This is a genomic window from Litorilinea aerophila (assembly GCF_006569185.2).
In the GTDB taxonomy this organism is placed as follows: Bacteria; Chloroflexota; Anaerolineae; order Caldilineales; family Caldilineaceae; genus Litorilinea; species Litorilinea aerophila.
Window position 1 is genome coordinate 1 of the sequence record NZ_VIGC02000002.1, and the last position, 115,343, is coordinate 115,343.

The 115,343-nt window shown below is 65.1% G+C and carries 83 protein-coding genes and 1 riboswitch (1 of these 84 running past the window's edge); of the genes, 51 read left to right on the plus strand and 32 right to left on the minus strand.

What is annotated here, in order from left to right; genetic code table 11:
* Positions 1-199 precede the first annotated feature (199 nt).
* From FKZ61_RS01320 to FKZ61_RS01350, 7 genes are all read left to right on the plus strand, one after another.
* Positions 200-1,312, plus strand: a complete 1,113-nt coding sequence (locus FKZ61_RS01320; protein WP_141608269.1) for a LacI family DNA-binding transcriptional regulator — start codon at positions 200-202, stop codon at positions 1,310-1,312.
* Between the two features lie 109 nt (positions 1,313-1,421).
* The gene (locus tag FKZ61_RS01325; RefSeq protein WP_141608490.1) at positions 1,422-2,801 is read left to right on the plus strand and encodes an extracellular solute-binding protein; all 1,380 of its coding nucleotides are present in this window, start codon (positions 1,422-1,424) and stop codon (positions 2,799-2,801) included.
* Positions 2,802-2,882: 81 nt separating this feature from the next.
* A complete protein-coding gene (locus FKZ61_RS01330) occupies positions 2,883-3,797 on the plus strand; it encodes a carbohydrate ABC transporter permease (protein WP_141608270.1) in 915 nt (304 codons plus the stop codon).
* On the plus strand, positions 3,794-4,711 hold the full coding sequence (locus FKZ61_RS01335; protein WP_141608271.1) for a carbohydrate ABC transporter permease: 918 nt from the start codon (positions 3,794-3,796) through the stop codon (positions 4,709-4,711). Before FKZ61_RS01330 ends, FKZ61_RS01335 begins: the two co-directional genes overlap by 4 nt.
* A gap of 52 nt (positions 4,712-4,763) precedes the next feature.
* Positions 4,764-6,470: a CRTAC1 family protein gene (locus FKZ61_RS01340; protein ID WP_141608272.1), complete on the plus strand. Its 1,707-nt coding sequence runs from the start codon at positions 4,764-4,766 to the stop codon at positions 6,468-6,470.
* Positions 6,467-7,315 (plus strand): hypothetical protein, encoded by an 849-nt coding sequence (locus FKZ61_RS01345; RefSeq protein WP_211358355.1) that lies wholly within the window; start codon positions 6,467-6,469, stop codon positions 7,313-7,315. The genes FKZ61_RS01340 and FKZ61_RS01345 overlap by 4 nt, the downstream gene beginning before the upstream one ends.
* Positions 7,312-7,527 carry an acetyltransferase gene (locus FKZ61_RS01350; RefSeq protein ID WP_141608273.1) on the plus strand — a complete coding sequence of 72 codons (216 nt, stop codon included), beginning with the start codon at positions 7,312-7,314 and terminating at the stop codon, positions 7,525-7,527. Before FKZ61_RS01345 ends, FKZ61_RS01350 begins: the two co-directional genes overlap by 4 nt.
* Here the strand turns inward: FKZ61_RS01350 and FKZ61_RS01355 are convergent.
* Entirely contained in the window at positions 7,491-7,844 is a 354-nt protein-coding gene (locus tag FKZ61_RS01355) for a VOC family protein (RefSeq protein WP_229964090.1), read from the minus strand. The two genes, FKZ61_RS01350 and FKZ61_RS01355, sit on opposite strands and share 37 nt — an antisense overlap.
* A 141-nt stretch (positions 7,845-7,985) precedes the next feature.
* On the opposite strand from FKZ61_RS01355, the gene FKZ61_RS01360 reads away from it, so the two are divergent.
* From FKZ61_RS01360 to FKZ61_RS01385, 6 genes are all read left to right on the plus strand, one after another.
* A complete protein-coding gene (locus FKZ61_RS01360; protein ID WP_170199054.1) occupies positions 7,986-9,587 on the plus strand; it encodes an amidohydrolase in 1,602 nt (533 codons plus the stop codon).
* Between the two features lie 63 nt (positions 9,588-9,650).
* Positions 9,651-10,532 (plus strand): Hsp33 family molecular chaperone HslO, encoded by an 882-nt coding sequence (hslO, locus tag FKZ61_RS01365; protein WP_141608276.1) that lies wholly within the window; start codon positions 9,651-9,653, stop codon positions 10,530-10,532.
* 47 nt (positions 10,533-10,579) lie between these two features.
* Entirely contained in the window at positions 10,580-11,089 is a 510-nt protein-coding gene (locus FKZ61_RS01370) for a DinB family protein (protein WP_141608277.1), read from the plus strand.
* Entirely contained in the window at positions 11,086-11,544 is a 459-nt protein-coding gene (locus FKZ61_RS01375; protein ID WP_141608278.1) for a hypothetical protein, read from the plus strand. Before FKZ61_RS01370 ends, FKZ61_RS01375 begins: the two co-directional genes overlap by 4 nt.
* The gene (locus FKZ61_RS01380; protein WP_141608279.1) at positions 11,534-13,408 is read left to right on the plus strand and encodes a hypothetical protein; all 1,875 of its coding nucleotides are present in this window, start codon (positions 11,534-11,536) and stop codon (positions 13,406-13,408) included. The genes FKZ61_RS01375 and FKZ61_RS01380 overlap by 11 nt, the downstream gene beginning before the upstream one ends.
* Before the next feature lie 146 nt (positions 13,409-13,554).
* Positions 13,555-14,553 carry a zinc-dependent alcohol dehydrogenase family protein gene (locus FKZ61_RS01385; RefSeq protein WP_141608280.1) on the plus strand — a complete coding sequence of 333 codons (999 nt, stop codon included), beginning with the start codon at positions 13,555-13,557 and terminating at the stop codon, positions 14,551-14,553.
* Between the two features lie 227 nt (positions 14,554-14,780).
* Here the strand turns inward: FKZ61_RS01385 and argJ are convergent, their stop codons facing one another.
* From argJ to recN, 6 genes are all read right to left on the minus strand, one after another.
* A complete protein-coding gene (gene argJ / locus FKZ61_RS01390; protein WP_141608281.1) occupies positions 14,781-16,013 on the minus strand; it encodes a bifunctional glutamate N-acetyltransferase/amino-acid acetyltransferase ArgJ in 1,233 nt (410 codons plus the stop codon).
* Between the two features lie 25 nt (positions 16,014-16,038).
* Positions 16,039-16,695 carry a class I SAM-dependent methyltransferase gene (locus FKZ61_RS01395; protein ID WP_141608282.1) on the minus strand — a complete coding sequence of 219 codons (657 nt, stop codon included), beginning with the start codon at positions 16,693-16,695 and terminating at the stop codon, positions 16,039-16,041.
* 44 nt (positions 16,696-16,739) lie between these two features.
* Positions 16,740-17,252, minus strand: coding sequence for a DinB family protein (locus FKZ61_RS01400; protein WP_141608283.1), 513 nt, complete (start codon positions 17,250-17,252; stop codon positions 16,740-16,742).
* Positions 17,253-17,338: 86 nt separating this feature from the next.
* Positions 17,339-18,187 (minus strand): class I SAM-dependent methyltransferase, encoded by an 849-nt coding sequence (locus tag FKZ61_RS01405; protein ID WP_170199056.1) that lies wholly within the window; start codon positions 18,185-18,187, stop codon positions 17,339-17,341.
* 159 nt (positions 18,188-18,346) lie between these two features.
* Positions 18,347-19,870: an NfeD family protein gene (locus tag FKZ61_RS01410; protein ID WP_141608285.1), complete on the minus strand. Its 1,524-nt coding sequence runs from the start codon at positions 19,868-19,870 to the stop codon at positions 18,347-18,349.
* Complete coding sequence (gene recN / locus FKZ61_RS01415; protein WP_141608286.1) at positions 19,871-21,733, minus strand: DNA repair protein RecN; 1,863 nt, start codon at positions 21,731-21,733, stop codon at positions 19,871-19,873.
* Between the two features lie 147 nt (positions 21,734-21,880).
* On the opposite strand from recN, the gene tatA reads away from it, so the two are divergent.
* From tatA to FKZ61_RS01435, 4 genes are all read left to right on the plus strand, one after another.
* On the plus strand, positions 21,881-22,078 hold the full coding sequence (tatA, locus tag FKZ61_RS01420; protein ID WP_141608287.1) for a twin-arginine translocase TatA/TatE family subunit: 198 nt from the start codon (positions 21,881-21,883) through the stop codon (positions 22,076-22,078).
* A gap of 286 nt (positions 22,079-22,364) precedes the next feature.
* Positions 22,365-24,488, plus strand: a complete 2,124-nt coding sequence (locus tag FKZ61_RS01425) for a hypothetical protein (protein WP_141608288.1) — start codon at positions 22,365-22,367, stop codon at positions 24,486-24,488.
* A 225-nt stretch (positions 24,489-24,713) separates the two neighbouring features.
* On the plus strand, positions 24,714-24,938 hold the full coding sequence (gene secG, locus FKZ61_RS01430; RefSeq protein ID WP_141608289.1) for a preprotein translocase subunit SecG: 225 nt from the start codon (positions 24,714-24,716) through the stop codon (positions 24,936-24,938).
* A 93-nt stretch (positions 24,939-25,031) separates the two neighbouring features.
* On the plus strand, positions 25,032-26,783 hold the full coding sequence (locus FKZ61_RS01435) for an ABC transporter substrate-binding protein (RefSeq protein WP_141608290.1): 1,752 nt from the start codon (positions 25,032-25,034) through the stop codon (positions 26,781-26,783).
* Between the two features lie 27 nt (positions 26,784-26,810).
* On the opposite strand, the gene FKZ61_RS01440 is transcribed toward FKZ61_RS01435, so the two are convergent.
* On the minus strand, positions 26,811-28,583 hold the full coding sequence (locus FKZ61_RS01440; RefSeq protein ID WP_141608291.1) for an SLC13 family permease: 1,773 nt from the start codon (positions 28,581-28,583) through the stop codon (positions 26,811-26,813).
* Positions 28,584-28,914: 331 nt separating this feature from the next.
* On the opposite strand from FKZ61_RS01440, the gene FKZ61_RS01445 reads away from it, so the two are divergent.
* The 5 genes from FKZ61_RS01445 (at position 28,915) to FKZ61_RS01465 (ending at position 40,592) form a co-directional block, all read left to right on the plus strand.
* A complete protein-coding gene (locus tag FKZ61_RS01445) occupies positions 28,915-30,930 on the plus strand; it encodes a YjhG/YagF family D-xylonate dehydratase (protein ID WP_141608491.1) in 2,016 nt (671 codons plus the stop codon).
* Between the two features lie 4 nt (positions 30,931-30,934).
* Positions 30,935-31,981 (plus strand): Ldh family oxidoreductase, encoded by a 1,047-nt coding sequence (locus FKZ61_RS01450; RefSeq protein ID WP_141608292.1) that lies wholly within the window; start codon positions 30,935-30,937, stop codon positions 31,979-31,981.
* A 77-nt stretch (positions 31,982-32,058) separates the two neighbouring features.
* Positions 32,059-35,715 (plus strand): SH3 domain-containing protein, encoded by a 3,657-nt coding sequence (locus FKZ61_RS01455; RefSeq protein WP_141608293.1) that lies wholly within the window; start codon positions 32,059-32,061, stop codon positions 35,713-35,715.
* A gap of 294 nt (positions 35,716-36,009) precedes the next feature.
* Positions 36,010-37,767 (plus strand): Rieske (2Fe-2S) protein, encoded by a 1,758-nt coding sequence (locus FKZ61_RS01460; protein WP_141608294.1) that lies wholly within the window; start codon positions 36,010-36,012, stop codon positions 37,765-37,767.
* A gap of 572 nt (positions 37,768-38,339) precedes the next feature.
* Entirely contained in the window at positions 38,340-40,592 is a 2,253-nt protein-coding gene (locus FKZ61_RS01465) for a S8 family serine peptidase (RefSeq protein WP_170199058.1), read from the plus strand.
* Between the two features lie 138 nt (positions 40,593-40,730).
* Here the strand turns inward: FKZ61_RS01465 and metW are convergent, their stop codons facing one another.
* The 6 genes from metW to groEL all read right to left on the minus strand — a co-directional run bounded on the left by metW (position 40,731) and on the right by groEL (position 49,312).
* The gene (gene metW, locus FKZ61_RS01470; protein ID WP_141608296.1) at positions 40,731-41,369 is read right to left on the minus strand and encodes a methionine biosynthesis protein MetW; all 639 of its coding nucleotides are present in this window, start codon (positions 41,367-41,369) and stop codon (positions 40,731-40,733) included.
* Positions 41,366-42,601: a homoserine O-acetyltransferase MetX gene (gene metX, locus FKZ61_RS01475; RefSeq protein WP_141608297.1), complete on the minus strand. Its 1,236-nt coding sequence runs from the start codon at positions 42,599-42,601 to the stop codon at positions 41,366-41,368. Before metX ends, metW begins: the two co-directional genes overlap by 4 nt.
* Positions 42,602-42,728: 127 nt before the next feature.
* Positions 42,729-44,024 carry an O-acetylhomoserine aminocarboxypropyltransferase/cysteine synthase family protein gene (locus FKZ61_RS01480; protein WP_141608298.1) on the minus strand — a complete coding sequence of 432 codons (1,296 nt, stop codon included), beginning with the start codon at positions 44,022-44,024 and terminating at the stop codon, positions 42,729-42,731.
* 193 nt (positions 44,025-44,217) lie between these two features.
* Positions 44,218-44,342, minus strand: a riboswitch (SAM riboswitch).
* 105 nt (positions 44,343-44,447) lie between these two features.
* The gene (locus FKZ61_RS01485; protein ID WP_141608299.1) at positions 44,448-45,662 is read right to left on the minus strand and encodes a LysM peptidoglycan-binding domain-containing protein; all 1,215 of its coding nucleotides are present in this window, start codon (positions 45,660-45,662) and stop codon (positions 44,448-44,450) included.
* A gap of 90 nt (positions 45,663-45,752) precedes the next feature.
* Complete coding sequence (locus tag FKZ61_RS01490; protein WP_229964091.1) at positions 45,753-47,693, minus strand: beta propeller repeat protein; 1,941 nt, start codon at positions 47,691-47,693, stop codon at positions 45,753-45,755.
* 17 nt (positions 47,694-47,710) lie between these two features.
* Positions 47,711-49,312, minus strand: coding sequence for a chaperonin GroEL (gene groEL / locus FKZ61_RS01495; protein ID WP_141608301.1), 1,602 nt, complete (start codon positions 49,310-49,312; stop codon positions 47,711-47,713).
* A gap of 631 nt (positions 49,313-49,943) precedes the next feature.
* Between groEL and FKZ61_RS01500 the strand changes: the two genes are divergently transcribed.
* The 6 genes from FKZ61_RS01500 to FKZ61_RS01525 all read left to right on the plus strand — a co-directional run bounded on the left by FKZ61_RS01500 (position 49,944) and on the right by FKZ61_RS01525 (position 55,825).
* The gene (locus tag FKZ61_RS01500) at positions 49,944-50,396 is read left to right on the plus strand and encodes a RidA family protein (protein ID WP_141608302.1); all 453 of its coding nucleotides are present in this window, start codon (positions 49,944-49,946) and stop codon (positions 50,394-50,396) included.
* Between the two features lie 130 nt (positions 50,397-50,526).
* The gene (locus tag FKZ61_RS01505) at positions 50,527-51,384 is read left to right on the plus strand and encodes an SMP-30/gluconolactonase/LRE family protein (protein ID WP_141608492.1); all 858 of its coding nucleotides are present in this window, start codon (positions 50,527-50,529) and stop codon (positions 51,382-51,384) included.
* A gap of 142 nt (positions 51,385-51,526) precedes the next feature.
* Complete coding sequence (locus tag FKZ61_RS01510) at positions 51,527-52,306, plus strand: SDR family NAD(P)-dependent oxidoreductase (RefSeq protein WP_141608303.1); 780 nt, start codon at positions 51,527-51,529, stop codon at positions 52,304-52,306.
* Between the two features lie 132 nt (positions 52,307-52,438).
* The gene (gene ngcE, locus FKZ61_RS01515; RefSeq protein WP_170199061.1) at positions 52,439-53,902 is read left to right on the plus strand and encodes an N-acetylglucosamine/diacetylchitobiose ABC transporter substrate-binding protein; all 1,464 of its coding nucleotides are present in this window, start codon (positions 52,439-52,441) and stop codon (positions 53,900-53,902) included.
* Between the two features lie 149 nt (positions 53,903-54,051).
* A complete protein-coding gene (locus tag FKZ61_RS01520; protein ID WP_141608305.1) occupies positions 54,052-54,927 on the plus strand; it encodes a carbohydrate ABC transporter permease in 876 nt (291 codons plus the stop codon).
* Position 54,928: 1 nt separating this feature from the next.
* The gene (locus FKZ61_RS01525; RefSeq protein ID WP_141608306.1) at positions 54,929-55,825 is read left to right on the plus strand and encodes a carbohydrate ABC transporter permease; all 897 of its coding nucleotides are present in this window, start codon (positions 54,929-54,931) and stop codon (positions 55,823-55,825) included.
* Between the two features lie 178 nt (positions 55,826-56,003).
* Here FKZ61_RS01525 and FKZ61_RS01530 read toward each other — a convergent pair whose 3' ends face one another.
* From FKZ61_RS01530 to FKZ61_RS01570, 9 genes are all read right to left on the minus strand, one after another.
* Positions 56,004-57,857 (minus strand): ABC transporter substrate-binding protein, encoded by a 1,854-nt coding sequence (locus FKZ61_RS01530; RefSeq protein WP_141608307.1) that lies wholly within the window; start codon positions 57,855-57,857, stop codon positions 56,004-56,006.
* Positions 57,858-58,058: 201 nt separating this feature from the next.
* Positions 58,059-59,078, minus strand: a complete 1,020-nt coding sequence (locus FKZ61_RS01535) for an ABC transporter ATP-binding protein (protein WP_141608308.1) — start codon at positions 59,076-59,078, stop codon at positions 58,059-58,061.
* Positions 59,075-60,082: an ABC transporter ATP-binding protein gene (locus tag FKZ61_RS01540; protein WP_170199063.1), complete on the minus strand. Its 1,008-nt coding sequence runs from the start codon at positions 60,080-60,082 to the stop codon at positions 59,075-59,077. Before FKZ61_RS01540 ends, FKZ61_RS01535 begins: the two co-directional genes overlap by 4 nt.
* Positions 60,079-60,945 (minus strand): ABC transporter permease, encoded by an 867-nt coding sequence (locus FKZ61_RS01545; protein WP_211358357.1) that lies wholly within the window; start codon positions 60,943-60,945, stop codon positions 60,079-60,081. Before FKZ61_RS01545 ends, FKZ61_RS01540 begins: the two co-directional genes overlap by 4 nt.
* A gap of 6 nt (positions 60,946-60,951) precedes the next feature.
* Complete coding sequence (locus FKZ61_RS01550) at positions 60,952-61,956, minus strand: ABC transporter permease (protein WP_141608309.1); 1,005 nt, start codon at positions 61,954-61,956, stop codon at positions 60,952-60,954.
* A 470-nt stretch (positions 61,957-62,426) separates the two neighbouring features.
* Positions 62,427-63,197, minus strand: coding sequence for a creatininase family protein (locus FKZ61_RS01555; RefSeq protein ID WP_141608310.1), 771 nt, complete (start codon positions 63,195-63,197; stop codon positions 62,427-62,429).
* A gap of 100 nt (positions 63,198-63,297) precedes the next feature.
* A complete protein-coding gene (locus tag FKZ61_RS01560) occupies positions 63,298-64,356 on the minus strand; it encodes a zinc-binding dehydrogenase (RefSeq protein ID WP_141608311.1) in 1,059 nt (352 codons plus the stop codon).
* 109 nt (positions 64,357-64,465) lie between these two features.
* Positions 64,466-64,975, minus strand: coding sequence for a nitroreductase family protein (locus FKZ61_RS01565; RefSeq protein WP_141608312.1), 510 nt, complete (start codon positions 64,973-64,975; stop codon positions 64,466-64,468).
* 90 nt (positions 64,976-65,065) lie between these two features.
* Entirely contained in the window at positions 65,066-65,335 is a 270-nt protein-coding gene (locus tag FKZ61_RS01570; protein ID WP_141608313.1) for a BON domain-containing protein, read from the minus strand.
* Positions 65,336-65,988: 653 nt separating this feature from the next.
* Here FKZ61_RS01570 and FKZ61_RS01575 point away from each other — a divergent pair.
* Both FKZ61_RS01575 and FKZ61_RS01580 read left to right on the plus strand, forming a co-directional pair.
* The gene (locus FKZ61_RS01575) at positions 65,989-67,062 is read left to right on the plus strand and encodes a hypothetical protein (protein ID WP_141608315.1); all 1,074 of its coding nucleotides are present in this window, start codon (positions 65,989-65,991) and stop codon (positions 67,060-67,062) included.
* 142 nt (positions 67,063-67,204) lie between these two features.
* On the plus strand, positions 67,205-68,755 hold the full coding sequence (locus FKZ61_RS01580) for a carboxypeptidase M32 (protein WP_141608316.1): 1,551 nt from the start codon (positions 67,205-67,207) through the stop codon (positions 68,753-68,755).
* Positions 68,756-68,840: 85 nt separating this feature from the next.
* On the opposite strand, the gene ychF is transcribed toward FKZ61_RS01580, so the two are convergent.
* Both ychF and FKZ61_RS01590 read right to left on the minus strand, forming a co-directional pair.
* Positions 68,841-69,911, minus strand: a complete 1,071-nt coding sequence (gene ychF / locus FKZ61_RS01585; RefSeq protein WP_141608317.1) for a redox-regulated ATPase YchF — start codon at positions 69,909-69,911, stop codon at positions 68,841-68,843.
* 17 nt (positions 69,912-69,928) lie between these two features.
* On the minus strand, positions 69,929-70,900 hold the full coding sequence (locus tag FKZ61_RS01590) for an ROK family protein (RefSeq protein WP_141608318.1): 972 nt from the start codon (positions 70,898-70,900) through the stop codon (positions 69,929-69,931).
* A gap of 897 nt (positions 70,901-71,797) precedes the next feature.
* On the opposite strand from FKZ61_RS01590, the gene FKZ61_RS01595 reads away from it, so the two are divergent.
* The 5 genes from FKZ61_RS01595 to FKZ61_RS01615 all read left to right on the plus strand — a co-directional run bounded on the left by FKZ61_RS01595 (position 71,798) and on the right by FKZ61_RS01615 (position 81,417).
* Complete coding sequence (locus FKZ61_RS01595; protein ID WP_211358358.1) at positions 71,798-73,720, plus strand: ABC transporter ATP-binding protein; 1,923 nt, start codon at positions 71,798-71,800, stop codon at positions 73,718-73,720.
* Positions 73,704-75,563 (plus strand): ABC transporter ATP-binding protein, encoded by a 1,860-nt coding sequence (locus tag FKZ61_RS01600; RefSeq protein ID WP_141608319.1) that lies wholly within the window; start codon positions 73,704-73,706, stop codon positions 75,561-75,563. Before FKZ61_RS01595 ends, FKZ61_RS01600 begins: the two co-directional genes overlap by 17 nt.
* Positions 75,564-76,296: 733 nt before the next feature.
* Entirely contained in the window at positions 76,297-76,482 is a 186-nt protein-coding gene (locus FKZ61_RS01605) for a hypothetical protein (RefSeq protein ID WP_141608320.1), read from the plus strand.
* A gap of 29 nt (positions 76,483-76,511) precedes the next feature.
* On the plus strand, positions 76,512-78,047 hold the full coding sequence (locus FKZ61_RS01610) for a PKD domain-containing protein (RefSeq protein ID WP_229964092.1): 1,536 nt from the start codon (positions 76,512-76,514) through the stop codon (positions 78,045-78,047).
* Positions 78,048-78,264: 217 nt separating this feature from the next.
* Positions 78,265-81,417: a M23 family metallopeptidase gene (locus FKZ61_RS01615; protein ID WP_141608322.1), complete on the plus strand. Its 3,153-nt coding sequence runs from the start codon at positions 78,265-78,267 to the stop codon at positions 81,415-81,417.
* Between the two features lie 25 nt (positions 81,418-81,442).
* Here FKZ61_RS01615 and FKZ61_RS01620 read toward each other — a convergent pair whose 3' ends face one another.
* The 3 genes from FKZ61_RS01620 to FKZ61_RS01630 form a co-directional block, all read right to left on the minus strand.
* Entirely contained in the window at positions 81,443-82,429 is a 987-nt protein-coding gene (locus FKZ61_RS01620; RefSeq protein WP_170199067.1) for an alpha/beta hydrolase, read from the minus strand.
* Between the two features lie 139 nt (positions 82,430-82,568).
* Entirely contained in the window at positions 82,569-83,909 is a 1,341-nt protein-coding gene (locus FKZ61_RS01625) for an LCP family protein (protein ID WP_229964093.1), read from the minus strand.
* Positions 83,910-84,204: 295 nt separating this feature from the next.
* Entirely contained in the window at positions 84,205-86,784 is a 2,580-nt protein-coding gene (locus tag FKZ61_RS01630) for an NHL repeat-containing protein (RefSeq protein ID WP_141608325.1), read from the minus strand.
* Between the two features lie 287 nt (positions 86,785-87,071).
* Between FKZ61_RS01630 and FKZ61_RS01635 the strand changes: the two genes are divergently transcribed.
* Together FKZ61_RS01635 and FKZ61_RS01640 are read left to right on the plus strand one after the other, a co-directional pair.
* Complete coding sequence (locus tag FKZ61_RS01635) at positions 87,072-87,362, plus strand: hypothetical protein (RefSeq protein ID WP_211358359.1); 291 nt, start codon at positions 87,072-87,074, stop codon at positions 87,360-87,362.
* 178 nt (positions 87,363-87,540) lie between these two features.
* The gene (locus FKZ61_RS01640) at positions 87,541-88,161 is read left to right on the plus strand and encodes a YigZ family protein (protein ID WP_141608326.1); all 621 of its coding nucleotides are present in this window, start codon (positions 87,541-87,543) and stop codon (positions 88,159-88,161) included.
* A gap of 30 nt (positions 88,162-88,191) precedes the next feature.
* Here the strand turns inward: FKZ61_RS01640 and FKZ61_RS01645 are convergent, their stop codons facing one another.
* Positions 88,192-90,150, minus strand: coding sequence for an ATP-binding protein (locus FKZ61_RS01645; RefSeq protein ID WP_141608327.1), 1,959 nt, complete (start codon positions 90,148-90,150; stop codon positions 88,192-88,194).
* Between the two features lie 273 nt (positions 90,151-90,423).
* Here FKZ61_RS01645 and FKZ61_RS01650 point away from each other — a divergent pair, with 273 nt between their 5' ends.
* The 10 genes from FKZ61_RS01650 to FKZ61_RS01695 all read left to right on the plus strand — a co-directional run bounded on the left by FKZ61_RS01650 (position 90,424) and on the right by FKZ61_RS01695 (position 103,738).
* Positions 90,424-91,338 carry a dolichyl-phosphate beta-glucosyltransferase gene (locus tag FKZ61_RS01650; RefSeq protein ID WP_229964094.1) on the plus strand — a complete coding sequence of 305 codons (915 nt, stop codon included), beginning with the start codon at positions 90,424-90,426 and terminating at the stop codon, positions 91,336-91,338.
* Positions 91,339-91,409: 71 nt separating this feature from the next.
* Positions 91,410-92,678: a glycosyltransferase gene (locus tag FKZ61_RS01655; protein WP_141608328.1), complete on the plus strand. Its 1,269-nt coding sequence runs from the start codon at positions 91,410-91,412 to the stop codon at positions 92,676-92,678.
* Between the two features lie 85 nt (positions 92,679-92,763).
* Complete coding sequence (locus tag FKZ61_RS01660; protein WP_211358360.1) at positions 92,764-93,111, plus strand: STAS domain-containing protein; 348 nt, start codon at positions 92,764-92,766, stop codon at positions 93,109-93,111.
* Between the two features lie 70 nt (positions 93,112-93,181).
* Positions 93,182-94,450 carry a PP2C family protein-serine/threonine phosphatase gene (locus FKZ61_RS01665; protein WP_141608329.1) on the plus strand — a complete coding sequence of 423 codons (1,269 nt, stop codon included), beginning with the start codon at positions 93,182-93,184 and terminating at the stop codon, positions 94,448-94,450.
* 3 nt (positions 94,451-94,453) lie between these two features.
* The gene (locus FKZ61_RS01670; protein ID WP_141608330.1) at positions 94,454-94,969 is read left to right on the plus strand and encodes an ATP-binding protein; all 516 of its coding nucleotides are present in this window, start codon (positions 94,454-94,456) and stop codon (positions 94,967-94,969) included.
* 73 nt (positions 94,970-95,042) lie between these two features.
* Entirely contained in the window at positions 95,043-95,369 is a 327-nt protein-coding gene (locus FKZ61_RS01675) for an STAS domain-containing protein (RefSeq protein WP_170199071.1), read from the plus strand.
* Positions 95,370-95,531: 162 nt separating this feature from the next.
* Positions 95,532-96,800, plus strand: coding sequence for an oligosaccharide flippase family protein (locus FKZ61_RS01680; RefSeq protein WP_170199073.1), 1,269 nt, complete (start codon positions 95,532-95,534; stop codon positions 96,798-96,800).
* A 25-nt stretch (positions 96,801-96,825) separates the two neighbouring features.
* Positions 96,826-98,001: a polysaccharide pyruvyl transferase family protein gene (locus tag FKZ61_RS01685; RefSeq protein WP_170199075.1), complete on the plus strand. Its 1,176-nt coding sequence runs from the start codon at positions 96,826-96,828 to the stop codon at positions 97,999-98,001.
* 10 nt (positions 98,002-98,011) lie between these two features.
* Positions 98,012-100,927 carry a hypothetical protein gene (locus tag FKZ61_RS01690; RefSeq protein ID WP_141608334.1) on the plus strand — a complete coding sequence of 972 codons (2,916 nt, stop codon included), beginning with the start codon at positions 98,012-98,014 and terminating at the stop codon, positions 100,925-100,927.
* A 33-nt stretch (positions 100,928-100,960) separates the two neighbouring features.
* Entirely contained in the window at positions 100,961-103,738 is a 2,778-nt protein-coding gene (locus FKZ61_RS01695; protein WP_141608335.1) for a hypothetical protein, read from the plus strand.
* A 106-nt stretch (positions 103,739-103,844) separates the two neighbouring features.
* On the opposite strand, the gene FKZ61_RS01700 is transcribed toward FKZ61_RS01695, so the two are convergent.
* The 3 genes from FKZ61_RS01700 to FKZ61_RS01710 all read right to left on the minus strand — a co-directional run bounded on the left by FKZ61_RS01700 (position 103,845) and on the right by FKZ61_RS01710 (position 105,918).
* Positions 103,845-104,543, minus strand: coding sequence for a response regulator transcription factor (locus FKZ61_RS01700; RefSeq protein WP_141608336.1), 699 nt, complete (start codon positions 104,541-104,543; stop codon positions 103,845-103,847).
* 68 nt (positions 104,544-104,611) lie between these two features.
* Entirely contained in the window at positions 104,612-105,244 is a 633-nt protein-coding gene (locus tag FKZ61_RS01705) for a RecX family transcriptional regulator (protein WP_141608337.1), read from the minus strand.
* Positions 105,245-105,255: 11 nt separating this feature from the next.
* Entirely contained in the window at positions 105,256-105,918 is a 663-nt protein-coding gene (locus tag FKZ61_RS01710) for a response regulator (RefSeq protein ID WP_211358361.1), read from the minus strand.
* 283 nt (positions 105,919-106,201) lie between these two features.
* Here FKZ61_RS01710 and FKZ61_RS01715 point away from each other — a divergent pair, with 283 nt between their 5' ends.
* The 4 genes from FKZ61_RS01715 to FKZ61_RS01730 all read left to right on the plus strand — a co-directional run.
* A complete protein-coding gene (locus FKZ61_RS01715) occupies positions 106,202-111,016 on the plus strand; it encodes a PAS domain S-box protein (protein ID WP_141608339.1) in 4,815 nt (1,604 codons plus the stop codon).
* Between the two features lie 542 nt (positions 111,017-111,558).
* Entirely contained in the window at positions 111,559-113,490 is a 1,932-nt protein-coding gene (locus FKZ61_RS01720) for a GumC domain-containing protein (RefSeq protein ID WP_141608340.1), read from the plus strand.
* A 98-nt stretch (positions 113,491-113,588) separates the two neighbouring features.
* Positions 113,589-114,308, plus strand: coding sequence for a YIP1 family protein (locus FKZ61_RS01725; protein WP_141608341.1), 720 nt, complete (start codon positions 113,589-113,591; stop codon positions 114,306-114,308).
* On the plus strand, positions 114,301-115,343 hold the 5' portion of the coding sequence (locus FKZ61_RS01730; RefSeq protein WP_141608342.1) for a hypothetical protein. Its footprint extends 1 nt past the window's final position; 1,043 of the gene's 1,044 nt are visible here — the first part of the coding sequence; its start codon is at positions 114,301-114,303; only part of the stop codon is in view: it crosses the right edge, with 2 bases visible at positions 115,342-115,343. Before FKZ61_RS01725 ends, FKZ61_RS01730 begins: the two co-directional genes overlap by 8 nt.

Below are 115,343 nucleotides of genomic sequence, written 5' to 3' on the forward strand. Positions count from 1 at the left end.
CCATCACCGCCGCCCCAGGCACGAGTACAGTTACAGTCTGGCGTAAATACCACGGCCGAAATTCCGGGTGCCCTCTGGGCGCGCTCCCCCTGGTGGAAACCATCGGCGAATTTCTGCCGGGATTTACCAGCTGAATCCATCGCGTTTCGTTCAACAAGAGACAACGACAAGGGGCCTCAAAGGACCGGAAGCGAATCCCATGTCTCTATCTGGCAACCGCCGCGTGACCCAGCGGGACGTCGCCAGGCGTGCCGGCGTCTCCACTTCCATCGTCTCCTACGTGATCAACCGGGGGCCTCGTTCCGTCTCCCCGGAGACCCGGGCGCGGGTCCTGAAGGCCATCGAAGAGCTGGGCTACCGCCCCAACCGGCACGCCCAGTTCCTGACCCGGGCCAAGGAACAATCGGACGCCCCAGTCCAGGACTTTGGCCTTGTCCTGGGGCGCTCCTCGGCCATGTTGGCCCGCCCCTACTACGGCGAGGTCCTGGCCGGGCTCTACGACGAAGCGGACGCGCAGCACATGCGGGTGCGCTTCATCCAGTCCCTGGAACAGCTGGCCGACCCCCTCCTCTTCAACGAGCTGATCCACCCGGACGAGATCGCCGGCGTCATCCTCTTCGTGGAGCCGGGGCGGGTGTCGCCGGCCGCGACCCGGCTCATCGACAAGATGCAGAAACGCATCGGCAACCTCATCTGCCTGGAGCAGCGCTGGGGAGAACTGCCGGCCGTCACCTTTGATCGCATGGGCGCCGCCCGCACCGCCGTCTCCCACCTGCTGGACCTGGGCCATCGCCGGGTCGGCTTTCTGGGCTACCCCGACGACCGGCTGGACGGCTACCGCTTTGCCCTGCTGGACCATGATGTGCCCATGGACGAGGAGCTGGTTTGCCCCACCCGGGAAGGCAACACCCCCGCCGCGGGACACCGTCACGTGCAGACGTTGATGGCGCTGGCGGATCCCCCCACGGCCCTCTTCGCCTGCAGCGACGAGGTGGCCGTGGGCGTCATGAGCGGTCTGCACGAGCTGGGGCTCTCCGTGCCCGAGGACGTGGCCCTGGTCAGCATCGACGACATCCCCCTGGCCCGCTACCTGACCCCCAGCCTGACCACCGTCCACGTGCCCAAGGCGGATCTGGGAGCCCACGCGGTGCGCATGCTGCGAGCCCGGGCCCTGAACCCCGACCAGACGCCCGTGTCGGTGGTCTTACCCACCTCCCTGATCGTGCGTGCCTCCTGCGGCGCCCGGCCTGCCCGGGAGGTCGCCGCCGAGGATGGGGTGCCTCCCCAGCCGGAGGTGGAGAACATCGCCTGAACCTGAACCCCCTGGTGCATCACCGCACTTTTCAAACACGGTGAACCTGCAGTTCGTTCCGGAAACCGTTATCCCGATCCCAGAGTGTAGCCAAGAAAAGGAGTGAACAATGAACCGCGAAGCCAAGAACGGGTTGTCACGACGCCAGTTCCTGCAGGCCAGTTCCGCCCTGGCCCTGGGCGGCCTGCTGGCGGCCTGCCAGCCCTCGGGGGCACCCGCCGGCGGCCAGCAGACAGGGGAAGGGGAAGCCGCCGCACCCCAGTCCGAAACCAACGTCATCACCTACTGGTACGCCTGGGGCAACCTGCCGCCGGCCCTGGACGCCATCGTGGCCACCGAGGAATGGCAGGAGCACGTGGGCGGCGCCGTGCTGGATCACAAGGGCTCCACCAGCCAGGACGCGCTGCTGACTGCCATCGCAGGTGGCACGCCGCCGGATGCCGGCTCCAACTACGGCTATGTGAACCTCTTCACCCGGGGTGCCACCATCGACGTCAAGGACATGGTGGAGAACAGCACCCTGATCAACAGCGAAGACATGCTGGAGGCCGTCTGGAACAGCGCCTTCTGGCAGGGCAGCATGATCGGCATCCCCGGCATCGAGTGCTTCCTCTGGTGGGGGCTGAACGTCAACACCCACGCAGCCGAGGAGGCCGGCCTGGACACCACCACCCTGCCCAAGACCTGGGATGAGGTCTACGCCTGGCACCAGGCCATGACCAAGAAGGACAGCGCCGGCAACCTCCTTCAGTTTGGGCTGGACCCGTACGACGCCATGGCCAACGAGCCGGACTTCGTGGCGGCGTCCTACGGCTTTACCTGGTGGAACGAAGAGACTGGCGAGTTCAACCTGGACAACGAGCGCATGGCCGAGGCCCTGAACACCCTGGGCGAGTTCATCCGCTATGTGGGGCCCGACCAGTTCGCCGGCATGCGCCAGGTGGAAGGCCAGGGCACCTGGGGCGCGGCCTACAACGCCGGCGTCCAGACCATGATCATCGAGGGCTACTGGCACCCGGGCGAGACCCAGATCCAGAAGCCAGAGATCGCCCAGTACAACCGGGCCACCTGGGCGCCCGTCCCCGCCGACCGCAAGGATGCCAACATCATGGCCACCGGCCTCCACGCGGTCGTAATCTTCAAAGACGCCAAGAACCCCGAGGGCGCGTTCAAACTGGGCGAGTTCTTCCAGACGCCCACCGCCCTGGACATCATCTTCGAGCAGGTGGGCTGGATCCACGCCATCAAGTCCTGGATAGCCACCATCGACAAGAACACCTACCCCGGCCTGGACTTCTACATGGATGCCCAGAACCAGGTCACCGAGTGGACCATCGGCCGCCGCTGCCCCATCTACCAGTTTGTGACAACCCAGTACACCGAACTGCGGGAGCAGGTCTACCGGGACCTGATGACCCCCAGCGAGGCCGCGGCTGAGCTCCAGAAGCGCGCCCTGGCCGAGTGGGAAGCCCAGGGGTTCAGCAGCTAACCCTGGCATGGGATAAACTCGGGTGCAGGGGGGCTCGCCCCTTCCCTGCACCCGGACGACATGTGTCATCTGGAGGGTACCATGGCAGTCCTCGGCCGCCCACGCGGCATGACCAAAAACGAGTGGCGGAACCAGGTCCTCGGCATGCTCTTTGTGTCGCCGTGGCTGATCGGGTTCCTGTTGTTTTCCTTCTTCCCCCTGATCGCGTCGGTCTACTACAGCCTGACCAACTACGACTTCATCCGGGAGCCCCAGTTCATCGGCCTGAAGAACTATGTGCGGCTCTTCACGGTGGACCCGGATTTCTGGACGGTGATGTACAACACCGTCTACTACGTGGGCATCGGCGTGCCCCTGGGCGTGGCCACCGCCTTCATCATCGCCAACCTGCTCAACAGCGATGTCTGGGGGCGAACGGTCTTTCGCTCCATCATCTACGTGCCGTCCATTGTGCCGGCCGTCTGCACCGCGGTGGTCTGGCTCTTCATCTTCAACGTCCAGTACGGGGTGATCAACGGCGTGCTCAAGTACTTTGAGCTGCCCACCATCCCCTTCCTCTCCAACCCATCCCTGGCCAAACCGTCCCTGATCCTGATCTACATCTGGGCCCAGGGGGCGGCGGTGGTAATCTTCCTGGCCGCGCTGCAGGACGTACCCAAGACCCTGTACGAGGCGGCCACGGTGGACGGCGCTTCCACGTGGGACAAGTTCTGGCACGTGACCGTCCCCCTGTGCACGCCGGTGATCCTCTTCAACTTCATCATGGGGATCATCAGCGCCTTCCAGGACTTCACCCTGCCCTTTGTGTTGACCGGCGGCGGCCCCATGAAGTCCACCGAGTTCTACGTGGTGAACCTGTACCGCAACGCGTTCGTCCAGTTTAGCCTGGGCAAGGCGTCGGCCATGGCCTGGATCCTGTTCCTGATCATCCTCGTCTTCTCGCTGCTGTTGTTCCGCTCTTCGGCACGCTGGGTCTACTACGGGGGCGAAAAATGACCACTGTCAGCCAACCTGTCCAAAGGCCACGCCAGGGTCAACTGGCGCAGCGGGCACGCTCTACCTCCACCATGGCCCTGGTGGGCAAGATCAGCCTGTTCGTGGTCCTGCTGATCCTGAGCATCACCTGGATCTTCCCCCTCTTCTGGATGGTGAGCTCGGCCCTGAAGGACGATCCCCAGGTCTACACCGTACCGCCGGTGCTGATTCCCAACCCGGCCTACTGGCGCAACTTTATCGACGCCTGGTACCGGCTGGACTTCAACACCGCGGCCATCAACTCAGTCTTCCGTTATGCCCTGCCAGTTACTCTGCTCACCGTGGTCTCCTCGGTGATCGTGGCCTACGGCTTTGCCAAGATCCGCTGGCGGGGGCGGGAGGCCCTCTTCTGGGTGTGCATCGCCACCATGATGCTGCCCTGGCAGGTCACCATGGTGCCTCTGTTTATCATCTTTAAGCACCTGGGGTGGATCAACACCTACCTGCCCTTCGTGGTGCCGGCCTTCTTCGGCCACCCGTACTTCATCTTCCTCCTGCGCCAGTTCTTCCGCACCGTTCCGGAAGAGCTCTCGGAGGCGGCCCGCATCGAGGGGGCCAGCGAGCTGGGCATCCTCTTCCGCATCCTGGTGCCCCTCTCCAAGCCGGCCCTGGCCGTGGTGCTCCTCTTCCGCTTCCTGTGGGCGTGGAATGACTACCTGGGCCCGCTGATCTACATCAACCAGGAGAACATGCAGCCCCTGGCGCTGATGATCTACCGGCTGCGCACCATCGCCTTGAGCATGGGCAATACCGCCATGGCCTACCCCCACCTGATGGCCGTCAGCACCATCGTAGCCCTGCCCGTCATCCTGGCCTTTGTCTTTGCCCAGCGCACCTTCATCGAGGGCATCTCCACCACCGGGCTCAAGGGGTAAGCATCTGCCGGGCCGTGTCGTCGCCAGGGAACCCAGAAGGGGGTGTGCGACCATGGGCCTTCGCCCATTCAACCAAATTCGACGCCTGGCTTTCCTGGGCGTGCTGCTGCTGTTCGCCCTTCTCTGGCTCCAGCCGGGGGACGGGGGACGCCCCGTCGCCGCGCAGGTGAACGGCCCCAGCGTCCCGGCCGCCGTGGCCCTGCGCCCCTTGTCCCCTGCCGGCGGCTGCACCGGAACCTTTGTGGCCCATTCCCTGGACTTCACCACGGGCACCCGCCTGCGGGAGATCACCACCTACATCAGCAACGGCGCCGGCGTCGCCGTCAATGACCTGGACAACGACGGCGACCTGGACCTGGTCTTTGCCAGCGTGGACGGACCCGGCGCCATCCTCTGGAACCAGGGCGACCTGCGCTTTGAAGCCGCCCCCCTGGACGACCGCTACAGCCGGGGCGTGGCCGTGGTGGATGTGGACGGCGACGGCTGGCGGGACCTGGTCTTCACCCACCGGGGCCTGGCCGGGATCTCCTTCTGGCGCAACCTGGGTCCCCGGAACGGCCGCCCCCACTTCGTGGCCGGCACCCTGCCCGGCGTGGACGTCTACGCCTACGCCATGGCCTGGGGGGACCTGGACCGGGACGGCGACCTGGACCTGGTCACCGGCTCCTATGGCGTGGAGCTCATCCAGCACGGCATCCCAGAGCCGGCCGCGGATCCCCGGGCCGGCGTTTTCGTCCATCTCCAGGAGAACGGCGCCTTCAACTCCCGGCGGCTGTCGGCCCAGGCCGAGGCCCTTGCCATCGGCATCCTGGACCTGGAACAGGACGGCTGGCCAGAGATCTGGGTGGCCAACGACTTCGCCGTGCGGGACGTGATCTGGCGGCTGGCCGACGGCAACTGGATTCCCACCGAGCCGCTGAACCAGACTTCCCACAGCACCATGAGCCTGGACTGGGGCGTGCTGGTGCCGGATGGAGAGCTGGCCCTCTTCAGCACCGACATGAACCCCTACGACATCTCACCGGAAACCCTGGCCCGCTGGCTGCCGGTCTTCCAGGAGATGGACGAGCACCGGGAGCGGGGCGACCCCCAGATCATGGCCAATGTGCTGGCCGTGCCCGGCTGGCGGGGCTGGCACAACCAGGCCACCCGCCGGGGCGTGGATGCCTCCGGCTGGAGCTGGGCGGGCCGCCTGGGCGACCTGGACAGCGACGGCGACCTGGACATCTACGTGGTCAACGGCATGATCGCGGCGGACATGTTCCCCTTCCTGCCCAACGGCGAGCTGGTGGAGGAGAATCAGGCCTACCGAAACCGGGGCAACGGCATCTTCGACCCCATGCCGTCCTGGGGCCTGGGGTCCACCGCCAGCGGCCGGGGCATGGTCATGGCCGACCTGGACGGCGACGGCGACCTGGACATCGTGGTGAACAACCTGCGCAGCCGGGCCCAACTCTTTGAAAACCGCCTGTGCGGCGGCCAACACCTGCAGGTGACCCTGGGCTGGCCCCAGAGCCGGAACCCCGATGCCATCGGTGCCCAGCTCTGGCTCCAGACCGACCACGGCGTCCAATGGCGGGACGTGCGGGCTTCGGGCGGCTACCTGTCCGGCGATCCCCCGGTGGTCCACTTCGGCTTCCCGCCGGGCACCCGCCTGGAGAGCCTGAAAATCCGCTGGCCCGACGGCGCCTGGTCCCAGGTGGAATCGCCGCCGACACAGACGCGGATGCTGATCACTCGCGAGGAGGCAGTCCCATGAACCAAGGCGTACCCCTGCAGCGTCCCGGGGCCTGGTTGATGACCAGGCCAGCGGGCTGGCCCCTCTGGCGACTGCTCCATCCCCGGGAGCTGACTTCGGCCGTCCTCCTCTCCCTGGCTGTGGGGCTGGGCCTGAGCCTGCTGGTCACCTGGCTCTGGGCGGCGCCCCTGTGGACGGCCACCCTGGTGGTGCTCCTGGCCCTGCTGCCCGTAGGCATTCGCAAGTGGCGGCAGGACCTGCGCGCCCACGGCGAAACGGTCATGTGGCTCAGCGTGCTGCTGACCGTGCAGGGGGTGCACACCGTGGAGCACCTGGCCCAGTGGGTCCAGTATCACGTGCTGTTGTGGCCCAGCCGGGAGGCCAACGGCCTCCTCTCGCCGGCCAACGCCGAGTGGGTCCACTTCACCTGGAACTGGTTGGTGCTGTTGGTGGTGGTGACCCTGCTGGTGGGGGGGATGCGCAATCCGTGGGTGTGGCTGTTGCTGGCCGTGGCCTTTGCCCATGCGGTGGAGCACTCCTACACCTTCATCCGCTACCAGCTCATTTTGGGAGAGCTGCGGGGCCTGGGCGTGGTGGACGTCTCGGCCCAGGGGCTCCCCGGAATCCTGGGCCGGGATGGGCTGCTGGCCCGGAGTGAATGGGCCCGGGGGACGTTCCTCTGTTCCCTGCCCGGCCTGACCACCGCCACCCGCCTGGATCTCCACTTTTGGTGGAATGCCCTGGAGATCGGGTTGCTGGCCGTGGGTGGCCACGTCTTCCTGCGGCGCCTGCCCACCTTTTCCGCGCCGGCAGAAGCGCCCGCCGCTCCATCGAAGCCCCGTGCAGAGGAGAGGAGACCGTCATGAACGATACCGTCTTGCACGAGCAGGAACAGCTTCGCCTGGCTGAACAGGTACGCCAGGCCTGCATCCAGGCTGCGCTGGAGGGCTACGAAATGGCCACCCTGAGTGGCCTCTGCCACGAGGGCGCATGGGAAATGGCCGTGGATGCCATGCGCAGCCTGAACCTCCAACGCCTCCTTCAGTCCGGCAGGGCCGACCAAAACTCCAGCCGGTGACCCTCTGGATCCCACAAGTAGAAGACCCGCGCGCCCCAGGCATGCTCCCGGACCGGCTCGGGGGCCAATCCGGCTGCCGTCAGCCGATGCCAGGCTTCGTCGGCATCGGCCACCTGCATGGCCAACGTAATCCCCTGGCCAGACGCGCTCTGAATGGTGGCCCGCCGCTCATCGGCCACGCTGAGGCGCGCGCCCTCGTTGATCTGAAATTCCACAAACCAGTCCGTCTCGAAGGTCACCGGCAGAGCCAGGCGCTGCCGGTAGAAATTGACAGTTTCCCGCCAATTTCGACAATAGAGGATGGTATTGGCAGTCATCACATGCATAGTCGGTCCTGTCACTATCTTTGCACTCACGACGCGGAGTCGGCATCCTCAGATGCCGACCCAGACGGAACGACGCCGCATCGGAGGAGCTGTGCAAGCTGTGGCTCCTGCAATGGAATCAAGGAAGGCATCATGGAAGCCGATCTCGTCCTGCTCAACGGCCGCATCTACACCCTGGACCCGCAGCAACCCACGGCCCAGGCCCTGGCCATCGCCGGCAACCGCATCGTCGCGCTGGGCGACAATCGCCAGATGCAACAGCTCCTGGCTGCCGGCGGCCAACAGGTGGACCTGGCCGGTCATACGGTGGTGCCGGGCTTCATCGACGCCCACATCCATTTTCTCGCCTACGGCCTCAGCCTGCAAGAAATCGACCTGGCCGGGGTCGACAGCCTGGCAGAAGCCCTGGAGCGGGTGGCCGCCCGGGCCCGGACGACGCCCCCCGGCCAGTGGCTGACCGGCCGGGGCTGGGACCAGTCCCTCTGGGGCGATGGGGCCTTTCCCACCCGCCAGGAGCTGGATAGGGTGGCGCCGGATCATCCCGTCTACCTGCGTCGCAAATGCGGCCACGCCGCCTGGGCCAACAGCCGGGCCCTGGCCCTGGCCGGCATCACAGAGGCCACGCCGGATCCACCCGGCGGCACCATCCAGCGGGATGCGACCGGAGCGCCCACCGGCATCCTGAAGGAGCGGGCCATGGACCTGGTGGAGCGGCTGCAGCAGCGGCCGACGCCCGACCAGGCCCGTGAGGCGGTGCGCCTGGCCATGGCCGCGGTCCACCGGCTGGGCATCGTGGGCATCCACAACATGGAAGGGGCGGACGCGCTGCGGGCCTTCCAGACCCTGCGGGCAGCGGGCGAGCTGAAGCTCCGGGTGCTGCAACAGATCCCAGAAGCGGACCTGGACGCCGCCATCCAGTTGGGCATCCAGAGCGGCTTCGGCGACGACTTTCTCCGCTTCGGCGGCGTGAAAATTTTCGCCGACGGCGCCCTGGGCGCGCGCACGGCCCTGATGATGGCGCCCTACGAGGGCGAGCCGGACAACTACGGCATCGCCCTGGCCGAACCAGAGCACCTGAAGCGGCAGGTGGAGAAGGCCGCCCGGGCCGGCCTGGCCGTCTTCATCCACGCCATCGGCGACCAGGCCAACCGCAACGTCCTGGATGCCATCGAGGCGGTGCGGAGACATCCCGCAAACGGCAGCATCGGCCCCCACCTGCGCCACCGCATCGAACACGCCCAGGTGCTCCACCCGGACGATGTCTCCCGCTTTGCCGCCCTGGGCGTCATCGCCTCCATGCAGCCCATCCACTGCACCCAGGACATGGTGTTGGCCGACCGCCACTGGGGCGCCCGGGCCCGGCTGTCCTATGCCTGGAGCAGCCTGCTGAGCAGCGGCGCGGTCCTGGCCTTCGGCTCGGACGCGCCCGTGGAGACGCCCGATGTGCTCCAGGGGCTCTACGCCGCGGTCACCCGGCGCCGGCCGGATGGCTACCCCGGGCCTGCAGGCTGGTACCCCGAGGAGTGCCTGAGCATCCAGGAAGCCGTCCACGCCTACACGGCCGGCGCGGCCTATGCAGGCGGCGACGAAAACCGGCGGGGCACCCTGAGCCCCGGCAAGCTGGCCGACCTGGCCGTGCTCTCCCAGGATATTTTCACGGTGGAGCCGGAGGCCCTGCTGGAGACCCGGGTGGTGGCCACCCTGGTGGACGGCGAGTGGGTGTACAGTTCGTGAGCAGGCGTTCAAAGGGATCTGCCCGGAGAATCCAATCCCATTGAAGTAAGCAAAGGAGCAACCATGAAGAAGAGCTATCTGGTACGGGCCCTCTCCAAAGAGCCGGCGCTGCGGGGGCTGGCCTGCGTCACCACGGGTCTGGTGGACGAGGCTCGACACCTCCACGAGACGAGCCCGGTGGCCACGGCAGCCCTGGGCCATGGACTCACCGCCGCAGCCCTGTTGGGCGCGCTGCTCAAGGTCCAGCAACGGGTGGCCCTGAAGGTGGAAGGGGATGGCCCACTGCAAAAAATGGTGGTGGAATCGGACAGCTACGGCCACATCCGAGGCTACGTAGCCGTGCCGGATGTGGCCCTGCCTCCGCCCTTCGACGGCGCTGCCGTGGTCCAGGCCTTGGGCCGGCAGGGCGTCCTGACTGTGGTCAAGGATCTCCAGCTCAAACACCTCTACGAAGGTGTGGTACCCCTGCAGGGCGGCGAGCTGGACCAGGAGTTGGCCCACTACTTCGCCCAGTCGGAGCAGATCCCTTCGCTGGTGGAAATCGGCGTGCGGGTGGACGAGGCCGGCGAGGTGGTCGCCGCGGGTGGGCTCCTCATCCAGCCCATGCCCGAGCAGGATCCTGGCGTCCTGGAGGCAGTGGCCAACCGGCTGGACGATCTGCCCCCGGTGGAAGATTGCCTGGCCGCAGGCGACACGCCGGAATCCCTGCTGGCCACCCTCTTCGGCCCCATCGAGTATGAGATCCTGGAGACCCGGGACCTGGAGTACCGGTGCACCTGCAGTTGGGAACGGTCCCGGAAGGCGCTGCTGGCCCTGGGGCGGGACGAACTCAAGAGCCTGATGCAGGAGGGGCAGGCGGTCATCGACTGTCATTTTTGCCATCAGCAGTACGTCTTCGGGCCGGAAGAGCTGGAGACCATCCTGGAAGAACTGGAAGCGCAGTAAGTCCCGGCAGACAACAGAAGCCAGACGGCTCCCACGGAGGTAGCCCCATGCTGACATCAGAAGAGCGCCGCGAGCTCATGGACCAGATCCGCCGGCTGCCTGAGCAACTGGAAGCCCTCCTTGCGGAGGCGCCCGCCGAAGCCCTGTACGCCCATCCCCTGCCCGGCGAGTGGAGCGTGGCCCAGAACATCCATCACCTGGCCGATGCCCACATGAACAGCTTCATCCGGCTCAAACTCATTCTGACGGAAGATGAGCCCACCCTGAAACCCTTCGACCAGGAACGCTGGGCCCAGACGGCCGACGCCCAGGCCGCGCCGGTGGCCGATTCCCTGCGCCTCCTCCAGGGCCTCCATGCCCGCTGGGTCGCCCTGCTGGAGCGCCTGGACGAGACCCAGTGGCAGCGCCGGGGGCTGCACCCCGAGGTGGGCTACCTCACGCCGGAGGACCTGCTGCGCAGCTACGCGGCCCACGGCCAGGCCCACCTGGACCAGATCGCCCGACTCCTGGCCGCCAGTGGTCAGGCCGGACAGGATGGAGGTGCTCTAGAAGAATGAGGGACAATCCACCGGAGGCCGCCGGACAGCCCGGTCGCCGTCTGGCCATCCGGGTCATCAGCGTGCTGTTGATGCTCCAGGCCCTGGGCCTGCTGGGACTCGGACTCTACCAGGGCGCGCAGATCGAAGTTCCCCAGACAGGGGCAGGCTCTTTGTTCTCCTTCCCCCTGCTGGAGCTCTTCCTGCTGAGCGGGCTGTTCGTGGCCGTGGGCATCTTCGCGGCCCTCAACGCAGTGAGCTTCTATCGGCTGCAACGGGGCGCCTGGCTGCGGGCCATGACCGTGCAAGGATTGTTGCTCCTGGTCTGCCTGGGCCTCTACGCCGGCGGCCGTCGGGCCTCGGACATCTACGCCATCATGCTCTACTGCATCATCATGGTGCTCTACATGAACAGCGAGGAGATCCGCCTGGCCTTCTACCGACGGGATCCCATGGGGGACTACCGTGAACCGTGAGCTAGCCCTGGCGCTCCTGCGCCGCTACGAGCCCATCCTCCGATTCACCCGGGGGGAACGCTTCTTCCCCATGGACGTGGAGCCGTACGTCCGGGCATGCAGTCTGTGGGTGCAGCGGCCCGGCGAGGATCCCTTCTGCCTGGTGGAGCGGGGCCGGCTGGACCTGGAGCGCCTGAGCCAGCCCCATCCGGCCGAGTTTGGCACGGTCCACTACCTGAAGTTCACCGATCCCCTGTCGGTGACCCAACTGGCCGCCTACACCTGGCAGCAGAGCATCCACGGGCGGGACGAGGAAGAGTTTCGACCAGGGCCGGGCCGCCTGGCCCGGGTAGGTTACTTCCCACGGCTCATCGATGCCTTCTTCACCCTGGGGCTGCTGGCCCGGGGCCGGGTGCCGGGGGATGCGGCCGCCGCAGCCGCCCAGGCCTACCGTCAACTCCTGGCCCAGGGTGAGGGGTATCGCTACCATGGCCGGGTCATCGAACAGAATGGCTGGGTGGTCCTCCAGTACTGGTTCTTTTACGCCTTCAACAACTGGCGGTCCGCCTTCTTTGGGGCCAACGACCACGAAGGCGACTGGGAGATGCTCAACATCTACCTCTATCAGGCCCGCCCCCCAGAGGCAGGGGAGACCCTGGCCCAGGCCGCCGAGCGCTACCGCCCCGAGTGGGTGGCCTATGCCTCCCACGATTACCAGGGAGATGATCTGCGCCGCCGGTGGGACGACCCAGAGTTGGAGAAGGTGGGCGGACATCCCGTGGTCTACGTCAGTGCCGGCTCCCATGCCAGCTACTACAGCCGGGGGGAATATCTGACGGAAATCGAGCTGCCCTTCCTGGCGCCCCTGGCCCGGGTCAGCAACCAACTACGCCATGTGTGGCATGAATGGCTGCGCCAGTACCGCCCAGAGGAAGAGGCCGAAACGCCGCCTCCCGACGGCAACATCTTCCGCATCCCCTTTGTGGACTATGCCCGGGGGGATGGCATCTCCATCGGCCCCGGAGAAAGCCGGGAGTGGGATCCGCCCCACCTGTTGACGCCGCCGCCCGCCTGGGTGACCAATTACCGGGGGCTGTGGGGCCTCTACACCCGGGACCCCTTCGCCGGCGAGGATGCACCGGCCGGCCCCATGTACAACCGGGATGGGAGCGTCCGCCGGGCCTGGTACGATCCGGTGGGGTGGGCCGGCCTGGACAAGGTGGCGCCTCCCCGGCAGCAGATTGAGCTGGCCGTCCAGCGCCAGGATACCCTGCGCATCCACCAGGTGGTCCTCCAGGAGGAGATCGAGCACCGGAGCCGGGAGCTCCACCAGTTGGGCATGGAGGCGGCCGCCATGCGGACCCAGCCCCACCTGCACCGACTCTACCAGGAACACCAGCGCCGGATCGCCGAGCTCTCTGCAGAGCTGGATCAGCTGCGGGCCCAGGCGGCCCAGGAACGGGCATTGCTGGCCGCGCTGGAACAGCACGAAGCCCGGCTGCGGGCAGGAGATCGGGGGCCGGCCCGGGAGCATATCCGCCGGGCCCACCGGCCGGCCAGCGAACAGCGCCTGCGCCTGAGCCGGCTGGCCGAAATTTGGGCGGCCGTCAGCATCAGCGTCACCATGGTGGGATTCGTGGCCCTGGTCTACCTGGCCCGACACTACCTGGTCTTCGGCCTGACCACCATCATCGCCCTCTTCACCTTTATCGAGGCTGGCTTCCGAGGCCAACTGTTGCGCCTGGTAGTCAGCCTGACCATCGGGCTGGCCGTGGTCGCCTCTTTGGTCCTGCTCTACGAATTCTTCTGGCAGGTCATTACCCTGACGGTTCTGGTGGTCGGCCTGTACATCATGTGGGAAAACCTGCGGGAATTGCGTCAGTAGGGCGGGCCTCCGTATCCGCCCGATGGTGCCACGCCCCAGGCGGGTGAAGGGACGCCGGCAGCCCGGTGGATTCGGCCCCGTCCGGTGGGCCGGAGGCCCGCCCTACACGTCGAAGGAGAGTCAAAATCAAAAAGGAGAGGATGCCCATGCAAGCGATGGTCCTCCACCAAACGCGCCCCGTCGAGGAAAACCCCCTGCAGGCGGAAGAGGTCCCCACGCCGGAGCCGGGGCCCGGCCAGATCCGCCTCCGCCTCCGGGTGTGTGGCGTCTGTCACACGGATCTCCACACCGTCGAGGGGGACCTGGAGCTGCCCCGCACGCCCCTCGTCCCAGGCCACCAACTGGTGGGAGTGGTGGACCGGCTGGGCGAAGGCGTCACCCGGTTTGCCGTAGGCGACCGGGTGGGGGTGGCGTGGCTCAACTGGAGCTGTGGCGAGTGTGAGTTCTGCCGCCAGGGCCTGGAGAACCTGTGCCAGCGGGCCCGGTTCACCGGGCTCCAGGCCGATGGTGGCTACGCGCAGTACGCCGTGGTGGACCAGGGCTTCGCCTACCCCATCCCGGACCGCTTCGCCGACGCGGAGGCAGCCCCCCTGCTTTGCGCCGGCATCGTGGGCTACCGGGCCCTGCGCCTGAGCCAGATCCGGCCGGGCGAACGGTTGGGGCTCTATGGCTTCGGAGCCAGCGCCCATCTGGTCATCCAGGTGGCCCGCCACTGGGACTGCCAGGTCTACGTCTTCACCCGTTCCGAGGAGCACCGGGAGCTGGCCCGGCAACTGGGGGCCGCCTGGGTCGGGCGGGCGGAAGAGCAGCCCCCCGCGCCCTGCCACAGCAGCATCATCTTTGCACCGGCGGGCCACATCGTCCCCCTGGCCCTGCAGCACCTGCGGCCCGGCGGTACCGTGGCCATCAACGCCATCCACATGAGCCCCATCCCCCAGATGGACTACCAGCTGATCTATGGCGAACGCACCCTGCGCAGCGTCACCAACTTCACCCGGCAGGACGCCACGGACTTCCTGCAGCTGGCCGCGTCCATCCCCATCCAGGTCCAGGCAGAAACCTTTCCGCTACACGAAGCCAACCGCGCCCTGCAGCGCCTCAAAGCCAGCCAGATCCAGGGAGCTGCGGTCTTGGCCATTCCATGAGGTCAATGGGAGAGGTCAATGGGAGACGGCCCGCTTTTCCATGCACGTGCGGGCCGTCTTCCCGAGGGTTCAAAGGGGGGGGTGAGAGGAGGATATGAAGAGGATTGGTTGCACGTTGCGAGTGTTGATTTTTGCTCCCCAGGTATTCCTCGCAAGCGCCTACAGCGTACAGGGCACAGGTTAACGGCATGGTAACGCCCGGTTAACGTTTCGCCCCTCCTCGGCCCTCACGTCCGATAGTCCCCGTTGATGCTCACATATTCGTGGCTGAGATCGGTGGTCCAGACGGTCGCCCGGCCCTGGCCCAGGCCCAGCTCCACCCGCACGTCGATCTCCGGCTGGGCAAAGCGCTCGGCCGCATCGGCCTCGGCATAGGGCAGGGGCGTCCCCGCCTCCACCAGCTGCAGCTCGGGCAGATGCTGACCCGGCGCCGGCCCCCCGCTGACGAAGAGGGCACATTTCTCTGGCTCCACCTGGATGCCGGCCCGCCCCACCGCGGCCAGGATTCGGCCCCAGTTGGCATCGTTGCCGAAGAAAGCGGTCTTCACCAGGGGGCTGGTCGCGATGGTGTTGGCGGCCTGGTGGGCCTCCTGGTCGCTGATCGCTCCGTTGACCTGGATGGTCACGAATTTGGTGGCGCCCTCGCCATCCCGGACGATGGCCTGGGCCAGCTCAGTGCACAGCTCGGTCAGGGCCTCCACAAAGGCCCCATAGGCCGGATCATCCGACTCCTGAATCTCGGGGTTGCCGGCCAGCCCGTTGGCCAGCAGGAGCACCGTGTCGTTGGTACTGGTGTCGCCGTCGATGCTGATCCGGTTAAAACTGCGGTTGACCGCGGCATGCAGGGCCTGTTGGAGCAGGGGCTGCGCCATATGGACGTCGGTGGCCAGGGTGCTCAACATGGTGGCCATATTGGGATGGATCATGCCGGCCCCCTTGGCAATACCGGTCAGGCGCACCGTCTCCCCGCCGATCTGGACCGAGCGGGTGAACAGCTTGGGCCGGGTGTCGGTGGTCATGATGGCCCGGGCGGCATCGGGCCAGCCTTCCGGCCGGAGCTGCTGCACCACGGCCGGGATGCCGTCCAGCAGCCGGTCCATGGGCAACTGCACGCCGATGACGCCGGTGCTCATCACGAAGATCGTCTGGTCGCCGGCGCCCAGGGCCCGTTCCACGGCTTCGGCCGTGCGGCGGGCGTTGGCCGCGCCTTCCACGCCTGTGCAGGCATTGGCACAGCCGCTGTTGATGACCACGCCGTGGACGGAAGTGGGGTTGAAGGCCAACAGCCGCCGGTCATATTGGACGGGCGCCGCCGGAAAGCGGTTCAGGGTAAAGACCGCGGCGGCCCGGCAGGGAACCCGGCTGGCAATCAGGGCCAGGTCCAGGGCGCCGTTCTTCTTGATGCCGGCTGCCACGCCAGCCGCATCGAATCCAGGGACAACAAACTCGGATGCTTGCATGGGATCCACCTTTTCCTGTGGTCGGTTAATGGGATGATGGGCGCCTGTCTTCCGGGACAGAAGCCACGAAACAGCCGAAGCCGCCCGCCTGCAGGGTGCACGCCACCGGGGCAAAACCATGCTTCTGCAACAGGGCCAGGTGCCTTTGGACAGGGAGGCGGCCGGGGTTCTTGGGATCCGGGGGAGAGGCGGCCAGCAGGTCGGCGTTGATGAACAGGCCGCCGGGCGTCAGGATGCGCCGGGCCAGGCCATAGATGCGGTCCACGCAACACTCATCGCCCAGATCGTGGAGGGATTGCATGGAGACCACCGCATGTACCACCGGGGGCAGCTGGTCCAGCCACCCATCCTGGTTCAGGTCCGCCTGGATCAGGCGAAACCGGCCCCGGTAGGGGGCCAGCCGTGCCCGGGCGAAGGCCAGGGCGGGCCCGGAGATGTCGAAGCCGGTGAGGAAGAGGTGGGAATGGTCGGCCAGCAGCCGCGCGGCCAGCCGCCCCGGGCCGGTGCACAGCTCCACCACCTGAAGGAAGGGGGCTGAAACCTGGGCAGAAAAACGAGAAGAGAGGCCGGCCAGCTGTCCGCTGATGTGGCCGGCCACAGCCTCCCGCTCCGGCCAGCGCTCGTCCAGCCCCTGGGCGTATTCGGCCACTTCCTCCAGATTCTGAAATTGGCGATAGGGCATGATGGTCTACTCCATGACGCCAGGAAGGATGGAGGCCGGGCACATTACCAGGGACCGGCATAGGTGACCGGACAGTCCGGTGCTACCACGCCGATGAATTGCCAGTGGAGCTGGGTCAACTGGCGGATATGCAGGAAGTCGTGGGCCAGCCACGAGGCCAGCAGGGCGCCAGCCGTGATGGCGCCGGCCCTGGGATGGGTGTAGGTGGCCGACCAGTTGGGCGCCTGGAGGCTGCGCAGCCAGGCCATGGAGCGGCGTCGCTCGGCCAGGAAGTTGTCCAGGGAAGGCTGCAGTTCCCGGCTGTTGTAGCTGCGGGCCACCACCCAGCCCTCGGGATCGATGGGGGGCCATGGCTGGCCGGGCCTGTGCAGGGTGTAATCCAACCGGGTACGGAAATCCTCTCGCTCCTCGTCGTAGAGGTGGTTGATCACCTCCAGGATGGACCACTCCGTCGGCGACGGCTTCCAGCGGGCCTGCTCTTCCCCCACACTTCGGGCCAGGCTTTCCACGGTGGCCGCGTTGTCGGCCATCCGCTCCAGTATGTAATCCAGATTCATCCTTGCCTCCTTGGGCCGCAGTCGCTGCCCACCTCCAGCACGTGCATGTTGAGATCAAGCCAACGGGCGGGCACGGAAGCCCCCCCCTACGGCACCCGGCCCAGGAGATAACGGTGATGGGCCCAGATGGCCTTGGCCTGCCAGGGGAGAGGCGCCTGGTCCAGCCAGGCATAGCGCATCACCCGCTCCCGCAGGTCGGGCTCCTGGCCCAGGTAGTAGGCCATGGTGCTCCACTGCCAGCTCTCGCCGGAGAATCGGGCCTCCAGCCGGGAGCTGTGAATGCCCAGGCGGCGAAGCACTTCCCGAGCCGGCATGACTGTGTCTGGCCATGGGGGCACATCCAACACGCCCTCCTCGATGATCTCCAGGCCAGCATCCTCCAGGATGCACCGGATGCGTCCCATGTCGGTCCAGCTTTCATCGTGGGCGGTGAAAAATTCCCGGTCCAGGATCCACTTGCGCATCCAGTAGCCCACCTGCAGCCGGTTGGGCATGGCCACAAAGACCAGCTTCCGGCTGGTGCGCACCAGCTCCCGCAAAAGCCCGGCCGGGTCCGCGATGTGCCAGAGGGCCGCCCATTCCCAGGTCAAATCAAAGGAACGGTCGGCAAAGGGCAGCCGGTTCCACCCGCCGGGGGGCACCAGGACGAAGTCGGCGGGCAGGCCCAATTCCTCCGCCCAGATGCGGCGGACGCCATCCAGCCGCTCCGGCTGATCGTCCACCAGGGTGACGGGCACCCCCTGTTGGGCAAAGATAACGCCGTTGATGCCGCTGACGCCGGCCATGCCGTAGAGGGGTGCTTCCAACACCGAGCCGATCTGATGGCGACGGCGCAGGGCATCGAGGAAATCGTTGAGGACAAAACGCTCGTAGACCAACCCCAGGCCTTCGTTGTAGTCGGTCAAATATTTCCGCCAGGAATCCGTTGGTTTCATGAAAAGATCGATACCAATCGCAATGGATGATTGACTCCCCTGCAAAAAGGGCATTTTTGAACGCAAAGGCGCAAAGAAACGCTGGAGGGAGTCACCCGAATCAGCGTTCATCTGCGTGGGTCAGCGTCCTCATTGGACCTTTGTGCAGTAGGGCCATGATTAAGTCGTTGACGATGAAGCCTGGTCCACAGGCCGGACCAGCAGGCGATATCCCCGCCGGCCCACCACCTGGACCGGTTTCCCCGCCTCCACGCTGCCTTCCAGCAGCTCGGCGTTCCACCATTCGCCGGCCACAAAGACCGCGCCGGGTTCCCCCGCGCGCAGATCCTGCCTGGCCGTGGCGATCTGGCCGATGAGGGCATCGCCGCCGGTGAGGGGGGGCCGTCGCTGGATGGCCAGGGCTTTGACGCCGATGAAGATGGCGAAGCCGCCCAGGCCCACGGCCAGGCCGATGATGGTGGGCCAGGGCACCTCCACCCCCGGCGCATCAAAGAGCAGCACCCCGCCCAGGACAAAGGCAATGGCGCCGCCGGCCGCCAATACCCCGAAGGTGGGGGTGAACGCTTCGGCCAGGAACAGGGCCAGGGCCAGGGCAATCAGAGCCAGCCCGGCAAAGTTGGCATCCAGCTGGCCCAGGGCATAGAAGGCCAGCAACAGGGAGATGATGCCCACGATGCCCGGCACACCAAAACCAGGCGTGCGCAGCTCCACCACCAGCCCCAGGATGCCCAGGCTCAGCAGAATGGAGGCGATGCTGGGGTCGCTGATGAAGTTCAAAAATTGTTCGATGGCATTCAGTTCCACCGGGATGAGGGTGGCATCCGCGGTGTGGAGGGTGCGGGTCTCCCCGGCCACGGTCACCTGGAAGCCGTCCATCTGGGCCAGTAGGTCGTCCAGATCCTCCGCGATGAAGTCGATGACCCCCAGCTCCAGGGCCTGGCGGGCTGTGGCGGCCGCCGCCTCCTGGACCGCGGCGATGGCCCACTCGGTGGCCCGTTCCCCGCGACGGGAGGCCAGGTTCTCGATGTCGGCGGCCAGGATGTTCTTGACCTTGGCCGCCATGGTCTCGCCCATGTCGGTGCCGTCGGCGGTCACCGGGCTGGCCGCGCCGATGCTGCTTCCCGGGGCCATGGCGGCCACGTGGGCGGCCAGGGTGATGAAGGTGCCCGCGCTGCCGGCGTGGGCGCCGCTGGGGGAGACGTAGACCACCAGGGGTACAGGGGAAGCCAGCATCTTCTGGGTGATGGATTTGGTGATGTCCACACTGCCGCCGGGTGTGTCCAGCTGAAGGATCACCGCCTCCGCCTGGTTTTCCACCGCCAGTCGGATGCCATCCTCGATGTAGCTGGCCAACACCGGCGTGACCGCCCCCTCGAAGGTGAGCACGTAGACGATGGGGGATTCCCTGGGCACATCGGCAGCCGGAGTCTCGGTAGCCGGCGTGGAAGGTGTCTGGGCACGGGCGATCCCGACGCCCGTGGCCATGACCGCCAGCCCCAGGAGCAGCCCGGCCAGGAAGAGGCCCAGGAAGAGCCGCCCCCCCCTTGGGTCGGCGTAGGCTGGCGAAAACGCCCCGGCAAAGGGGCTCCTTTTTCTCCGGTTGGAACGCTCGATAGATTTCCGCCGGAATTGATGGGGGGTCAAGCCTGCGGTGAGAAATGGAAACTGCCTGGAAATGCTCATTTATCCTTTCGGAACGGAGGACAGAACCCCGCCATGCCGGGCCCCGGCCTTCACCGAGGCCACCTCGGCCATCATCTCCTCCACAGAGCGGCGGCCTGTGGCGGTGGCGGCACCCAACATCTGGGCCAGCTCATCGATACGCGCCTCTCCCTCCAGGCAGCGGACGACGGTGCTGGTGCGCTCCACGCCATCCACCTGCTGGACCTGCTTGTTGACGGTGAAGTGGCGGTCGCCAAAGGCGGCCAGTTGGGGCAGGTGGGTAATGCAGAGCACCTGGTGGGTCACCCCAGGGCCGTCTCCCTGGGCCGCGCGATCCTGGCCGGTCAGCCGCCACAGCTTCTGCCCCACCACCGCGCCGATGCGGCCGCCGATGCCCTGGTCGATCTCGTCAAAGATGAGGGTGGGCGTGGCGTCGGCCTGGCTCAGGACGCTCTTCAGGGCCAGCATCAGCCGTGCCGTCTCGCCGCCGGAGGCGACCCGGGCCATGGGTTTCAGGGGTTCGCCCGGGTTGGCGCTGATCAGGAACTCCACCTGGTCCACGCCGGTGGCATCGAAGGCCACCCGGCGGCCGTCGGGCAGGTAGGCGCCATCCTCCCGGGGGGTCTGGTTCACGGCCACGGCGAAGCGGGCCCGGGCCATCTGGAGGTCGGCCAGCTCGGCTTCCACCTGCCGGGCCAGTTGTTCACCCGCGGCCTGGCGCTGGGCGCTCAACTCGGCCGCCAGTTGCCCGATCTCGTGGAGCAGGCGCTCCTCGGCTTCCTCCAGCTCAGAGGTGCGCACCTCCCAGTTGCTGAGCTCCTCCAGTTCATCCCGGGCTTTTTGGCCGAAGGCCAGGATCTGCTCCAGGGTGTCGCCATACTTGCGCTTCAGGTTGTGGATGAGCTCCAGCCGTTCTTCCACCTCCTGGAGCCGCTCCGGGTTAAACTCCAGCCCTTCCGCGTAATCCTGGAGATGGCGGGCCAGCTCGGCCAGCTGTTCCAGGAGCGCCTGGGCATCCTCGGCCGCGGCGTTCATGTCCGGGTCGATCCGGGCCAGCCGTTCCAGCCGGCCGACGGCTTCGCTCACCAGGTCGATGGCACCGGGCATTTCCCCCTCGCCTTCGCTGAGGATGGCTGTGGCGGCCTGGGCCAGGGAGAGAAGGGCCTCTGCATTGGCCAGGCGCCGGCGCTCTCCCTCCAGCTCCTCATCCTCCCCGGGCTGGAGATCGGCGGCGAAGATCTCCTCCACCTGAAACTGAAGCAGGTCCATGCGTTGGGCGATGGTGCGGGCGTCCTGGCGCAGGCGGTCCAGTTCGGCGCGCACCTTGCGCAGGGCAGCCACCCGGCTGGCCACTTCCCGGCGCAGGGGCAAAAGGCCGGCGTAGCGGTCCAGCAGGTGCACGTGGGTGCGGGGCCGCAGCAGGTTCAGGTGTTCGCCCTGGCCGTGGACATCGATGAGGTGGCCGGCGATCTCGCTCAGGATCTGGAGGCTGACCACCCGGCCGTTGACCCGGCAGATGTTGCGGCCGTTCAGGCGCACCTCCCGGCTCAACACCAGCCACTGGGGCGAATCCGGCTCGTCCAGCCCCTGGGCCTCCAACAGGCGCTGAACTTCGGCGATGACCTCGTTGGCCTGCTCGGTGGCCGATGCGGTGGCCGATCCATTGGGCTGGGCCAGGTGGAAGGTGGCCTCGATCTCGGCCACATCGGCGCCGGCCCGCACCCATTCGGCCGTAGCCCGGTCCCCCAGCAGCAGGCTGAGGGCATCGATGATGATGGACTTACCCGCGCCTGTTTCCCCGGTCAGGATGTTGAGCCCTGGGCCGAAGGTCAGCTGCAGATCGTCGATGATGGCAAAGTTGCGGATGGACAGCTCGTGTAGCATGCCATTATTGTAGCACAGACCCCACCTTTCCTGAACAAAATCCTCTTTTGCATCTATCCATGATGGTGCTATAATGCAGCCAATGATGGCTTACCCCATGCAGCCCCGTCTGCAACTTTGTCACGCTTTAGAATTGGAGGCAAACGCATGTTACCGAATTTTGGCCCGGTCGAGTTGATCTTGATCCTGGTGATTGTGACCATGCTCTTCGGCGTGGGGAAATTGCCAGAAGTCTTCGGTGCCGTCGGCAAGGGAATCCGGGAATTCCGCCGCCAGTCGTCCCTGGAGGATGAGAAGCAGAAGGATGATAACACGGCAGCCGGGGAAACCCACGAGGCCTCATAACGTTTAGCGAACATCTGTCACCCCACTTGTTCGCGACAGAGGTCTTGTCTCCGAAATTCCTGCCGTGCGATTGACATGATTGACCCCCAGAGCCCCGCCAGGAGCTCTGGGCATCCCCATGAACACTTCCCGGCGGGTTCGTCTTCCCTCCTGAACCGCAGTGAACAGCCCGGTTGTCAGCATCGCGTCAACCGGGTTTGTTTTGTTCCAGATCCAGGACCCGTTGGCCAGCCCGAAGACACTCCCCGCCGCCCAAGGAGACGCAGAAGCGCATAAGGTAGACCGCGTGAGGCTCTTGCACTTCCTGCTGCTGGCGGCCGTTTTGTTGACGGCCTACTTTGCTCAGCACATCTTCGACCAGCGAAGCATGGCCGGGTTTTTCCCCGCTGGTTGGCTGAGCGCGTGGCCGGTCCTCTACCGCCTGAACTTCTGGCTGCCCGCGGATCTCATCCGGCTGGCCCTCTGGCTGTCGGCGCTCAGCAGCCTGGCCTTTGGCTGGTTGGCGCCGCCCTGGCCGACGGCGGTGTGGCCCCGGCTGCGACGGTCGAACCCAGACCCGACGGTGGACGGCAAGGGAACGCTGGCGGCTGCCGGCCTGGCCGTGGGCCTCTGCCTGACCGGGCTGGTGACCCTGCTGTTGGCCACCGGCCACGCCGAACAGCGCTGGATGCACCTGGCCTGGCCGCTGGGGATGGTCAGCTACGTGGTGGGCGCAGCCTGGATGCTGCCCCGCCGCCGGGAGCCGGCCAACCAGGAGGAGAGCCGGGGCCGCACCCTGCTTCCCCTGCTGCTGATCCTGGGCGGCGCGTTCTTCCTGTTCACCCACCAGTGGATTGATGTGCCGGTTCGGGTGGATATCCGCGTGGCCGAGTTGGGTCTGCAGGCCCGGGCCGAACTGGCGGCGGGCTGGCGCCAGCTCTTCCAGCCGGTAGAAGAGGGTCAGCTCCCCCTGGCCTACCTGACCACGGGCCTGGGCATCTGGCTCACGGGCGACAACCTGCTGGGCATCCGCCTGGCCGGCCTCCTGGCCGGCGTGCTGGCCACCCTGGCCACCTGGCTTGTGGGCCGGGAGATCTTTCGGCGGGTTCCCCTCTACGGCCCCTATGGTGAATGGCTGGAAGACGATGGACGCTGGCTGTGCTGGCTGGCAGCCGCCCTCTTTGCCACCAACTACGCCACCCTCCATTTCAGCCGCCTACCCCTCCACATGGAAGTGGTGGCATGGGGTAGCCTGGGGCTATGGGCCCTGGCCCGGGGAGTGCGCACGGGCAGCGGCCTGTCCCTGGCCGGCAGCGGCGTGCTCTTGGGCGTAGCCTCCCTCCTCCACCCCAGTGGGCTGGCCCTGGTGGCCGTGGGCGGAGCCTGGTGGGTAGGCGTCTGGCTCCTGGGCCAGGGTTGGCCGACGCAGGTCCGCGGCCGGGGCCGCTCCCGGCTCCTGACCTGGCTGGGTGGTGTGGCGGTGGCCTTGGGGCCCTGGCTGGGCACGTGGATGGCCGATCCTCAACGGCTTCTGGGCTATCTCTTCCAGGCACACCTGTGGACAACCGCCAGCGCCGAAGGGACGCCGGCCGGGCTATGGCCCCTGGTGCAACAGTCCGCTTGGCTGAACCTGCGCCTGGGCCTGCTCACCTTCAACCTCCTGCCGGACCAAAGCCCCTGGTTCGGCTACCCCGGGGCCCTGCTGGGCAGCCTGGTCGCGCCCCTGTTTGTCCTGGCGGTCGGCGGCCTGCTCCTCAACCTGGACCGCTGGCCTGGCTGGAGCCTGGTGACCTGGCTCATGGGCGCGCTGATTGGCTACGCGCTGCTGGCCCCCGGCACCGTCCAGTGGACCTGGCTGTTACCGGCGCTGCCGGCGGCCATGCTGGCCGTGGCCTTTGGCGTGGACCGCATCCGGGTCATGCTCATGCACGACCTGGGCACCTGGAGCGGCCAGGCCTTTTTGTACGTGATGTTGGGATTGGTGATCGGCGTGGGGCTCTTCAACTGGGTGGACTACTACCAGTTCGTCCAGTCCGACGACGATCTGGCCAGCTACGTGGGCCGGGTCATCCGGGAGACAGGCGAGCAGACGCCGGTTCTGCTGTTGGGCCAGGTGGATGCCCAGGCCCTGTGGACCTACCCCACGGTGACCTTCCTGGCCAATGGCAGGCTTCCCCAACGGCTGGAGATGCCCGACGAAGGGTGGAACGCCCGTTCGCTGCCGCCGGGGACCCGGGTGCTGATCACGGCCGACGATCCCGCGGCCCTGGTGGCTGTGGAGCAATATTATCCCGGCGGCACCCTGGCCGTGTACCGCAACCAGCACAACAACCCGATCCTGTACGTCTACGACCTGCCGCCGGCCCGGCCAGGGGAGCAGACCTCTGGCCCGCGGGAAGAGACGTCCCCGAGGGAGGCGGCAATTTGGTGAAATGGAAGCCCCTGGCTATACTGGATCGGTATTGTGCACCCGGAATCCCACGAAGGTGGGACGTGCTGACATCAGGACGAGGCTCATCCGCCAAATGTGTGGGAACCTGCCTGCGAAACCGGGGTGGGTAGCGTACTTTTGTGGTCGATGCACTTTTGTGGTCGATGATGTGGTAGTAGATGATATGGTAGATGAGCCCAGGACGATAGGAGCCAGGACAGAGCCATGAATTTTGCCGATTATTTGATGATCGCCACCATCATCATCTCTGTGGCGCTGGTCGCAGTGGTGCTGATCCAGGGGCAGACGGGAAGTGGCCTGGGGAGCGTTTTTGGTGGCTCCGACATCTATCGCACCCGGCGGGGTATCGAAAAGACCCTGTTCAACATCACGTTCATGCTGGCGGGCCTCTTCTTTCTGCTGGCCCTGCTGACCGTCGCGCTGGAGTAAGCGGGCCGGCCCGTTGCCGGGCATCCGGCCCCAGAGGCCGATCCCGGCGCCCTGTCCGCTTTTGGTTTCGCTCTCGGTAAGGGACGATTGCCCATGGTGCAGTCCCGTTCTCCATCCCTGCCCCCCACTTCCCCGGCAGTCTCCATCGGCAGGCACCTGCGCTGGCAGGTGATCTTGGCCCTGGCCGGCATCCTGAGCCTGGCCTTGCTGCTGGGCTACTCCACCTACCAGGTGGAGACGGTCCTGGTGCCCGACCGGGGAGGCGTCTTTCGCGAGGGCATCGCCGGGCGGCCCCAGTATCTCAACCCCCTCCTCTGCAATGTGACAGAAGCCGATCAAGACCTCTGTGGCCTGCTCTATCGGGGCCTGACCCGCATCGACAAGCGGGGCCGGGCCGTGCCCGACCTGGCATCCGGCTGGACCATCACCGACGACGTCCTCTACACCTTCCGCCTGAAGCCCGACCAGTACTGGCATGACGGCCAGCCCATCACTGCCGACGACGTCCTGTTCACCGTCGGGATCCTCCAGTCGCCGGATCTCCTCAACCTGCCAGACCTGGCCAGCCTGTGGCGGTCCGTCCAGGTGGAGAAGGTGGACGACCTGACCGTGCGCTTCCAGTTGAGTGAACCCTTTACGCCGTTCCTGGACTACACGGCTATCGGCCTGCTGCCCCGTCACGTGTGGGGCCAGGTACCGCCGGCTCAACTGGCCACCATGGCCCTGACCAGTTCGCCCATCGGCAGCGGGCCCCTGCAGGTGGCCCAGATCGACACCGATCACATCCGGCTGGAACCAAGCCCCTACGCCGGTGGCAACCGCCCCTACATTGCGGCCCTGGAGTTCCACTTCTACCCGGATCACGCCAACCTGCTGACCGCTTACCTGAACGACGAAATTGATGGCATCAGCCAGATCCTGCCCCAGGATCTGCCGGTGGCCACGGCCCAGCCCGACCTGCAGCTCTTTTCCGCTGTGCAATCGGAATACCTGAGCGTGGTCTTCAACCTGGCCAATCCGGATGTGCCCTTTTTCCAGGAGAAAGAGGTACGCCAGGCCCTCTTCTACGGCCTGGACCGCCAACGCCTGGTGGACGAAGTGGCGGCTGGCCAGGGTGTTGTGGCCCATAGCCCCTTCCTGCCTGAAAGCTGGGCCTACGACCCGGCCATCCCCCACTACCCCTACGATCCCGTCCGGGCCAGCCAACTGCTGGATGCAGCCGGCTGGGTGGACAGCGACGGCGACGGCATCCGGGACAAGGATGGGCAGCCCTTCCGCTTCCTTCTCTACACCAACGACGACGACCTGCGCACCCGCCTGGCCGAACGCATCGCCGCGGACTGGCGGGCCCTGGGGATAGACGCCCAGCCCACGCCCGTGACCTTTGCCGGGCTGGTCACAGACTTCCTGACCCCCCGCCGCTTCGATGCCGCGCTCATCGGCTGGGACCTGACGGGCGATCCCGACCCGTATCCCCTCTGGCACAGCACCCAGGCCGAAGGCGGCGGCCAGAACTACAGCGGTTGGGCCAACGAGGAGGCCGACACCCTCATGGAACAGGGCCGGGCCATCGTCAACGAGGAGGAGCGCCGGGCGCTCTATGTCCGTTTTCAGCAGCTCTTCGCCGACGAACTGCCGGCCTTGCCCCTCTATTACCCGGTCTACACCTATGGCGTGAGCAGTCGGGTGCACAACGTCCAGATCGGCGCCCTGGCCCATCCATCAGAACGCTTTGCCACCTTCGCCGAATGGTACATCCTCACCCGGCGGGTCCCCGCCAACCAGGTGCCGGCCACCCTGCCGGCCACGCCGCCCGCGGCCGGGCCGACGCCCCTTTCCCCGTGAACCGGCACAGGTCAGCGTTTCTTTCCTTCACAGCCCCCAGAAGAGCCAGATGAACACCGGTGTGGTGAGGGCCAGGACCAGGTTCAGCAGCGCGCCCACCCGGAAGAAGTCCAGGAATTTATAGCCGCCCGGCCCGTACACCATGGTGTTGGTCTGGTAGCCGATGGGGGTCATGAAACTGGTGGAGGCGGCAAACATGATGGCCAGGATGAAGGCGGACGGCCGCAGCCCCAACGCGGTGGCCGTGGCCCCGGCAATGGGCGCCAGGACCACCACGGTCGCATTGTTGGAGATGAACTCGGTGAGCAGGGCCGCGGCCGCGTAGAAGATCATCAACATGAACAGGGGCGAGACCGAGCCCGCCAGCTGCACCGCCAGATCGGCGACCCACTGGGCGGCTCCAGTACGCTCCAGCGCCAGCCCCAGGGGCAACACCCCCGCCAGCAGAAAGATCACATCCCAGCGGATGGACTCGTGGATCTCGTTCACCTTCAGACAGCCGGCCAACACGGTCAAGACGCTGCCCACCATGGCCGTCACCAGGATGGGGACGCCCATGCCGGCTACCCCGACCACCCCCAGGATGATGCCCAGGGCGATGGGGATCTTTTCCCGGCGGAAGGTAGCCAACGGCGCCTGCTCGGTGACGATGAAGGCCGGCTCCCGTTTGAGCTGCTCCAGGGCATAGGGAGTGCCGTGCAACAACAGCGCGTCCCCAAGCTCCAGGGAGACGCTGCTCAGCCGTTCGTGGAGCACCCGGCCATGCTTGCGGATGGCCACCACGGAGCAGTTGAAGCGGTTGCGAAAGTTGGTACTCTCCAGGGTGCCGCCGATGAGGTCGGAACCGGGCCCCACCACCACCTCCAACAGGCCCATCTCCTGGCCCTTCTCGTCCGGCAGGTCCGGGGTGATGGAAATGCCTTTGATGCCCTGGATGTGCAGCAACTGGTTGCTGTTGGCCTGCACCAGCAGAACATCCCCCGCCTGGAGCACCGTATCCCCGTGCAGGGGCGCCAGATGTTGCTCCCCCCGGATGATGTCCAGCACCTGCACATCCACCTGACGGCTGAGCTGGCTTTCGGCCAGGGAACGGCCCACCAGGGGCGAGCCGGGCAGGATCCGGATCTCGGCCAGGTAGGCCTTCAGCTGGTAGCTGTCCGCCACGCTCTGGCCGGCCTGGCGCTCGGGCAGGAGCCGATGGCCGATCAGCACAAAGTAGAGCAGCCCCACGGCAAAGACCAAAAGGCCGATCAGGGTGAAATCGAACATGCCGAAGCCCCCGTATCCCTGGGCCGCGGCCACCGAGCTGGCCAGGATGTTGGTGGAGGTGCCGATCAGGGTGATAACGCCGCCCAACTGGGCCCCAAAGGAAAGGGGAATCAGCAGCTTGGACGGCGCCCGTTTCTGCTCCCTGGCCAGGGTCATGACCATGGGCAGGAGGATGGCCACCGTGGCCGTGTTGTTGAGGAAAGCAGAGATGCCGCCCACCACCAGCATCATGCTCACCAGCTGACGGCGCTCTCCCCGCCCCATCAGGGGGCTAAGCCAGCCGGCCAGCCAGTTGATCACCCCGGTGCGGGCAATGGCGCCGCTGAGGATGAACATGGCCAGGATGGTCACCGTGGCCGGGTTGCCGAAGCCGCCCACCACCTCGGCCACCGTCAGCCCCAGAAACGGCCCCAAGACCAGCATCACAGCCAGGATCATCAGGGCTACCAACTCCACCGGAAAGCGTTCCGAGGCAAACAAGACCAGCGCCCCCAAAAGCAGGGCAAAAGCAACAGCCATTTCCAGGGTCATATCGGTCTACCTGCTTCCAGTTCCTCTTACAAGTTGAAACGCACCTGGGGTGTATCAGCCGATGATTTCAATCATCGGCCCAAGGCAGGCCCCGGTCTCATGCCGCGCTCCCCCCTGTGTCGCGGCGGTGACAGAGCGAAGATTGCCCGTGATTCTAACACATCCAACAGACGGATGTTGGACCGCTTCTCGACGTGCGCTGCCATCCTCCAGCGGGGCCATCCGCCGGGCCGCCCGCCCCAGACAGCCGGCCACCTTTGCGGAAGCGCGACGATTGGGGCAAAATAAAAACAGGAACAACCACCCGGACACTCACGAGGTCACCATGAAGATGGACAACACATCCGACGGCTTCCCGGAGCTCTCCATCGAAGCCGAAGATCCCTCCGCCTACCAGATCCAGACCCATGCCCCGGGGCCCGATGGCCGCCTGCCCCTGGACGAGGACTTTCTGCGCCACGCGCCCAGCGGCGACATCTTTGGCCTGAGCCAGGACGCCGGCATGGGCTGGGATCCGGCCCGCCTGCGCCGGCCGGAATTCCTCATCCTCAGCACCCAGGGCGGCATCCGCGCCCCCGACGGCACGCCCATCGCCCTGGGCTACCACACCGGCCACTGGGAAGTGGGCCTGCTCATGCAGGCCGCGGCCGAAGAGTTCGCCCGCCGGGGCACCATCCCCTTCGCCGGCTTTGTCACCGACCCGTGCGACGGCCGCACCCAGGGCACCCTGGGGATGATGGATAGCCTCCCCTACCGCAACGACGCGGCCGTGGTCCTGCGCCGCCTGATCCGCTCCCTGCCCACCCGCCGGGGCGTGATGGGCGTGGCCACCTGCGACAAGGGGCTGCCCGCCATGATGCTGGCCCTGGCCGCCCAGCGGGAGCTGCCCACCGTGTTGGTGCCCGGCGGCGTCACCCTGCCGCCCACCCACGGCGAGGATGCCGGCAAGATCCAGACCATCGGCGTGCGCTTCGCCCACGGCGAGATCACCCTGGAAGAGGCGGCCGAACTGGGCTGTCACTCCTGCGCTTCGCCCGGCGGCGGCTGCCAGTTCCTGGGCACGGCGGCCACCAGCCAGGTGGTGGCCGAAGCCCTGGGCCTGACCCTGGTCCACGCCGCGCTGGCGCCTTCGGGCCAGCCCATCTGGCTGGACATGGCCCGGCGCTCGGCCCAGGCCCTCATCCGCCTCTACCAGGCCGGCCTCACCACCGCAGACATCCTCACCGAGGACGCCGTCCACAACGCCATGGTGGTCCATGCCGCGTTTGGCGGCAGCACCAACCTCCTCCTGCACCTGCCCGCGGTGGCCCACGCGGCCGGCCTGCGGCGGCCCACGGTGGAAGACTGGACCCGCATCAACCGCCAGGTGCCCCGCCTGGTGGATGTCCTGCCCAACGGCCCGGTGGGCCACCCCACGGTGCGGGTCTTCCTGGCGGGCGGCGTCCCCGAAGTGATGCTCCACCTGCGGGACCTGGGCCTGCTGCGCCTGGACGTCCGCACGGTTCACAACCGCCCCCTGGGGGAGCTGCTGGAAGCCTGGGAGCGCAGCGAACGACGCAAGCGCCTGCGGGAACACCTCTTCCAGGCGGACGGCGTGGATCCCGACGACGTCATCATGGCACCCCGCCGAGCCCGGGAGCGGGGCCTGACCAGCACCGTCACCTTCCCCCGGGGCAACCTGGCGCCGGAAGGTTCCGTGGTCAAGAGCACGGCCATCGATCCCAGCGTGTTGGATGCCGACGGCGTCTACCGCAAGGTGGGGCCGGCCCGGGTCTTCACCAGCGAGCGGGAGGCCATTGCCGCCATCAAGGGACAGACGGACAACCCCATCCGCCCCGGCGACATCATCGTGCTCATGGGCCGCGGCCCCCTGGGCTGCGGCATGGAGGAGACCTACCAGCTGACGGCCGCGCTCAAGTACCTGAAGTGGGGCAAGGAAGTGGCCCTGGTGACCGACGCCCGCTTCAGCGGCGTCAGCACCGGCGCCTGCATCGGCCATGTGGGGCCGGAAGGGCTGGCCGGCGGCCCCATCGGCCGGGTGCGAGAGGGCGATCTCATCCAGATCGTCATCGACACGGTGAAGCTGGAAGGCTCCATCGACCTGGTGGGCCATGACGGCCGGCGCTACAGCCCAGAAGAGGGCGCTGCAGTCCTGGCCCAGCGCACTCCCAACCCGGCCATGGCCAGTGACCCCCGCCTGCCGGACGACACCCGCCTGTGGGCGGCTCTCCAGAACGCCAGCGGCGGCACCTGGGGCGGCTGTGTCTACGACGTGGATCGGATTATCGAACTGCTGGAAGCCGGGCGCCAGGCCCTGGCCCAGCGCCAGATGGCCCCGGAGGGTTGACGCCATGCCCACAATTTCAGCCCAAACCCTGACCGACTGGGTCGGCCAGATTTTCCATGCCGCCGGCGCGCCGGAGGAGGTGGCCCACCTGGTGGCCCGCTCCCTGGTGGAAAGCGATTTGGCCGGCCACGACTCCCACGGCGTGGTTCGGGTGCGCCAGTATCTGGACAGCATCGAGCGGGGGGATCTGGATCCCCAGGCCCGGCCTGTTTTGGTTTCGGACCACGGAGCCATCTGCCTGGTGGACGCGCGCCGGGGGTTTGGCCAGGTGGCCGCCCGATGGGCCATGGAACAGGGCATGGCCAAAGCCCGGGCCCATGGCCTGGCCGCCGCGGGCCTCTTCAACTGTGGCCACGTGGGCCGGCTGGGCGAATGGGTCCAGATGGCGGCCGACGGGGGCCTGATCGCCCTGGCCTTCTGCAACGGCGGCGGCATCACCGGCGCGGTGGCGCCCTTCGGCGGTGCGGCCCGGCTGCTGGGCACCAACCCCATCGCCGCCGCCGTCCCCCTGGGGGACCGGCCGCCCCTGGTGCTGGACTTTGCCACCAGCGCCGTGGCCGAGGGCAAGGTCCGGGTGGCCCGCAACCGGGGCCAGACCATCCCCGAAGGCTGGATCCTGGACGCCCAGGGCCATCCGACCACCGACCCCAACGCGCTGTACAACGGCGGCATGTTGTTGCCCACAGCCGGCCACAAGGGCTATGCCCTCTCCCTGCTGGTGGAGATGCTGGGCGGCCTGCTCACGGGCAACGGCTCCCCCGCCCTGGGTGGCCACTACCGGCCCGGCAACGGCGTCCTCTTCCTGCTCCTCAACGTGGACGCCTTCCGCCCCCTGGCCGACTTCCTGGTCGACAGCGCTGCCCTGGCCGCGCGCACCAAGGCCGTTCCGCCCGCACCCGGCTTCCAGGAAGTCCTGTTGCCCGGCGAGCCGGAACAGCGCATCGCAGCCCAGCGCCGGGCCCAGGGGATCTCCCTGGATGAAGCCACCTGGCAGCTGCTGTGCCAGGCCGCGCAGTCGCTGGGCGTGGCCGTGCCACCGCTGCCGGCCTGAGGCCGAATCCGTTGGGTGCCTGTATCACCCGCCCGACCGGGCACGCCAGCACAGGCGCCCCAGAAAGTGAGGAACCGATGCCCGCCCGACCCCTTCGCCGCTTGATTCCATGGCTCGTGGCCGCCCTGCTGGTGGCCGCATGCAACCGCCAACCCGCCCAACAGTCCCAACTGGATGTGGCCGTGGCCGTGGCGCTGACCCAGACCGCGGCCGCCCTGACCCAGGAGCCCTCCGCCCCGCCGGCGGAGACGCCATCGCCCGCCGCAACGGTAACCCCGGCCCCGTCCCCGGCCGCCCAGGCGTCGCCGGCAGCCAACGACGCCCCCCTGCTGCCCGCGCCCCTCTACTTCATCGGCGAGAACGGGCAGATCATGCGTCTGGAGGTGGACGGCACCACCCTCACCCAGATCACCAACGAGGCAGAGCCGGTGACAGACTTTGACCTCTCCCCCTACGGCTCCGGGGCCCTCCCACGCCTGGTCTACGTGAGCGGCAACGCCCTGATTGAGTCCAACGGCGCCGGCACCAGCCGCATCGTCAAGGTGCAGGGTGAGCCCCTGACCGGACAGGAAGACCAGATCGTGCGGGAGATCCGCTCTCCACGGTTTTCGCCCGATGGCACCCGGATCGCCTACGGCCTCAACGGCGTCCACCTGATCCCCGCCGGCGCTGCCACCGCCCAGACCACCCCGGTGCAGACCATCCGCCCCAGCGACCCCTTCCCCACGCCCGGCAGCGAGCGCAGCGGTCCGCCGCCTCGCTTCTTCTGGCCCCTCTCCTGGTCCCCCGATGGCAGCCGCCTGCTCCTCCAGTACGTCTACTACCCGGAAGGGGGCGGGCTGGCCATCCAGGAGCTGGAGAGCGGCACCCTGGTGGAGGTGGGGAATTTCAGCGGCTTCCCCTGTTGCCAGCCTTCCTGGAGTCAGGATGGTCGCTCCATCTTCGTGGTGGACCAGGTCTTCGGCGAGCCGGTGGCTCACCTCTGGCGGATCGACGCAGCCACCGGCGGCGGTGTCCAGCTGGTGGCCGGTGAGCCCCTGACGCCGGGGGATCCTTTCCGCCAGTTCAGCGCACCGCACCAGACGGCTGCAGGCGAGCTGCTGGCCTTCGTCAGCCAGACAGCTCCCAACACCCAGCCCGCCGGTCTCTTCACCCTGCACCGGGTCGTCCTCCAGGACGTGGGCGCCGAGCTGGTGCCCCTGCGGGACGACGCCCACACGGCTGAGGATGTGGCGTGGGCGCCAGACGACAGCGGCGTTGCCCTGGTCCACATCACCGAACGGGGCGCCCCGCCCTTCACCGGCTCCCTGATCTGGCTGCCGGTGGACGGCTCCCCCGCGGTGACGTTGCCCGCGCGCGGCCACAGACCCCAGTGGGCGCCCCAGCCAGGGGAGCAGGCGGGGGCAACCGACGCCGCAGCCGAGCTGGAGGCGCTGGCCGCCCAGGCGTTGGGGCTGACGCCGCCCACCGGCGACCAGGTATCTCCCTTCGGCGGCATCGAAGGCGTGCGGGCCTTCCGGCTGGAGGGCCCCACCAGCCCGGAGCTGTGGGTGGCCCACACCTACGGCATCCGCAGCTTTGATCCAGAGCAGCATCACACCATCCTGATCTACGCGCGCCACGACGACGGCTGGCAGGAGCTGGCGCGGCTGGAGCTGACCAGCGGCCAGGAGGGAATCGAGCCCAGCCCGGACTACCTGGGCGGCACGCCGGGAGCGTCCAGCGTGCGTCAGGTCTTCGTCACGCCCACGGTGGATGGGCTCCCCATCTGGCTCCAGGTGGCCGGGGGCGTGGGCGCCCACGGCGGCACTTTCCACCTGCTGCGCTTTGACGGCAGCCGCCTCCAGGTGGAGGCGTTCCACTTCAGCGCCAGCCCCGGCGCCGGGGAGCTGGCCGACCTGGACGGCGATGGCACGCAGGAAGTGCTGCTGAACCAGACGGAATATTATGTCTTCTGCTACGCCTGTGGTGTGCGCCGGGTGGAGTATGCCGTCCTGCGCTGGGATGGCAGCCGCATGGTACCCGTCACCCTCCAGCCCTTGCCCGACGACGCCCCGGCCAGCCTGCGTGACCTCAACGACCGGGCCATCCAACTGGCCCAGGCGGGGCTGTGGAAGGATGCCCTGGCCGTGCTGGAGGAGGCCGAGGCCCTGTCTCTGACAGATCCCAGCGGCAACTTTGCCTGGAATGCCCGGCTGATTCGCCTCAACGGCCAGGCCAGACAGGCTGTCCTCCAGGACGAGCACCAGGCGTATCCCCTGCTGGAAGAGATTTTCTTCGGCGATTACGACGCGGCCCTGGCGATCATGCGGGCCTACACCGTCCAGGAACTCTTCGCCACCCCCTCCCCCCTGGTGGTGGGCACGGTGGCCGAAGGGTGGGAGGAAGCCCTGGCCGACTGGGTGATCAGCAGTGCCAACGCGGCCCTGAAGGCGAAGCCGGATCTTGCTGCAGCCTACTTCCTGCGGGGGTGGGCGAAGCTGTTGACCGCGCCGCCGGACGACGAGGAGGCCCTGGCCGACCTGGCCCAGGCAGCCCAACTGGCCCCGGACGAGCCCCTCTTCAGCCAGAGCCTGGCCTACCTCTCCGGCTCGGCCACATCCGCCCCGGCGGCAACCGTGCAGCCAACGCCCTCGCCGACCGCCGCCCTGCTGACGGCCCTGGCCGCGGTCAACGTTCGAGCCGGGCCGGGCACCGAGTACGCCATCGTGGGGACCCTGCCTGCCCAGGCCACCGCGCCGGTCACCGGGCGGGCCCAACCCGATGGCCAGCCCTGGTGGCAGATCGTCTACCCCCCGGACGGCACCGGCCGGGGCTGGGTCACCGGCGCGCCGGAGCTGACCCAGGTCCAGGATGGGGACCAGGTGCCGCTGGCCGAGGTGCCGCCCACACCGGCGCCCGAGGCCCGGGCCCAACCGCGCGCCGGCAGCGGCGGCCTGCTCTTCTATTCCGCCACCGATGGGGATGGCCGGCACCACATCTACGCGCTTCGGCCCACCACAGGCGCGGCCCCCACCTTGCTGGTGCCCGATGCCGTCCAGCCGGCCCTCCAGCCGGGCGGCCAGCGGCTGGCCTTCCGCAGCACCCGCAACGACTCCCTGGGGCTGGGTGGATTTGACCTGGATACCGAGCTGCGGGTGCGCTTCTCCGCCAACCTGGAAGACAGCCTGCCCCGCTGGAACCCGGCCGGGAACCGGCTGGTCTTTGCCAGCAACCGGGAGGGCGACCGCAAGTGGCGGCTCTACCTGACCTGGGCCGACGACAACTTCGACGTGACCGTCCTGGGTTTCGGCCAGGATCCAGACTGGCATCCCAGCCAGGATCAGATTGTCTTCAAGGGCTGCGACGACACTGGCGCCCACTGTGGCCTGTGGACCATGAACATCGACGGCAGCGGACGCCAGCCCCTGACCGACATCCCGTCGGATTCCCGCCCCCGCTGGACGCCCGACGGCTCCGCCGTGATCTTCATGAGCCAGGAGCGGGACGGCAACTGGGAGCTGTACCGCCTGGAGGTGGCCAGCGGCGCGGTCACCCGCCTGACCACCGATCCGGCCCTGGACGGCCTGCCCGCCGTCAGCCCGGACGGCCAGCAGGTGGCCTTCCTGAGCAACCGGGGCGATGGGTGGGGGATCTGGGTCATGCCGGCCCGGGGTGGTCCAGCCCGGCAACTGGTGACGCTGGATGGCAACCTGCCCGACTGGCTGCTCCACGGCCTGGATTGGCCCCGCTAGTAAATCCCGGCAGAAATTCGCCGATAGCTTCTACCAGAGGGAGCGCGCCCAGAGGGCACCCGGAATTTCTGCCGTGGTATGTACGCCAGACTGTACCAGCACCGACATCCGTTGGGGGCTGCACCCGGTGGGTCCAATGCCCACGCGGTTAACCCTGTACCAAAGGACAGGTCCACCCTGATCGTTTCCCGGAAGCAGGTGGACGTTGGGCTGTGCTACCATCCGGTGGCCGGGCATTCCCGAGCCGGCCATGCTCCGCCGTCCACTTGTATCTGGATTCCACAGGAGGTTTGTATGGCACAGAACGAAGCCCGTTTCGTCCGCGTGGCAACGCTGCAGGAGCTGCAGTCCCGGGGCTACATGACCGTGCAGCTCAACGGCAACACCGTGGCCCTCTTCTACCATCAAGATCGGGTGTACGCGGTGGACAACCGTTGTCCCCACATGGGTTTTCCGCTGGATCGGGGCACCGTGCGGGATGGCATCCTGACCTGCCACTGGCACCATGCCCGCTTCGACCTGGCCAGCGGCGGCACCTTCGACCAGTGGGCCGACGATGTGCGTAAGTTCCCGGTGGAAGTGCGGGATGGCGCCATCTGGGTGGACGTGGCCCCCCACATGGACGTGGTGGCCCATCAACAGGAGCGCCTGCGGGTCGGCCTGGAACGCAACATCTCCCTGGTGATCGGCAAGGCGGTCCTGACCCTGCTGGAAGAGGGCCGTTCCCCGGTAGAACCGTTTCGGACCGGGCTGGAATTCGGCGCCCGATACCGGGAGATGGGCTGGGGGCAGGGGTTGACCATGCTCGTCTGTTTCATGAACCTGCTGCCCGTGCTGGAGACCGAAGATCGCCCCCGGGCCCTGTTCCACGGGCTCGCGGCGGTGGCCCAGGACACCGCTGGCCACGCGCCCCGCTTCACCGTCCCCCCCCTGCCCGACGACAACGCCGATCTGGCCACCCTCAAACGCTGGTTCCGCCAGTTCATCGAAGTGCGGGATGCCGAGGGGGCAGAGCGGTGCATCGTCTCGGCCGTGCGCGCCGGCGCCGACCACCGCCAGATGGCGGACATGCTCTTCGCCGCGGTGACGGACCACCGCTACATCAGCACCGGGCACCCGGCCGATTTCACCAACAAGGCGCTGGAAGCCCTGGACCTGGCGGGCTGGGAACTGGCGGAGCCGGTCCTGACCAGCCTGGTACGCGGCTATGCCGACGCCAGCCGCATGGAGGAATCCAACGCCTGGCGCTACCCCATCGACCTGGTGCAGATCCTGGAACACAGCTTCGACCACCTGCCCGAGGCCCTGGAGGTGGGGCAGGTGCGCCGGCAAAATGGGCGCATGGCGCTGCCCACCCGGGACGAGCTGGTGGCCGTGCTCCTGGACGACGATCCCCAGGCCAGTGCCGACGCCCTGCTGGACGCCCTGCGCCGGGGCATGGCGCCCGATGCGCTGGCCGGCGTGGTGACCTATGCCGCCGCCCTGCGCATCGCCCGCTTCCACACCAGCAACGAGTTCGGCGACTGGGACACCGCGCTCCACACCTTCACCTTTGCCAACGCCATCCAACAGGGGTTGCGGCGTGCTCCTTCGCCGGAGCTGGCCCGGGGTATCTTCGACGCGGCCATGAGCGTCTACCTGGACCGCTTCCTGAACATCCCGCCGGCCCGCATCCCCGCCCTCAATGGGCAGAGGCCGACACAGCCACCAGCCCTGTCGGAGCTGACCGCCCTGTTGGATCGACAGCAGCAGGTAAACCAGGCGGCCCAGTGGGTGGCCGAGTATCTTGCCAGCGGTGGGTCGTTGCCCCCCCTGTTGGCCCAGATGGGTCGCCTGCTGCTGCGAGAAGATCGGGACTTCCACACCATCCAGACCATGGAAGCGGCTTTCCGCCAGGTCTCCCAGACGGACGACCCCACCCTCCAGGGCCACTTCCTCATCGCGGCCATTCGCTACCTGGCGGCCCATTCGCCCACGGTCCGTTCCCAGGGCCAGACCTATCAGATTGCCTACCGGCTGCACAAGGGGGAACGCATCTTCGAAGAAGCCTGACGCCCGGCCCTGGCCCCTACGCCTCCAGCGGCTCCGGCCCGCCCATCCCTCCAGGGCGGTGCCGGGGCCGCTGCCACGTCTTCACCCCAGATTCATCCCTCCCAAAGATCCGATAAGTTTGACCACCGGACAAACGACGTAAGAGCTCGAACATCCGATCCAGCCCCTTTGTCCGGGCACCGGTCGGTCGCCTGCCCGATGCGCCCCCAGGTCTGGGTGTGGTAGGGTACTGGCTGAAGTCCAAAGGTTCGAGAAAATTTTGAAAAGATAGTGACAGGTTACACCCCCTGAGAGCCGTTGTAATATCTATGTGAAGCTATGAAACGGGCAGTCTCTGCAGGGGATAGGGATTCGATGTCTGGGATGCTGTTTCGAACAAAGGTGAAGCGGTATCCCGGCTGGTGGAAGTGCAACACACCCCAATTCCTCCGAGGGGGCCTCTGTCCTCCTGGCGGCGATTCCATCGACCCGGCAACGGGTTGTTTTTATATCCGGGCTTTGGGAATCCGCCATGGAAATGTCTGGTTCGCAGACCATACACCTGGCAAGGCATGAAGAAGAGGAGTAGACCATTGGGGACAAGTAAACGGCTGGAAGCGCAGGCGGAAGCGTTGATGACACCCACCCTGGCCCGGCCAGGCGGGATGATTGGCATCCTCCTGCTCCTGGCGGGGCTTCTGTTTGGGACGCCGGCCACGACGGCCGTGGCTGCCCCAGCCACGCCCCCGCCCCAGCAGGAGCCGAACCGTCTGATCGTGAAATTCCGGCCTGGTGCGGACGGCCCCACCATCGGCCAGTCCCCGGGCGTGGTAGAACGGGTGGAGCCGCTGGCCGGGGTAGGGGCGCAGCTGGTGCAGACGGCGCCCGGCCGCCTGGAGGAAGTCTACGCCAGCCTGGCCAACGACCCGGATGTCCTCTATGTCTATCCCGATTACGTGATCCAGCCCGCCAGCCTGCCCAACGATCCTGACTTCAGCCAGGCCCAGTGGGGCCCCCAACAGATTCAGGCGCCGGCAGCCTGGGATTACAGCACCGGCGAAGGGGTGGTGATCGCGGTGGTGGACTCGGGCGTGGACCCCGGCCACCCGGACCTGCGCGATCGGCTGCTGCCCGGCTACAACATCTACGACGATAATACCGACACATCCGACCGCTGTGGCCATGGCACCCACGTGGCGGGCATTGCCGCGGCCACCGCCAACAACGGCATCGGCATCGCCGGCATCGCCCCCAACGCCCAGATCCTGCCGGTGAAAGTGCTCAACGACGTCTGCATGGGCAGTTACAGCCGCCTGATCCGGGGCATCATCTACGCGGTGGACCACGGCGCCCGGATTATCGTCATCACCTCGGGCGGCACAGGGGAGAGCCCGCCCCTCCAGGACGCGCTGGTCTACGCCCGCAATCAGGGGGCGCTGGTGGTGGCGGCTGCCGGCAACTACAACACCGACGAGCCCTTCTATCCGGGCAGCTACCCAGAGGCCCTCACCGTGGCCGGCACAGCCCAGGAGGACAGCCGATATGGCTATTCCAACTTCGGCCAGCAGATTGACCTCTCCGCGCCGGCTGTGAACATCTACAGCACCTTCTGGCGCAGCAACAGCGGCTCTACCTACAGCTATCTCACCGGGACTTCCATGGCCGCGCCCCACGTGGCCGGCGTGGCTGCGCTGGTGTGGGCCCTCAACCCGGCCTTGAGCGCCGAGGCCGTGGAGGCGATCCTGACCCAAAATGCTGACGACCTGGGGCCGACAGGCTGGGATGTCTACTACGGCCACGGGCGGGTCAACGCCCTGCGCGCCGTCCAGGCGACCAGCCCCCGGCCGCTCCACGTGGCGGACCTCCAGGGCACCGTGACAGCCGGAAGCGATCAATGGTCGGCCCAGGTTGCCGTCACCGTCCACGACGCCCTGGGCTACCCGGTCCGCGACGTGGCCGTCAACGCCGAATGGAGCGCCGGCACCATCGCCACCAGCCAGTGCCGCACCGACGGCCAGGGCCAGTGCACTGTGACCAGCGGCGCCCTCCCCGGCGACCTGTACCAGGTTACCCTCACGGTGACGGGGCTTCGTTCACCCGATGGGTTCCAGGAGAACAACCGGGAGGCCACCCTGAGGGACAATCCCGGGGAGGATCGGCTGACCCTGGCGTCGCCGTTCCCCAACCCGGCAACCCTGCTCCATGTGGGCGGCCTCCAAATTCGCTACCAGAAGCACTACACTCACTGGGCTGCGACCGCACGGGTAACAGTCTACGACGGCACGGAAACCCCCGTGGCCGACGTCACGGTGGAGGCCCAGTGGCAGGGGGATGACATCCAGACGAGCTCCTGCGTAACCGACAGCCAGGGGCAGTGCACCCTCCAGAGCGCGGCGTACCCCTGGGACGCCGCGCCCCTGGAGCTGACCGTGACCGACCTGCGCCGGGATGGCTATCAGTTCGATCCAGGTGCGGCCCACGACCTGACCGCCACCAGTGGGCTGATGCCCGCCGTCACCCGCCTCCAGGCATACGACGCCGTTCCCCAGGAAGACGGGGTGATCATCCACTGGCGGGTGGTCCAGCCGGCGGATGTGGTCGACTTTCACGCCTACCGGTCCCACAGCGCCCAGTTCGACACCGCCCAGCCCGTTCCGGTGGCGCTGTTGGCCACCGACGCCGCGAGTGAGAGCCTCTACAGCATGGTCGACCAGACCGTGGAGCCCGGGAACACATACTATTACTGGCTGGTAGAGATTGGCGAGCAGGGGGAAGGGGCGGCCATTGGGCCGGTGGCGGTGAACGTGCCGGGCTACGCCATCTTCCTGCCCGTTGTCCGCCGCTAGGGAAAGCGGGCGAGACCCCGGCATCCTCGTCCGTCTGGGAGGCCGGACCGGTGAGGTGGTGGGTAGTCTGGAGTACGCAGGTCACGCATTCCTGGGTGACAGGGATGCACCCAACAGGGACGGCGCTCCCCGGCACGCCTAATCGTGGGTTCGCTCCAGGATGAAGACCGCCGTGGTGGCCAGCAGGTTCTTGTACTTGCGCACATGGATGCGCCTGCCCCGGGCCAGGTAGGCCTGGGTGGTGATGCGGATGCCGATCTGCCGACAGAAGCGGGCGAAGTCGGTGATGGTGAAGGCCTGCCAGCGGGGCACTTCGTACCATTTTTGGGGCAGGTCCGGCGCCTGGGGCATGCAGCCGGTCAGAAGCAGGTGAAGGCGGCAACGCCAGTAGCCCCAGTTGGGGAAGCTGACGATGGCGTGGGAGCCCACCCGCAGCATCTCCTGCAGGATCATGGATGGATTGTCCAGGAAGGGCAGCGTCTGACTGAGGATGACGTAGTCGAAGCTGGCGTCCGGGTAGTCGGCCAGCCCCTCCTGGAGGTTGCCCTGGCGCACGCTGAGCCCCCGGCGCACACAGGCCAGTACCCCCTCTTCGCTCAACTCGATGCCCCGCCCCCGCACCTCCTTTTGGCGCACCAGGTAGGCGAGCAGCTCCCCGTCGCCACAGCCCAGGTCCAACACCCGGCTACGGGGGGGCACCAGGCTGGCAATGACTTCCAGATCCGGCCGCAGCCGGGTTTCTGCCTCGATGGGCTCTGACACAGTCAACTGGCTCACCGGGTCACTCCCACCGCTGGCTGGCCGGACGGAGCCGCCGGCGCGGCGGCGACAGCGCTGCCTTCATCGGGCGGTGCAACCTGCTCCTCCCGCACCAGCCGATCCAGGAAGCTGTGGATCAGGCGGGTCATGGTCTCCACTTCCAGCAGGAAGGCGTCGTGCCCCCAGGAACTCTGGAGATCCACGTAGGTCACATCGGCGCCCACCGCGGTCAGGGCAGAGACCAGTTGCTTGCTGTGATAGCTGGGGTAGAGCCAGTCGCTGGTAAAGCTGATGACCAGATACTTGAGGTGAGCCGAATTGGCAAAGCTGGCGGCCAGGGACCCGGTGGGCTTGCTCAGGTCGAAATAGTCCATGGCCTTGGTGATGTAGAGATAGCTGTTGGCGTCGAAGCGGCGGGTGAAGTTGTTGCCGTTGTACTTGAGATAGCTCTCCACCTCGAACTCGGTCTGAAACTCGTAGCCGTAGCGCTCCAACCCCTGGAGCCGCCGGCCGAATTTCTTCTGCATGGACTCTTCGCTCAGGTAGGTGATGTGGCCCACCATGCGCGCCACGGCCAGGCCCGCGTCCGGCTTCTTGCCGCTCTCATAGTAGTTGCCGTTGTTCCAGTTGGGGTCGGCGTAGATGGCCTGGCGCCCCACCTCGCTGAAGGCGATCTGCATGGGGCTGTGGTGGGCCGTGGTGGCCAGGGCGATGGCGGCCTTCAGGCGGGTGGGGTGGTGGGCGGCCCATTCCAGGACCTGCATGCCGCCCATGGAGCCCCCGGCCACGCAGAGGAGCTGGTCGATGCCCAGGTGGTCGATCAACCGGACCTGGGCCCGCACCATATCGCCGATGGTCACCACCGGGAAGTTCAGGCCGTAGGGCTTGCCCGTGGCCGGGTTGATGCTGGCCGGACCGGTGGAGCCGTAGCAACTGCCGATGACGTTGCTACAGATCACGAAAAAGCGGTTGGTGTCGAACGCCTTGCCCGGGCCGATGCAGTCATCCCACCAGCCGGGCTTGGGATCATCCGGCGAATGGTAGCCGGCCGCGTGGGCGCTACCGCTAAGCGCGTGGACGATGAGGATGGCATTGGAGCGGTCGGCGTTGAGGCGGCCATACGTCTCATAGGCGATGGTCACCGGGCTGAGGGTGGCGCCACTCTCCAACTGGAAGGGCTCATCCTCAGCGAAGGTAAAGGATTGGGGCGTAACAATGCCCACGGAGTTGGCCAGATCGATCTGATTCATAGGTTTGCCTGTCTATCCCTCAGGGGCGAACGTGACAAGGTGACAACGTGATATCGCAGAAGGGAGCCTGTATGCTCTAATCACCTGGTCACCTTGTCACGTTCCCCTTCCATCCCCTGGGGCCGGGTTACTTCGTCGCGGCCGCCAGGGCCTGATCCAGATCCCAAAGGATGTCCTCGATGTCCTCCAGGCCGATGCTCAGGCGCACGAAGTCGGGCGTCACCCCGGCTGCGGCCAGCTCGTCGGGGGAGAGCTGGCTGTGGGTGGTGCTGGCCGGGTGGATGGCCAGGCTCTTGGCGTCGCCCACGTTGGCCAGGTGACTGAAAAGCTTCAAGTTGTCGATGAACTTGCGGCCTGCCTCCACGCCGCCCTTGATGCCAAAGCCCATGACGGCGCCCGCGCCCTTGGGCAGGTACTTCTTGGCCCGCTCGTGGTCGGGGTGGCTGGGCAGGCCGGGGTACATGACCCATGCCACGCTGGGATGGGCTTCCAGGAACTGGGCGACCCGTTGGGCGTTGGCCACGTGGCGCTCCATGCGCAGGCTCAGGGTCTCGATGCCCAGCAGGGTGGTCCAACTGTTGAAGGGGGCCTGGCAGGCGCCCACGTCCCGCAGGATCTGGACCCGGGCCTTGATGATGAAGGGGGGCAGGCCCATCTGGGCCAGGTCGGCGTAGACCAGGCCGTGGTAGCTGGGGTCAGGGGTGGTGAAGTTGTCGAAACGGCCGCTGCTCCAGTCGAAGTTGCCGCCGTCCACAATGATGCCGCCGATGGTGGTGCCGTGGCCGCCCAGGAACTTGGTGGTGCTGTGGACCACGATGTTGGCGCCCCATTCAAAGGGCCGGCAGAGGTAGGGGGTGGCGAAGGTGTTGTCGATCATCACGGGGATGTTGTGGGCCCGGGCCAGCTCGGCCACTTCCTCGAAGGGGAAGACGCTGATGTCCGGGTTGCCCAGGGTTTCGCCGTAGATGATCTTGGTGTTGGGGCGGATGGCCGCCTCGAAGTTCTTGACATCACTGGGATCGACGAAGGTGACTTCGATGCCCAGCCGGGGGAACGTGTAGTTGAACTGGTTGAAGGTTCCCCCGTACAGCCGGCTGCTGCTGACGATGTGGTCGCCGGCACCGCAGAGGGTCATGATGGCCATGGCCTGGGCTGCGTGGCCGCTGCTGGCCGCCAACGCTCCCACACCCCCTTCCAGATCCGCGACGCGCTGCTCCAGCACGTCCGTGGTGGGGTTCATGATGCGGGTGTAGATGTTGCCGAATTCCTTCAGCGCAAAGAGGTTGGCTGCGTGCTCGGTGTCCTTGAACTGATAGCTGGTGGTCTGGTAGATGGGTACCGCCCGGCTACCGGTGGTCGGGTCGGGCTGCTGGCCGGCGTGGAGCTGGCGGGTGGCGAAGCCAAACTTGCGCTCTGTGGTCATGGCGTTCCTTTTCCTCTCTGTTGGGTCGGTTCTGTTAGATCGGTTGGGTGCAATACGGAAACAATACAAGTAACAAACAAGTACAAAATAGAAAACGCCTCTCATGGGTTCGATGAGAGGCGTTGGCCAGATTCTTTCCTATCACGGAAGTTGGATGGCCCTTGGCCGGGCAAGGAACCATCTTGAATCTAGTCTCTCATCTTCCAGAACTCGTCTGCCGGACTTGGCACCCTGGCGCTGGATGTGGCGACGCTGCCACCAACATGCCGGGTTGCCGAGGTTTCATCGGGCCGGTCCCTCCACCTCTCTGGATAAGAGCTGCTGTCTTCAGTTGTCGACAACGGGCTGATAATATACCAGATGGGGATCCTTGTCAAACCGGGGCAGAATGGGGCCCCCAGGATGGACAGTCTGGGAGGACCCTCAGCGCAGGCGGATCTGCTGGCCCGGCTGGAGGATGCTGGACTCGTTCAGGCCGTTCAGGGCCAGAAGCGCCTGCCAGTCCAGGCCATGGCGCAGGGCGATGCTGATGATGGTGTCGCCGGGCTGGATGGTGTAGAGGTACGGCTGCCCCGGAGCGGTGGAGGCTGGAGCACTCTTGGCCGATGCCGTTGCATTGGCGGATGCTGTTGCATTGGCGGATTCAGGGGCGGACGCCGCGGCCACATCTCCCTGGAGCCGGGCCCGCCGGGACGGGATCCGCAGTTCCTGGCCGATCTGGAGGAGGCTTTCTTCGCCCAGGCCGTTGGCCGCGGCCAGCTCCTGCCAGGTGAGGCCCGAGCGGGCCGCAATGCTAAAGAGGGTATCCCCCGCCCGCACGGTGTATGGCCGGGCGTTCTCCAGGTCCAGGCCAGCCAGCAGCTCTGCCGGCGGCGGGGTCGGCGCGGCGGCCGGCGCCCCCGCCTGCCCCTGGCCGGGGAGCTGGAGCACCTGGCCGATCTGCAGCAGGCTGTGCTCGCTGAGGCCGTTGGCCGCGGCCAGCTGTTGCCAGCTCAGGCCAAAGCGGGCTGCAATGCCCACCAGGGTATCCCCCGCCTGAACCCGATAGCTGGAGGCGCTCCCGGCCGTGGGCAGGGTCGCGGCCGGGGCCGCCACAGCCACAGGTGCGCCGCCACCACTACCATCCGCCGAGAAGACAGTCACGAAGATCATCTGGTTGCCGTCGCTGGCCACCCCCACCCCCATCTCCCGCCACCGGGCCGTCAGGATGTTCACCCGGTGGATGTAGTCGTTCATCCACCAGGACATGGCGGCCTGGGGACTACGGCTGGCCACCCAGTTCTCGCTCACCCAGGGATCATCCGAGTAACCGGTGCGCGCCACCCGGTCGTAAGCGTAGGTGCCGTCGGTGCCCCGGTGGCTGTAATTGCGGTTGCGCAGGATGTCGTCCGCGTGGGCCTGGGCGGCCTGGTTGAGCAGGGGATGAACGGTGAGCGTCGTCAAGCCGGCCTCGGCTCGCGCCTGGTTGATGGCCCGGGCAATCTCCTGGGCCGGCGCCGAAAGCTGGGCCAGGGCATCTCCCTCGGCAGCCACAGGCCGCACAAAACCCAGCATGGCAGCCAGGGCCACGAGCAGGATGAAGGTAGGGAGTGCGGGGCGGAAGCGAGGCAATCTGCGGCGTCTGTTCCGACTGTTCATGGTGGGCCATGGTAGCAGAAACGGCCCAAATTGCCAAGTTCGGTTTTCTTTCGGTCCCAAGTCGGACCATTCCCGGTCGGCCAGGTCCGATCAGCCCAGCCGCCAGAGGCCGCCACCCAGGGTCACGGCCAGCAGGCCGGTGTCCACGGGCAGCAATTCCACCACCGGACAGGCCGGCAGGCCCTGCCCCAGGGGTGCCCAGGTGGTGCCGTCGTCGGTCGAGATGAACACGCCCTGGCTGGTGGCGGCCAGCACCGTCCGAGCCGCCTGGTACGCTGGCGACGGAAGCAACCTGGTGATCTGCAACCCCTCCTGGAGAAAGGCCTGGGAGACGGCCATCTCTCCGCTTTCGGCATCCCTGTAAAGCCGGATGACCCGGTGGCGGGTGGCGAAGAAGCGGCTCTGGTGCGCCGGATCCTGAGGCCAGGCAACGGCCACCGCCGGCACTTCCGTCTCCAGGCCCAGGAGCTCCTGCCACGCCTGGCCGCCTTCCGTTCCCTGCCAGATCTGCACGTCATAGTTGCCCTGCCGGTTGCGGGCCGCGGTGACGGCCAGGCAGCCGCGGGAATGGCCGAAGTCCGGCGCCAGGACCAGGTTGAGGAGACCCTGGCCCGTCCACGGCACTGCCAGCGCCTGCCAGGTCTGGCCACCGTCGGTGGAACGGTGAAGCCTACCGCCCTGATCCCCCACCAACAGCTCCAGGTTGGGCGCGATCAGGGGCAGATGAATCTGGGCGGGATCGACGGGCACGGGCAGGCGCTGCCATGGGACGGCGCCGGGCTGACCCGCCGCCTGGCCCAGGTAGAGCCCCTCCGCAGTGGCTACCAGCAGGATGGCCTCATCTCCCTCGACGGCCACCGCCATGCCCTGGACCGCCGCTCCCTCTTCGCCCGCCGGCAGAGAACGCCAGGTGCGGCCGCCGTCCACCGAGAAGGCCAGTTCGCCGTCCAGATCGTGGGCCCACAGGCTGCCGCCGGGGCCGAGCCGGACCAACGGCGGGGCGTGGGCCTCCAGGCCGGTCCCGGCCGCGTCCCAGCGTTTGCCCCCATCCCGGGAGCGGAAAATCCCCTCCTGGTAGGCGCCGGCCAGCAGGACCGGCTCCCCTTGGGCCGCGGCCAGGCTGAGGGCGATGAACGCTCCTCCGTCGGCAGGCTCCCAGTGCTGGCCGCCATCTTCGGAGAAGCTACCTTCAGAGAAGAAAACGCCCCCATCGGTGCCGGCCACCAGGCGGAGCGTCGCCCCCTCGGAGCCACCCTCCACCGCGGCCAGGCAGTTGACGCTGTGATGGGCCAGGGCTTGGCCGGCCGCCTCCCAGTGGGCGCCGCCATCCCGGGAGACGTACAGGCCGTGGCCTTCGGTGCCCACCCAGAGCACCGGCGCAGCGTCTTGGGCCGGCTGGGTGACCAGCAGGCACTGGATGGCGGTATCGGGGAGGCCGAAGCCGGCATCCCGCCAGGCGCGACCGGCGTTGCGGGAGCGATAGAAGCCGCCCTGGGCGGTACCGGCCCACACCACCTGGCTCTCCGGGAAGTCGGGAGCGCAGGCCAGGCAGAGCACGTCCAGATCCAGCAGGCCAAAGGTGCAGCTCTCCCAGCTGGCGCCGCCGTCCAGGGTGCGGAAGACACCGGCCGGCGTGGCGGCGAAGAGCGTGCCATCCTCTGGGAAGTGGGGGGAACAGGCCAGCGCGGTGACCACCCCCAGCCCGGCCCAGGCCGACACCTCCCGCCAGGTAGCGCCGCCATCTTCGGAGCGGTAGAGGCGTCCCTGCTCCGAGGCGACGAAGGCCATCCGCCCGCCGCCCAAAGGGGCAAAGGCCACAGCCGTCATATGCGCATCCAGGATGCCATCCATGGCTCGGTGCCAGCTGTCCCCGCCATCCTCGGTGCGGAAGAGGCCGGCCGGCGTGGCAGCCAGGGCCAGGCCGTCGGTGGGAAAGGCAGGGGAGAGGGCCAGGGCGGTGACGGTGCCGCCGGCCCAGCCGCCCTGCCGCTGCCAGGCCTGTTCCTTCAACAGGGAGAAATTGGGTGTCATGATGTCGTGATGTCCCCTCATGGCCGGAAATCCACCTCTTCATCCCGATTTTCTCGGGGGCGATGGACCAGCACCTCGGTGGTCACGTGCATGATCGCACCGCTCACCGCCGTCTGCAGGGCCATCTGCACCACCTGGAGCGGGTCGAGGATGGCCGCTGCAACCATGTCGGTGAACTGCCCCCGGATCACGTCGAAGCCGCACCCACCCCGGGCCTCCAGCAGCCGGGCCAGGATGGGCTCCGGCTCATAGCCGGAATTGCGCAGCAGCGCGCGGGCCGGCGCGGTCAGCGCGTCGGCCAGGATCTGGACGCCGGCCTGTTCCTCATCCGGCAGTTGCACCCGCTCCAGCGCGGGGCGGCAGGCCAGCAGGGCCGCACCGCCTCCGGGGACCACCCCGCCTTGCAGGCCCAGGCGCACCACGCGCACGGCCTCTTCCGCCCGATCTTTCAGGTATTCCTGTTCGGTCTCGGTGGCGCCGCCCACCTCCAACAGGGCTACGCCCCCCAGGAGCTTACCCGCCCGTTCCACCAGCCGATCCCGTTCCCGACCGTAGGGCGCCTTGGGGATCTGGCTGCGCAGCTGCTGGCTCCGCTGGCGAATGGCCGCCGGCCGGCCCTGCCCCCCGATGAGGGTAAAGCCGGAGCGGATGGCCTGCACCTCCCGGGCTTGGCCCAGGTCCGCCAGGGTGGCCTCCTCGATGGCATCCCCCGTCTCCGCCAGAAAGACCCGGCCACCGGTTAACACGGCCAGATCCTGGAGAATTTCGGTCTTTTCCGAGCCCAGCCCCGGCGTCTTGATGGCCAGGGTGGGGAGGGCGCCCCGGGTCTTGTTGGTCACCAGGAGGTTGAGGGCATCGCCGGCGACGCCATTGGCGATGACCACCAGACCCCGTTCCCCGGCCTGGCGCACCTGCTCCAGAATGGGCAGCAGCTCCGAAGCCTTTTGCAGATGGCGATTGGTGAGGAGGATGTAGGGATGCTTCAGCACCGCCTTGCCCGCCTCGGTGGTGAAGTACGAGGAGATCCAGCCCTGGTTCCAGAAGGTGCCGTTGATGTAGCGCCGGTCGTGGTCCCGCCGGTAGTGGCTGCGCACCTGGACCGCGCCATAGGGGCCGACCACGTCGAAGATCTCTTCGATGAAGCCGCCCAGGGTCTCATCGCCGGTGATGCCGGTGGCCAGGGCTGCGATCTGCTCTGGCCGCTCCAGGGGGGTGGCCATGCGCGCCAGCTCCTCCAGCACCACCCGCAGGCCCCGCTCCAGGCCCCGGCGCAGGCGCATGACGTTGTAGCCGGCGGCGACGTGGCGGTCGGTCTCGTTGATGATGTGGCGGGCCAGGATGACCGCGGTGGTGGTGCCGTCGCCCACCGCCTCTTCCATACGCCAGGCCAGATGGCGGGCCAGGAAGGCACCCATGGTTTCAAAGCGGTCGGCAAATCCCAGAAAACGGCGGGCGATGGTGGCGCCGTCGTTCAGGAGCTCCGGCGGGCGGCGGGGATTGTCCCGGGCCACGGCGATGAGGCGTCCCCGGGGGCCCAGGGCAACCTCCATGGCGTCGGCCAGCCGGTTGAAACCGGCGCGCAGGGCAGGGCGGGCGTCAGGCTGAAAGACCAGGCGCATGTCGATCCTTTCGCGGCTGGGGGAGGGAACAGGCGGTGAACTGCAGGCTGCCGGGCCGGCAGGTACTCCTCATTATACCGGGTACGCGGAAATCGACCAACCGGCGTCCTGGGCCGGCATCTGAGGATGCCGAAGATGGGCACGGACGGGCAGGTCCGGTCTTCCTGGCCGGACATCCGCACCAAGCGTGATGGGCACCCATGTCAGACACCCCTGCAAAAGGGGATTTTGAACGCAAAGGCACAAAGGCGCAAAGAAACGCAGGAGAGAACCACCCGAATCAGCGTTCATCGGCGTGGGTCAGCGTCCTCATTTGACCTTTGACCTTTTTGCAGTAGAGCTTTGCAGTAGAGCCATGTCACGCAGGGGTGCGTGACCTACGGAGCGTGCGGATTTTTACAAGGAAGTCATCACAACCGCGAAAGAAAACGCCGCCAAATCAATCATCAGCGAGCAAAAACGGCCAATCCATCCGGCGCGCAATTTACACAAGCGGGCCATTCCTACTATAATGGCGGCAAGGACCGGCCTCTACGATCCACGTCATACTGGCGAACCCTATCTCGGTGAGCCATCTGGAAACAAATTATCTACCATCAACCACAACGACCCCTGGAAAGGAATCGTCATCATGTCATACGAAGCCAAACTCAAGGAGATGGGCTACACCCTGGAACCCATTGAGCTCGACGCGGGCCGGCTGATGCACGCGGTGCGCACGGGCAATCTGGTCTACACCTCCGGGCAAGTCTCCCGTTGGGGCGGCAAGGAAGTGATCGGCAAGGTCGGCCAGGATCTGACGGTGGAGGAGGCGTACGAAGGCGCCAAATACTCGGCCCTCTGCTGCCTGCAGGCGGTCAAGACCCTGGTGGGCAGCCTGGACAACGTGGTGCGGGTGGTCAAGGTCCTGGGCATGGTCAACGTGGCGCCGGGCTTCAACAACACGCCCGCGGTGATCCACGGCGCCAGCGATCTCTTCATCCAGGTCTTCGGCGAGGCCGGTCGCCACGCCCGCAGCGCGGTGGGCATGCAGATCCCGTCCGACTACGCGGTGGAGGTGGAAGCCATCTTCGAGGTCAAGTAACCCTCCCCCACCGTCAGGCGGCGTATCCCTTTCCCCCTGCTGTCCTGTCCGTCTCCAGCCAGTCCCCCGGCCCTTTCAGCCTTTTTCTGTCAGGAGGCCAGCCGTGAGCGAAGAACTTTACGTCAGCCGCATGTTCACGCCTGTGAACAGCTTCACCGAAGGTGTGGAAGGTCCTGCCTGTGACCGGGAAGGCAACCTCTACGCGGTCAACTACGCGCGCCAGCACACCATCGGCAAGGTGACCCCAGAGGGGGAATGCAGCATCTTTCTGGAGTTGCCCGACGGCAGCATCGGCAACGGGATCCGCTTCAATCGGGCCGGCGACATGTTCATCGCCGACTACACCAATCACAACGTCCTGCGGGTGGACATGCAGGCCTGCGCCCGGGCCCGATCCCTGGCCGAGCGCAACGCGGCCATCCACGTCCACGCCCACGAGCCCACCATGAACCAGCCCAACGACCTGGCCATCATGGCCAACGACATCCTCTTTGCCAGTGACCCCAACTGGGCGGAGTCGTGGGGCCAGATCTGGCGGGTGGATGTGGACGGCCGGGTGACCCTGCTGGAGACGGGCATGGGCACCACCAACGGCATCGAAGTGAGCCCGGATGAACGCACCCTCTACGTCAACGAAACGGTGCAGCGCAACATCTGGGCCTACGACCTCAGCCCCACGGGCGAGATCAGCAACAAACGTTTGCTCATCCAGTTTCCAGACTACGCCATGGACGGCATGCGCTGCGATGTGGCCGGCAACCTCTACGTGACCCGCTGGGGCAAGGGGACCGTGGCCAAGGTCTCGCCCCAGGGCGAAGTCCTGCTGGAGATTCAACTGGCGGGGGCCAAGTGCACCAACATCGCCTTCGGCGGCCCGGACGGCCGCACCTGCTATGTCACCGTGGCCGACCGGGGCAACGTGGAGACCTTCCGGGTGGAGCACCCAGGCCGAAGCTGGCAGCTCTGGCAGACGAGCCAGGGGCGGTGAGAGGTCCTTGCAGTGAAGTCAACGATTGGTACCATGGGCGCGGCGGGTGGGCTTCTGGCCCGCCGAAGGTGGCCAGCGCGACGGGGGATCAAAGAACTGAGCTTAGAACTGAACGAGAAGAGAGAACTGAGCGAGAACAGCCGTGACATCCCTATCGGGTAAAGTTGCAATTATCACCGGGGGCGCCCAGGGCATCGGTCGGGCTACGGCCATGCGCCTGGCGGCAGAGGGCGTGAAAGTGGTGGTGGCCGACATCGCCGACGAGCCCGGCCAGGAGACGGCAGCCGCAATCCAGGCTGCCGGGGGCGAAGCGCTCTTTTCCCACACCGACGTCGGCCAGCACAGCCAGATCCGCCAGGTGGTGGAAGAAACAGCCGCCCGCTGGGGGCGCCTGGACATCGTGGTCAACAACGCCTACTGGTCCATCCATGCCAGCGTGGAAGAGCTAGAGGAGGAAGCGTGGGACCGGGGCATGAACGTCATGCTCAAGTCCGCCTACCTCTTCGGCAAATATGCCTTTCCCATCATGGCAGCCCAGGGCGGCGGTTCCATGGTCAACATCGCCTCCGTCCACGGCTTGGCGGCCCACCCCCGCTACGCGGTGTACGCCGCGGCCAAGGCCGGCCTGATCAACCTGACCCGGCAGATGGCCATCGACGCCGGCCCCCGGGGGATCCGGGTCAACGCCATCTGCCCCGGCGCCATCGCCGTGCGGCCGGAGATGGTACCCGCATCGGCCGAAAGCCTGGACCAGATCCGCCGGCTCTATCCCCTGGGACGGGTGGGCCAGCCGGAAGAGATCGCCAGCGTGGTGCGCTTCCTGGTCTCCGACGAAGCCAGCTTCATCACCGGGCATGCCCTGGTGGCGGACGGCGGCCTGACGGCCCAGCTCCAGGATGCCGTCTTTGTAGAACGTTCGTAGCGACACGTTCGTCATCGACAGTCCAGACCAAGCGTCCATGGTTTCGTAGGTCCGGTTTCCATACCGGACCAGCAGTCACCCGGTATCATCGACAGTCCAGACCAAGTCAGAAAGTCAGAAGGGAGAAGTACAGTGAAATCCACAAAACCACTCTCACGCCGGACCTTCCTCAAGGGCAGCGCCCTGTTGAGCGCCGGCATGGCCCTGGCGGCCTGTGGGCCGAGCGCCGCGCCCCAGGCCCCAGCAGCGGAAGGCGGTGCCCAGGCGCCCGCCCCCGCCCCTGCGACCACACCCGACCTGCCCTTCGAGGTCGCGCCCGAGGCCATCAACCCCCTGGGACTGGAGCCGGGCAAGCCGGTGGAGGGCGTCTTCTTTGAGGGCGGCTACGGCCGGGCCTACATCGATCACGCCGCCGACATCTTCCGGGCGCTCCACCCGGAAAACGAGATGTCCGTGGCGGGCATCCAGCGGGTGGGCGAACAGCTCCGCCCCCGCTTCATCGCCGGCAACCCGCCGGACGTCATCGACAACAGCGGCGCCGGCAACCTGGACACCGCAGCCCTGGTGGCCGAGGGACAACTGGCGGATCTGGCGCCCCTCATGAACGCACCGGCCCTGGATACGCCAGGCAAGACCTTTGCCGAGACCCTCTTCCCCGGCTCCCAGGCGGACGGCGTCTACGACGGCAAGCAGCTGGTCCTCAACATCGCCTACACCGTCTACGGCATCTGGAACAGCAGCACCCTGCTGGAGGAGAAGGGCTGGGAGTACCCCACCACCTGGTCGGGCATGCTGGACCTCTGCGAGACCATCAAGAGTGCGGGCATGAACCCCTGGACCTACCAGGGCAAGTACCCCAGCTACATGGTCTTCGGCGTGCTGGTGCCCCTCATCTACAAGATCGGCGGCCTCCAGGCCATCATCGACATCGACAACCTGGAGGACGGCGCCTGGGAGAAGGACGAGGTGGTACAGGCGGTGACCCTCATGGCCGAGCTGGCCCGCAACGACTACATCATGCCCGGCACCGAGGGCCTGACCCACACCGAAGCCCAGGCCGAGTGGCTCAAGGGCAACGCGGTCTTCCTGCCCTGCGGCACCTGGTTGGAAAACGAAATGCGGGATCTGACGCCCGAGGGCTTCAACATGGTGGTGCACCCCGTGCCCACAGTGGAAGGGGGCAAGGGCTCCTTCGAGGCCATCTACGCCAGCTCCGGCGAGAGCTACTTCGTGCCGTCCCAGGCCAAGAACGTGGTCGGCGGCATGGAGTTCCTGCGCTGCCTGCTCTCCAAGGAGAGCGCCAAGTTCTTCGCCCAGAACGTCAGCTCCATCATGCCGGTCATCGGCGGCACCGAGGGCATCGAGGTCAGCTCCGGCATGCGCTCGGCCCTGGATGCCGTGGAGGCGGCCGGGGACGAGATCTTCAACTACCGCTTCGGCACCTGGTACCGGGACCTGAGCAACGAAGTGCGGGATCGCACCGGCGACCTGCTGACCAACCGCATCACCCCTGAGGAGTTCATCGAGTCGGTCCAGAAGAAGGCCGACGAAGTGAAGGCGGACCCGGACATCAAGAAGTATACCCGGACGTCCTGAGGCCAGTCGCCGGGTAACCGACAGTAACCTTCGGTGACGGATTGGGTAGCGGCCTGCGCCTCCCGCGTTGAGTCGGCAGGCGCAGGCCGCCTCTTGTCCGGGCCTGGCCATGGCCGGGTCCAAGGCAAACCGTACCAGGAGTGGACGGCATGTATCGCAACAAATATCGCTTGATCATTCCCTTTCTCTTTCCCTCAGTGCTGCTCTACGTGGTCTTCGTCATGTACCCGTACCTGCGGGCCATGTACATCAGCTTCACCCGCTGGCGTGGGTTGACCCCCAACCCCGAGTTTGTGGGCCTGGAGAACTTCGCGCGCATGCTCCAGGATGAGCTGTTTTGGAACGCCCTGCAGCACAACGTCATCTACCTGTTGACCCTGCCCATTGTGACCATCAGCCTGGGGCTGTTTCTGGCCTTCCTGCTCACCCAGGGGGTGCGCTTCGCCAAGTTTTACCGGGTTACCTTTTTCTTCCCCCAGGTGATGTCGGTAGTGGCCATCGGCGTGCTCTGGAGCTTCGTCTACCACCCCACCATGGGCATCCTCAACTCGCTGCTGATGCTGGTGGGCGTGCAGGAGCCGCCGGTGTGGCTGGGCAACCCGGACACGGCCCTGGGGGCAGTAGGTGCGGTGGTGGTCTGGCAGTCGGTGGGCTTCTACATGGTGCTCTTCATCGCCGGCATGGAGTCGATCCCCAACACCTTCTACGAGGCCGCGGTCATCGACGGCGCCACCCGCTGGCACCTCTTCTGGCACATCACCCTGCCCCTGCTCTGGGACACGGTGCGCACCGCGCTGGTCTTCCTGGCCATCGGCGCGGTGGACATGTTCGCCATCGTGCAGACCATGACCGAGGGCGGCCCCAGCCGGGCCACGGATGTGCTGGCCACCTACCTGTATGAGACGGCCTTCCTGGGCAGCAAGTTCGGCTATGCCACCGCCATCGCGGTCTCCATGTTTTTGATGGTCCTGACCCTCTCGGTGGTGTTGATGCGCGTGACCGCGCGGGAATCTTTGGAGTACTGACATGACCACAGAGACACTACCTCAACCGGCACCGGCAGCCGCCCCGCGCCACCAGGCGAGCACCAGCCTGGGCGGCTGGCTGACCCGGGCGCTGATCAACCTCTTCCTGGGCCTGTGGGCGCTGGTCGTGATCTTTCCCATGGTGTGGCTGGTCTACACATCGTTCAAAACCGACCAGGAGATCTTCTTCAACCCCTGGTCCCTGCCCACCAGCCTCCAGTGGGATAACTTTGTGCGGGCATGGGTGAGCGCCCACATCGGGGACTATTTCCTGAACAGCCTCATCGTGGTGCTGCCGTCCCTGGTGTTGATCCTGTTGTTGGGCTCCATGGCCGCCTATGTGCTGGCCCGCTTCCCATTCCCGGGAAACCGGGTCATCTTCTACCTCTTTTTGAGCGGCATGCTCTTTCCGGTCTTCCTGGCTTTGGTGCCCCTCTTTTTCCTGGTGAAAAATCTGGGCATGCTGAACTCGTACGTAGGGCTGATCCTGGTCTACGTGGCCTATTCGCTGCCCTTCAGCGTCTTTTTCCTGACCGGCTTCTTCAAGACGTTGCCTTCGGAACTGCACGAGGCCGGGATCATCGACGGCGCCAACCAGTACCAGGTCTTCTTCTTGATCATGCTCCCCCTGGCCCAGCCAGGTCTGGTGAGCATCGGCATCTTCAACTTCCTGGGCATGTGGAACCAGTACATCCTGCCCCTGGTGCTCATGTCCGACCCGGCCCGCTATCTGCTGACCCAGGGCCTGGCCTACATGCTCCACCAGCAGTATTACATGAACGACTGGAGCGGCCTCTTCGCGGCGGTGACCATGGTGATGGTGCCGACGCTCATCACCTACGTGATATTCCAGGGACAGATTCAGAAGGGGATCACGGTGGGCGCGCTGAAGGGGTAGGACGAAGCTGTCACTCCTGAGCCATTTACCGTAGGTCCCTGCACCTCGGTCACGCAAGGATGCGTGACCTGCGTCTGTGCGGAAACGAAAAGGGTCCTGGCATCGGCCAGGACCCTTTTCACAAATGGGGGCACAAGTACGCCCCACCACTCGCAATCGTTTGACGGCCTGCAACCGCCTACTGGGCCGGCTTCAGGTTGATGAAGGTCTTCTCCAGCTCCCACTGCCAGGAGTGGGGGAAGCCGTAGACGTTGTCCTGGGTGGGCCAGTTGGTCCAGTACTGGGTGCTCATGGGGTAGCGGATGATGAGCTGGCCCAGGTAGATGTCGGGCATCTCGCTCACCCAGATATCCATGGCCTGGAGGAAGAGATCCATCAGCCTGGGGTCATCCACGCTGAGGGGGGCAATCTGTTCCACCAGCGCGTCGTACTCCGCGTTCTGCCAGCGGGAGGTGGCCCACCAGATGGGTGCCGGCTCGCCAGTGGGGCGGAAGTACTGGGCGGTGTAGATGGAGAGCATGAAGTAGGGGTCCATGCCCAGCACGCCGCTGGGGCCCTTGCAGCCCAGGAATTCCTTCTGTTCGCCCGTCTGCGCAGCCGTGCCCAGGCCAGGCGAAGTGTCGAAGGTGGCGTCGAAGCCAGCGTCCCGCAGCTGCTGGGTTAGCGGCGGCCCATAGGCCTTCAGCCACTCGGGCGTGTAGATGTTCATCTTGAAGGTGTTGCCGTCGGCGTCCACCCACAGGCCCTCGCTGTTCTTGGTGTAGCCCTTGCTGGTCATGATCTCGTCGGTCTTGTCCAGGTGGGCCACGGTGTCATAGCCATACTTGGCGAAAATCTCCTGCAGGGCCTCCTCGAAGGGCTGGAACCACCCGTAGGGAGTGAACTGATGCAACGCCGGGACGCCAGCGCCCGATTCGGCCAGGGCCACCAGCTTCTCCCGGTCGATGGCATAGGTGATGGCCCAGCGGATGTCCTTGTCGTTGTACGGCTCCTCGCTGGCGTTCAGGTTCAGGTCGATGGGGCACCAGTCCAGATAGCCATAGGGCGGTTCCTGGCCGGTGAAGGTGATGACCTTGGGATTCTGGGCCAGCACGCTCTTCAGGGTGGAGACCTGCATGATGGGGCCCATGTCCAGCTGGTTGGTGATCAGGAGCTGGGCGGCCTGGCTCTCATCCTGCTGGGGCAGGTAGATGATGCGTTCCACCTGGGGCTTGGGCTTGAAGCCTGTCTCCGCGGCCCACCAGTCATCCCGCAGGTCGTAGACCTTCTGTTGGGGCGAAGCGAAGACCATGCGGTAGGGGCCGGTCCCCACCGGCCACCCCTTCTCCAGGTCAAAGTTGGTGAACTCCAGCGGGTTCTGGTCCTTCCAGATGTGCTCCGGCAGGACATGGATGCCGTGGTTGGTGGTCAGGGTGGTGGCCCAGAAGGAGGGGTTGGGTTTCTTCAAAACCAGCCGCACGGTCAGGTCATCCACCTTGACGGCCTCGTCCAGGTAGGCGGGCAGGTCAGCCAGGTGGACCATGCTGTCCGCGTTGTCCCGCAACATGTTGAAGGTGTAGACCACGTCGTCGGCGTTGAAGGCTTCACCGTCGCTCCACTTCACCCCATCCCGCAGGTGGAGGGTGATCTCGGTGAAGTCGTCGTTGTATTCCCAGCTTTCGGCCAGCCAGTTCTCATGCTCACCCGTGAGCACGGTGAACATGATCAGGGGCTCGAAGACGGCCGGCAAGGTTCCCATGTGGAAGCCCTGATCAGAGCCAGGAATGTAGGGATTCTGGTTGTCGAACAGGGTGTACTGGTTGGGGCCGCCGTTCATGATGATGAGGGTTCGCTCGCGAGGGACTTCCCGGAGTTCGCCTGCCGACGCTGAGGGGGCAGCGGCCTGCTCACCGGTGGCTCCCTGACCCGCCGGCGCTTCAGCTGCCGGGGCCTGGCCAGCCGGCACAGCCTGGCCGCATGCACTCAAAAGCAGGGTCAGCACCAGGCCCAGCGCGGTCAGGCGCCACAGCCACATCCGTCTTTGTGTTCCCATAGTTGTGACCTCCAATGGTTTGGGAAAGAAAAAAATGCGCTACACCTCGGCTGATGAGAAACCCGAGGAGCCTTCCGGAGTCGCTGGTATCCGTCTATTTGGGTGCATCACCCCCTTTCTGGGGCATCCCAGGGATGCCGGGATGGTATGTCAGGATTCGAAGCCACCGGGCACGTCGTGGCTGGGGAGGAGCCACCAGGGTTATGCCCGGGCGAAGACCTGTTCAATGGCGTCGCTGGCCACCGTCGGCGCGCCCTGGTGCAAAAAACAGGCCGCGACCCGCTGTGGGCTGAGTTGAAAATAAGGCGGGGACTCTCGCCGGCAGATGTCCATCACGTGGGGACAACGGTCGGCGAATTTACAGCCCGTCCCTGGACCATCCACCATCTTTCCGTTGGTCGGCTTCAGGCGACTCTGCCCCCACGTGTGGTCCAGATCCGGCCAGGGGATGGAGTCCACCAGCAGCTGGGTGTATGGGTGCTGGGGATCTTGGATGACCTGCTCCACATCCCCTGCTTCGGCAATGGATCCCCGGTAGAGGATCAGGATGTCGTGGCTGATGTGGTAGGCGGTGGTCAGGTCGTGGGTAATGTAGAGGATGGAGATGCCGAATTCCTGGTTGAGCCGGCGCAGGCTTTCCAGAATGGTGGCACGCAGGGAGGCATCCACCATGGAGACCGGCTCGTCGGCAATGATCAGGCGCGGTTTGGTGAGCAGCGCCCGGGCCACCATGATGCGCTGGCGCTGGCCACCGCTGAGCTGGTGGGGGTAGCGCCCCAGGGTCTCTTCCGGCTGCAAGCCCACGTTGCTCAACGCCTCTTCCATGAGAGCCCGGGCTTCGGCCCGGCTTCGGGCCAGCTTGAACTTTTGGATGGGAACTTCCAGGACGTGATCCACGGGATAGAAGGGATTGTAGACGGAGAAGGGATCCTGGAAGATGGCCTGCACCTCCCGGCGGAACTCCATCTGGTCGGCCCTGGAAAGTTTGTGCAGGTCCTGCCCCTTGTACAACACCTGGCCCGAGGTGGGCGCCAGGAACCCCATGAGCATCATGCCCAGGGTCGTCTTGCCGCTGCCGCTCTCACCGGCGATGGCCAGCACCGACGGGGTATCCGTGTTGATCGAGAAGGAGATGTCGTCCAGGGCCACCGTCCGCTTTTTGCGGATCAGGCCGCTGCTGAACACCTTGCTGACGTGACGAAGCTCCAGAAAGGCTGTCATGGGTTCCCCCCTTCCTGGCTGGCCGCAGGCACCGGCATCCCGCTGGCGTCGTAGAGGTGACAGGCCACCACCCGCCCCGAGGGCTCCCGGCTGAGGGCCGGCGTCTGCTGCCGGCAAATCTCCATGGCCTCTGGGCAACGGGGATGAAAGAGGCAGCCCGTCGGCGCGTTGAGGAGGGAGGGAGCCAGGCCAGGGATGCCCTGGAGTTGCCCCTTTTTGCCCAGCCGGGGCAAACTCTGGATCAGGAGGCGGGTATATGGGTGGCGGGGCGTCTGGAAAAGCTCCCGGATGGTGCCCATCTCCGCGATTTTGCCACCGTACATCACGGCCAGGCGTTCCACCGATTGGACCATCAGGCCGATGTCGTGGCCGATGAGGATCACCGCGGCGCCCAGCTCCTCCTGCACCCGGGTCAGGGTCTCCATCACCTGGCGCTGGATCACCACGTCCAGCGCGCTGGTGGGCTCGTCGGCGATGATCACCTTGGGCCGCAGGGAGATGGCAATGGCAATGCAGACCCGCTGCTTCATGCCGCCACTCAGCTCATGGGGGTACATGTTGGCCACGTCGGGTTCCAAATCCACCCACTCCAACACCTGGGCCACCCGGGCATCCATCTCCCGGCGGGTCATCTGAACCCCGTGGGCCAACATGCCGTCGATGATCTGCTGGCGGATGCGGACCACCGGGTTGAGGGAGTTCATGGCGCCCTGGGGAATCATGCTGATCTCGCTGAGGCGAATGTGGCGCATCTCCTCTTCGGACAGCCGGGCCAGGTCCACTCCATTCAGCAGGATCTGGCCCCCCTCGATGCGGCCGGGGGGCTTGATCAGCCGCATCAGGGCCAGGGCCATGGTAGACTTGCCCGAGCCGGATTCGCCCACCAGGCCCAGGCGGGAGCCGGCCTGGAGGTTGAAGCTGACCCCGTCCACCGCTTTGACCGGCCCCCGGGCCGTGTGGTAGTAGACGCGCAGGTCAATGACCTGGAGGATATCCTGGCTCATGCGGTTCTCCTGAGCTTGGGGTTGGCGATCTGGTCCAGCCCCATGGAGATGAGGAAGAGTCCCACGAAGGTCACAATGATGATGGCGATGGGTGGCGCCCACCACCACCACATCCCCCGCAGCACCGAAGTATAGTAGAGGGCCCAGTAGATGGTCATGCCCAGGGTGGGTTCATTCTGGGGCCCCAGCCCCAGCGCCTCCAGGCCGATGGTGGCCAGGATGGCCGAGGCCACTGCGCTGACGAAGCTGGCAGCCAGGTACGGCAACAGGTTGGGCATCAGCTCCCGCACGATGATCTCCAGGCCGTTCATGCCGGAGAGCCGGGCCACCAGCACGAACTGCCGTTCCCGCAGGCTGAGGACCTGGGCGCGGATGGTGCGGGTGGGCCACATCCAGGCCAGGGCCGCCACCACCAGGGCCATCATGTTCACACTGACTGCGCCCCGCAACGTGGTGGCGATCACCACCAGGAAGAGGAGGCCGGGCACGGTCAGCAACACGTCCGCCGCACCCTTGAGCAGGGTGTCCACCCAGCCGCCGAAGTAGCCGGCCAGGAAGCCAAAGAGGGTGCCAATGCCCAGGCCGATCACCCCGGCGATGAGGCCGATGCGCAGGGTCAGGGGCGTCCCCACCACCAGCACAGCCAGGATTTCACGGCCGACGGTGTCTGTGCCCAGGGGATATTCCAGGGAGGGTGGCTGGTCGGGCATGGCCGCCCCCACCTTGGCTCCGTTTTCATCCACAAAGAAGGAAGCCACCGGCCCAAACAGGGCCACGGCCAGCACCAGCACAATTCCGGTCAACAACAAGGGGTACTGCCGAATTCGGGCCAGCGTGGTCATCCAGTTGCCCATGGTTGCCATCGAATCTCAGTGCCTCTGATAGGTGATACGCGGGTCCAACAGGGGGTAGAGCAAATCCATCACCAGGGTGGCCAGGCCAATGGCCAGGATGAGGATGATGACCACACCATAGATGACAAAGTAGTCGAAAGTCTGAATGGCCCGATACAACACCGTGCCCACCCCCGGGTAGCCGAAGACCACCTCCACCAGGACCGCGCCGGACACGATGTAGCCCAGGGAGAGGGCCAGGGCGGTGGTTTGGGGCAGGAGGGCGTTGCGCAGGGCATACTTCAGGAAGATATCCCGGTCCTTGATGCCCTTGGCCTCGGCGAAAGTGATGTAATCCTCTTCCAGGCCGATGATCATCATCCCCCGCATGCCGATGGCCCACGTACCCAGGGAGGCCAGGATGATGGAGAGGGCCGGCAGGACCGAATGCCAGGCCGCGTCCATCAGAAAGCTCCAACTCAGCTTGGGAATGGCCCCCAGGGTATAGCCGCCGCTGAGGGGAAAGATCTTGAAGGTGAAGGCCAGAAAGTAGACCAGGATGAGCCCCAGCAGGTAAAAGGGCACCGCGGAGAGGGTCAGGAGAGGGGCCAGCAGGTAGTTAAGAAATCCAGGCGCCCGGGGCCAGGCAATCAGCGCGCCCAGAAGTGTCCCCAGGCCAAAAGCCAGGAGCGTGGCCAGCAGTAACAGGCCGATGGTCCAGGGGAGGGCCCGCATGATGATGTCGATCACCCGGCTGGGGAAATTGGCGATGGAGACGCCGAAATCCAACCGGGCCACATCGCCCAGGTAGCGCAGGTACTGCCGCCATAAGGGTTGATTCAGGCCGAACTTCTCTTCGTAGACCTGGACCACCCGCTCCATGTCGGTCTTGCCCGCGCCGCCGAAGGTCACCGCCTGCAACAGTTTCTCGCGGATGGGATTCACCGGCGCCAGGCGTGGCATGACGAAGTTCACCGTGGCCGCCAGCCACATGATCACCAAAAACACACCAATGCGACGGATAATATAGCCGAGATTCATCTGGGAGCCTTCACTCGTTCAGGCATGGGAAGGGACTACTACAGTCCGGCGTAAATACCACGGCAGAAATTCGGCGACACCACCTCTGATGGAAACCATCGGCGAATTTCTGTCAGGATAATTTCTGTCGGGATTTACTACGCATCTTCTGGCCCGGGGAGAGCCCCGCAGGTGCCCGGGGAGGGGTGCCCAAACACCAAACGTAAAGATGCAATTCAGGTTGTCGTCTTGGCCCGATTATACACGACTTCCACCAGACTGCCAACCGACATTTTTCGCTGAACGAACAAACACTGGGCCAGATTGAATTGCCGGACGATTGCCCGGCTCCAGCCGACATTGGCAGGCCAGGCGACGGCTACCACCAGGACTTGAGAATCCGGCAGAAATTCGTCGGAGATTGCCACTGGAAGCGGTGCCGCCGAATTTCTGCCGGGATTGACGACGGGAAGACGGGATATGCCGGGCGCTCAGGCCTGCTGGCCAAAGGCCACGAAAAATTCCGCCACCTTTTCCACGATGATCTCCAGCAGGGCCTGGCCCTCCTCGGGTGTGGCCAGCCGGGGGTTGTCCGTGTAGCCGGTGCTGGCAGCCCACGCGCCGTGGACCTGGACGGTGGCGCCGGTCATGGCGGCGAAGAGCCCACCCGCGGTCTGACTGACGTCTTGAGTCTGGGCCAGCCCTTCCTGGTTGACCAGATCGGGGCGGATGGCCATGACCAGGGCCGTCTCAAAGCGGCCGGCGTGGCCGGGGATGCGGCCGCCGGGCATCACGCCCCGCTCCACGATGGCCGGCCGGGCAATGTCCCAGTAGGCCGCTGTGGCGATGGTCACCGGGTGTTGCAGCCGGTTGACAAAGTCCAGCCCCACCACCGCGTTGGAGTCGGTATTGCCGCCGTGGCCGTTGAGCACCACCAGTTTGCGGAAGCCGCTGAGCACCAGCCCTTCCAACACCTCGGTGACTGCGGCCATGAAGGTGGTGCTGGTCAGGGAGAGCACGCCGGGGAAGGGACGATGATGGTGGGAATTGCCGTAGGGGAGGACCGGCGCCACCACCACCGGTACGTCACCGGCGGCTCGTTCTGCGGCCCGCTGGGCCACGGTGCCACAGAGCAACGTATCGGTGACCACCGGCAGGTGTGGGCCATGCTGCTCAATGGAGGCCGTGGGCAACACCGCCACCGCCTCAGGAGCAACGGCCCGGATCTGCTCTCGGGTCATCTCGGCCAAAAGGACTGTCATGGATATGCTCCTTGTTTCGTGGAAAATTTTGTGAAGATGATGAGGGGATTGGGGGATTAGGGACTCAACGGTGATCTTCCCCCAATCACCCAATCCCCAGTCACCCCGCCTGTCCACCTCGGACGGCGATCTTGATGGCGGTTTCGTCGCCCAGCCGGTAAGTCCCGTTGAGGGCGGCAAAGCCGTCGGCCACCCGTTCCAGCGGCAGGATGTGGCTGACCATCTCGGCGAAGGGAAATTCGTTGCGCTCCAGCAGCGGCAGCCCCCGGACGAAGTGTTCGGGTCGGCTGCCCCAGATGGCTTCCAGGCGCAGGTTGCGGCGCATCAGGAGCTGATTGGGGTTGAAGTCCAGGGAGCCCATGTCCACAAAGTGCCCCACCTCCACGAAGGTGCCGCTGTGCCGGACAAAGCCAAGCCCCTCAGGAATGGCCGGGAGAAAGCCGGCGCACTCGAACACCACGTCCGCGCCAGCCCCGCGGGGTGTCTCCGCCAGTACCCGCTCCGTGCGCTCCTCCACCGAGGGGATCTCCTCGATGTTGATGGTCACGTCTGCGCCCATGCGGCGGGCCAGTTCCAGCCGCCTGGCCGGGCCGCCCACCATGATGATCTTGGCTGCGCCGCTGAGCCGTGCACAGACCAGGGTCACCAGGCCAATGGCGCCAGAGCCCTGGACCACCACCGTGTCGCCCAGTTGGACGCGGCCGCGCATCACCGCGTGGACGCCCACGGTGAAGGGCTCGGTCAACACCGCAATCTCGGGCGGCAGGTCGGTTTTCAGGACACAGGTGTCAGGATAGCAGAGATAGATGTAGTCGGCAAAGCCGCCCCGGAAGTGGGGTGGACGATCCGGGTCCCGTTGAAAGCCATAGGCACCGTGGGGAGTGCCCGGTGCGAAGATGACCCGATCCCCTTCCCGCAGGGGCCTGCCCACATAGTCCGTCTTCACCTGCTGGCCCAGGGCCTCGATGATGCCCACATTCTCGTGTCCCAACAGCATCTCGCCCGGGATGCCCTTCTGCCAGTTGTGCAGGTCGGTGCCACAGATGCCCGACAGCTCCTGGCGTAGCAAGATGGTGCCCGGCTCCGGATCCGGCACCGGATACTCACGAACTTCAAAAGTCTGGCCGTGGGCAATCACGGCTCTGCCCGTTCGTGCCATGGGGTCTCCTCCTGTTGAGATGGGGTGTCGATTTAGATGAACAAAAGAGGGGAAAGTCAGGGCCCCAGGGCACGCACCGCGGATGGGTCCGGCCCTGGGCGTCCCATCCTCAACCGGTGTAAGGTTGGCCAAAGCGCTCCTGGTGGGCGACTTCGGCCAGGGCCTTGCGCTGTTTGATGCCCTTGCCGAGCTTGCGGGTGGGGTAGCCGAAGGGTACGATGGTCAGGATCATCCGCTCGGACGGCACATTCAGGAGCTCTTTGATGGCCGGGGTGTTCACGTTGCCCACCCAGTTGGAGCCGATGCCCATCTCCCAGGCGGCCAGCATCATGTCCTGCACGGCCCGCGCGCCGTCGATATAGCCGACGGGCGACTCGGGAACCACCACGGCGATGGCCAGGGCTGCCTGGGCGATGTAGGGGCCCGTGCTGGCCAGTTCTCCCAGCCGCCGCAACGTCGCCCGCTCAGTCACGGCGATGAAAGCCCAATCCTGCCGATTGCGGGAGCTCCCCGTGAGGCGACCCGCCTCCAGGATGCGGGTCACACTTTCCCGGGGGATCGCCTGATCTTTGTATTCCCGGACGGCCAGGAGCGTCTGGATGGCCTCGAAAACTTCCATGATTGTTTCTCCCTATCCATCAGCGACACAAATCAGCGGCATAAAAAAGGCCCACCGGAAGTGCCGATGGGCCTGACATCCATCTGAAGACTACGCCGGCTGGGCGACGTTCACTTCGTTGACGATGGACTGATACTTCAAACCAGCGTTGCGGAGCGCGCTGCGTACGATGCCTTCCAGGCGATCCTTGTCTTCAACCCGTGACACCTTGCCGGACAGCTTGATCACGCCCTTCTGACACGAGATGTTAATCATGGATGCATCCTTGATCAACGGATCGGCATTGATGGCCGTGCGGACGTGTGCCTCCAACTCGGTGTCGTTATACTTCTCCCCAAACAACTTCGACCAGAATCCCATGGTTGCCCTCCTCTGACAAGACGAAACAGATAACGACTTGCCTATCGTACCTGCCCTGTGCCGGGCAGGCCCAGTGGGGGGATGCCGGAAACTGGACCGTGCTCACTCAGCGATGACGGCCGGGAACGATGCCACGCCCGTATGCCATGACCCACATGCCATGAACAGTGGGCCATGATGGAGAGAGGCGCGCCCCCTGGCCTGGGAGAATCGATGTCCTTTGGCCCTTCTGCCGGGATCACCAACTATTGTAACGGATGGCTGCCCGAAACGCAACCAGGAATGAGGACAAGGGTATAGTTCAGAATCGTCGGTAAGGTATACTGTAAGGTAGAGACGTCAATGAGAACAAAAGGAGGGAACGATGCGGCCGACGAGTCGAGCCAAGAGACGGGAAGCCTGCCGGGAGGCGATGGACGCCCTGATGGAGGAAATGGAGGCGTGGTACGCTGCACACCCAGAGGCGACCTTTGGCGAACTGGAAGAGAAGCTGCGGCAAGAGCGGCGGGCGTTGATGGGGCAGGTCCTGGAGATTCTCATCAACGGGCGGCAGCACGACTCAGAAGCGGAGGAGCCCTTGTGTCCGAGCTGCGAGCGGCCCATGCGCTTTGAAGGCTATCGTCGGCGCACGGTGGTAGGGCTGGAAGGGGAGAGTGAGTTGGAACGGGCGTATTACCGCTGTCCTCACGGATGTGGGGAGGGCTTTTTCCCCCCTGGACCGCCAGCTCCATCTGCGCTCGGACCGCTGGAGTGAAGGGGTGGCCCGGGTGGGGTTGCGGCTAAGTTTGGGGACCAGCTCCTTTCAGCGCGCCGCCGAGGATTTCAGCGATGCGGTGGGGACATCCATCTCCAAGAGCAGCCTATGGCGCCTGACCCAAAACTGCGGCCAGACGCTGCAGGAGCAGCGGGAAAGGGAAGCGGCGGTCGCCTTCGCCCCTGGGCAGCCAGGCGAGCGTCCGGGCCATCGCCGCCTGCCGACCCACGATTCGCTGGCCGGGTTCAGGGCCAATCTCTCGACGGATGGCGGGATGATTCACATCCGTGGGGAGGGTTGGAAGGAGGTCAAGCTCAGCACCTTTTCCGCCGTGGAGTGGGTATGGGATGAAGCGCACCAGGAGGAGCGAGTGCGGCTTTCTCGGCACAGTTATACAGCCGTCTTGGGGACGGCCGACCACTTTGCCCCCTATCAGTATGCCGAGGGGCTGCGCCGGGACGTGGAGCATGCGGTCCAACTGAGCAGCGTCAATGATGGGGCCAGCTGGATCAGTCGCATCACCCAGCTCAATTTCCCCCACGCCATCCAGATTCTGGACTGGTACCACGCCAAGAGTCGTCTGCACACAGTGGCCCAGAGCCTTTGGCCTTCCTCCCCGCAACGCCAGGCGGTCTGGCTGGACGCCCAACTGACGCAGCTGCGTGGGGGAGAGGTGGAGGAGGTCATCCAGACCCTGGAGCAATGGGCCACGCAGACCGCCTCTGAAGTCGTCCGCACGGCAGCCGGCTACTTTCGGGAAAATCGCTCGCGTATGGAGTATCACGCTTACCGTTCATCCCATCTGCCCATCGGCAGTGGCACGGTGGAATCGGGCGTCCAGCAAGTCATCCAGCATCGGATGCATCGACCCGGTCGTGGCTGGAAGCGTACCTGCGCCACCGGCATGCTCTTCTTGCTCTGCGACTACCACAGTAACCGCTTCGACCAAACCTGGCGTCAACTTTTGGCCTAGCCCGACGATTTTGAACTATACCCTGAGGACAAGCATGGCGCAGGCCGCTGTGAGCATTGTAACTGGCAGGCCACTTTGGCGTCCCTGTACCGCTCCCGGTATAATGGCCCAAAGCGATCCCCAAGAGAGAAAGAGCATGGAGATGAATCCCAAATACCAGGCGGCCCGTTCTGAACTGTTAGCCCGGCTCCAGGAAATTGAAGATTTGAAATCGGTGGCAGCCCTGCTGACCTGGGATCAGGCCACCTACATGCCCCCCGGCGGGAGTCGGGCCCGGGCCCGGCAGCTGGCCACCGTGGGGCGGCTGGCCCACGAGAAGTTCACCGACAAGGCCATCGGCCACCTGCTGGACCAGCTCCAGCCCTATGTGGAAACCCTCCCCGAGGATGACGACGATGCCGCGCTCTGGCGGGTGGTGCGCCGGGAATACGATCGGGCACAGCGCATTCCCGCCCAGTTCATGGCGGACGTGGCCAACCACACGGCTGCCGTCTACATGGCCTGGACCGAAGCCCGTCCGGCCAACGACTTCCCCCGCCTTCGCCCCATGCTGGAGAAAACCCTGGCCCTCAGCCGCCAGTACAGCCAGTACTTTCCGGAGCATGAGCACATCGCCGATCCCCTCATCGCCCGGTCCGACTTCGGCATGACCGTGGCCACCATCCGGCCCCTCTTTCAGCGACTGCGCCAGGAGCTGTTGCCCCTGGTGGAGCAGGTGACCGCCCAGGAACCGGCCGACGACCGCTTCCTCCACCAATATTTCCCAGAGGACAAACAATGGGCCTTTGGCCTGGAGGTCATCCGCCGCTTCGGCTACGACCTGCACCGGGGCCGCCAGGACAAGACCCATCACCCCTTCATGATCAAGTTCTCCCTGGACGATGTGCGCATCACCACCCGCCTGGATCCCCACGACCTGGCCAGCGGCCTCTTCAGCACCCTCCACGAGGCGGGCCACGGGCTCTACGAGCAGGGCATCAACCCCGCCTACGAGGCGACCCCCCTGGCCGATGGCGCTTCTGCCGGCGTCCATGAAAGCCAGTCCCGCCTCTGGGAAAATTTGGTCGGGCGCAGCCGCAACTTCTGGCACTACTACTACCCCAGGCTTCAAGAAACCTTCCCCGAACAGTTGGGCAAGGTGAGCCTGGATGCCTTCTACCGGGCCATCAACAAGGTGGAGCGCTCCCTCATCCGGGTGGAGGCCGACGAGCTGACCTACAACCTCCACGTCATCATTCGCTTTGAGTTGGAGCTGGCGCTGCTGGAAGGAACGTTGACCATCGCCGAGCTACCCGAAGCCTGGCGGGCCAGCTACCAGGAGCAGCTCGGCGTCACCCCGCCGGACGACCGGGATGGGGTCATGCAGGATGTGCACTGGTACGCCGGCCTGATCGGCGGCGGCTTCCAGGGGTATACCCTGGGCAACATCCTGACCGGCCAGTTCTACGCGGCCGCCCTGGCCGCCCGCCCCAGCTTGCCCGACGAAATTGCGGCTGGGGATTTCGCCCCCCTCCTCTCCTGGCTGCGGGAGCAGATCCACTGGCACGGCAGCAAGTACACCGCCCTCGAACTGGTGGAACGGGTCACCGGTGGCCCCATCCGGCTGGAGCCCTACCTGGATTACCTGTGGCAAAAGTACGGGGAGCTCTACCGCCTCTCCCGGCCGAAAGTGGACCCCGTGCCCGGGGCGTAAAGCCGGGCCGGGGAGGGGGTCTGGCCCCCTCCCCGGCTCTCCCTCACACGTTGAAGCTCACACGTTGAAGCTCAGATGTTGAAGCTCAGACGTTGAAGCGGATGTTCAGGATGTCCCCATCCTGGACCACATATTCCTTGCCTTCCAGGCGCAGCTTGCCCTGACGCCGGGCTTCCGCCATGCTGCCGCAGGCCATCAGATCCTCGTAGGCGATGGTCTCGGCCCGGATGAATCCCTTCTGCAAGTCGCTGTGGATCACCCCGGCCGCCTCCGGCGCGAGGGTGTTGCGCCGGACCGTCCACGCGCGCACTTCATCCTCGCCTACGGTGAAGAAACTCTGCAGCCCCAACATGGCGTAACAGAGGCGGATGGCCCGGTTGAGGCCTGGCTCCTGGATGCCGAATTCGGCCAGGAACTCGGTCGCCTCCTCCGGGGCCATCTGGGCGATCTCCGCTTCCAGCCGCCCTCGCAGCAGCAACGTCCGGTCGTCCAGCAGGTGCTGGAAACGGGCTTCGTCATCCTCATCGCCCATGTTGATGACCCGCAGCAGGGGCTTGAGGGAGAGCAGCCCGAATCCGCCCAGCATCTTACGCTCGGCCTCGTCGATCTCCACTTCCCGCAGGGGTGTCTCCGCTTCCAGCGCGTCCATCAGCCGGCGGAGCAGGGCTTCCTCTTGGGCCATGCGCTTGCGCTCCTCCGGCGTGCCCCGATGCTTGCCGCCGGCCAGCCGTTCCAGGCGGCGGTCGATGATGGTCATGTCGCTGAGGATCAACTCCGCCTCCATGGCCGCCAGATCCCGCTCGGGGTCCACCGTCTGGTTGGGGTGGGGGACGTTCTCATCCTCGAAGGCGCGCACCACCAACATCAGCGCGTCGTTGGCGGCCATGGCGTTGAGCAAGGCACCGCTGAGCCCGCTGCGGGCTGCCCCCTGCCCCAGACCCGCAATGTCGTTGTAGGTGACCTGGGCATAGGTGGTCTTTCGGGGCTTGAACATGGCCGACAACTGGTCCACCCGGGGATCGGGCACGTTGACCACGGCCGTGTGCACTTCTACCTGGCCGCTGGAAAAGGCGGCTGTGGCTGTATCGCTGCGGGTCAGCGCGTTGAAGATGGTGGTCTTGCCGCTGTTGGGCAGACCGATGATACCGATTTCCATGTTGTAAAATACCTGTCCTATCTAGCTTCGCCCCGGGAAAGCCCATCCACCGCCAGGGCCACGGCGCCCAGCAGGCCCACGTCGTCCCCCAGCGCGGCAGAGACGATCTCCAGCTTCTGCCAGTACTCGCTGGACTGGGCCCGAACGCGGATGGTTTCCCAGAGGCTGGATTCCAGGAAGGGGGCGCAGTGGAGCCAGACGCTGCCGCCCAGGACGATCCGCTCGGGGTTGAAGATGTGGAGAATGTTGGTGATGCCGATCCCCAGGTAGCGACCCGCCACCCGGAACTGCTCCAGGGCGAAGGCATCCCCCTGCTGGGCCGCCTGCTGCAACACCGGCGGGGTGACCTCTTCGATGCGGCCGTTGGCCAGCTCCAGGGCCAGGCTGGTGGCGCCCCGGCGCAGGGCATGCTGGGCTCGCCGGGCAATGTTGGGGCCCGACGCCAGGCCCTCCAGGGTGCCCACCATGGGTGGATCCCCCTCCTCGGCCTGGATGTCGATGGTGATGTGTCCCAGCTCCGCGGCCAGCCCCTGTCGCCCCAGCAGCATCTGGTTGTCCACGATCACGCCGGTCCCGATGCCGGTGCTGACGGTCATGTAGACCATGTGGCGGCAACCCCGGCCGGCGCCGTAGCGATGCTCGGCCAGCCCTGCCAGGTTGGCGTCGTTGCCCAGGAACACCGGCACGCCGAAGGCCGTCTCCAACTCCTGGCGCAGGGGCACCCGATGCCAGCCGGGCAGGTTGGGACCCATGAGCACCACGCCCTGGTACGGGTCCGTCGGTCCCGGCGCGCCGATGCCGATGGCGGCGATGGGGTGACCCGCCGCGGTGGCGGCAATTTGCTGACGGATCCGGCCCAAGACCGCCTGGGGCCCCTCCTGGGCCAGGGTCAAGGTTGAATGCCGGGCCAGGATCTTCCCGGTCCCATCTGCCAGGACGGCCCGCAACTGGGTTCCGCCCAGGTCCACTCCCACGACATACCCTTCCATAGCGTAGGTTCACCTGTTGAATGTAGTCGAGCCGATAGTGTAGCTGCCAGCCAGCGTCCCTCAACCTGGGACGCCCCCATTCTACCATGCGCCCGGAGGGGAGAACCAACTGTCCAGGGCCATGGGGCGCGTATCATTCGCCGCGCAGAAATTTTGACAAACCCAGTCCCCTGTGATACAGTGGCGGCGCCGTTGCCTCACCATCCAACCATCTCAAGCTGGTGGACCAGGATAGGTGAGCGTCCCTCCAACAGGCACGGGATGCTGGCACAGGCCAGAAGTAGCGGAGCGAATGGCAGTTGGCGAACGACAGTTGGATTGACACGACTGTTGAATTGAGTGGCAGCAACCGTGCCAGGCCCTCTTGTTTGAGTGTTCGAGCCAACTGGTTCCAGTCAACGTGTTCGAGTCAACGTGTTCGAGTAGACGTGTTCAAGGAAACGCGTGAGGAGTGAGATGAGCGTGACATACGCAGGGGTGTTCACCCGTATCCGGATGGCCATTGCCGGTGGCTTTCAAGTCCCAGGGAGTGGTGCGTCTGTAGCACGTTGACTCGACCGCTGAGTTAGAACGACTGCCGCAGCGCACCACCCGGTGCCTGCGGCTTTTTGTTTCTCGCGCGGCCCGCCCACCTCCGCTCGATTGTGGAGATGCAGCGGCGGGCTGGCAGCCGAGATTGAAACGCAGGCATTGGGGAATTTCCCGACGCCTGCGTTTTTTTGTCGGGCGGTTTATCACGGGATTTCCGCACCCACGGGACAGAGCCACGGACAGGGTTGACGCCGGCAACCCAAGGAGAGCTGCCAGGCAGGCAGCCTGTTCGATCCAATTTCCCCCTTTCCTGGTTATTTTCGAGAGGATAGATGTAGGATGGCGACGCAGACATCAATCGAACCAATGCAATCAAGTCCGGATCTGAAGACGGTGGTGACCGGCAACCGCTTCCGGGGCCTGTGGCGGCTGATGAAGGGCTTCCGCCTGGCCTACCTGGGCGCGGCCTTCAGCCTGGGCGTGGCCACCAGCGCCAGGACCGCATCCCTGTTGCTGATTCGCTACTTCGTGGACAGCTACCTGGCCCAGGGCAACCGTACCTTCACCTTGTGGATGATCGCGGCCGGCTTTGTGGCCCTGGCAGGGGTTCAGGGTGGCTTCACCTTTCTCAGCGGCAAGCTGGCGGCCCACACGGCGGAAGGACTGGCCCAGCGGCTGCGCAACTACCTGCTGGATCACATCCAGCACCTGCCCTTTGCCTATCACGACAGCATGCAAACGGGTGAGCTGATCCAGCGGGTGACCTCCGACGTGGACGCCCTGCGGCGCTTCTTTGCGTCCCAGGCCATCGAGAGCAGCCGGATCATCTTCCTGTTTCTCATCAACTTCCTGGCCATCCTGGCCCTCAACGTCCAGCTGGCCTTCCTGTCCATCATCGTGATCCCGGTGATCCTGGCCATCTCGGTCTACTTCTTCCGGCTGGTCTCCCGGGCCTACGAGGAATATCAGGAGCAGGAAGCGGTGCTGACCACCACCCTGCAGGAGAACCTGAGCGGGGTGCGGGTGGTAAAGGCCTTTGCCCGCCAGGAGTTCGAGGAGGAGAAATTCCGCCAGGCCAATCAGGGGAAGTACCTCAAAGGCAAGCGCCTGCTCCTGATGCACTCCCTCTACTGGCCCACCTCGGACATTCTCTGTGGCGCCCAGATGCTGGGAGGCTTCACCGTGGGCGCGCTGATGGCCATCAACGGCACCATCAGCGTGGGGACCTACCTGGCCTACGCGGGCATGGTCATCCTCATCATCTGGCCCATCCGCAACCTGGGCCGCCTGGTGGTGGAGATGTCCCGGGGGCTGGTCTCCTTCGAGCGGGTGGCCGAAGTGATCCGGCAGGAGCGGGAGGTGATGGACGAGGAGTCCTTCACGCCGCCGGCCCGGCTGCGGGGGGAGATCGTCTTCGACGACGTGAGCTTCGACTATCACCAGGAGCCCCACAGCCAGGCCGTGCATGCCCTGAGCGGGAACGGCGCCCATGGGCCGGACGGAGCCAACGGTCGGCTGCCGACGGCCGCCGACGGCGCGGAGGGGCCCCGGCGCCAGGGAGCCATCGCCCTGGAGCACATCAGCTTCCGGGTGCAGCCGGGCCAACGGGTGGCCCTGCTGGGTGCCACCGGCGCCGGGAAGACCACCCTGGTCAACCTGCTGCCCCGCTTCTACGACTACACGGGCGGGCGCATCCTGCTGGATGGGGTGGAGCTGAAGCGCTATTCCCGGCGCTACCTCCGCCAGCAGATCGGCATCGTGGAGCAGGAGCCCTTCCTCTTCTCCCGGACGGTGCGGGAGAACATCACCTACAGCGTGGGGCAGGAGGTCTCCCAGGAGCAGGTGGAGGCGGCAGCCCGGGCAGCGGCCATCCACGACGTCATCATGACCAAGCTGCCCCACGGCTACGACACCCTGGTGGGTGAGCGGGGCACCACCCTGTCCGGCGGCCAGAAACAACGGGTGGCCATCGCCCGCACCCTGCTCAAGGACCCGCGTATCCTGATCCTGGATGACTCCACCTCGGCCGTGGATACGGAGACCGAGGCGGAGATCCGCCAGGCGCTGGAGAGGCTGATGGAGAACCGGACCACGTTCATCATCGCCCACCGCATCCAGAGTGTGATGAACGCGGACCTGATCCTGGTCCTGAACCGTGGGCGCATCGTCCAGAGCGGCACCCACGAAGAACTGATCCGGCAGGAGGGGATGTACCGCCGGATCTATGAGGCACAAACTCGCATTGAGACGGAATTACAGGAGGAGTTGACCGGTGTCTCAGCCAATTGAGTTCGAAGAAGAAGAGTTCACAACCCAATTTAATGGGCAGACCATTCGGCGGATCCTGGCCCAGACCCGGCCCCACTGGCCGTTTCTGGTGGGGTTTCTGAGCCTCATCGCCCTGGCCTCGTTCCTGGATTCGTACTTTACGTTTTTGAGCAAACGCATCATCGACGAGGGGATCGTGGCCCAGGATCGGGCCGCGCTCTACCGCATCGTCACCATCTACGGCTCCCTGTTGGCAGTTCAGGCCCTCAGCGTCTTCGGCTTCATCTACCTGACGGGCCTGCTGGGCGAGCGCATCCGCTATGACCTGCGGGAAAAGATGTTCCGCCATCTCCAGCGGCTTTCCCTGGGCTACTACAACCGGACGCCGGTGGGGTGGATCATGTCCCGGGTAACTTCGGACACAGACCGGGTGGCGGAGCTGGTGACGTGGGGGCTGCTGGACACGAGCTGGGGGCTGCTGAACATCGCCACGGCCGTCTACTTCATGATGATCATCGAATGGCACCTGGCCCTGATCGTCAGTGCCGTCATTCCCATCATCGTGATCGTGGCCATCCAGTTCAAGAAGAAGATCATCGTGGAGTATCGGGCCGTGCGGAAGATCAACTCCAAGATCACCGGCGCCTATAACGAAACCATCACCGGCGTCAAGGTGATCAAGGCCCTGGGGCGGGAGAAAGAGAACCTGGAGGAATTCAGCCACCTGACCAGCGACATGTACCGGGCTGGCTACCGGGCGGCGTGGCTCTCCGCCCTCTTCCTGCCCACCGTCCAGCTCATCAGCGCCGCGGCCGTGGGCGTAATCATCTGGTATACCGGCTGGCAGGCCGAAGTGGCCGTGGGCGGAATGACCCTGAGCGTCGGCGGCATGCAGGCCTTCATCTCCTATGTCACCTTCATGCTCTTTCCCATCCAGGAAATGGCCCGGGTGTACGCGGAGATGCAACAGGCGGTGGCCTCGGGGGAGCGCATCTTCTCCCTGCTGGATGCCACGCCCGAGATCGTGGACCGACCTGACGCCTTCGACCCGGGCACCCTGCGGGGCGACATCGAGTTCGAGCACGTGGACTTCTACTACGAGGAGGACAGCCCGGTCCTGCAGGACTTCAACCTGAAGGTTCGGCAGGGGGAGGTCATCGCGCTGGTGGGGCCGACGGGCGGCGGCAAGTCCACCATCGTTAACCTGCTGTGCCGATTCTATGAACCCAAGCGGGGCGTGATCCGTATCGGTGGGGTGGACTACACCCGCTTCACCCAACATGCCATCCAGTCCCGCATTGGCATGGTGTTGCAGACGCCCCATCTCTTCTCCGGCACCATCCGCGACAACATTCGCTACGGGCGACTGGATGCCACCGACGAAGAAGTGGAGGAGGCGGCCCGGCTGGTGGGCGCCCACGAATTCATCGTACGGCTGGAGAAGGGCTACGACGCGGAAGTGGGCGAGGGGGGCAACCTGCTTTCGGTGGGCCAGAAGCAGCTCATCAGCCTGGCCCGGGCCGTGCTGGCCAACCCGGACATCTTCATCATGGACGAGGCGACCAGCTCGGTGGACACCCTGACCGAGGCGCTGATCCAGCAGGGGATGGAGGTGCTCATGAGGGGGCGCACCAGCTTCGTCATCGCGCACCGCCTCTCCACCATCCGCAACGCGGACCGGATCCTGGTCATCGAGAACGGCACCATCAGCGAGATGGGCAGCCACAGCGAGCTGCTGCGCCGGCGGGGCCACTACTACCGGCTCTACACCCAGCAGTTCCGGCGCGAGCGGTCAGAGGCCTATGCCCAGCAAGTGGATGGTCGGGAGCCCGCCCCGGCCCCGGGCGAGGCCCTGGCCACTTAACCCCATCCCCGGCTGCTGGTCCACGCCGCCAGCAGCCAACATGCGGGGAGCCGGGACGCATCCAAACCCGCCCCGGCTCCCCACCCGACGTTCCCCTGCCGATTCAGGCGCGATCCCCCTGCAAAAGAGCACCGGCCCCTTGACATCTCCTGCGCCGTCCGCCATTATGGTCGGGCCTGGCAGGCAACTGTGCCGGTACGGTCTGTGATGACTCCTCTGCAAAAAGGGCATTTTTGAACGCAAAGGCGCAAGGGCGCAAAGAAGCGCAGGGGAGAATCACCCGAATCAGCGTTCATCTCCGTGGATCAGCGTCCTCATTTGGCCGTTGTGCAGTAGAGCCTGTGATGGAAAACGAGGACGTGGAGGCGTGGACAGAAAGCATCGCGGACCGGGTGCCGGCCCCAAAGCGAGAGGCCCGGCGATTTCCATCGCCGGGCCTCTCGCTGCAACACACCGTTGGCTGTCTGGCAGCCCATCCCAATCACCCAAGGAGGAAAACCATGCCTGGCACCGATTCTGCGTCCTGCTCACTGAACCATTCAGGAATTACATCAAGACTCCCCTGCCAAAGGGGCATTTTCGAACGCAAAGGCGCAAAGGTACAAAGAAACGCAGGAGAGAATCACCCGAATCAGCGTTCATCTGCGTGGGCCAACGTCCTCATTTGACCTCTTGGCAGCAGAGCCACTTTGCAGCAGAGCCACATCAACCGTTAAAGAGGAGCGAAGCCACAATGCCCACAAAGCCAATGGCGCTGGTGATGGTCATGGCCAACGCAAAGAAGAACGTTTTGGAATGTCGCCTGTATCGTGCCTGGCCTTGCAAGATGCCCCTCCTCTATCGCACTCGATTGCTTCTTCAACTGTCTCCCTTTGCTGGTGACATCATGGTAGCTGAATTTGAGGAACTGTACCTGTGAAAAATTGCGTAACCCGCCTAAGTCATATGATGTACCCCCTTCACCTTCCTCCGTTGACCGCCTTCCGCCTGCTGGTGCGCCTGCTCCTCCTGTGGGCGCTGCTGCTGCCCACCCCCGCCCGCGCCGACTGCACCCTGACCAGCACCGGCAACATCCCCCTGCCGGATCTGGCCACCCCCTACCAGGGCCTCAGCGCCGGCCTCTACCCGGGTGGGGCCACTACCCGCCCGCCAGACCACGCCGCGCTGGGCCTGCAGATCGCCCAGACCCAAATCGTGCCCCGGGATGCCCAGGGGCTTCCCGACCCGGCCCAGGGCAAGATCGGATTCATCTCCATTGGCATGTCCAACACCCACCAGGAATTCGGCAACTTCGAAGAAAAGGCCAACGGGGCCCCGGCCAAGAACCCCCAGGTGGCCATCGCCAACACAGCCCTCAGCGGCCAGGTGGCTGAAGATTGGGCACCCCGAGACGCCCCCATCTGGCAGGAGGTCATCGCGCGCCTGGCCCGCCGGAGCATCGAACCGCCCCAGGTCCAGGTGGCCTGGGTCAAGCTGGTCAATACGGGCCCAGGCCCGTTTCCGGAATTCCCCCAGAGCCTGCAGGCCGATCTGTCGGCGGTGGTGCGCAACCTGAAGTACTACTTCCCCAACATCCAGATCGTCTACCTGAGCAGCCGGACCCGGGCCTACGTGAGCCCCTATGGCCTGAGCCCCGAACCAGCCGCCTACGAAACAGCCTTTGCCGTCAAGTGGCTCATCGAAGCCCAGCTCAACGGCGACCCGACGCTGGCGCTGGATGTGGCGCCCTGGCTCACCTGGGGGCCGTACCTGTGGACCGACGGCCTGAACCCGCGCTCCGACGGCTTCATCTGGGAGTGCGCCGACGTCTCCCAACAGGATTACACCCACCCCTCGGCCCAGGGCCAGGAAAAGATCGGCGACCAGCTGCTGGCCTTCTTCATGACCGACCCGACAGCCCGCCCCTGGTTTCTGAAAGAACCAACAGGCGCGCCTGTCATCCAACAGGCCACCGCTTCCCCGGGCCAGGGGGCCCCCACCCTGGAGGTCCAGTTCAGCGCGGCGGCCACCGACCCGAATGGCATTGCCGACTACTTCTGGAACTTCGGCGATGGGACCACCGCCTACAACCCCACCGGCCAGCCCGGCTACAGCAGCCTGGCCAACCCCGTCAAACGCTTCCCCGTGGCCGGCACCTTTCCCGTGGAGCTGGTGGTGGTGGATACCCTGGGCAACTGGGCCAGCCGCACCCTCACAGTGACCGTGGACGGCCCGCCCGGTCCTACCCCCACCCCCGGGCCCACCACGCCACCCACGCCGTCACCGTCACCGTCGGTCTCCCCTTCGCCGTCACCGTCACCGTCGGTCTCCCCTTCGCCGTCACCATCACCATCGCCGTCACCGCCGGCCACCGCCACGCCGACACCAGAGCCCTTCTTCTGGCGCCTGTATCTGCCTGCCATCCAGAATCCCCCTTCCCAGGCGGCGGGACAAACCCAGACAATGCCTCGGCGGCCAGAAGCCAGAGAAACTCCCAGCCCGTAGAGGCGCCATGGAGGCATCCCAGATCGGCCAGCTTTCACAAACCTGACGTGGTTGTCAGATTCCAGGGGATCGACTATGATTCTGGCATGCAGTCGCAACATCCCGCCTGAACCCCAGGCCATCCTGGCGTACATGGCCGCGGCGGACACTCCACTCCCCGCCGCGGCCCCTCGGGTCGGCGGTGAGCCCGATACCCAATTCACGGGGAGAAACCAGCATGCTGAGAAACCTGCCCTTTGTCGGCTCCTATCCCATTTTACAGGGCTTTGGCGATAACCCAGAGGCCTACCAGGCGATCCGCTGCGGCGGCCAGCCCCTGCGCGGCCACAACGGCATCGACTACGCCACCCCGCCCGGCACGCCCATCCAGGCAGTCTACGAAGGCGCAGTCCTGGAGGCCCGGGAAGACCCCGGCGGTTTCGGCCGCTTTGTGCTCCTGGGCCACCGCTGGGGGCAAAGCCTGTACGCCCACCTGGCCGAGATCCAGGTGCAAAAGGGCCAACAGGTCCAGGCCGGCCAGCCCCTGGGCCGGAGCGGCGCCAGCGGCAATGCCAGCGCGCCCCACCTCCACTTTGGCATGCGCATCCTGCCCTTCAGCATCCAGGACGGCTGGTGTGGCTTCTCCGATCCCCTGCCCTACCTCCAGCGGCTGACCCAGCCCCGGGGCGCCATCATCGGCCCCCACATCATCGGCGGCATTCCGCCCCACCTGGAGACCCTGCGCCGCTGGCAGCCCCGGCTGGTGCTGGTGTTGGACCCCAACCCGGACGAGGTACGGGCCCTGCGCCGGGCCTGCCCGGACACGGTGATCGTAGGGCGGGTCTTCGTGCCCGACGCCGAAGTGGATCAGCGCATCCGCAACGACCCCGAAGCGGCTGCGCGCTGGGCCCACGAGCGGATCCTGGCCCGCATGACGCCCGACGTGGACTACTGGCAGCTGGCCAACGAAGTGCTCCAGACCGCGGACGGCCTCCCCCTGCTGAATCGCTTCGAGCTGGCCCGCATGGCCCTGGCCGAAGAGGCCGGCTATCGCTGCGCCATCCTGGGATTCAGCGTGGGCAACCCGGATCTCCCCGAAAACGACCGCATGGCCCACTGGCGCCTGGTCTACCCGGCCCTGGAGCGGGCAGAGGCCAGCGGTCATGTGGTGGCCGTGCACCAGTACGGCATGCCCGACCTCTGGGGCCCCAATCACCTCTACGACTGGTACATCCACCGCCTGGAGCACCAGGTGCTGCGCCGCCTCCCCTTCAAAAAGCTCCAGTTTGCGGTCACCGAATTTGGCATCGACGGCATGATCCAGGGCCAGACCGGTGGCTGGCAAACCTTCACCGATGCCGACGGCTACGTGGAGCAGCTCCTGCGGGCCGGCCGCTACCTGGAACGGTTTTCCGGCCGGGTGCTGGGCTACGCGGTCTTCACCCTGGGGCACTTCCACCCCTGGGGCACCTATGACATTGCCGGAGAAGCCGCGACGCTCCTGGCAGAACGGTCCCAGCGGGGCACCTGGAGCCAGATCAGCATCGACAGCGTGGACATCGTCCCCGGCGAAACCGACACCACCACCGACCCGGGCGGCACGGCCACCGCGCCGCCAAGCCCTGGCCCGGGTCCAGGTGAAGGGGGCGGCACAGAACCAGAACCGGACGGCGAAGAACCCGCCGAAGAACCCGGGGAAGAGCCTGGCGGAGGCACCGAGGAAGAGCCGGGAGGCGGCCAGGAGCCGTCCCCGCCGCCGGTAGAGCGCCGGCTCAGCGAGAGCTTTGACGCCTATCACATGCGCATCTGGTCCCTGGAAGAACGGCCCGACCAGCAGGAGCCCCTTGGGCCGGGCGACATCGTCTACCTGGTGAAAGATGTCTTCACCACCGTCAACGGCTCCTGGGAAGTGAGCGGCCAGCCCGGCTCGGTGCCCCAATGGGCCCGGGACGCCTACCTGCGCCCCGAATTTCTGGAGGCCGGCGCCGACCATCACCTCTTTGCTGCGGTCATCGGCCTGGACGGCCAGTTGGTCAAGAATCACGAGATCCTCTTCTGGTCCGACGGCTTCGAGCGGCTGGGCGATCCCAGCTACAACGGGTACATTCGGGAGCGAACCAAAGAAAGCTCCGGGTGGGCCAACCTGTTCATGTCCAGCAGCAGCTCCTTCTCCCCAGAGCGGGGAGAGTCCGGCCCGTGGTGTTGGGCGCCGGCCGGCGCAGCCGAGGTGATCTGCGGCGGTGGCCTGCCCCTCAACCACCACGTCTCCACCTTCGTGGTCTGGCAGGCAGTACGGTGGGAAGATCTGGAGGCCGGCCTGGGCGAAGGCGGTGCAGAAGAAGGCGAACAACCCGGCGGCGAGGAGCCCGGTGGTGAACAACCCGGCGGTGAACAACCCGGTGGCGGAGAACCGGGTGGAGAAGAGCCCGGTGGCGAAGAACCCGGCGGCCAGGAACCGGACGGCGGCACGCCGGCACCCGGTGGGTTCCCCATCACCCGCAGGCTGAGCCCGTGGGTGGAGCACTACAACCTGCGCATCCAAAGCCTGGATGCCCGTCCCGATCATCCCCAGGGCGACATCGTCTATCTGGTCAAAGACATCTTCACCACCCGGGATGGTTCCTGGGAACCGTCGGACCAGCCCGGCTCGGTGCCCCAGTGGGCCCGGGACGACTACCTCAAGCCCTTCGGCGCGCCGGACTACTTTGACGATGCCGGTGGCGACCACCATCTGTTTGCCGCGGTCATCGGCCTGGACGGCCAGCTCATGCGGGGTAAGGAGATCGTCTACTGGTCGGACGGCTTCGACAAGCTAGGGGATCCCACCTACAACGGCTACATCTACCGCCAGACCAAGGAGCAATCCGGCTGGGCCAACATCATCACCGGGCCGGGCAGCAGCTATGTGCCAGAGCGGGGGGAATCCGGCCCGTGGTGCTGGGCCCCCACCGGTGCTGCAGAGGTGGTATGCGGTGGCGGCATGCCTTCCAAGCACCATATCTCCATGTTCGTGGTCTGGCAGGCCGTTCGAAGAGAGGACCTGGGCGGCCAGCCCGCGGGTGGGGAGGACCGGGATCACAGCATCTTCCTGCCCTTCGTCTCTGCCAGCCCGGCCCCCCTCCGGGCCGGCGATGTGGGGACAACGCCGGAAGCGGCCGCGGCGGCCATGCTCAACGTGGTTCGCAGCGCCGCCTGGAGCCGGCTGGGCATTGAATTTGACCCGAATTCTGCCCTGGCGACCTATGCCCGCCAGAACGGGCTGGGCATGCCCGTCACCCAGGAATTTCGTGTGGGCGACTTCCGGGTCCAGGGGTTCCAGGGGGGCATCGTCTTCGCGCCGGCTGTGGAAGGCGAGGGGATGGTCCAGGGCGTCCGCCACATCCCCTGGTGACGGTGTACCATGTACCGTAGTACAACTACGCCGGGAGCAGGGCTTCCAGGAGGATGGGATAGACCCGCTGGACCTGCTGCAGGGGTTGGGCCGGGTCCATCAGGTCGTGGATCAACTGCCATTCAGCCGGGAATGGGCGGTGCTGCACAGAGGCGCCGTGGCCTTGCCACCAGGTGGCCACCTGGAGCGCCACCTCGTTGCGCACGGTGCGGTCACAGGGATTGGTCACCAGGGTGATGGAACGGGTGGCCGGTGGTCGGCGCCGGGCAGCCCGTTGCACCAGCAGACTCAGGCGGAGCAGCGTGGCAACTCCCCGGCTGGCATATCCCGCATAGGCATGGTCTGGACCGGGCGCGCGCTCCCGCTGCACAGGATCCCACCAGCGTTGGGTGTTGGGCCAGAGGGCAAAGAGATGGGCCGCCAGGGGAGTCAGGGACTGGGGGATGGCGCCCAGCCCAAAGGCAGGCGACACCAGCACGGCCCGGGCCAGGTCGCCCCGATGCTGGGCGGCCCACCCGGCCAGGACACCGCCAAAGGAAAACCCCAGCAGCAGAACCTCTTCACCCAATCCCCGGGCAATGTCCAGGGCCGCGGTGGTGGCAGCCGCCGCTTCCTCGGCAGTCAGGCGCGCCAGGGCTGTAGGCAGGCGGGTGGCCAGGCCGTGGCGGGGCAACCGGGGGATCAGGACGTTGTTCCCCCGCTCAAAACATTCCCGAGCCAGCAGATGAAATTGATGGGGACAATTGGTGAAGCCATGGAGGAGGACGACGGCCCGAGGGGTGGGCCGTCCATGGTCCAGGAACTGGGTACGACAGACCGGGTGCAGGGGCAGAGTGGACTCGGCCGCTTGGATGGAAGCCAGCCGGGCCAGGGCTTCACCATAATTCCGGGCTGGCCGGGAGACCGGCGCCGGACATAGACGGGTCTCCCAGGCGATCCGCCACCCCAGGAACGATGTGGCGGCCAGGCTCCAGAGGAGCCATGGGATGGGTACTCGTGCAGTCTGGCGCAAATACCACGGCAGAAATTCCGGGTGCCCTCTGGGCGCGCTACCGCCGGTGGAACCTATCGGTGAATTTCTGTCGGGATTTACTCGTTTCAACGGCAGGATCCTTCGCAACCAGGCCGGCCGTTCCCGCCCATGGATGGGCTCAGCGGATGTGGGCCAGAATGTCCCGCCCCACCACGATGCGCACGTCCACCGGCGCGGACGTGTTCAGTCCATGGAGGCTGGAGAGGTTGGGCTGCAGATCCAGGTCCGCCCCCACCTTTTCCACCAGCTCGTCCGGCACCCCGTAGTTGATGACCAGGGTGCGCCCATAGTCGGAGCGGTCGGCATCGCCGATGGAGACCACCTGCCAGCCGCGCGCTTCCAGCAGCTCCCGGGTTCGGGCAGCTACGCCGGGCTCGCCGGTGCCGTTCAAGATTTCCACCCGTACCCAGGCCGGGTCCGCACTGGCCTGGGCGACCGTCGTGCCGTTGCCGCTGTGGCCCGCGGTGTTGAAGAAATCGGCCAGGGCGGCCCGCACTTTGGCCCGATCCGGCCGCAAAATCCAGGCGCCTTCTGCGCTGTAGGTCTCCTCACCGAAGCGATTGTCCAACACCAACTGGCGCACCTCGTTGAGGGAGACATCCTTGATGTAGTTGGCCAGCTCCAGCTGCATGGGCATGGGGATGTCGGTGTCGATGCTGTTGCGCATGGTGTAGAGCAGCTTGGGCAGCCGGGCCAGCAGGGTGGGCAACATGTCGCTGCGCATGACCTTGTCCACCACCGCCCGGATCACATCCTGTTGGCGGCGGGCCCGGCCATAATCGTCATCGACGTGACGGGTGCGCACATATTTGAGGGCCGTGGCGCCATCCAGGTGCTGAAGGCCCGCGTCCAGGTGGAAAGTCTCCACGCCGTAGTCATCGGTGGGGAATTCCTCATCGTGGATGGTCTTGGGGACCATCACGTCCACGCCCCCGATGAGGTCGATCAGCTCCACAAACCCCTGGAAATTCACCATCACGTAGTACTGGACGGGCTGGCCGATGAAGCTGCTGACCGTATTTTTGACCAGTTGGGCGCCGCCACCCTGGTACCCCTGCAGCTCGCCGATGCTGTAGGCGGTATTGATTTTGGTGGTGATGTCATAGCCCGGGATGGGCACCCAGAGATCCCGGGGCAGGGAGAGCATGCCCAGGGTCCCGCTCTGGAGATCCAGGGAAAGGAGGATGATGGTATCGGTGCGGGGGATGTCCTGCTCGCCAGGACGGCCGTCGGTGCCCAGCAGGAGCACGTTGATGGCCGGCTTGGGTGTGTCCACCGTGGCGGACGTCACCTCCGGCTGCTGCTGGGCATCTGCCGTTGCGTTGTTCTCGGGGGCTGGTTGCTCGGTCACGCTTTGCAACGAGGCCGGTGCCAACATCTCAAACTCGGGCAGATTGGCCAGGGGTGAGCTGTTGAGGATGCGCAGGCGTGCCCAGTCGTAGAGGCGGTTGCTGAGCAAAAGCGCAAAAGTCAGGACGAAAATAACGTAAAAGACAGAGCCAGCAATGGCAAGTCGTCGGTAAAGGGTCGTCCGCTCTCCGGGTGGACGACCCGCCGGTTTCCGGTCCATCGCCTCGTTGGTTGAATCAGGACGCTGCATAAACCATGCCATAATGAATTTCATTATAGCATAGGCCTGGCGAGAAGGAGCAAGTTTGGGGGGCAATAGAAGCACGAACCTGGACAGGAAACCGGACTGCTGTTTTGAAAACTGTCATGCCCGGTGAATTCCGGAAGGATGCCAGATGCGCAGATCAGTCGATAAGGGGATGTCGGTAGAGGCCGGACCGGGTCAACAGATACATCTGCTTGGCCACTTCGTCCAGGTAAATACCCGTCAGGCCGCGGAGTTGCTCCCCTTCGGGGGACTGGAGTTGATGCCGGTAGGTGCCCTCCTTGTCGAAGACCAACACCCGCTGGTTCGCCCCGTCCACCACAAAAATCGAGCCCTGACCTTGGGTGGTGATGGCCAGATCGCTGGGTTCCTGGGCTAGCCCCACACTGTCTTCCAGGGAAAAGGGCACCTGTTCGCCAGAGTTATAGCGCAGCAGCCGGCCATCTTCGAACAGGAACCAGATGTCGCCGTCGATCCGCATGGAGACCAACCCGGCCAGGTTGACCTGGGTCTGGGGAGCAAACCAGAGGTGAGGGGCCACATCGTAGCGCCCGGCCGAGTAGCGATAGATCTCACCGGTCTCTTCATCGGCCAGATAAATCCGCCCCAGATAGGTCTCCACCTGGTCAATGGCGCGCCAGTCTTCCTCGCCGGCAAACAACAGGCGGGTGGGGCCCGCCACCCGGGGGTCGTAGCGGAAGACGTGGTTGTTGCGATCTACCACCAGGAGGCTGGCCCGATCCTCAAAGCCCGGCACCAGGGGCAGCCAGGCCATATCAGCCAGTTCGCCCACCGTGGTGCCCTGGATCACATCCCCCTGGGCGATCACCGGCTCGCCCTCGGGCTCCACCACCACCCCCAGGGCGGGGTCAAAACGATAACGCCGGATGGCCTGTCGTCCCCGATCCAGGATAAAGATGTCTTCATTGACGACCACCAGGCGGGTGGGTAAGGCATCGGGGGGGAAGGTCAGGATGGGGTCGGTGAGTCCGTAGAGGAGCTGAACCTGGAGCACATCCTGAAGATCCTGTTCAATCTGGGCGGCCAGTTGATCACGCCGTTCGTCACGGCCGTCCAGTGCGATGGCTTCCAGCAGGAACTCCTGGGCCTCGGCCAACATCTGGCGGGCGGTCGACTTGTCGCCCAAATCCAGGGCCGTCCGCGCGCTGAGCAGCCGGGCTTCGGCTGCGTCGGTCAACTGGACCGCCTCGGCCCGACGGTCGGCGCCATCCCCCCAGTAGACGGCAAAGGTGGCGATGGGGACCAACACCAGGATGGCCAGGGCCAGGAAGAGGAAGAGACGCGCCCGGGCGCCCCGGGTAGGCGCGGGCGGCGTGAAGGTCATGGGTGGGATGGAGGCCAGCGGCCCCGAGGCGGGATCGGCCTGCCCGTCCTCGGCGTCCGACTGGCGCGTCGGCGGCGGGCTCTCCGCTTCACCTGTTCCCTCGACCTCCTCGTCAACCGGGAGGGCTTCCCCCACCCAGCCTGCTGCCTCCATGTCGGTTACCTGGTCGGTTACCTGGAGGTCTGCCCCTTCGGCCAGGACGTCGTGGTCCATCCCCGGGGAGAAGGCTGGGGACAAATCCTCCGCCGGGGTCGCGAAGGCCCCCTCCGCCCCGTCGCCTGTCTCCGCAACACCCTGTCGGCGCTCCGGCAGGGTCCTGGAAAGGAGGGTGCGGAGCTGGGACCAGCCGGCCTGCAGGGCAGCCAGGAGGGCGGCCGCCAGGCGCGCCACGCTTTGACGGCCAGGCAGTGGGACGTCTTCTCTCGTCTGGGGTGGATCCATGTCCTCTACGGCCGCTGCGGGGGAGCCTGGAGCCGCGGGCGTGGGGCTGGCACGGGCGGTGGCGGCCGGCGCCACGGAGGAATAGGAAGTCGGCGGGGCCGACGCGGCCACCGGGGCCACGGCCGACGGACCCGTCGGGGGAGCAGTAGGCGGCATACGCACCGGCGGCAGGGTGCTGAAGCTGGTGGGCAGCCCGCCCAGCCGGGGACGGCGGGGCGGCGTGGGGCGCGGGCCGGTACCCGACGGCGGCGGCGACCCCACAGATTCCAGCACGGCCAGCAGGCCGGGCAGGTCGGCCCCTCCACTCTGGGCGTAGAGGTCACCGGCAGCGTCCATGCAGTTGTCCACGGTGACGTAAGCCACCACGCCAGCCAGATAGCGCACCGGCACCCGGTCCAGCCAGGCGCCTGCGCCCACGAACATCACGTCGTGGGCCCGGACCTGCTGGCGAAAGACCTCCACCTGGGGCTCGGCCTCCTGGAGCTGGTCCGGGGTGAGCCGCATCAGCTCCGAGGGAAACATGTGGACTTTGTCATCGGCTTTGACCAGGGCGAAGGCAGACCCGGTAGTGGCGACCATCAGCCGATCGTGGAGCAGGGCCGCGCACAGAATGCCGACGGAGCTCGCGTCCACGTTGGGAAGTGCCAGCCCATGCTGGCGCAGGAGGGCGTAGGCCTGGCGCACCGCCTCGGTCATCACCTGGGACTGGCTGCCCCGCAGGGTGTAGTAGGTGCGCTGCATGACGCTCAGCAACCTGTCCGCAAGGGCTTCCCGGTCGGGCATGTTGGCTGGCAGCTCCACCAGGGCGTATAGATTGCCCCGCTGGAACTGCCGGGTATCTGGCGGTGGTTCCACGACTCGGACGCCCACAGGCTGGTCGGCCTGGGGACTCATCAGGTAGGCAATATGGGTGATCGGTCCAGATGAGTGCATAGGCAGCGTGTTCCTGGCAATGGTCGACCATGCAGCAGCACGGCCAACGGGGTCCCGTGTCCGGCCTTTCAGCGTATATTCAACCCACCGGGCCGGTCAGGAATAAACGTGGAAATTCTAACCCGCGTGGCAGAGAATGTCAACGCACCCGCGTTTTCCCGCGTTTTCCTATTTTCGGGGATTTTTCAATTCTCGCCTGGCAAATCTATAATTCAGCCGGCAGTTCTATGGCTGACCATTGGCTATCCTGGATCATGACAATTCTGTGAGGTTAAAAGAAAATCACCATGGCCACCGCGCGCTGTATTGAATGTGACGAAGAAATTGAGCTGGGCACCAGGGTTCGTCTGGGCCTCCAGGTCACCTGCGAAAACTGTGGTGCGGAACTGGAAGTCGTCAGCGTCAATCCACTGGAACTGGACTGGGCATACGAAGAGGATGAAGAGTGGGACGAAGACGAGGACGAAGAGTACGACGATGATGACGACTTCGATGATGACGATTACGACGATGACGATTACGATGACGACGATGATGACTACGATGATGACGACCTGGACGAGGGGCGTTGGAATTGAGGCGTGAATCCCGGCAGGAACTCGCCCGTAGCACCCCGTTGCGGGAGCGCAGGCAGATTTCCGCCGTGGTCATTCTGACTTCCCAGCCAAAAGGGTCTCATCATTGTACCGGTGGCCGGCCCCATTCGGCAATGGGGCCGGCTTCAGGCCCAGGGGCGGTCGGCCGGGGGGCGTGCTGATGGCTCCGGGCAGTCGCTACCCGATTCCGGCCCAGACTCACCGGGTGGAAGAGGAAATCAAGCGGAGTCGTTTCATCACCACCCTGGGCTACACCCCCACCGTGGAGGCGGCCCGGGACTTCATTGCCCAGGTCAGCGCGGAGTTTGCCGACGCCAGCCACAACTGCTGGGCCTACGTGGTAGGTCCACCGGGCAGCACGGCCCAGGTGGGCATGAGCGATGCGGGGGAGCCCCACGGCACAGCCGGGCGGCCCATGTTGACCGTCCTGTTGCACAGCGGCGTGGGCGATGTGACCGCGGTGGTGACCCGCTACTTCGGCGGCACCCTGTTGGGCAAGGGAGGGCTGGTCAAGGCCTACAGCGGCGGCGTCCAGCTTGCCCTGGCCAGCTTGCCCACCGTGGAAAAGGTGCCGACGGTGACGCTTCAGGTGGTGTTGGACTACGCGGCAGTCACCCCGGTGAAGCGACTCCTGCCGGCCTACGAAGCCGAAATCCTGGACGAAGGGTATGCGGCCCAGGTCACCTACCGGCTCAAAGTGCCCGAGGAACAGGCTTCCCCCCTGGTCCAGGCCCTGACCGAGTTAACCCACGGCCAGGCAGAGGTGGATGTGCTGGGCTAGATGGGGGCTGCTCCATCGGCCTGTTCACTGTCACCGCGACGGCGCAGGGACTTCCTGGGGCGGGGAGTACTGCACCGGAATGTGGCACTGCACGTGGGTGCCCTGGCCTGGGACACTCTGAAAAATCAGGCGCCCGCCGTGGGCCTCCACGATAGCCCTGGCCAGATACAGCCCCAGGCCCGTTCCCGGTATCTCCCCCTGGCGGGCCGCCTGTCCGCGATAAAAACGCTGGAAGATCAGGGGAATCTCCTCGGCCGATACGCCGATGCCTTGATCCTGCACTTCCAGATGCCACGCGCCATCTAAATAGCGGGAGCGCACCCGCACCTCCTGCCCATCCTGACTGAACTTGATGGCATTGCTGAGCAGATGCCGGAGCACCTGCTCCAGCCGTTCCGGATCCCCCTCGGCCTGATGTCCGGCAGGCCAGTCATCCTCCACAATCAGCTGAAGGCCCCGGCTGGCAAGCTGGGGTGCCAGGGACTGACAGACCTCCTGCACCAGCCGCTGCGGCTCAAAGGTGCGCACCTTGAGCCGCAGCGTGCCCCGCTGGATGCGTGAAACCGTCAGCAACTCCTCGATGAGCTTATCCAGGCGCTGGGAGCTCGCATACACCATCTCCAGAAAGCGGTGTTGCAAATCGTTCAAAGGACCCGGGTGCTCCGTCAGCAGGGTTTCTGTCCACCCCATGATGGAGGCCAGCGGGGTACGCAACTCGTGGGAGACGGTCGAGACGAAGTCGTCGCGCAGGCGTTCGTACTCCTTGCGCTCGGTGATATCCCGAATGGAGACGGTAAACTGACGTCGTTCGGCCAGTTGAAAGGGTTGGATGCGCATCTCCACGGGAAAGACCCGTCCACCCCGGGTGATCCCCTGTAAATCCAGGAAGTAGCGCGGATCCTCCCGATATTTGGTGTCCAGGAAATCCTGCAGATCAGTTACCGGTTGGGTAGGGCGGCAGAGGGGTGCCAGTAAGATCCAGAGGGGCTGGCCGACCAGCTCCTCGGCCGGGTAGTCAAACAGGTGGGTCACCTGGGCGTTGACCAGGTTGATCACGCCCTGCTCATCTGTGGTCACCACACCCTCATCCACCGTGTTGAGTACTGCCGTCAGGGTGTCGATGGCATCCTGCCGCGCAGAGACATCGTGTGCGGCGCAGATAACCCCGTGGACCTGACCATCCGGCTGAATCACCGGCCGGTAGATGGTATCGTAACTGCGATGATCATAGCGTACCATCACCCTGCGGGTCTCCCCGGCAAAGGCAGCACGGATGTGCTCCAGGACGTCGGAATAGGAGTACAGTTCGAAGACAGAGCGCCCCAAAAGCTCCTCGGGGACAATGCCGTGGTGCTTTAGTCCCGAACCTTCCACCACCTGAAAGCGCCCCTCAGCATCCATGGCCAGCACAATGGACGGGATGGATTCCATCAGCGAACGATAAATGTTGCGCACCCACAGGGTCTGACTATAGGCGGCTTCGATCCGCTCCCGCTGAAGGCAGGCCTGGCCGGCCTGGGCCAGCTTGCGCAGGATGGGTGCCAGGCTTTGGAGCAGGGCCGCATCCAGGGGCGCTGTTGGACATGTGAGCACCAGCCAGCCCAACTCCTCCAGAGGCAATAAATGATAGAACCCACCCTGCCGAGTCTCTCCCTGTCGGGGCAGGGATGCCCACCATGCGACCGGGCTGGCCGCCTGCCCTTTCCCACCAGCCAGGAATTGCTCGACAACCTGTACGGCTACGTTTTCTGCCGGACTTTCCGGCAAGGCGCAGAAGGCTCGACACGGCCCCAGGCCGGAGTCCAGCAAATAGACGGCGACGGCGGAACAGTGTAGATGACGCTGGATGGCCGCCAGGGCCTGGGCGAACATGGCCCGGGCATCCAGGCTGACGTCGATGGAAAGGCACAGCTCGTACAGGAGCTTTTCGGGTTTCGCCTCGGGCGAAGGGGCGGTTCGCCCGGATGTTTCGATCGTCTGCATGTCCATGATGGCATCCTACCTGGATTGTCTTGTTGGGGGGGCGAACCATTGCTGCCTGATTCTCCACTGCCTACATTGCTTTGATGATACTAGAAATAGAGAGGGTATGGACTACAGAAATTGACCGGAGCGGATACGCCAATTTGCGGATGTTACGCATGCGCTTTCGGTACACCATAAAAGGAGCCTGAGGCAGCCCGGTTGTGCTCCCACGGATGGCGGTCCATGGCAATCTGCGGAGCCGAAAGCCGGTAGAGAATCTGGGATGGAGAAACAGCCATGGTGGAACAGAGAACGGAACCCCAAACGCTGACCCGTAACGGCCTGGCCTGGAGCCAGGGCGCACCAACCCTGGAGGGCGGGGTGGCGGATCCCGCCTGCCCGCCAACGAACCAATCCTACGGCAGCCATCCCATGGCCGGAGGGATGGAGGACCCCTACGCCCGTTATCTTCGCTGGAAGACCCAACCGTTGCAGACGACACCGTATCTGTCGGTCGTCATCCCAACCTACAACGAGGCAGAGCGAATTGTGCCGACGATTGGGGCTGTGGCCTCCTACATTTGTCACCAGGATATCCCCTGGGAACTGATCGTCGCCGATGACGGCTCCAAGGACCACACCGTCTCCCTCTGTGCCGGCCTGGAGCTGGCCAACCTGCGCATTCTCAAGGCGGATCAAAATGGCGGCAAGGGAAGCGCGGTGCAGCGTGGCGTGTTGGCCGCCCGGGGCGCCCGAATCCTTTTCATGGACGCGGACAATTCAACCCCCATCGAGGAATTGGAGCGCTTCATGCAGTGCATGGACGACGGATATGACGTGGTTATCGGCTCCCGGGCAGCGGCAGGGGCCCAGGAGGCCCACCGGACGTGGCTCCGTCAGCTCATGAGCCGGGTCCTGCGCACCCTGATTCGCCCGGTCCTCGGCCTGACTATCCGGGATACCCAGTGTGGATTCAAGCTATTCACCCGGGAAGCTGCCCGGGCCATCTTTCAGAAGCAGACCATCATGGGTTTCTCATTCGACCTGGAGATCCTCTACCTGGCCCACAAATATGGATTCAAAATTGCCGAACTGCCGGTCCACTGGGTGGATGCCCCGGGCTCGAAAGTGGACAAATGGAAGGAAGCTCGACGCTTCCTGAAAGCCATCCTTCAGATCAAATGGAACGATTACCGGGGGCTTTACGGCTGATGGCAACCTAATGCGGGAGAGCGGATATCGGAGAGAAAGAACCATTCAACCAAAGGCACAGAGGAGGGCCCATGCACATCGCCTTGATCACCACCTATCCCCCAGGACGGGGTAGCCTGAACGAATATGCCCATCACTTCGTTCGTGCCCTGCGAGGCAAGGAGGAGATCCATCACCTCACCCTGCTGGTGGATGAACTCCCCCATGGGCAGGCGTATCCCCAGCCGGAGGACCGGCCGGGGCTGGCCACCCTGGAGATCGTGCCCTGCTGGCGATTCAACGATCCGGCCAACCCGTGGCGAATTCTGCGGCAGATCCAGCGAGTCCAGCCGGATCTGGCCCTGTTCAACCTGCAGTTTGCCAGCTTTGGTGACAAAAAGATCCCGGCCATGTTGGGCCTGATTACCCCCATGTTGGTGCGCCTGGCCGGCTATCCCAGCATGGTCCTGTTGCACAACATCATGGAGACGGTGGACCTCCGCAGCGCAGGCTATGCCCGGCACCGGGTGCTGGAATGGCTCATGCGGGGAGCTGGCACCCTGGCCACCTATGCCCTCCTGCAGGCTGACCTGGTGGCCCTGACCATCCCGAAATATGTGGAGATCTTCCGCACCAAATATCGGGCCCGAAACGTACTGCTGGCGCCCCATGGCAGCTTTGATGACCAGGTGGCCATGCCCTCTTTTGAAACGCCGCCAGGGCCTCGCCGGATCATGGCATTTGGCAAGTTTGGCACCTACAAGCGGATCGAAGTGATGGTCGAAGCCCTGGAGCGGCTGGAGGAGCGAGGCTACCGCGATCTGGAACTGGTCATCGCGGGCACCGACAGCCCCAATGCCAAGGGGTATCTGGATGAGATGAAACGCCGCTACGCCCATATCTCCAACTTGCGGTTCCTGGGCTACGTCCCCGAAGAGGAAGTGGCCGACGTCTTTCGCTCTGCTACCGTGGTGGTCTTTCCCTACACCAGCACCACGGGGAGCTCCGGCGTCCTTCACCAGGCGGGCAGCTATGGGTGCGCAGTGGCCCTGCCCAACATCGGCGACTTTGCTGAAGTCATCACCGAGGAAGGGTACACAGGCGAGTTTTTTGAACCCAATGATCCCGATAGCCTGGCCGATGCCATCGCCCACCTGTTGGACGACGAAGAGCTACGACAGAGCATGGGCATGCGCAACTTCCTGGCCTCCCGGGGCCTTCCCATCGCGGACGTGCTGGACTGGTATGTGTTGCACTTTCAGGAGCTACTGGCCAAACGGGGTCGGCGCCACACCGCCACCACGCCGGCCCCTGTCAGAACAGCCAGCGCCGGCAGCCAGGTAGAGCAAGCCCGAGGATGAATACCCGAAATGAAAAAGCGGGGAAGAAGCGTGCAAGCCTGTAAGAACGCAGGGGAACAGAGAACGTAAAAGGAAAGGAACGACCATGAACCAGCTCGAGATGCAGCCCACCAGCCAGACGGCCGTGGTACCCATCGCCGGACGGTTCGATGCCCACCAGGTGCCCCATGTCCAGAAGACGCTGGCCTCGGCGTACGCCAGCGGCGCCCACACCATCATTGTGGACCTCTCAGAAGTCAACTTTGTCGATTCCAGCGCCCTGGCCACCCTGGTCCAGGCCATGAAACGCTGTCGGGAGCAGGATGGAGAATTGATCCTGTGTGGCGTGCGCCAACCGGTGCGGATCATCTTTGAATTGACCCGGCTGGACAAAGCTTTCCGAATTTTTAACAGCCTCGAAGAGGCACAGATGGCAGCCGTCCAGGCTGGCTAGACCATCCAGGCAACATAACCAACCTACCATCGTCCGATAACCAACCCGTAGAGCAGAAGGGAGATTCGGTTTGAATCAGATTCAGCAGATCAATACCCAGTGGGCCGTTGCCCCCGCCCTGGAAGTGCTCGAAGCGCCCCAGGAAGCAATATTCCCGAAGGCGCTCCAGGAGCAGGTACAATGCCAGCCCCAAGCCGCCAAACATATCCTGATCGTGGAGGACGACGTCTCCCTGCGAGAATGGATTGAATTCGAGCTCACCTTCGCCGGCTACCAGGTGACAACTGCTGCCGATGGCCTGAGCGCCCTGGCGGCCTTGCAATCCATGCCGACGCCGGACCTGATCCTGCTGGATGTGCAGCTTCCAGGCATGAACGGTTTCGAGATCTGCAACACCATCCAGCAGTGGCCCGAAACAGCCGGCGTGCCTGTGATCTTCCTCACGGCCCGGGGAGCCCTGGAAGACAAGCTGCAGGGCTTTGCGGTCGGCGGGGTCGATTACCTGACAAAGCCCTTCAAGATGGCCGAATTAAAGGCTCGCATTCAGGCGCTCCTCCGTTCCCGGGAACGGCAGCGGACCCAGCTCCTGAAAGAGGCCGCGCAGCACCTGGACGAGGAGATGGCGGAGGCAGCCCTGATCCAGAAGGCGTTGATGAGCCGGCCGCCGGCCAACCTGCCAGGGCTGGACATCTATGCCACCTGCCGGCCAGCCAAAGCGGTAGGCGGTGACATCTACGACATCTACGTACAGTCAGGTTCCCACCTGCACCTGACGGTGGCCGACGTCAGCGGCAAGGGACTGGCCGCAGCCCTGATCACCGCCCAGGTCCGTACCATCCTGCGGGAGGCGACCCGCACCCTTGCCTCACCCGCTGCGGCCCTGGCCCACGTCAACGCCCGCCTGTACGAAGATCTGGCAGCGATCGGCAAATTTGTCACCATCTTCGCGGGCACCTATGTGCCGTCCGAGTGCAGCCTGCGCTATGCCAACGCCGGCCACTCTGTGGCCATCTACCGACCATCCGAGGGTCCTCCCCGGATCCTGGAGCCGACAGGCATGCCCCTGGGCATCCTGCAGGATACCCAATACGAAGAGGCGGTCCTCCCCTTTGCCCGCGGGGACTTGCTGGTGGTCTGTTCCGACGGGTTTCCGGAAGCTTTCAACCCGGCGGGGAATATGTTTGGCTATGGTCGGCTCTTACGCATCCTGGACGATGTCGCGCCGGAGCACACCGCAGCAGAGATCGGCGCGGCCCTGCTGGAGGAGGTATCGGCGTTCATGGGCCATTGTGAGCAATCTGATGACCAAACCTTGATCGTCATCAAGGGGGCAGGATGAACTATGACAAGCATTGCATCCCGAAGCATGGTCTTGCCGACCCAACTGTCACGCCTCGTTGAGCTGGAGCAGGTGATTGCCGAAATGCTGGCGTATCTTCCGCCCCTGGCCAATGCGGAGGCCGTCCAGTATAACGTGGTGCTGGCCCTCCATGAGCACTGCGTCAACATCGTCAAGCATGCCTATGGCGGGCAGGAGGGCCAGTTCACGGTGATCTTCAACGTGCAGTGTGATCCCACCTGCATCCAGATCGACACCTACGACACGGGCCCCTGTCAGTTCAACGCCAGCGGCTGGCAGCCGCCCGACCTGGAGGAGCCACCCCTCCATGGGCTGGGCATTTTCCTCATGCGCCAACTCATGGACCTGGTGGAGTACGAATTGACTGCCCAGGGCAACCACTGGCGGCTGGTGAAATATCTGTCCACAGCCGCCGACGCGGCTGCCGTCGATGCCGTAGAGGCAGACGAGGGGCCAGGGAGCCAGGAGCCCATGTTTCAGCTCCCATGCGAACCCTGACGAAACACAGAGCGCGCGCCAGCGGGAGCCAGCGAACGAGGACACAGCCAGCGATACAGAAGGAGAAATGACCATGCAGCTACAGGTAGATGAACAGATCCGACGAACCATCCAGGTAAAAATCCCAGGCCGGCTGGATATCGTCAGCGCGCCGGAAGTGAAAGAGCAGTTGGAGCGATACCTGGCCGAGGGCGTGACCGATTTTGTGATCGACCTCTCGGAAACTCCATTCATGGACAGTGCCGGCCTGGCGGTCCTGGTTTCCTTGTTGCGCCGCTGTCGGAACCAGGGCGGCACGGTCAAGCTGGTCTGGCCGCGCTCCGAGCATGTCCAGCGCACCCTCACGTTGACGCGCTTTGACCAGGTCTTCGACATCATCGGCCGCGAATCGGCTGGTTGATGGAGCGCTGGCCTGTGGCCCACAGAAGAGAGGGGCACATAGAAGAGTGGAGGCGAAAAAGGGATAATGCTCAAAGAGGCCCATCCTCCCCTGCCGGGGATAGAAGCACACCAAGAACGGTCAGCGGCTGCTACCGCGCTGCCACACTCGACCAGGGCACCGGTGCGCCCGTCCCTGTGGAAGGGCAGCACGCTGCTCTTTATCAGCGCCACCGTGGTCAACGGGGGAAATTACCTGTTCAACCTGCTGCTGGGCCGTTGGCTGGGGCCCGCCGCCTTTGCCGACCTGAGCCTGATCGTGACCCTCTTCCTGGTGGTCTCCTTCCTGACGGCCGGGCTCCAGACGCCCACAGCTCGCTTCGGCGCCATCTATGTGGCCGACGACGATCTGCAGGGGCTGGCCGGTTTCCATCGCTGGGCTCGACGTTGGGCAGGCTGGGTTGGCGTGGTGCTGATGGCGGTGTTTGTCCTGGGGGCGGGTCATTTTCAGGCTTTTTTCACCACCGCTTCATCCTGGATCTTCATCATTTTTGGCCTCTTTCTGCCTTTCTACATCCTGCAGGGCGTGGATCGGGGGCTGCTACAGGGATGCACCCGTTTTGGCCGGCTGGCCCTGACCTATCAGGTTGAAATGTGGTCCCGGCTGCTTCTGGGCATTGGACTGGTCCTGCTGGGCCTGGGGGTACAGGGGGCCGTACTGGGGCTCGGCCTTTCCTGCCTGGCCACCTGGTTGGTCGCCCGGGCCAGCGTGGGGCGTCTGCCAGAGGCGCCGCCCATCCCCGCCCCGGTACGCCGGGAGGCGCTGCTCTTCGTTGCGCCCGTTTTGGTGACCCAGTTGGGCCAAATTTTGATCAACAACAGCGACATCTTAATCGTCCGTCGCTTTTTCACCGCTGAAGAGGCGGGCGCCTATGCCGCCCTGGCCCTGATCGGGCGCATGGTCTTCTTCGCCACCTGGTCCATCGTGACGGCCATGTTCCCCATCGCGGCCCAACGACACCATCGGGGGGAATCCCATCGCCCGCTTTTTTATCTGTCCATGGCAGTGGTCCTGCTGGTCTCCGGGGCCATCATCGGGGCGACCTACTTTTTCGCCCAGGAGATCGTCCAGGTGCTCTTCGGCGCTACCTACCTGACCATTGCCCCGTTACTCTGGCTCTATGGGGTGGCCACCCTGTTTTACGCGCTGGCGAACGTGGTGATCAACTACCGCCTGTCCATCGGCAATACCTTGGGCACCTACCTGGCCATTGGCGGTGGCGTTGCGCAGGTGTCCTGCCTGTGGCTCTGGCATGAGAGCCTGGCCCAGGTTGTTTGGATTCAGATCGGCCTCATGGCGGGGCTGCTGGTTCTGCTGCTGGCCTGGGATGGTTTTCTCTCCCTGCGGGAGTGGATGGGGCCCACCTTGCCCAGCGCCAGGGGTTCGCGCTAAACAGACAAGAAGGATGCGCACAAATATGCAAAATAAACGAATTCTCTTCCTGGGCACCCACGCCCAAATGAATATCGGGGATGAACTGCTGCTGGAGACCTTCCTGAACCAACTGGGGGCAGAGAATCTCTACTACATCAACTCGTACGATCCTGCCTTCACAGCCGCCCAACTGGCCGATCGGTTTCAGGTGGAAGTGTTCCACACGGTCAAAGAACGCAGCAAGCTAATGCGCTATCTGGGGCAATGCGACCTGCTGTTCTTCGGCGGCGGCAGCATCATCAAAGAGCTCTATCCATCAACAGGTCGGCATCCCTATTCTACGCTCCTGATGGTGCTGGCCCTGGTCTCTGCGGCCAAACAACTGGCCCGGAAGCCCATCATCATGAGCAATATCGGGGTGGGCCCCCTCATGAGCCAGCGTGGCCACCAGCTGGCCCGATGGATCTTACGCCAGGTGGACGTGGTGACCGTTCGGGATGAAAAATCATATGAGACCTGCCGCAGGCTGGGTGTTCCGCCGGAACGGCTCCAGTTGGTGCCCGATGCTGTCTTCGCCAATCCGCCGTCGGTTTTTCTGGACGGTGTGGCAGACAAGGAGCGCCCCCGTTCGGCATCTGACAGCCCTGGCCTGCTGAAAATTGCCCTGAACCTGAACTACGACATTGAAAACCCCAGCAATTGGGAAACCTTCCGCCAGAATCTGGCCGATGGGCTCCACCTCCTGGCCGAAAGGCACGAGCTGGAGATCCACGCCTTGCCCATGCAGTCCCACTTCAAGACCATGCACGATGCCCGGGTGCTGGACGAATTCCAGGCTCTGATTCCCAGCCTGCCCTTCCGCCGCCACGCCATTCAGAATCATCAAGATGTAGCCCGGGTGCTGGCCGAATGTGATATCCTGATCGGTGAGCGGCTCCACGCGCTGGTGATTGCGGCAATTTTAGGCATCCCGTTTTATGGGCTATTGTATGATATAAAAGTGCGGGAATTGGTGAAAAGCCTGGGCATGCAAGCCCACGCCGTTGATATCAATCGCCCCTTCGATCCCGCCGTGCTGGCCGAAGGGGTGGAAACGGTGTTGCAGCGACAGGAGCAGATTGCCTGTCACCTGCAGCAGCGCAGCAGTGCGTTTCGCCAGGAGCTCCAAACTTATTTTGCCAGCCTGGAAGAGCGGCTGCCCCGGACTGTTGGACGATGAACAGGTGGAGATGCGAGCAGTATCGAAGGCTCTGCAATTTGAACGTCAACCCTCTACTCCCCATGAGCTACCCATTGTCTGGACCTCACAGCAGCGGGTGCGCCTGATCGCCCTGCTGGTTGCGCTCCTCTATTTTGGCAGTTCCTTCTTCTTTTTCCGCGGCGTCATCGCCAGCATCCCCGACATCCTGGCCGGCAAAGCCGTGATCAACGGCGACGAGCTGGTCCCTTTTTTCAACCCGGTCAGCCAGCTCATCGATCAGGCGGCCGGAAAGTTCAACCAACTGACCCACGGCTACGAATTTCGGGTGCGCTACGCTTTTCTGACCACGTGGATGCGTTACTACAAGATCCTTCCCTTTGCCATCGTGCTGGTGATTCCGGGTATCACCTTTGCTGGCTATTTGGCGGTAAGCATCTTTCTGAGCCGGAGCTTCAAAAACCTGGCGCCGGAAACCATCTACACGGCCAGCGCAGCCCCTGTGGCAGTCATCTTCCTGATCCTGACCTATTCCAAGATCACCCACTTCTACACCCTGATCTTGGGGTTCAGCATGTTTTTGATTGCGGTGACGCTGGTGACCTATGGCCTCCTGTTTGCCACTCGTCGGCCCTACCGCCCCATCGCGGCCGCGGCCCTGGTGACGCTCTTCAACCCGGCGGTGCACTACCTGATCCTCTTTGCGCTATATCAAAGCATGACCGTGGGCGGCCTGCTGCTGTTGGAAGGCATCCGATTCGTCCGCCTGAAGCCCTGGCAGTTCCTTCCACAATGGCGGGAATGGCTGCCCTACCTCCGTCCCGCCTGGCTCTGGCAACACCGGGAGGCCATCCTCCAGAGCAATGCCGCCCGGGCCATCATCGCCATGATCTTCCTGGGCAGCTTAGCACTGGTGCCCTACGCTCTCTTCGTCAAATTCATTGCCCTACGAGGTGTACCCAACCTGTCCGAGACTGTGCCCGGCGACTTCTATTTCATCACAGATGCCTCGATTCCCATCGCCCACCTCCTGTCTCTGGACATGGCCGGCATCATGGACAAGATGATGACCGGAGACTATCTGGCCCGGGAACCCCGCTATGCCAACATGGTCTACACCGTATCGCTCCTGTTGCCGCTCTTCTGGCCCCAGATGCGACGCCGCCTGTTCAACACAGCGGCCCGGCGGCGTTTCCTCTTTGTGGCCTATCTGAACGTTTTCTTTTCCATGTGGGCGACCCTGGGCTACTCTGAACCAGCGTGGCTGCCCACATTTCATCGAACCATTGCGGCCATCAGCCTGGCGGCCTATGGCATGGAATCAGTGGTGGGCGATCTGATCCTGAAGGTCACCAGCACCATCGTCCAGGTTCTCCGCTTTCCCCACCGCTTCGAGCTGATCCTGTTCATGATGGCCTGCATCCTCATGCCCCTGAGCCTGGCCCAGCTCATCCAGTGGATCCAGGAGCGGCTCCAGGAGTGGGGACGCTGGTCATCGACGGCATGGCGCCGCGTGCTCCACCGGGCCATCGCACCCGGCCTGACTTTACTCTTCTTCGTTCCCCTTTTCAGCAACTGGCAATATCGGGAAACCTTTCTGTCCGGCGATTTCCGCCAGTTTCTGGCTCCCTATCCGGTGACCCTGCTCAAGGAGGTGAAGAGCTTCCTCCAGGGGATGCCCCCGGGCAAGGTGGTGGTGCTCCCGCCCACGGAGACGGCCAAGGTGGTGGTGGACCTCAATGGGGTTGAGCACAAGTTCATCGATAAATTTCACATTTACTACCTGGATCTGCCCAGCTACTACTACGGTTTGACCGGCGATTCGGACAACAAGTTCGAGTTCTTCCTGCTGCTTCGGGCGCTGTACTACCAGCAGGACTGGTGGGTGAACATTGCCCGGGATCTGAATTTGCGCTACATTGTGGTCAACCGGGAGCTGATCGCCAACACGGTTGGCGGCGCCGAATATCTGCGAGAGATCGAGAAGATCATCCTGCCCGAACTGGACCAATTGCCCCAATACCTGCACCGGGTCTACGAAAACGCATCGTATGTGGTCTATCAGTTCACCGATCTCCCTAAAGCCGCCCGGGTGCCCCTCTTCATTGACATGAAGTGGAGCGATTTCATCGCCGCCCTGTCCAGCAACCTGGCCTTGACCCGCTGCTACGACCTTCGTCATCCGGTTGTGTCCGATGATTTGACAGACTACGAACAATTGGTGCTCCTGACCGACGAGCCCCGGGTGGCTGCCCTGGACCTCTACATCAAGGCCCATCCGGAGCGTTTTTTCTCGCCCAGCAGCAGCATTCTGGCCTTCAATCCCAACATCGTGCCCAGTTCCTATTATCTTTCCCCCATGTTTCGACTGTTCCAGTTCTTTTCAGACAGCAAGTGGAATCGCCTTCACATGATCACGCCGGGGCTCTTTGGCACCATCAAGGGCAGTTTTATCGGCGTACCGCGGCCCACCAAGTTCCGCATCGACGTCAAGTTTCCGGCACCAGGACGCTACCGGCTGTTGTTACGCGGTGCCGCGACCGTCAACGCGCTGGAGATGCGGGCCAGTAGCCTGCAGCTCCAACGCCCTGTAACCCTGAAGGCGCAACCCGGCTGGCTGGACTTCTACGACCAGCGGGAAGTGTTCACCAGCCAGCGCACGCCGCTGGACATTTCGCGCTACACCCTGGAGGAGCTGGAACAGTTGATCCCGACCCAAATCGTGGCCGTCAACAATCGCTATCAATACTTCGACCTGGGCACCGTCGAGGTCAACAGTGCCAGAACCGCCATCTTTTATTTCAACAAGCAAGATAGCAACCCCCTGTTGGTGGAAGGAGTGCTGGCGATTCCGGACGAAACATACCAGCGCCTGGACTTGCCGGCCAATGTTCGGTTGGTCCAATCGGCGCGGGAACTGGGCTGCCAACCCCTGACAGCCCCTTGACACGCCCAGGGAGCACAGCAAGGATCAGCAACCATGGACCATCCACCCCAATTTCCCAGGCCATCCGACGAGCCGGAACTGATGCCGGAAGAGGTCCGGTATGCCCCGGCCGACGAGCTGGCCGATCTCGACGAAATCATGAAAGAGGTGGATCAGATTCACAGGGAGGCCGCTGAACCGGCGGCCAGTCGGCCCGCCCCAGGGGCCAGGCGTCTGTCCAGGCTACGGCTCCTCCGTCCCACCCTTCCCCGCTGGGTGACCTGGCTGGCAGCAGGCGGCACAGCGGTGGCAGTGGCCGCCCTGGCCGTCCTGTACCTGCTCGGCATCTTCCCCGGGCGGGCCGGGTTGCCGGCATTCTCGCTGCCCCTGGTGGAGGACTTCAGCGCCGCGGATCTGCAACGCTGGATCGTTCATGAAGGGGTCTGGACCCTGCGGGAAGATCGCCTGGTTCAACTGGCCAATCTGGAAGGGCCGGCCCAGATCTACCTGCCGTATGAGATGCCGGCGGAACAACCCTACCACCTGAGCGCATATCTGATTTTGGGGCGGACCACCCGTGCCGCAGGCCTCAACTTCAATGCCCAGTACCCCGAACCCTGGGCCCGGCAGCATCAGGTCTACATCGCTCGTGCCACGACCACGGACGAAGGTCTGGAAGGCGGCGAAGGCGAGGCGGCTCCCCTACAACTGGTGGCCGGCTTTACCGACGAAAGCGGCCAGTTCGTGCAACAGGTCAGCGTACCCTTCACCCTCGACACCGGGCAATATCGCCTGGATGTCTACGTCCTGGGCAACAGTTACACCGTACAACTCAACGGCCAGACCCTGATCGAGCGGCGCCCCCTCTTCTACAGCGGGGGGTTGCTGGGATTTGTCAGCCAGGGTACAGCCCGGTTTGACACCCTGAAAGTGACCGCTGCTGAAGTCCGGGATCCGGGTGAACAGGTTTACACCAGTGACTTCGACCAGACACCAGGGGGAGCAGGCTGGGTCCCCCTCAGTGGCACCTGGGAACTGAGCGACGGGGAGCTGGTACAGACCAACCCCGCCATCATCGACGCAGCCATCGGTTACGAAGGGAGCGCCTTCGAAAACTATGTGGTCCAGGCTACCTTCCGCCACCTGGTGGGCGTGGGCGGTGGCCTGCTGTTCAACATGGTCTCCCCTTATCAGATCAACAGCGCCTATGTGGTCCGCTATTCGGAGCAGGCGGACGCCGTCTTCTGGGGATTTTTCGACGAACAGGGGATTTTTACCCGTCAGGGCTACGTAGACACGGCGCCGGCAGGTCGGGAGCCCCACACCCTGGCGGTTTATGTGGGGGTAGAAAGCTACGACATCTATCTGGACGATCAGCTGCTAGCCCGGAATGTGCCCCTACAGGCCCTTGCACCGGCGCAGGAACCCGGCCGGAGCGGCGGCCACATCGGCCTGATCACAGCGCGCAGCAGCGTCGCCTACAGCCTGGTGGAGGTCTTTCCCCTCTTCGACAACGCTCAAATGAAGCTTCCCAGGCCCCAACCTCTCCAATCCCAGAGCCCGGCCAGCACTCCAGCCCAGGCAGACGCGACGGCCACTCCGGCAGCATCCACGGTGCCGGCGGAACCCACACCCCTGCCCGCCACGCCCACCGCCCGGGCCACCCGGCCTCCGGCACCTGCGACCCCGCTGCCCGCCTCCAGCCAGACGATTGTTCCAGGGAGCCTGGGCTGGCAGTCCGAGTTCCGGGGCGATCTGATCGGCGCGGGCTGGCGGCCCATCAGCGGCCAGTGGCAGTTCAGCAACGGCACCCTGGTGCAAAATGATCCCAACGGCATCGATCTGGCCATCGTCTACACAGGGCAGGCTTTTCAAGAGTACACCTACCAGGTGAGCTTCACCCACCAGACCGGCCACGGCGCGGGCATCCTCTTCAACATGCCCTACCAGAACCAGCTTGCCGGCGCCCACATGGTCCGCTTCTCAGAACGGCGACCCGGGGGGATCTTCTGGGGCTATTTCGATGAAACGGGTAAATTCGTGGGCCAGGGCTACGCCAACGTCACACCGCCGGCCGACGCCCGCCACACCCTGCAAGTGGCCAGCGGCCAGGACAGCTACAGCATCACCCTGGATGGCTTCCTGCTGGCAGCCGACGTCCCCCTCCATCAAAATTATGGCTACGTAGGCCTGGTCACCGTCCAGAGCACGGCCAGCTTTGACCAAATCCAGGTGGGCGATCTGGTGGATCTGGCAACTGCGACGACCACGGCCGACCCGTCTGTCCTGGCACTCCAACTGGCCCCAGGCGCCGCGGTGGATACCAACGCGTCATCCGACCGGCGGGTGCTCAGCGGCCAGTGGGAGATCGAGGAGGGCGTCTATCGTCAGATTTCCCCAGCGCCGGCAGACTATATCCTCAACACCGGCGTCTACGCGTCGAATTACCGCATCGAAGCCACCATTGCCCTGCCGGTCAAACCGGACGCGGGCGGTGGCTTCGTGCTCCATATGCCGGAACGGGGGCGCAAAAATGGCGCGAGCATCGTCCGCCTGATCAACGGCGGGACGGGGCTCTTCTGGGGAGTTTACGATGCGGCCGGCACTTTTCTGGGCCGTCAATCGGTGGAACTCCCCCCCAAGCCCGAGGGCGACAACGTCTTCCATCTCCGGGTGGAAGTGCGAGGGGCAGAAATGGACCTGTTCGTCGATGAGGTGGAAATTGCCCGGGGAATCCAACTGCCCCGGAGCGAAGGCTGGGTTGGCCTGATCGCGTTTGGCGGGCCGGTGACCTTCACGGATCTACAGATCACCGTGGCCGGCATCCAATAGGGAAATCGCCCTCAGAAAGCCCAGGCTCAGAAGCCTGTGGGGATTGGCACCCTTTCGCAGTCAGGCGAACGGAACTATTGACGAGGTACCCAAGCGGGCGGAATGCTCAAGGAGCGTCGGCAGGGGAAAAACTATATCCCAGCGGCCCCACGTCCTGAATATAGCGGGGATGGTCGGGATCGGGCTCGATTTTACGCCGCAAGTGCCAGATGTAGAGGCGGAGGTAGTCCAGATCCTCCGCGTATTCCTGCCCCCAAACCTGCTCCAGCAGCTTACGGGCCTCCAGCACTTGCCCCCGATTCTTGACCAGGGTGGCCAGGAGCTGATACTCCATGGGCGTCAGTTTCACCGCCCTGCCCTGGATGGCAATCCGCTGGGATTCCAGGTCGATGGAGAGGTAATCATCGTGGTAGCGGACCCTGCCGAAGGTGGGGTCCGGCGCCTGGGCCCGCCGCAAATTAGCCCGGACCCGGGCCATCAGGGGTTTCAGGCGAAAGGGCTTGGTGACATAGTCGTCCGCGCCCAGATCCAGGCCGCGTACCACCGCCTCGTCGCTGCCCTGGGCAGTCAACATGATGATGGGGACCTGAGACTGGCTGCGGATCCGTCGGCAGACCTCGAAGCCATCCATGCCCGGCATGTTGATGTCCAGGATCACCAGGTCAAAGGGCTCGGCTTGAAATTTGCGCAGACCCTCCTCACCGTCTCCGGCCGCAACCACTTCATAGCCGCCCCCCCTCAACATGTAAACCACCAGTTCCGACAGGACGGAATCATCATCAATGACCAGAATACGGTTCCCCATCCGGTGTCATATCCCCTGATTCGTGCCCGTTCGCATCCACCGGTGTAATCCTATCAAGCGGCCACTTCTCAGCTTTCCTCATCCTGCACCGTCTCCCAGGCCCGCTGACAGACGGTTCGGGCCACCTGGTAGTCGAAGCCACGCCGGGCCAGGTACCCCATCACCTTCTTCTCAAACGCCTCCCAGGGCAGGCCCTTCCAGCGGGCAAGCCTCTGGGTCACAGCGGCCCAGGCCAACGCCTCCCCGTCCAGCCCCGCCAGCACCTGCTCGATGATGGCCGGTTCGATGCCCTTCTCCCGCAGCTCCTGGCGCAGCGCGCGGGCACTGCGGGGCCGGAAGCGCCCCCGGTTCTCCACCCAGAAGCGGGCAAAGGCCTGGTCGTCCAAAAAGCCCTGTGCCTCCAGCCGGGCTACGGTGCTCTCGATGACATCCGCCTCGTAGCCCTTCTCCCGCAGGTAGCGAATCAGCTCCTGTCGGCTGCGGGGGCGGTAGCCCAGAAAACGCACCGCGCGCTGATAGGCCAGATCTCGCTCCCCCTCCTGGCGCAGCCGGGCCACCTCCTCCTCGGTGAGCTCTTGCCCCCTCTTCAAGCGGGCGGCCGTCAGAATGTTGACGGCAAACGCGTATTCCCCGTCCAGGTAGACGTTAACCCGCTCTCGATTTCGTTTTTGCACGCGTAGGGCGGTGATGGTTGGCGCCATGGCAGGGATCGTCAACGGGAAGAGGGGACGTGATTCTCGATGTGATGGCGGACCGCGTAGGCTGCCGCCTCCGCCCGGGAGGAGAGGTTCAGCTTGCTCAGGATGGAACTCACGTAGTTGCGCACCGTCTTCTCGGAAAGGAAGACCTGCCGGGCAATCTCCTTGTTGGTCAAGCCCCGGGTAATCAGGGAAAGGATCACCAGCTCCTGGTCCGTGAGAGAGGCAAAGGCCTCTTCCTCGGCCCGGCGGGCATTGGTGCGTACCTGCTCGAACACCTTCTGGGTCACCGCTGGATCCAACAGGGATTCTCCCCGGGCTACCGTCTTCAGCGCCCGCACCAGGTCATCGCTGCCGATCTGCTTGAGGACATAGCCGGCCGCGCCTGCGGCGATGGCGTCGAAGAGCATCTCGTCCTCCGCGTAGGAAGTCAGCATGATCACCCGGGTCTCAGGTCGCCGGGCCAGGATCTCCCGGGTGGCTTCGATGCCGCTCTTGCCGGGCAGCCGTACATCCATAATCACCACATCCGGCTGCACGTAGAGGGCCTTCTCCACCGCTTCCTGGGCATCGGCCGCTTCGGCCACCACCTCAAACTCGGGATAGGCCGAGAGCAGGGTCTTCAGCCCGATCCGCACCACTTCGTGATCGTCTACCAGAAGGATTCGTAAATGCATGGCTTCGGTCATATTCCTGTGGATGCCTGGACGGGCTAGCCAGAGCCGGAAGAGGCAGGAACCCGTCCCGCCGCAAATCGGTTGTATTGTATCACACTTGCCACATTTGATAAGCATGAACGCGACAAAAAGCCCATCTCCTTCCGTACATCCCGCCGTCGATGATTCGTCCGGGAGTCGTTTATAGTAGAAGGGCCCACCTTACGGAAAATACGGTATAATAGACGGCGGCGCGGTGAAGCTTGCGAAAAAGTAGGGTTCAGAAAATCAGGAACGAGGGGACATGAAGCACCAGAACGACCATAGCCAGCAGCTCCACGAAGAACTGCAGGCCTTACGACGGCGGGTGGAAAACCTGGAACGGGGCCTACCCTGGCTCTTTGAACAGGGCGTGTTCGCCCGCTCTTTCATCTATTTCCGCTATCAACTGGAACCGTCCCCCCAACTGACTTACATCAGCCCGGCCGTGGAGCACCAGATCGGCATCCGGCCCGAGGCATTCTACGCCGATCCCGACCTGTGGGAAAGCCTGGTCCACCCCGACGACCGACAGAAGCTCTTGGACGCGGTGCAAACGGGCGCTGTGGCCATAGCGCCCGTGACCTGCCGCTGGCGCACCCAGGACGGCTCCTGGCGGTGGATGGAAGAGTATCTGCAGCTGGAGGTAGACGGCCAGGGACGGATGATCGCGGTGACCGGCATTGCCCGGGACATCACCCAAAGGCGGCAGATGGAGGAGGCCCTGCGGCAGAACGAAAGCCGCTTCCGAACCCTCTTCGCCGAGGCCCCCATCGGCCTGGCCCTGGTGGACGCCGCCGGCCATCCCGTCGAAGTCAACCGGGCCCTGATCCAGATGCTGGGCTACAGCGCAGATGAACTCCAGCGGATGGCCTTCACCGACTTCACCCACCCCGAAGATGTGGACGTGGACTGGAGTCTCTACCAGGAGTTGATCGCCGGCCTGCGCACCCACTACGAAATCGAAAAGCGCTACATCCGCAAAGACGGCCAGACCATCTGGGGCCGCCTGGTAGTCTCCCTCCTCCACGACGCCGACGGCAACCCGGACCTGGGGGTCGGCATGGTGGAGGAGATCACCCACCGCAAGGCGGCCGAGGAGATTCTGCGCCAGAACGCGGAGCGCCTCCACACCCTGTTTGCCCAATCGCCCGTGGGCATTGTCATCGGCGACGACGAGCGAGTCCTGGAGGCCAACCCGGCCGCAGCCCAGCTCTTCGGCTATGCCGACCCCGCCCACATGGTCGGGCGCCCCCTGATGGCCCACGTGGCGCCTCGCTCCCTGCAGACAGCCAGCCAGCGCAACAATGACCTGGTGACCGGCCGCTCCGGCTATACCCGGGACACCGGCGACGCCATCATCGAGCTGGTGGGCCTGCGCCAGGACGGCAGCGAGTTCCCCATGCTGGTTTCCGTCAACCGCATCCAGCTCCCCGAGGGGCCGGCCTCCCTCTTCTTCATCACCGACCTCAGTGCCTACCGGGAGGTCCAGGAAGTGGCGGCCAGCCACGAACGGCGCTTCCGCCAGGTGCTGGAACACCTGCCTGTGGCCGTGGCGGTGGTGGATGCTGCCGGACGGCTGGAATACATCAACCGCAAGCTGCAAGAGAATTTCGGCTACAGCCCAGAAGCAATCCCCACCCTGGACGCCTGGTGGCAACGGGTCTGTCCGGACGAGAGTGACCGGGCCCGGGTGCAGCAGCAGGCCCGTCAAATGCAGCAGCAGGCCCTGGAGAGCGGCCAGGAAAGCGGGCCCGAGATGGTGAAGATCACCTGTCAGGACGGCTCGGTCAAAGACGTGGAGCTCCGCTACATGGTACTGGGCGATCTGGGCATCTGGACGCTCCACGACATCACGCCCCTGGTCCAGGCTGAGCAAGCCCTGCGACGCCAGCGCCAGCGGGCCATGGCCCTGCGTCAGGCCGGGATCGCCCTCAACTCCACCCTGGACCTGGACCGGCTGCTGGACATCATGCTGGAGCAGATCGAGACAGTCATCCCCTACGACGCAGCCAACATCATGCTCCTGGATGGCCGCCGGGCACGCCTCATGCGGACCCGGGGCTACGAAAAGTTCGATCCCAATTACCAGGAACGACTGGTGGATTTCTATCTGGATCTGGATAGCACCCGCAACCTGCGCCAGCTTTATGAGACCCGCCAGCCCCTGGTCATTCCGGACGTCACCCAGTATCCGGGCTGGATTCCCCACAGCCTGCTGGAGCAGCTTCACTCCTGGCTGGGCGCGCCCCTCGTGGTTCAAGACCAGGTGATCGGATTCATCGCCCTGGATAAAGTCGAGCCCGGCTACTACCAGGAGGAGGACGGGGAAACCCTGGCCATGTTTGCCAGCCAGGCGGCCATGGCCCTGGAAAATGCTCGCCTCTTCGCCGACGTCCAGCGCCAGGCCGCCGAAGCTGAGACCCTGCGCCAGGCCGGTGCGGCCGTCGCTGCCACCCTGGACCGGGACGAGGCCATCGAGCGCATCCTGGAGCAGCTCCAGCGGGTGGTTCCCTACGACACCGCCTCGGTGCAACTGCTGGAAGGCACCGACTCGGTGGTGGTAGGTGGCCGGGGCTTCCCAGACCTGAACGCAGTGCTGGGGCTGCGCTTCCCCATCGACGATCCCCTGGCGCCCACGTCGGTCATCTATCAGGAAAAACGGACCCTGATTTTAGAAAACGGGCCCGAAGTCTACGAAACCTTCCGGCATCCCCCCCACGACCACGTACGGGGCTGGCTGGGGGTGCCCCTGCGCCTGCAGAACCAGGTCATCGGCATGATCGCCCTGGACAGCACCCAGGTGGGCCGTTTCAACGAACATCACGCCCGGCTGGCCAGCGCCTTCGCCGACCAGGTGGCCGTGGCCCTGGAAAACGCCCGCCTCTTTGCCGAAGCCCAGAAAGCCCGGGAAGTGGCGGAAGAGGCGACCCGGGCCAAGAGCGAGTTCGTGGCCAACATGAGCCACGAGATCCGCACGCCCCTCAACAGCATCATCGGCATGACCAGCCTCCTGCTGGACACCCCCCTCAACGACGAGCAGCGGGACTTTGTGGAGACGGTGCGCAAGAGTGGCGATGCCCTGCTGGCCGTCATCAACGACATCCTGGACTTCTCCAAGATTGAGTCCCGCCGGCTGGAGCTGGAGTACCTCTCCCTGGACCTGCGTCAATGTGTGGAATCGGCCCTGGATGTGGTGGCCATGAACGCGGCGGCCAAGGGGCTGGAACTCACCTACCTCCTGGGCGACGACGTGCCCGTCCACATCATGGGGGACATCACCCGCCTGCGCCAGATCCTGGTCAACCTGTTGGGCAACGCGGTGAAATTCACCGAGGCCGGCGAAGTGAACGTGACCGTCACTGCCTCTCCTCTGTCCGGGCCGCCCGAAGCAAAGTTCATGAACACGCCCCTGGCCCAGCTGGCCGGCACCAACGTCTGGTACGACCTGCACATCGCCGTCCGCGACACGGGCATCGGCATTCCGCCGGACCGGATGGACCGGCTCTTCCAATCCTTCAGCCAGGTAGACGCCTCCACCACCCGTCGCTTCGGGGGGACGGGCCTGGGCCTGGCCATCAGCCGCCGGCTGGCCGAACTCATGGGCGGCACCCTGTGGGCGGAGAGTACGGGCGTACCCGGGGAAGGGACCACCTTCCATCTGGAACTGCCAGTCCAGACGGCGCCCGAGTGCGCAGCCCGGCCCACACCGGCCCCGGCACTGCTCGCCGGCAAGCGAGTGTTGGTGGTGGATGACCACGAAAACAACCGCAAGATTCTGGCCATCCAGACGGCCCGCTGGCAGATGGAGCCCGTCACCGCCCCGGACGCCCGTACTGCGCTCCAGCTGGTGGAGTCTGAAGGCCCCTTCGACCTGGCCATTTTGGACGTCCAGATGCCCGAGATGGACGGCATCACCCTGGCCCAGAAGCTCCGCCAGATGCCGGCTACCCGGGAGCTGCCCATCATCATCCTCACGCCCCTGGGCATGCGGGAAACGTTGCCGGAGGAGTTGGAATCGGCGGCCTATCTGCACAAGCCGGTGAAACCGGCCCAGCTCCAACAGGTCATCCTCCAGGCCCTGGCCCACGAAAAGATTACCGTCCGCCCCGAAGAGACGGCCCGCTGGGATCGAGAGATGGGTAAACGCTATCCCCTGCGCATTCTGCTGGCCGAGGACAATCTGGTGAACCAGAAGGTGGCGCTCCTCATGCTCAACCGCCTGGGTTACCGGGCCGACGTGGCCGGCAACGGCTATGAAGTCCTGGCTGCCCTGCGCCGCCAGCCCTATGACCTGATCCTGATGGATGTCCAGATGCCGGAGATGGACGGGGAGGAGACCACCCGGCGCATCCGGGCTCACTTCCCGGCCGAACGCCAGCCCTACATCATCGCCCTGACCGCCCACGCCTTCCAGGAAAGCCGGGCCCAGTATCTGGCTGCAGGCATGGACGATTACTTGAGCAAGCCCCTGGAGATGGAACAGCTCATCGCGGCCCTGGAAACCTGTTACCAGGCGCTACACAGCCAGGACAGTGAACAGGGCCGGGAACAGAGTCGGGAACAGAGTCGGGAACAGACCCGCGAGAAAGGGAGCGCTCCGGAAGACACGTGTGAAAACGCCCGGCCCGCGGAGCAGCTACCGGCGGCTCACAACGATGGCCCGCCAGCCAGAAGCCAGATGTCGGAAGTGGCCGCGGTTCGCCAGGCTTTGGCCGAGCTGCACGAAGACCTGGGGGAAGCAGCAGGCCAGTTTTTGCCCAATCTGCTCCAGGAGTACCAGACCAACGCCGCCCGCCTGATCGCCCAGATGGAGCTGGCCCTGCGGAACGGTGACCAGCGCACCCTGCACCGGGCCGCCCACACCCTCCACTCCACCAGCAGCATGTTCGGCGCCAGCCGGCTGGCGGAACTCTGTCTACGCCTGGAGGGACTGGCCCAAGAAAACGGGAAAAAATCCCCTCCCGCTGACGCCGCATCCCAGGCCTGGCACGAGCAGCGCCACCTGGTGGCCGAGATCCAGGCGGAATTTTCCCAGGTCCAGGTGGCCCTCCAGGAAGCCACCCGGCTGTTGGTATGAGCCAGCAGGGGCCGGCCGCGGCCGTGCCCCTGCTGAATGCCGCCTCTCGTAGAATCTCGCCCTATCCTCCCTCATCCGCCGACGACTTTCCCCGCCTCCCCTATCTTTCCCCCACCAGCGTCTCGGCCAGACACCACTTCTTCCCGTCAAGCTACCACAGTCTGGCGTAAATACCACGGCAGAAATTCCGGGTGCCCTCTGGGCGCGCTACCTCTGGTGGGAACAATCGACGAATTTCTGCCGGGATTTACTACATCATCCAGACCGGGTCGATCAGTTCGCTTCCACAAGGGGTTGATGTATAATCAGCCCCAGGCTGACAGCGCCTTGGTAAAAAGGGGCCGTCCCATCCGGGAGGCAGCACAGGGATGAATTTGTCAGGTCAAATTTCCCCATGGATGTCAGGTGCAGCCCTGTCAGCTGAAATTCAGTAGTTCATGATGACGCGGAGTGGGCATCCTCAGATGCCGGGCCTGGTGGAACGGAGCTGCATCTAAGGATGCGCACTCCGCAAATGGATCATCGTCAGGGGAAAGAGATACATGAGTGTAGAACCCATGGATGTACCGACGCCACACCAGCAATGGGTGGCCGAAGATGAGATCGACTTACGGCAGTATCTGGAAGTGTTGCTCCGCTGGTGGCGCGAGATTGTGGGCCTGACCCTGGCCGCGGTGGTGCTGGCCGCGGTGGGCGTCCTCATCCTGCGCCAGTTCCAGACACCTGTCTATGCGGCCAGCGCCTCGGTGGCTATTGTGCGCACCATCAGCGACGTGAACTTCGACCCCCGCTTCCGCACCACCTCTGAAGATACCACCAACAGTACAGCCGCCACTGCCCGGCGCAGCGCCCTGGTCAGCCTGGCCACCAGCGGCGCCATCGCCCAGGCCGTGGCCGCAGAGCTGGGGGATATGCTCAGCGAGGAAGAACGTCAGCCGGGCACGCTGGTAGAAATGGTTACGGCATCGCTCGCCCAGCCGACAGGGAGCCGAACCGGAGACAGCGATCTGATTCGCATCACGGTAGAGGCGGACTCGCCGGAAAAAGCCGCCGCCATCGCCAATACCTGGGCCCGCATCTACGTGGACCAGGTGAACACGGTATACGGCCAGGTGCCAGATGAACTCCTCAACTCCATCCAGGCGGAACTGGCCAAGGCCCAGGAAAAGTACCAGCAGTCCCAGGCCCAGCTGGAGCAGTTCATCGCCCAAAGCCGGGTGGACGAGCTGAATCGGCTGGTGGCCGAGAAGCAGGACATCATCGACAACCTCCAGCGGGGCAAACGCACGGCCATCGCTGCCCTGGTGGACGAAGCGGTCAAAGCCCGACAGGAAGTGATTGCAGCCTATCTGGAAGCCCAGACCCGCAATCAGCTGGTGGCTTTCAACAAAGAACAGGAAGGCCAGCGAGCCCTGGTGACCGCCTATCTGGACGCGGTGAACAACACCCAGGTCCAGGCCTTCCAGCAACAGGTGGAACGAATCCAGCAAGCCCTGACCGACGCCAGCCAGGCCCGACGCCGGGCCCTGCGGCTGGTGGGAGATGCCCAGGCGCTGCGGGAGCAGGTGGCCAATGGCGGCCCAGAGGGACTGACCAGCAGTGCCCAGGCGTTACAGGTGCTCAAGCTCCAGTCCTTTACCCAGCTCCTGGCCCAGAACACCATTTCTAACATCGACCTGGCTATGCCAGAAATGACCGCCCCCACAAGCCTGCAGATCCAGGCGCCGGATGCCACCCTGCAGTTTCTGTTGGAAACTGAGCCGAACCTGACGGTGGAGGGCATGTTGGCCGACATCGACGCCCTGATCGATTCCCTGAACGCCCGCATCACCCGGCTGGATCAGCAAATCGAAAGCCTGACGGCCCAGGCCCTGAGCGGAGACGCCTATCAGCATCTGGGCGAGAAGGTCCCCACCGAGAGCGAGCTGATTCAGGCCATCCAGGAGCAGTATCCCCAGCTCTTCCAGACGGGGGATGTGGCTGCCCTGGGCGAGGCGGTGGGCACGGACAACCCGCTGGCAACCCTGGCCCGGGAAAAGGCCGCTGCCCTCCTGGAACTGAAGGAACTCCAGAGCATTCCCGACTTCAGCACCGACGACCAGCCCCTGTCCCAGGCCATTGCACAACTGGAGGGTGAAGTCCAGGGCTTGAAGGCCCAGCTGGAGGCCGAGACGGCCCGGGGACGAGAACTTACCCAATCCCGGGACCTGAACTGGGAAACCCTGAAGACGTTGAACAGCAAGGTGGCCGAGCTCAACCTGGCCCGGGCAGCGGCGGGCAGCGAAGTGCGCCTGGCAGCTTCGGCCATCCCGCCCGTGGAGCCGGTCCCCACGGTGCGCCTGCTCATGGTCGTCGGCGTGACCGGGGCCATGGCGTTGATGCTCTCGGTCTTTGTGGCCTTTGTAGCCGATTTTCTGGGCAAGGAGCCTTTCTTCGCAAACCTGCGGCGCCAGAGTTCACCGGCCGCGGGGTAAGGACCTGGCGTGCCCCAAACCCGGTTCCCAGGCCTTGATGTCATGTTGTTTGTGGCGTAGCAAACTGGCCTGCGCCACACCGTCTAGAAGGGAGCTGCATGGAGCCGGCGGAACTGCCATCGTTCGGGCGAATACTCCGTGGCGCGCTCTCATTGGATGAGGGGATCTTCGCCACCATCCAACATGCGCCCCAGGGACTCTGGATTGCGTTGGCCGTGGTCGGGCTGGCCGGCCTGTCCGAGTCCCTGGGGCAAAGTGTGGTTCTCTTCATCAACCGGGTGCGCCCGCGCCGCTTCATCCTGGCGCTGGCCATTTCGGCCGTCAGCCACCTCTTCGGCTACCTGCTGTGGACCATCTGCGTGTGGCTGATCGGCAACCATGTCTTCGATCGGCGACAGGCCCTGCCGGAGGTGGCGGCCGTGGTCGGCCTGGCCTACGCCCCCCAGTTGCTGGCATTCTTCGAGCTGACCCCCTTTCTGGGCAACGCCTTTTCGGTGTTGCTCTCCCTGTGGAGCATGGTGGCCATCCTGGTGGCCATCCGGGTGGGCTTCCAGCTGGAGACGTGGCAGGCCCTGGTGGCCAGCGGTCTGGGCTGGGCCCTGATCCAGATCTACCGGCGCACTGTGGGGCGCCCCATCTACAGCCTGGGTCGCTGGCTGGCCCGACGCGCAGCGGGAGTCCCCCTCCAATTTACCGAAAAGGATCTCCCCCGGCTACGTCGCCGCCCTCGCTTCCTGGAAAGCTGGGACCGGTGGCCCCACCGCCCCGGCCGCTCGCGGACATCCCACAAGGCCTCAAAGGAGCAACCCGGTGGTTGATACGTTGAGCGATCTCCTCATGCTGATCGGGTTGGTGCTGGCCGGCCTGCTGGTCTGGGCCGCCCTTTCCCCCTTCGAGATGCTGGGCTGGTGGGCAGGCTGGTTCGGCGATCAGATTTACGACGACGGGATCCCGTCCGACGGGCTGGTGCGCACCGTGCGCCCCCAGCGGAACAGCTACCTGATCTTCCTCTCTGGCATTGGGCGGGTATCGGGCGCCACCCTCAGCTACCGGGAGCAGGAATTCCTGCGGCGACTGGCGTTGGTGCTGCCCCACACGGTCATCATCGACGACATTTTCCCCTACTCCGTCAACAACCTGGCCCTGACCGGGCAGCCTGTTTTTGCCCGGCTGTGGCGTTGGGCGCTGGAACGGAAGATCCATGGCCCGACCATCGCCGGCTATCTCATCAACCTGCGCAACATCTGGCAGGTGTTAATTTCGGCCGACAAACGGTACGGCCCCCTCTACAACCAGGCCACGGCCGAAGTGCTCCTCCACGGCCTGTTGCGCTACGAATACCCCCTCAACAACCCCTTGCCCATCTTCGTGATGGGCTACAGCGGCGCTGGCCAGATGGCCGTGGGCGCGGCCACCTACCTCAAAGAGTGGCTGCGGGCACCGGTCTACATCATCTCCCTGGGCGGCATCTTCAGCAGCGACCCCGGCCTGCTGGCCGCGGACCACCTCTACCACCTCTACGGCAGCGAGGACAAAATCCAGCGACTGGGCGATCTGGCCCCCGGACGCTGGCCCATCTTCGCCGCTTCGGAGTGGAACCGGGCCCGCCGCCAGGGAAAGATCACCCGAATCCCCATGGGCCCCATGCGCCACACCGGCCAGGGAGGGTATCTGGATGCCAAAAGCCACCTGCCGGACGGCACCGCCTACGTGGACCGCACAGTCCAGACGGTGGCCGACATCGTCCGGCGGCACACCAGCCACCTCCCAACCCTGACACTCGAGGCGGACGGGGCCATCCCCTGGGAGCAGGACAGGGCCACGGTCGCCGCCCACCTGATCCGCAGGTCCTG

Coding starts and splice junctions, on each gene's coding strand:
- FKZ61_RS01320 (WP_141608269.1), top strand. CDS start 200: ATGTCTCTATCTGGCAACCGCCGCGTGACCCAGCGGGACGTCGCCAGG.
- FKZ61_RS01325 (WP_141608490.1), top strand. CDS start 1,422: ATGAACCGCGAAGCCAAGAACGGGTTGTCACGACGCCAGTTCCTGCAG.
- FKZ61_RS01330 (WP_141608270.1), top strand. CDS start 2,883: ATGGCAGTCCTCGGCCGCCCACGCGGCATGACCAAAAACGAGTGGCGG.
- FKZ61_RS01335 (WP_141608271.1), top strand. CDS start 3,794: ATGACCACTGTCAGCCAACCTGTCCAAAGGCCACGCCAGGGTCAACTG.
- FKZ61_RS01340 (WP_141608272.1), top strand. CDS start 4,764: ATGGGCCTTCGCCCATTCAACCAAATTCGACGCCTGGCTTTCCTGGGC.
- FKZ61_RS01345 (WP_211358355.1), top strand. CDS start 6,467: ATGAACCAAGGCGTACCCCTGCAGCGTCCCGGGGCCTGGTTGATGACC.
- FKZ61_RS01350 (WP_141608273.1), top strand. CDS start 7,312: ATGAACGATACCGTCTTGCACGAGCAGGAACAGCTTCGCCTGGCTGAA.
- FKZ61_RS01355 (WP_229964090.1), bottom strand. CDS start 7,844: ATGACTGCCAATACCATCCTCTATTGTCGAAATTGGCGGGAAACTGTC.
- FKZ61_RS01360 (WP_170199054.1), top strand. CDS start 7,986: ATGGAAGCCGATCTCGTCCTGCTCAACGGCCGCATCTACACCCTGGAC.
- hslO (WP_141608276.1), top strand. CDS start 9,651: ATGAAGAAGAGCTATCTGGTACGGGCCCTCTCCAAAGAGCCGGCGCTG.
- FKZ61_RS01370 (WP_141608277.1), top strand. CDS start 10,580: ATGCTGACATCAGAAGAGCGCCGCGAGCTCATGGACCAGATCCGCCGG.
- FKZ61_RS01375 (WP_141608278.1), top strand. CDS start 11,086: ATGAGGGACAATCCACCGGAGGCCGCCGGACAGCCCGGTCGCCGTCTG.
- FKZ61_RS01385 (WP_141608280.1), top strand. CDS start 13,555: ATGCAAGCGATGGTCCTCCACCAAACGCGCCCCGTCGAGGAAAACCCC.
- argJ (WP_141608281.1), bottom strand. CDS start 16,013: ATGCAAGCATCCGAGTTTGTTGTCCCTGGATTCGATGCGGCTGGCGTG.
- FKZ61_RS01395 (WP_141608282.1), bottom strand. CDS start 16,695: ATGCCCTATCGCCAATTTCAGAATCTGGAGGAAGTGGCCGAATACGCC.
- FKZ61_RS01400 (WP_141608283.1), bottom strand. CDS start 17,252: ATGAATCTGGATTACATACTGGAGCGGATGGCCGACAACGCGGCCACC.
- FKZ61_RS01405 (WP_170199056.1), bottom strand. CDS start 18,187: ATGAAACCAACGGATTCCTGGCGGAAATATTTGACCGACTACAACGAA.
- FKZ61_RS01410 (WP_141608285.1), bottom strand. CDS start 19,870: ATGAGCATTTCCAGGCAGTTTCCATTTCTCACCGCAGGCTTGACCCCC.
- recN (WP_141608286.1), bottom strand. CDS start 21,733: ATGCTACACGAGCTGTCCATCCGCAACTTTGCCATCATCGACGATCTG.
- tatA (WP_141608287.1), top strand. CDS start 21,881: ATGTTACCGAATTTTGGCCCGGTCGAGTTGATCTTGATCCTGGTGATT.
- secG (WP_141608289.1), top strand. CDS start 24,714: ATGAATTTTGCCGATTATTTGATGATCGCCACCATCATCATCTCTGTG.
- FKZ61_RS01435 (WP_141608290.1), top strand. CDS start 25,032: ATGGTGCAGTCCCGTTCTCCATCCCTGCCCCCCACTTCCCCGGCAGTC.
- FKZ61_RS01440 (WP_141608291.1), bottom strand. CDS start 28,583: ATGACCCTGGAAATGGCTGTTGCTTTTGCCCTGCTTTTGGGGGCGCTG.
- FKZ61_RS01445 (WP_141608491.1), top strand. CDS start 28,915: ATGGACAACACATCCGACGGCTTCCCGGAGCTCTCCATCGAAGCCGAA.
- FKZ61_RS01450 (WP_141608292.1), top strand. CDS start 30,935: ATGCCCACAATTTCAGCCCAAACCCTGACCGACTGGGTCGGCCAGATT.
- FKZ61_RS01455 (WP_141608293.1), top strand. CDS start 32,059: ATGCCCGCCCGACCCCTTCGCCGCTTGATTCCATGGCTCGTGGCCGCC.
- FKZ61_RS01460 (WP_141608294.1), top strand. CDS start 36,010: ATGGCACAGAACGAAGCCCGTTTCGTCCGCGTGGCAACGCTGCAGGAG.
- metX (WP_141608297.1), bottom strand. CDS start 42,601: ATGAATCAGATCGATCTGGCCAACTCCGTGGGCATTGTTACGCCCCAA.
- FKZ61_RS01480 (WP_141608298.1), bottom strand. CDS start 44,024: ATGACCACAGAGCGCAAGTTTGGCTTCGCCACCCGCCAGCTCCACGCC.
- FKZ61_RS01485 (WP_141608299.1), bottom strand. CDS start 45,662: ATGAACAGTCGGAACAGACGCCGCAGATTGCCTCGCTTCCGCCCCGCA.
- FKZ61_RS01490 (WP_229964091.1), bottom strand. CDS start 47,693: ATGACACCCAATTTCTCCCTGTTGAAGGAACAGGCCTGGCAGCGGCAG.
- groEL (WP_141608301.1), bottom strand. CDS start 49,312: ATGCGCCTGGTCTTTCAGCCTGACGCCCGCCCTGCCCTGCGCGCCGGT.
- FKZ61_RS01500 (WP_141608302.1), top strand. CDS start 49,944: ATGTCATACGAAGCCAAACTCAAGGAGATGGGCTACACCCTGGAACCC.
- FKZ61_RS01505 (WP_141608492.1), top strand. CDS start 50,527: ATGTTCACGCCTGTGAACAGCTTCACCGAAGGTGTGGAAGGTCCTGCC.
- FKZ61_RS01520 (WP_141608305.1), top strand. CDS start 54,052: ATGTATCGCAACAAATATCGCTTGATCATTCCCTTTCTCTTTCCCTCA.
- FKZ61_RS01525 (WP_141608306.1), top strand. CDS start 54,929: ATGACCACAGAGACACTACCTCAACCGGCACCGGCAGCCGCCCCGCGC.
- FKZ61_RS01530 (WP_141608307.1), bottom strand. CDS start 57,857: ATGGGAACACAAAGACGGATGTGGCTGTGGCGCCTGACCGCGCTGGGC.
- FKZ61_RS01535 (WP_141608308.1), bottom strand. CDS start 59,078: ATGACAGCCTTTCTGGAGCTTCGTCACGTCAGCAAGGTGTTCAGCAGC.
- FKZ61_RS01540 (WP_170199063.1), bottom strand. CDS start 60,082: ATGAGCCAGGATATCCTCCAGGTCATTGACCTGCGCGTCTACTACCAC.
- FKZ61_RS01545 (WP_211358357.1), bottom strand. CDS start 60,945: ATGGCAACCATGGGCAACTGGATGACCACGCTGGCCCGAATTCGGCAG.
- FKZ61_RS01550 (WP_141608309.1), bottom strand. CDS start 61,956: ATGAATCTCGGCTATATTATCCGTCGCATTGGTGTGTTTTTGGTGATC.
- FKZ61_RS01555 (WP_141608310.1), bottom strand. CDS start 63,197: ATGACAGTCCTTTTGGCCGAGATGACCCGAGAGCAGATCCGGGCCGTT.
- FKZ61_RS01560 (WP_141608311.1), bottom strand. CDS start 64,356: ATGGCACGAACGGGCAGAGCCGTGATTGCCCACGGCCAGACTTTTGAA.
- FKZ61_RS01565 (WP_141608312.1), bottom strand. CDS start 64,975: ATGGAAGTTTTCGAGGCCATCCAGACGCTCCTGGCCGTCCGGGAATAC.
- FKZ61_RS01570 (WP_141608313.1), bottom strand. CDS start 65,335: ATGGGATTCTGGTCGAAGTTGTTTGGGGAGAAGTATAACGACACCGAG.
- FKZ61_RS01580 (WP_141608316.1), top strand. CDS start 67,205: ATGAATCCCAAATACCAGGCGGCCCGTTCTGAACTGTTAGCCCGGCTC.
- ychF (WP_141608317.1), bottom strand. CDS start 69,911: ATGGAAATCGGTATCATCGGTCTGCCCAACAGCGGCAAGACCACCATC.
- FKZ61_RS01590 (WP_141608318.1), bottom strand. CDS start 70,900: ATGGAAGGGTATGTCGTGGGAGTGGACCTGGGCGGAACCCAGTTGCGG.
- FKZ61_RS01595 (WP_211358358.1), top strand. CDS start 71,798: ATGCAATCAAGTCCGGATCTGAAGACGGTGGTGACCGGCAACCGCTTC.
- FKZ61_RS01605 (WP_141608320.1), top strand. CDS start 76,297: ATGCCCACAAAGCCAATGGCGCTGGTGATGGTCATGGCCAACGCAAAG.
- FKZ61_RS01610 (WP_229964092.1), top strand. CDS start 76,512: ATGTACCCCCTTCACCTTCCTCCGTTGACCGCCTTCCGCCTGCTGGTG.
- FKZ61_RS01615 (WP_141608322.1), top strand. CDS start 78,265: ATGCTGAGAAACCTGCCCTTTGTCGGCTCCTATCCCATTTTACAGGGC.
- FKZ61_RS01630 (WP_141608325.1), bottom strand. CDS start 86,784: ATGCACTCATCTGGACCGATCACCCATATTGCCTACCTGATGAGTCCC.
- FKZ61_RS01635 (WP_211358359.1), top strand. CDS start 87,072: ATGGCCACCGCGCGCTGTATTGAATGTGACGAAGAAATTGAGCTGGGC.
- FKZ61_RS01640 (WP_141608326.1), top strand. CDS start 87,541: ATGGCTCCGGGCAGTCGCTACCCGATTCCGGCCCAGACTCACCGGGTG.
- FKZ61_RS01645 (WP_141608327.1), bottom strand. CDS start 90,150: ATGGACATGCAGACGATCGAAACATCCGGGCGAACCGCCCCTTCGCCC.
- FKZ61_RS01650 (WP_229964094.1), top strand. CDS start 90,424: ATGGTGGAACAGAGAACGGAACCCCAAACGCTGACCCGTAACGGCCTG.
- FKZ61_RS01655 (WP_141608328.1), top strand. CDS start 91,410: ATGCACATCGCCTTGATCACCACCTATCCCCCAGGACGGGGTAGCCTG.
- FKZ61_RS01660 (WP_211358360.1), top strand. CDS start 92,764: ATGAACCAGCTCGAGATGCAGCCCACCAGCCAGACGGCCGTGGTACCC.
- FKZ61_RS01670 (WP_141608330.1), top strand. CDS start 94,454: ATGACAAGCATTGCATCCCGAAGCATGGTCTTGCCGACCCAACTGTCA.
- FKZ61_RS01675 (WP_170199071.1), top strand. CDS start 95,043: ATGCAGCTACAGGTAGATGAACAGATCCGACGAACCATCCAGGTAAAA.
- FKZ61_RS01685 (WP_170199075.1), top strand. CDS start 96,826: ATGCAAAATAAACGAATTCTCTTCCTGGGCACCCACGCCCAAATGAAT.
- FKZ61_RS01690 (WP_141608334.1), top strand. CDS start 98,012: ATGCGAGCAGTATCGAAGGCTCTGCAATTTGAACGTCAACCCTCTACT.
- FKZ61_RS01695 (WP_141608335.1), top strand. CDS start 100,961: ATGGACCATCCACCCCAATTTCCCAGGCCATCCGACGAGCCGGAACTG.
- FKZ61_RS01700 (WP_141608336.1), bottom strand. CDS start 104,543: ATGGGGAACCGTATTCTGGTCATTGATGATGATTCCGTCCTGTCGGAA.
- FKZ61_RS01705 (WP_141608337.1), bottom strand. CDS start 105,244: ATGGCGCCAACCATCACCGCCCTACGCGTGCAAAAACGAAATCGAGAG.
- FKZ61_RS01710 (WP_211358361.1), bottom strand. CDS start 105,918: ATGCATTTACGAATCCTTCTGGTAGACGATCACGAAGTGGTGCGGATC.
- FKZ61_RS01715 (WP_141608339.1), top strand. CDS start 106,202: ATGAAGCACCAGAACGACCATAGCCAGCAGCTCCACGAAGAACTGCAG.
- FKZ61_RS01720 (WP_141608340.1), top strand. CDS start 111,559: ATGAGTGTAGAACCCATGGATGTACCGACGCCACACCAGCAATGGGTG.
- FKZ61_RS01725 (WP_141608341.1), top strand. CDS start 113,589: ATGGAGCCGGCGGAACTGCCATCGTTCGGGCGAATACTCCGTGGCGCG.